This is a genomic window from Shinella sp. G-2 (assembly GCF_050172695.1).
Lineage (GTDB): Bacteria > Pseudomonadota > Alphaproteobacteria > Rhizobiales > Rhizobiaceae > Shinella.
In genome coordinates, this window is sequence record NZ_JBBEYH010000004.1 from 1 (window position 1) to 113,535 (window position 113,535).

General features: G+C 63.5%; 96 protein-coding genes, 3 tRNA genes, 5 pseudogenes and 1 riboswitch (1 of these 105 only partly in view). Of the genes and pseudogenes, 57 read left to right on the forward strand and 47 right to left on the reverse strand.

What is annotated here, in order from left to right:
• From V8U06_RS09085 to V8U06_RS09095, 3 genes are all read right to left on the reverse strand, one after another.
• Positions 1-972: PDC sensor domain-containing protein (locus V8U06_RS09085; protein ID WP_427140372.1), on the reverse strand; the 972-nt coding region annotated here is incomplete at its 3' end.
• A gap of 262 nt (positions 973-1,234) precedes the next feature.
• Positions 1,235-2,137, reverse strand: coding sequence for a ribokinase (locus tag V8U06_RS09090; protein ID WP_427140373.1), 903 nt, complete (start codon positions 2,135-2,137; stop codon positions 1,235-1,237).
• A gap of 43 nt (positions 2,138-2,180) precedes the next feature.
• Positions 2,181-3,374, reverse strand: a complete 1,194-nt coding sequence (locus V8U06_RS09095; RefSeq protein ID WP_427140374.1) for a DNA recombination protein RmuC — start codon at positions 3,372-3,374, stop codon at positions 2,181-2,183.
• Positions 3,375-3,486: 112 nt separating this feature from the next.
• Here V8U06_RS09095 and def point away from each other — a divergent pair, with 112 nt between their 5' ends.
• Genes def through truA form a run of 3 tightly spaced genes read left to right on the forward strand, consistent with a single transcriptional unit; the run spans position 3,487 to position 5,737 of the window.
• Positions 3,487-4,011 carry a peptide deformylase gene (gene def / locus V8U06_RS09100; protein ID WP_427140375.1) on the forward strand — a complete coding sequence of 175 codons (525 nt, stop codon included), beginning with the start codon at positions 3,487-3,489 and terminating at the stop codon, positions 4,009-4,011.
• A 41-nt stretch (positions 4,012-4,052) separates the two neighbouring features.
• A complete protein-coding gene (fmt, locus tag V8U06_RS09105; protein WP_427140376.1) occupies positions 4,053-4,994 on the forward strand; it encodes a methionyl-tRNA formyltransferase in 942 nt (313 codons plus the stop codon).
• The gene (gene truA, locus V8U06_RS09110; RefSeq protein WP_427140377.1) at positions 4,994-5,737 is read left to right on the forward strand and encodes a tRNA pseudouridine(38-40) synthase TruA; all 744 of its coding nucleotides are present in this window, start codon (positions 4,994-4,996) and stop codon (positions 5,735-5,737) included. Before fmt ends, truA begins: the two co-directional genes overlap by 1 nt.
• Positions 5,738-5,937: 200 nt before the next feature.
• Here the strand turns inward: truA and V8U06_RS09115 are convergent, their stop codons facing one another.
• The 4 genes from V8U06_RS09115 to dapD form a co-directional block, all read right to left on the reverse strand.
• Positions 5,938-6,534 (reverse strand): hypothetical protein, encoded by a 597-nt coding sequence (locus tag V8U06_RS09115; RefSeq protein WP_427140378.1) that lies wholly within the window; start codon positions 6,532-6,534, stop codon positions 5,938-5,940.
• Positions 6,521-7,714: a succinyl-diaminopimelate desuccinylase gene (dapE, locus tag V8U06_RS09120; RefSeq protein ID WP_427140607.1), complete on the reverse strand. Its 1,194-nt coding sequence runs from the start codon at positions 7,712-7,714 to the stop codon at positions 6,521-6,523. The genes V8U06_RS09115 and dapE overlap by 14 nt, the downstream gene beginning before the upstream one ends.
• Positions 7,715-7,797: 83 nt before the next feature.
• Complete coding sequence (locus tag V8U06_RS09125; RefSeq protein ID WP_427140379.1) at positions 7,798-8,184, reverse strand: DUF805 domain-containing protein; 387 nt, start codon at positions 8,182-8,184, stop codon at positions 7,798-7,800.
• Positions 8,185-8,187: 3 nt separating this feature from the next.
• The gene (gene dapD / locus V8U06_RS09130; protein ID WP_427140380.1) at positions 8,188-9,045 is read right to left on the reverse strand and encodes a 2,3,4,5-tetrahydropyridine-2,6-dicarboxylate N-succinyltransferase; all 858 of its coding nucleotides are present in this window, start codon (positions 9,043-9,045) and stop codon (positions 8,188-8,190) included.
• A gap of 186 nt (positions 9,046-9,231) precedes the next feature.
• Between dapD and V8U06_RS09135 the strand changes: the two genes are divergently transcribed.
• On the forward strand, positions 9,232-10,125 hold the full coding sequence (locus V8U06_RS09135) for an LOG family protein (protein WP_427140381.1): 894 nt from the start codon (positions 9,232-9,234) through the stop codon (positions 10,123-10,125).
• A 99-nt stretch (positions 10,126-10,224) separates the two neighbouring features.
• Here V8U06_RS09135 and V8U06_RS09140 read toward each other — a convergent pair whose 3' ends face one another.
• Both V8U06_RS09140 and V8U06_RS09145 read right to left on the reverse strand, forming a co-directional pair.
• Complete coding sequence (locus V8U06_RS09140) at positions 10,225-11,187, reverse strand: EF-hand domain-containing protein (protein ID WP_427140382.1); 963 nt, start codon at positions 11,185-11,187, stop codon at positions 10,225-10,227.
• A 129-nt stretch (positions 11,188-11,316) separates the two neighbouring features.
• Positions 11,317-12,012, reverse strand: coding sequence for a pyrimidine 5'-nucleotidase (locus V8U06_RS09145; protein ID WP_427140383.1), 696 nt, complete (start codon positions 12,010-12,012; stop codon positions 11,317-11,319).
• Between the two features lie 103 nt (positions 12,013-12,115).
• On the opposite strand from V8U06_RS09145, the gene V8U06_RS09150 reads away from it, so the two are divergent.
• Together V8U06_RS09150 and V8U06_RS09155 are read left to right on the forward strand one after the other, a co-directional pair.
• Positions 12,116-13,033, forward strand: a complete 918-nt coding sequence (locus tag V8U06_RS09150; protein ID WP_427140384.1) for an EamA family transporter — start codon at positions 12,116-12,118, stop codon at positions 13,031-13,033.
• Between the two features lie 70 nt (positions 13,034-13,103).
• A complete protein-coding gene (locus V8U06_RS09155; protein WP_427140385.1) occupies positions 13,104-13,907 on the forward strand; it encodes a sterol desaturase family protein in 804 nt (267 codons plus the stop codon).
• Between the two features lie 13 nt (positions 13,908-13,920).
• Here V8U06_RS09155 and argB read toward each other — a convergent pair whose 3' ends face one another.
• Positions 13,921-14,808, reverse strand: coding sequence for an acetylglutamate kinase (argB, locus tag V8U06_RS09160; RefSeq protein WP_427140386.1), 888 nt, complete (start codon positions 14,806-14,808; stop codon positions 13,921-13,923).
• Between the two features lie 251 nt (positions 14,809-15,059).
• On the opposite strand from argB, the gene V8U06_RS09165 reads away from it, so the two are divergent.
• Positions 15,060-15,770, forward strand: coding sequence for an anti-sigma factor (locus tag V8U06_RS09165; protein WP_427140387.1), 711 nt, complete (start codon positions 15,060-15,062; stop codon positions 15,768-15,770).
• Here the strand turns inward: V8U06_RS09165 and yihA are convergent, their stop codons facing one another.
• The 5 genes from yihA to rpmH form a co-directional block, all read right to left on the reverse strand.
• Complete coding sequence (yihA, locus tag V8U06_RS09170) at positions 15,771-16,424, reverse strand: ribosome biogenesis GTP-binding protein YihA/YsxC (RefSeq protein WP_427140388.1); 654 nt, start codon at positions 16,422-16,424, stop codon at positions 15,771-15,773.
• Positions 16,425-16,475: 51 nt separating this feature from the next.
• Positions 16,476-17,387, reverse strand: a complete 912-nt coding sequence (locus V8U06_RS09175) for a DMT family transporter (protein ID WP_427140389.1) — start codon at positions 17,385-17,387, stop codon at positions 16,476-16,478.
• Positions 17,388-17,535: 148 nt separating this feature from the next.
• A complete protein-coding gene (gene yidC, locus V8U06_RS09180) occupies positions 17,536-19,341 on the reverse strand; it encodes a membrane protein insertase YidC (RefSeq protein ID WP_427140390.1) in 1,806 nt (601 codons plus the stop codon).
• On the reverse strand, positions 19,341-19,733 hold the full coding sequence (gene rnpA, locus V8U06_RS09185; RefSeq protein ID WP_427140391.1) for a ribonuclease P protein component: 393 nt from the start codon (positions 19,731-19,733) through the stop codon (positions 19,341-19,343). Before rnpA ends, yidC begins: the two co-directional genes overlap by 1 nt.
• A gap of 33 nt (positions 19,734-19,766) precedes the next feature.
• Positions 19,767-19,904, reverse strand: a complete 138-nt coding sequence (gene rpmH / locus V8U06_RS09190) for a 50S ribosomal protein L34 (protein WP_226920679.1) — start codon at positions 19,902-19,904, stop codon at positions 19,767-19,769.
• A 420-nt stretch (positions 19,905-20,324) separates the two neighbouring features.
• On the opposite strand from rpmH, the gene V8U06_RS09195 reads away from it, so the two are divergent.
• The 3 genes from V8U06_RS09195 (at position 20,325) to V8U06_RS09205 (ending at position 24,206) form a co-directional block, all read left to right on the forward strand.
• Positions 20,325-22,325 (forward strand): methyl-accepting chemotaxis protein, encoded by a 2,001-nt coding sequence (locus tag V8U06_RS09195; protein WP_427140392.1) that lies wholly within the window; start codon positions 20,325-20,327, stop codon positions 22,323-22,325.
• Between the two features lie 199 nt (positions 22,326-22,524).
• Positions 22,525-23,994, forward strand: coding sequence for an ATP-binding protein (locus V8U06_RS09200; protein WP_427140393.1), 1,470 nt, complete (start codon positions 22,525-22,527; stop codon positions 23,992-23,994).
• Between the two features lie 135 nt (positions 23,995-24,129).
• Positions 24,130-24,206: transfer RNA gene (locus V8U06_RS09205), tRNA-Arg, on the forward strand.
• 79 nt (positions 24,207-24,285) lie between these two features.
• On the opposite strand, the gene V8U06_RS09210 is transcribed toward V8U06_RS09205, so the two are convergent.
• The 3 genes from V8U06_RS09210 to V8U06_RS09220 all read right to left on the reverse strand — a co-directional run bounded on the left by V8U06_RS09210 (position 24,286) and on the right by V8U06_RS09220 (position 26,948).
• Positions 24,286-24,921 carry an SDR family oxidoreductase gene (locus V8U06_RS09210; protein ID WP_427140394.1) on the reverse strand — a complete coding sequence of 212 codons (636 nt, stop codon included), beginning with the start codon at positions 24,919-24,921 and terminating at the stop codon, positions 24,286-24,288.
• Positions 24,922-24,985: 64 nt separating this feature from the next.
• Positions 24,986-25,948, reverse strand: a complete 963-nt coding sequence (locus V8U06_RS09215) for an alpha/beta hydrolase (protein ID WP_427140395.1) — start codon at positions 25,946-25,948, stop codon at positions 24,986-24,988.
• Positions 25,949-26,003: 55 nt separating this feature from the next.
• Entirely contained in the window at positions 26,004-26,948 is a 945-nt protein-coding gene (locus V8U06_RS09220; RefSeq protein WP_427140396.1) for an alpha/beta hydrolase, read from the reverse strand.
• A gap of 139 nt (positions 26,949-27,087) precedes the next feature.
• Here V8U06_RS09220 and V8U06_RS09225 point away from each other — a divergent pair, with 139 nt between their 5' ends.
• Complete coding sequence (locus V8U06_RS09225) at positions 27,088-27,981, forward strand: LysR family transcriptional regulator (protein WP_427140397.1); 894 nt, start codon at positions 27,088-27,090, stop codon at positions 27,979-27,981.
• Between the two features lie 227 nt (positions 27,982-28,208).
• Here V8U06_RS09225 and V8U06_RS09230 read toward each other — a convergent pair whose 3' ends face one another.
• Positions 28,209-29,123 (reverse strand): hypothetical protein, encoded by a 915-nt coding sequence (locus V8U06_RS09230; RefSeq protein WP_427140398.1) that lies wholly within the window; start codon positions 29,121-29,123, stop codon positions 28,209-28,211.
• 121 nt (positions 29,124-29,244) lie between these two features.
• Here V8U06_RS09230 and V8U06_RS09235 point away from each other — a divergent pair, with 121 nt between their 5' ends.
• Positions 29,245-30,501, forward strand: a complete 1,257-nt coding sequence (locus V8U06_RS09235; RefSeq protein WP_427140399.1) for an alpha/beta hydrolase — start codon at positions 29,245-29,247, stop codon at positions 30,499-30,501.
• 162 nt (positions 30,502-30,663) lie between these two features.
• Here V8U06_RS09235 and V8U06_RS09240 read toward each other — a convergent pair whose 3' ends face one another.
• Both V8U06_RS09240 and V8U06_RS09245 read right to left on the reverse strand, forming a co-directional pair.
• A complete protein-coding gene (locus V8U06_RS09240; RefSeq protein WP_427140400.1) occupies positions 30,664-31,299 on the reverse strand; it encodes a DUF1236 domain-containing protein in 636 nt (211 codons plus the stop codon).
• Positions 31,300-31,420: 121 nt separating this feature from the next.
• Positions 31,421-32,227 (reverse strand): phosphodiesterase, encoded by an 807-nt coding sequence (locus V8U06_RS09245; RefSeq protein WP_427140401.1) that lies wholly within the window; start codon positions 32,225-32,227, stop codon positions 31,421-31,423.
• 156 nt (positions 32,228-32,383) lie between these two features.
• On the opposite strand from V8U06_RS09245, the gene V8U06_RS09250 reads away from it, so the two are divergent.
• Positions 32,384-33,418 carry a proline racemase family protein gene (locus V8U06_RS09250; protein ID WP_226920664.1) on the forward strand — a complete coding sequence of 345 codons (1,035 nt, stop codon included), beginning with the start codon at positions 32,384-32,386 and terminating at the stop codon, positions 33,416-33,418.
• Between the two features lie 21 nt (positions 33,419-33,439).
• Here the strand turns inward: V8U06_RS09250 and V8U06_RS09255 are convergent, their stop codons facing one another.
• The gene (locus V8U06_RS09255; RefSeq protein ID WP_427140402.1) at positions 33,440-34,474 is read right to left on the reverse strand and encodes a tetratricopeptide repeat protein; all 1,035 of its coding nucleotides are present in this window, start codon (positions 34,472-34,474) and stop codon (positions 33,440-33,442) included.
• 187 nt (positions 34,475-34,661) lie between these two features.
• On the opposite strand from V8U06_RS09255, the gene V8U06_RS09260 reads away from it, so the two are divergent.
• Positions 34,662-35,297, forward strand: coding sequence for a FecR family protein (locus tag V8U06_RS09260; RefSeq protein WP_226920660.1), 636 nt, complete (start codon positions 34,662-34,664; stop codon positions 35,295-35,297).
• Positions 35,298-35,406: 109 nt separating this feature from the next.
• Here V8U06_RS09260 and V8U06_RS09265 read toward each other — a convergent pair whose 3' ends face one another.
• From V8U06_RS09265 to V8U06_RS09275, 3 genes are all read right to left on the reverse strand, one after another.
• Positions 35,407-37,251, reverse strand: a complete 1,845-nt coding sequence (locus V8U06_RS09265; RefSeq protein ID WP_427140403.1) for a CHASE2 domain-containing protein — start codon at positions 37,249-37,251, stop codon at positions 35,407-35,409.
• A 12-nt stretch (positions 37,252-37,263) separates the two neighbouring features.
• Positions 37,264-37,968, reverse strand: coding sequence for a Crp/Fnr family transcriptional regulator (locus V8U06_RS09270; RefSeq protein WP_427140404.1), 705 nt, complete (start codon positions 37,966-37,968; stop codon positions 37,264-37,266).
• A gap of 100 nt (positions 37,969-38,068) precedes the next feature.
• On the reverse strand, positions 38,069-38,257 hold the full coding sequence (locus V8U06_RS09275) for a hypothetical protein (RefSeq protein WP_427140405.1): 189 nt from the start codon (positions 38,255-38,257) through the stop codon (positions 38,069-38,071).
• Positions 38,258-38,449: 192 nt separating this feature from the next.
• Between V8U06_RS09275 and V8U06_RS09280 the strand changes: the two genes are divergently transcribed.
• The 4 genes from V8U06_RS09280 (at position 38,450) to V8U06_RS09295 (ending at position 41,847) form a co-directional block, all read left to right on the forward strand.
• Positions 38,450-38,878 (forward strand): DoxX family protein, encoded by a 429-nt coding sequence (locus V8U06_RS09280; RefSeq protein WP_226920651.1) that lies wholly within the window; start codon positions 38,450-38,452, stop codon positions 38,876-38,878.
• Between the two features lie 129 nt (positions 38,879-39,007).
• A complete protein-coding gene (locus V8U06_RS09285; protein WP_427140406.1) occupies positions 39,008-39,706 on the forward strand; it encodes an orotate phosphoribosyltransferase in 699 nt (232 codons plus the stop codon).
• A 63-nt stretch (positions 39,707-39,769) separates the two neighbouring features.
• Positions 39,770-40,699: a carbohydrate kinase family protein gene (locus tag V8U06_RS09290; RefSeq protein ID WP_427140407.1), complete on the forward strand. Its 930-nt coding sequence runs from the start codon at positions 39,770-39,772 to the stop codon at positions 40,697-40,699.
• Positions 40,700-40,761: 62 nt separating this feature from the next.
• Entirely contained in the window at positions 40,762-41,847 is a 1,086-nt protein-coding gene (locus tag V8U06_RS09295) for a glycosyltransferase family 4 protein (protein ID WP_427140408.1), read from the forward strand.
• 18 nt (positions 41,848-41,865) lie between these two features.
• On the opposite strand, the gene pgi is transcribed toward V8U06_RS09295, so the two are convergent.
• A complete protein-coding gene (gene pgi / locus V8U06_RS09300) occupies positions 41,866-43,491 on the reverse strand; it encodes a glucose-6-phosphate isomerase (protein WP_427140409.1) in 1,626 nt (541 codons plus the stop codon).
• 113 nt (positions 43,492-43,604) lie between these two features.
• Entirely contained in the window at positions 43,605-45,305 is a 1,701-nt protein-coding gene (locus V8U06_RS09305; RefSeq protein ID WP_427140410.1) for a long-chain fatty acid--CoA ligase, read from the reverse strand.
• Between the two features lie 376 nt (positions 45,306-45,681).
• On the opposite strand from V8U06_RS09305, the gene V8U06_RS09310 reads away from it, so the two are divergent.
• Positions 45,682-46,803: an AI-2E family transporter gene (locus V8U06_RS09310; RefSeq protein WP_226921811.1), complete on the forward strand. Its 1,122-nt coding sequence runs from the start codon at positions 45,682-45,684 to the stop codon at positions 46,801-46,803.
• 5 nt (positions 46,804-46,808) lie between these two features.
• Here the strand turns inward: V8U06_RS09310 and V8U06_RS09315 are convergent, their stop codons facing one another.
• The gene (locus V8U06_RS09315; RefSeq protein WP_427140411.1) at positions 46,809-47,339 is read right to left on the reverse strand and encodes an NADPH-dependent FMN reductase; all 531 of its coding nucleotides are present in this window, start codon (positions 47,337-47,339) and stop codon (positions 46,809-46,811) included.
• 161 nt (positions 47,340-47,500) lie between these two features.
• Between V8U06_RS09315 and V8U06_RS09320 the strand changes: the two genes are divergently transcribed.
• A complete protein-coding gene (locus tag V8U06_RS09320) occupies positions 47,501-49,282 on the forward strand; it encodes a diguanylate cyclase (protein WP_427140412.1) in 1,782 nt (593 codons plus the stop codon).
• Positions 49,283-49,413: 131 nt separating this feature from the next.
• Entirely contained in the window at positions 49,414-49,653 is a 240-nt protein-coding gene (locus V8U06_RS09325; RefSeq protein ID WP_427140413.1) for a hypothetical protein, read from the forward strand.
• Positions 49,654-49,828: 175 nt separating this feature from the next.
• Here the strand turns inward: V8U06_RS09325 and V8U06_RS09330 are convergent.
• Together V8U06_RS09330 and V8U06_RS09335 are read right to left on the reverse strand one after the other, a co-directional pair.
• Positions 49,829-49,904: transfer RNA gene (locus V8U06_RS09330), tRNA-Thr, on the reverse strand.
• 125 nt (positions 49,905-50,029) lie between these two features.
• Positions 50,030-50,992, reverse strand: coding sequence for an NAD(P)H-dependent flavin oxidoreductase (locus V8U06_RS09335; RefSeq protein ID WP_427140414.1), 963 nt, complete (start codon positions 50,990-50,992; stop codon positions 50,030-50,032).
• 351 nt (positions 50,993-51,343) lie between these two features.
• Here V8U06_RS09335 and V8U06_RS09340 point away from each other — a divergent pair, with 351 nt between their 5' ends.
• Complete coding sequence (locus V8U06_RS09340; RefSeq protein WP_427140415.1) at positions 51,344-52,501, forward strand: biotin transporter BioY; 1,158 nt, start codon at positions 51,344-51,346, stop codon at positions 52,499-52,501.
• A gap of 9 nt (positions 52,502-52,510) precedes the next feature.
• Here V8U06_RS09340 and ppk2 read toward each other — a convergent pair whose 3' ends face one another.
• Positions 52,511-53,392, reverse strand: a complete 882-nt coding sequence (gene ppk2 / locus V8U06_RS09345; protein WP_427140416.1) for a polyphosphate kinase 2 — start codon at positions 53,390-53,392, stop codon at positions 52,511-52,513.
• Positions 53,393-53,524: 132 nt separating this feature from the next.
• On the opposite strand from ppk2, the gene phoR reads away from it, so the two are divergent.
• The 7 genes from phoR to phoB all read left to right on the forward strand — a co-directional run bounded on the left by phoR (position 53,525) and on the right by phoB (position 61,381).
• On the forward strand, positions 53,525-54,820 hold the full coding sequence (gene phoR / locus V8U06_RS09350) for a phosphate regulon sensor histidine kinase PhoR (protein ID WP_427140417.1): 1,296 nt from the start codon (positions 53,525-53,527) through the stop codon (positions 54,818-54,820).
• A 189-nt stretch (positions 54,821-55,009) separates the two neighbouring features.
• On the forward strand, positions 55,010-56,044 hold the full coding sequence (locus V8U06_RS09355) for a substrate-binding domain-containing protein (protein WP_226920625.1): 1,035 nt from the start codon (positions 55,010-55,012) through the stop codon (positions 56,042-56,044).
• Between the two features lie 221 nt (positions 56,045-56,265).
• Positions 56,266-57,750, forward strand: a complete 1,485-nt coding sequence (gene pstC / locus V8U06_RS09360) for a phosphate ABC transporter permease subunit PstC (RefSeq protein ID WP_427140418.1) — start codon at positions 56,266-56,268, stop codon at positions 57,748-57,750.
• Entirely contained in the window at positions 57,747-59,075 is a 1,329-nt protein-coding gene (gene pstA / locus V8U06_RS09365; RefSeq protein ID WP_427140419.1) for a phosphate ABC transporter permease PstA, read from the forward strand. The genes pstC and pstA overlap by 4 nt, the downstream gene beginning before the upstream one ends.
• A 13-nt stretch (positions 59,076-59,088) precedes the next feature.
• Positions 59,089-59,904 (forward strand): phosphate ABC transporter ATP-binding protein PstB, encoded by an 816-nt coding sequence (gene pstB, locus V8U06_RS09370; protein WP_427140420.1) that lies wholly within the window; start codon positions 59,089-59,091, stop codon positions 59,902-59,904.
• A gap of 50 nt (positions 59,905-59,954) precedes the next feature.
• Positions 59,955-60,674 carry a phosphate signaling complex protein PhoU gene (phoU, locus tag V8U06_RS09375; protein WP_226920616.1) on the forward strand — a complete coding sequence of 240 codons (720 nt, stop codon included), beginning with the start codon at positions 59,955-59,957 and terminating at the stop codon, positions 60,672-60,674.
• Positions 60,675-60,697: 23 nt separating this feature from the next.
• A complete protein-coding gene (gene phoB / locus V8U06_RS09380; RefSeq protein ID WP_134647809.1) occupies positions 60,698-61,381 on the forward strand; it encodes a phosphate regulon transcriptional regulator PhoB in 684 nt (227 codons plus the stop codon).
• Between the two features lie 138 nt (positions 61,382-61,519).
• On the opposite strand, the gene V8U06_RS09385 is transcribed toward phoB, so the two are convergent.
• Positions 61,520-62,059 carry a GcrA family cell cycle regulator gene (locus V8U06_RS09385; protein WP_427140421.1) on the reverse strand — a complete coding sequence of 180 codons (540 nt, stop codon included), beginning with the start codon at positions 62,057-62,059 and terminating at the stop codon, positions 61,520-61,522.
• A gap of 423 nt (positions 62,060-62,482) precedes the next feature.
• On the opposite strand from V8U06_RS09385, the gene V8U06_RS09390 reads away from it, so the two are divergent.
• The 3 genes from V8U06_RS09390 (at position 62,483) to V8U06_RS09400 (ending at position 65,799) form a co-directional block, all read left to right on the forward strand.
• Positions 62,483-63,673 carry an aspartate aminotransferase family protein gene (locus V8U06_RS09390; RefSeq protein ID WP_427140422.1) on the forward strand — a complete coding sequence of 397 codons (1,191 nt, stop codon included), beginning with the start codon at positions 62,483-62,485 and terminating at the stop codon, positions 63,671-63,673.
• Positions 63,674-63,701: 28 nt separating this feature from the next.
• The gene (gene argF / locus V8U06_RS09395) at positions 63,702-64,613 is read left to right on the forward strand and encodes an ornithine carbamoyltransferase (protein ID WP_226920607.1); all 912 of its coding nucleotides are present in this window, start codon (positions 63,702-63,704) and stop codon (positions 64,611-64,613) included.
• 193 nt (positions 64,614-64,806) lie between these two features.
• The gene (locus V8U06_RS09400) at positions 64,807-65,799 is read left to right on the forward strand and encodes an Hsp33 family molecular chaperone (protein WP_427140608.1); all 993 of its coding nucleotides are present in this window, start codon (positions 64,807-64,809) and stop codon (positions 65,797-65,799) included.
• A 178-nt stretch (positions 65,800-65,977) separates the two neighbouring features.
• Here the strand turns inward: V8U06_RS09400 and apaG are convergent, their stop codons facing one another.
• On the reverse strand, positions 65,978-66,370 hold the full coding sequence (gene apaG, locus V8U06_RS09405; RefSeq protein ID WP_226920603.1) for a Co2+/Mg2+ efflux protein ApaG: 393 nt from the start codon (positions 66,368-66,370) through the stop codon (positions 65,978-65,980).
• Positions 66,371-66,493: 123 nt separating this feature from the next.
• The gene (locus V8U06_RS09410; protein ID WP_427140423.1) at positions 66,494-67,678 is read right to left on the reverse strand and encodes an O-succinylhomoserine sulfhydrylase; all 1,185 of its coding nucleotides are present in this window, start codon (positions 67,676-67,678) and stop codon (positions 66,494-66,496) included.
• Positions 67,679-67,721: 43 nt separating this feature from the next.
• A riboswitch (SAM riboswitch) is annotated at positions 67,722-67,800 on the reverse strand.
• A 78-nt stretch (positions 67,801-67,878) separates the two neighbouring features.
• Between V8U06_RS09410 and V8U06_RS09415 the strand changes: the two genes are divergently transcribed.
• The 7 genes from V8U06_RS09415 to V8U06_RS09445 all read left to right on the forward strand — a co-directional run bounded on the left by V8U06_RS09415 (position 67,879) and on the right by V8U06_RS09445 (position 76,126).
• Positions 67,879-68,985 (forward strand): 2'-deoxycytidine 5'-triphosphate deaminase, encoded by a 1,107-nt coding sequence (locus V8U06_RS09415; protein ID WP_226920599.1) that lies wholly within the window; start codon positions 67,879-67,881, stop codon positions 68,983-68,985.
• Between the two features lie 150 nt (positions 68,986-69,135).
• Complete coding sequence (locus tag V8U06_RS09420; protein WP_427140424.1) at positions 69,136-70,284, forward strand: ABC transporter ATP-binding protein; 1,149 nt, start codon at positions 69,136-69,138, stop codon at positions 70,282-70,284.
• Between the two features lie 19 nt (positions 70,285-70,303).
• Positions 70,304-71,536, forward strand: coding sequence for an ABC transporter substrate-binding protein (locus V8U06_RS09425; protein WP_226920595.1), 1,233 nt, complete (start codon positions 70,304-70,306; stop codon positions 71,534-71,536).
• Between the two features lie 91 nt (positions 71,537-71,627).
• The gene (locus V8U06_RS09430; protein ID WP_427140425.1) at positions 71,628-72,578 is read left to right on the forward strand and encodes a carbohydrate ABC transporter permease; all 951 of its coding nucleotides are present in this window, start codon (positions 71,628-71,630) and stop codon (positions 72,576-72,578) included.
• Positions 72,571-73,383 carry a carbohydrate ABC transporter permease gene (locus tag V8U06_RS09435; RefSeq protein ID WP_226920591.1) on the forward strand — a complete coding sequence of 271 codons (813 nt, stop codon included), beginning with the start codon at positions 72,571-72,573 and terminating at the stop codon, positions 73,381-73,383. The genes V8U06_RS09430 and V8U06_RS09435 overlap by 8 nt, the downstream gene beginning before the upstream one ends.
• 2 nt (positions 73,384-73,385) lie before the next feature.
• Positions 73,386-75,086 carry an amylo-alpha-1,6-glucosidase gene (locus V8U06_RS09440; protein ID WP_427140426.1) on the forward strand — a complete coding sequence of 567 codons (1,701 nt, stop codon included), beginning with the start codon at positions 73,386-73,388 and terminating at the stop codon, positions 75,084-75,086.
• A 14-nt stretch (positions 75,087-75,100) separates the two neighbouring features.
• Positions 75,101-76,126, forward strand: coding sequence for a LacI family DNA-binding transcriptional regulator (locus V8U06_RS09445; RefSeq protein WP_427140427.1), 1,026 nt, complete (start codon positions 75,101-75,103; stop codon positions 76,124-76,126).
• A 61-nt stretch (positions 76,127-76,187) separates the two neighbouring features.
• On the opposite strand, the pseudogene V8U06_RS09450 reads toward V8U06_RS09445, so the two are convergent.
• Positions 76,188-76,853, reverse strand: a pseudogene (locus tag V8U06_RS09450) (extracellular solute-binding protein); the annotation flags it as partial.
• A gap of 540 nt (positions 76,854-77,393) precedes the next feature.
• Here V8U06_RS09450 and V8U06_RS09455 point away from each other — a divergent pair.
• Entirely contained in the window at positions 77,394-79,310 is a 1,917-nt protein-coding gene (locus tag V8U06_RS09455) for a hypothetical protein (RefSeq protein WP_427140428.1), read from the forward strand.
• Positions 79,311-79,701: 391 nt separating this feature from the next.
• Positions 79,702-80,037 (forward strand): annotated as a pseudogene (locus V8U06_RS09460) (integrase core domain-containing protein); the annotation flags it as partial.
• 58 nt (positions 80,038-80,095) lie between these two features.
• Here the strand turns inward: V8U06_RS09460 and V8U06_RS09465 are convergent.
• Positions 80,096-80,701 (reverse strand): sulfotransferase family 2 domain-containing protein, encoded by a 606-nt coding sequence (locus V8U06_RS09465; RefSeq protein ID WP_427140429.1) that lies wholly within the window; start codon positions 80,699-80,701, stop codon positions 80,096-80,098.
• Positions 80,702-80,811: 110 nt separating this feature from the next.
• On the opposite strand from V8U06_RS09465, the pseudogene cysC reads away from it, so the two are divergent.
• The 3 genes and pseudogenes from cysC to V8U06_RS09480 form a co-directional block, all read left to right on the forward strand.
• Positions 80,812-81,390, forward strand: a pseudogene (gene cysC / locus V8U06_RS09470) (adenylyl-sulfate kinase); the annotation flags it as partial.
• A complete protein-coding gene (locus tag V8U06_RS09475) occupies positions 81,341-82,741 on the forward strand; it encodes a polysaccharide pyruvyl transferase family protein (protein ID WP_427140430.1) in 1,401 nt (466 codons plus the stop codon). The pseudogene cysC and the gene V8U06_RS09475, both read left to right, overlap by 50 nt.
• A gap of 21 nt (positions 82,742-82,762) precedes the next feature.
• Positions 82,763-85,498 (forward strand): glycosyltransferase, encoded by a 2,736-nt coding sequence (locus tag V8U06_RS09480; RefSeq protein WP_427140431.1) that lies wholly within the window; start codon positions 82,763-82,765, stop codon positions 85,496-85,498.
• 317 nt (positions 85,499-85,815) lie between these two features.
• Here V8U06_RS09480 and V8U06_RS09485 read toward each other — a convergent pair.
• The 3 genes and pseudogenes from V8U06_RS09485 to V8U06_RS09495 form a co-directional block, all read right to left on the reverse strand.
• Positions 85,816-86,759, reverse strand: a pseudogene (locus V8U06_RS09485) (IS630 family transposase).
• A 292-nt stretch (positions 86,760-87,051) separates the two neighbouring features.
• Positions 87,052-87,852 (reverse strand): class I SAM-dependent methyltransferase, encoded by an 801-nt coding sequence (locus V8U06_RS09490; protein ID WP_427140432.1) that lies wholly within the window; start codon positions 87,850-87,852, stop codon positions 87,052-87,054.
• Positions 87,853-88,499: 647 nt separating this feature from the next.
• A pseudogene (locus V8U06_RS09495) lies at positions 88,500-88,820 on the reverse strand (integrase core domain-containing protein); the annotation flags it as partial.
• Positions 88,821-89,457: 637 nt separating this feature from the next.
• Here V8U06_RS09495 and V8U06_RS09500 point away from each other — a divergent pair.
• From V8U06_RS09500 to V8U06_RS09530, 7 genes are all read left to right on the forward strand, one after another.
• Positions 89,458-89,531: transfer RNA gene (locus V8U06_RS09500), tRNA-Gly, on the forward strand.
• Between the two features lie 245 nt (positions 89,532-89,776).
• On the forward strand, positions 89,777-90,523 hold the full coding sequence (locus V8U06_RS09505; protein WP_427140433.1) for a transporter substrate-binding domain-containing protein: 747 nt from the start codon (positions 89,777-89,779) through the stop codon (positions 90,521-90,523).
• A 129-nt stretch (positions 90,524-90,652) separates the two neighbouring features.
• Positions 90,653-92,308 (forward strand): ABC transporter permease subunit, encoded by a 1,656-nt coding sequence (locus V8U06_RS09510; RefSeq protein ID WP_427140434.1) that lies wholly within the window; start codon positions 90,653-90,655, stop codon positions 92,306-92,308.
• Entirely contained in the window at positions 92,289-92,960 is a 672-nt protein-coding gene (locus V8U06_RS09515; protein WP_427140435.1) for an SDR family oxidoreductase, read from the forward strand. The genes V8U06_RS09510 and V8U06_RS09515 overlap by 20 nt, the downstream gene beginning before the upstream one ends.
• 11 nt (positions 92,961-92,971) lie before the next feature.
• The gene (locus tag V8U06_RS09520; protein ID WP_427140436.1) at positions 92,972-95,986 is read left to right on the forward strand and encodes an aminotransferase class III-fold pyridoxal phosphate-dependent enzyme; all 3,015 of its coding nucleotides are present in this window, start codon (positions 92,972-92,974) and stop codon (positions 95,984-95,986) included.
• Positions 95,987-96,093: 107 nt separating this feature from the next.
• Positions 96,094-98,109, forward strand: a complete 2,016-nt coding sequence (locus tag V8U06_RS09525; RefSeq protein ID WP_427140437.1) for a beta-galactosidase — start codon at positions 96,094-96,096, stop codon at positions 98,107-98,109.
• A 161-nt stretch (positions 98,110-98,270) separates the two neighbouring features.
• Positions 98,271-99,152, forward strand: coding sequence for a transporter substrate-binding domain-containing protein (locus V8U06_RS09530; RefSeq protein ID WP_427140438.1), 882 nt, complete (start codon positions 98,271-98,273; stop codon positions 99,150-99,152).
• A gap of 17 nt (positions 99,153-99,169) precedes the next feature.
• Here V8U06_RS09530 and V8U06_RS09535 read toward each other — a convergent pair whose 3' ends face one another.
• Together V8U06_RS09535 and V8U06_RS09540 are read right to left on the reverse strand one after the other, a co-directional pair.
• A complete protein-coding gene (locus V8U06_RS09535; RefSeq protein WP_427140439.1) occupies positions 99,170-99,832 on the reverse strand; it encodes a S24 family peptidase in 663 nt (220 codons plus the stop codon).
• Between the two features lie 94 nt (positions 99,833-99,926).
• Positions 99,927-100,817, reverse strand: a complete 891-nt coding sequence (locus tag V8U06_RS09540) for a DMT family transporter (RefSeq protein WP_427140440.1) — start codon at positions 100,815-100,817, stop codon at positions 99,927-99,929.
• A gap of 185 nt (positions 100,818-101,002) precedes the next feature.
• Here V8U06_RS09540 and V8U06_RS09545 point away from each other — a divergent pair, with 185 nt between their 5' ends.
• From V8U06_RS09545 to V8U06_RS09560, 4 genes are all read left to right on the forward strand, one after another.
• Entirely contained in the window at positions 101,003-101,902 is a 900-nt protein-coding gene (locus V8U06_RS09545) for a DMT family transporter (RefSeq protein ID WP_427140441.1), read from the forward strand.
• Positions 101,903-102,030: 128 nt separating this feature from the next.
• The gene (locus tag V8U06_RS09550) at positions 102,031-103,527 is read left to right on the forward strand and encodes a sensor histidine kinase (RefSeq protein ID WP_427140442.1); all 1,497 of its coding nucleotides are present in this window, start codon (positions 102,031-102,033) and stop codon (positions 103,525-103,527) included.
• Positions 103,524-103,970, forward strand: coding sequence for a response regulator (locus V8U06_RS09555; RefSeq protein WP_427140443.1), 447 nt, complete (start codon positions 103,524-103,526; stop codon positions 103,968-103,970). The genes V8U06_RS09550 and V8U06_RS09555 overlap by 4 nt, the downstream gene beginning before the upstream one ends.
• Positions 103,971-105,026, forward strand: coding sequence for a sensor histidine kinase (locus V8U06_RS09560; RefSeq protein ID WP_427140444.1), 1,056 nt, complete (start codon positions 103,971-103,973; stop codon positions 105,024-105,026).
• Positions 105,027-105,210: 184 nt separating this feature from the next.
• Here V8U06_RS09560 and V8U06_RS09565 read toward each other — a convergent pair whose 3' ends face one another.
• Positions 105,211-105,387 (reverse strand): hypothetical protein, encoded by a 177-nt coding sequence (locus V8U06_RS09565; protein WP_427140445.1) that lies wholly within the window; start codon positions 105,385-105,387, stop codon positions 105,211-105,213.
• Positions 105,388-105,543: 156 nt separating this feature from the next.
• On the opposite strand from V8U06_RS09565, the gene V8U06_RS09570 reads away from it, so the two are divergent.
• A complete protein-coding gene (locus V8U06_RS09570; RefSeq protein WP_427140446.1) occupies positions 105,544-105,972 on the forward strand; it encodes a VOC family protein in 429 nt (142 codons plus the stop codon).
• A gap of 90 nt (positions 105,973-106,062) precedes the next feature.
• Here V8U06_RS09570 and V8U06_RS09575 read toward each other — a convergent pair whose 3' ends face one another.
• The 5 genes from V8U06_RS09575 to V8U06_RS09595 form a co-directional block, all read right to left on the reverse strand.
• Positions 106,063-106,497, reverse strand: a complete 435-nt coding sequence (locus V8U06_RS09575; RefSeq protein ID WP_427140447.1) for an SAM-dependent methyltransferase — start codon at positions 106,495-106,497, stop codon at positions 106,063-106,065.
• Positions 106,498-106,513: 16 nt separating this feature from the next.
• Positions 106,514-108,724: an FAD-dependent oxidoreductase gene (locus V8U06_RS09580; protein ID WP_427140448.1), complete on the reverse strand. Its 2,211-nt coding sequence runs from the start codon at positions 108,722-108,724 to the stop codon at positions 106,514-106,516.
• A gap of 12 nt (positions 108,725-108,736) precedes the next feature.
• Positions 108,737-109,138, reverse strand: coding sequence for a YbaY family lipoprotein (locus V8U06_RS09585; RefSeq protein WP_226920565.1), 402 nt, complete (start codon positions 109,136-109,138; stop codon positions 108,737-108,739).
• 2 nt (positions 109,139-109,140) lie between these two features.
• Complete coding sequence (locus V8U06_RS09590; protein ID WP_427140449.1) at positions 109,141-110,349, reverse strand: acetyl-CoA C-acetyltransferase; 1,209 nt, start codon at positions 110,347-110,349, stop codon at positions 109,141-109,143.
• Between the two features lie 101 nt (positions 110,350-110,450).
• Complete coding sequence (locus V8U06_RS09595) at positions 110,451-112,247, reverse strand: acyl-CoA dehydrogenase C-terminal domain-containing protein (RefSeq protein ID WP_427140450.1); 1,797 nt, start codon at positions 112,245-112,247, stop codon at positions 110,451-110,453.
• A 620-nt stretch (positions 112,248-112,867) separates the two neighbouring features.
• Between V8U06_RS09595 and V8U06_RS09600 the strand changes: the two genes are divergently transcribed.
• Positions 112,868-113,535: the start of a peptidoglycan-binding protein gene (locus V8U06_RS09600; RefSeq protein WP_427140451.1), read on the forward strand. Its footprint extends 3,184 nt past the window's final position; the window shows 668 of its 3,852 coding nt (coding positions 1-668); it begins with the start codon at positions 112,868-112,870; the stop codon falls past the right edge of the window.

A 113,535-nucleotide genomic window follows, 5' to 3' on the forward strand; every position in this document is an offset into this window, starting at 1 on the left:
GATGATCATCATCGTGGTCTGGTCCTGCACCGGCGCGTTGATCGCGGTGCGCGGCACGTCGACGATGACCGCCCAGGTCGTGTTGATATCGGGCAGGGCGAAGGGGTAGACGACGCGGTCGAACGACGCGAGTTCGTCGAAGGAGAGATCCTTGATATGGCCGATCTTGCCGCTGGCAAGCGCTTCCTTCACGACATCGGCGCCGGTTGAATCGTAGTCCTTCATCAGGAGGTCGGCGACCGGGGCGACGATCCATTTGCCGGACTGCGAAAGCAGCATGACGCGGCCTTCGCCGAAGGGGCGAAGCTGGCTGAGCTTGTCGGACAGCGTCTTCAGCGAGACGTCGACACCGGTGACGCCGATCATCTTGCCGTCCACCTTCACGGGATAGGCGATGGAGGCCATCGTCAGGCCTTCGCCGGTGGAGGTTTCCTGGTAGGGCGAGCTCATGGCGCCCTTGCCGCTCTGCGCGGCCAGCGCATACCACTCGGCCTTGTAGTCGGATTCGAACGTCGACAGCGTGATCGTGCCGTCCTTGCGCTTCGTCCAGTAGGGGTTGAACGAACCGTCCTTGAAGGTGCCGGTCTCCAGAAGCTCGGGCATGCCGCGCGACTGGCCGTCGAAGGCGTTGGGTTCTTCCGCAAACCAGCTGCCCAGCGCGAAGCTGTTCTTTTCCGTGTTCGCCTTGAGGATGCCGACGACCGCCTTGCGGTCGAGGATGCCGGCCGTATGGCCCTGCTCGATGACGCCGCCCATGGCGCGCGCCGCGCCTGCCAGCCCGCCGATCTCGGCTGCGATGTCGGAGGCGATCGCCTTCGCCTCGGTGTCGGCCTGGGTATAGACGAGATCGGAAACGCGGCCCTGGGTCTGGCCGATGAGAACGGTATTGGAGGCGAGCATCACCAGGGCGATGGTACCGCCGGTGACCGCGATGAGCTTCGTCGCGAGCGACTTGGCCTTGAACTTGAACATGAAATCCTCACCATGAGAGACGTCCGCGGCGACGGCCGCGAAGGGGCACATTCGTTTGCGGGGGGTCTCCATCATGGAGGGCGGGGCGCGCGACCAGCGCCGGAAACGGACCGCACCCGTCAAGGGCGCGGCGTTTCAGGACTTCAGTAACCGATAAAATATTAATAAAGAACCAAGCATTGCCGGGTGCATCGGCGCAACCGGCTGAATTTTCAGGCGCCGCAGCCAATGCGACGCCTCGTGCTCCATTTGCGAAGCGGCCTCAGACTTCCGCGTCGACGGCGGAGGCGAAGGGGATGGAGGGCTGGGCGCCGGGCTTGAGGCAGGCGAGCGAGCCGGCGACCGCCGCGCGGCGCAGCGCATCCTTGAAGGCAAGGCCGGCATCGAGCGAGGCGGCGAGATAGCCGCAGAACGTATCGCCCGCGCCGACCGTGTCGACGGGTTCGATGACGAGGCCATCGGCACGGAAGATCTCGCCTTTGCGGATGGCGATGACGCCGTCGGCGCCGAGCGTCACGATGATCGTCTGGCCACTTTCGCCGTGCAGCGCCCGCATGGTCGCCTCGCGCGTCTCGGCCGAAAGCTCGCCCTTGCCGACGAAGAGGTCGAACTCCGTCTCGTTGGCGACGAGGATGTCGGCCATCGCGCCGAGGCGGCGCGCGTCCGGGCTGAAGGGCGCGATGTTGACGACGGAGGTGACGCCCCGGGCCTTGGCGGCGACGAGCGCGGCTTCGATGGAGGCATTGGGGATTTCGAATTGCAGCATGAGGTAGTCGCCGCGCGTCATGGCGCCGACCGTGCGCTTTGCATCCTCTTCGGTGACGGTGCCGTTGGCGCCGGGCACGACGACGATGACGTTCTCGCCGTCATCCTCGGCAACGAGGATATGGGCGGTGCCCGTCGCTTCCGCCGCCGAGCGCACGCCGTTGAGGTCCACGGCCGCGTCGGCGAGGAGCGCGAGCGCCTGGCTGCCGAGACGGTCGTCGCCGACGGCGCCGGCCATGCGCACGATGGAACCGGCGCGGCGGGCGGCGAGCGCCTGATTGGCGCCCTTGCCGCCGGCGGCGGTGGTGAAGCTGGTGCCCATCACCGTCTCGCCCGGTTTTGGCAGGCGTTTCGGCGTGGCGATGAGGTCCATGTTGATGGAACCGAGGACGGTGATCATGAGAAAGCCCCTTGTCGTTTCCGGCGGACACTGCCCGAGGCGCTTAGTCCTCGTCAACTACCCTCAGCCGCAAGGAGCCCGCCCGACCCTCCGCTGCCTTCTCCGCCGGCTGTGAAAGCGCCGAAACCGTCTCGAATTCCAGCTCGCCGATGCGCGCGCCGCGCCGCGCCAGCTTCTCCGTCGAGGTGAGGATGAGGTCGACATCCTTCTGCGCCGACGTGAAATGACCGTGCAGCTTGCGCACCCGGTCGTCGAGCCGCGTCAGGTCGTCCATCAGCCGCGTCACTTCGCCCTGGATGACATGGGCCTGCTCGCGCATGCGCTGGTCCTTCAGGAGCGCCTGCAGCACCTGCACGGAGAGCATGAGCAGCGAGGGGGAGACGATGACGATGCGCGCCCGGTGCGCCCGCTGCACGACGGCCTCGAAATTCTCATGGATGCTGGCGAAGATCGATTCCGACGGTACGAAGAGGAAGGCGGTATCCTGCGTCTCGCCGACGAGCACATACTTTTCCGCGATATCGCGGATATGCACCTCCATGTCGCGGCGGAACTGCTGGGCGGCGAGCTTGGCGGCTTCTGGCGAACGGCCGTCCGACAGTGCGTTCCAGGCCTCCAGCGGGAATTTCGCATCGACGACAAGCGGCGGCTGGCCGTTCGGCATGCGGATCGTGCAGTCGGGGCGCACGCCGTTGGAAAGCTGCGCCTGGAACTGGTACGCGCCGGCCGGCAGCGCGTCGGCGATGATCGTCTCCATGCGCGACTGGCCGAAGGCGCCGCGCGTCTGCTTGTTGGAGAGAATGGCCTGCAGGCCGACGACGTCCTTCGCCAGCGACTGGATGTTGGTCTGCGCGTTGTCGATGACGGCCAGGCGTTCCTGCAGGCGGCGCAGGTTCTCGTGGGTGGCGCGGGTCTGTTCGGAGATCGACTGGCCGAGCCGCTGGGTGAGGCCGTCGAGCCGTGCATTGATCGCCTGGTTCGTTTCCGACTGCTTCGAGCCGAAGACTTCGGCCATGGCGGCGACGCGGCCCTGCATCTCGGTCTGCGCCTTCAGAAGTTCGGCAAAGCGCAGCTCCGCCATGGCGGCGGCCTCGCGCTGGCGGGCCTGGCTGCGCCGGGCGGAAAGGACGCCGAGCACCGCGAGGAGCGCCGCCGCAAGCAGCACCAGCGCCGGGCCGGGACCACCGAAACGGGCGAGGAAGGAGGAGAGGAGCGTGTCGAGGGCGGGATCGATCATGCCGCGACCTTATCACGGATTGCGGCGAAAACCAGATCATAACGTGAACAAGTCGCGCGCGACCCGGGTGAAGTCGATTGAAAGCACAAACAAACCGCGCTAAGGGAGGCGCATGACCATCAAGCCGCTGATTATCCTTCCCGATCCGATCCTCCGCCAGGTCTCCAAGTCCATCGAGACCATCGATGGCGAGGTCAAGAAGCTCGCCGACGACATGCTGGAGACGATGTACGATGCGCCCGGCATCGGCCTTGCCGCCATCCAGATCGGCGTCGCCCGCCGCATGCTGGTGCTCGACGTGGCCAAGGACGGTGAGGACAAGAAGCCGCTCGTCTTCATCAACCCGGAAATCGTCGCCTCCTCGGCCGAACGGTCGGTCTATGAGGAAGGCTGCCTGTCGATCCCGGATTATTATGCCGAGGTCGAGCGTCCGGCCGCCATTACCGTCAAGCATCTCGACCGCGACGGCAAGGAACAGCTGACGCAGGCCGATGGCCTGCTCGCGACCTGCCTCCAGCACGAGATCGACCATCTCAACGGCGTGCTGTTCATCGACCATATTTCCAAGCTGAAGCGCGAAATGGTGATCCGCAAGTTCACCAAGGCGGCGAAGATGCGCGGCAGCAAGGCGCTCTGAGGCGGCAAGGCCGTCCTGTTCCCTTTCACGGAGGCTGACCGATGGCCCTTCGCATCATCTTCATGGGTACGCCGGATTTCTCCGTTGCGACGCTGGAGGCGCTGGCCGAGGCCGGCCACGAGATCGTCGCGGTCTATTCGCAGCCGCCCCGCCCGGCCGGTCGCCGGGGCCTGGAACTCGTGGCCTCGCCCGTGCATCAGGCCGCCGAAAAGCGCGGCATTCCCGTCTTCACGCCGGTCAATTTCCGCGACGAAGCGGACCGCGCGGCCTTCCGCGCCCACAATGCCGATGTCGCCGTCGTCGTTGCCTATGGCCTGCTGCTGCCCGAAGCGATCCTGACGGGCACCCGGCTCGGCTGCTACAACGGGCATGCCTCGCTCCTGCCGCGCTGGCGGGGGGCTGCGCCCATCCAGCGGGCGATCATGGCCGGGGATGCCGAGACCGGCATGATGGTCATGAAGATGGACAAGGGGCTCGATACCGGCCCGGTCGCGCTGACCCGTCATGTGACGATCGCCGAGACCATGACGGCGGGCGAGCTGCACGATGCGCTGATGCAGGTGGGCGGCGCGCTGATGGTCGAGGCCATGGGCAGGCTCGAGGCCGGCGACCTGCCGCTGACGCCGCAGGCGGAAGACGGCGTGCTCTACGCCGCCAAGATCGACAAGACAGAGACGCGCATCGACTTTTCCAGGTCCGCAAAGGACGTGCACAACCATATCCGCGGTCTCTCGCCCTTTCCCGGCGCCTGGTTCGAACTGCCGGTCGCCGGCAAGCCGGAGCGGGTGAAGGTGCTGGCGAGCGAGCGCATCGATACGGCCGCCGCCAGATCGGCCGGCACGGTGCTCGACGACCGGCTGGCCGTTGCCTGCGGCGCGGGCGCCGTGCGGCTCGTGCGGCTGCAGAAGGCCGGCGGAAAGCCGCTCGATGCGGCCGATTTCCTGCGCGGCACGCCCGTCGCCGCCGGTGAGGTCCTCGCCTGATGCCGCGCTATCGCCTGCGCATCGAATATGACGGCACGCCCTATGTCGGCTGGCAGCGGCAGGAGAATGGCCATTCCGTGCAGGGGGCCATCGAGGCGGCAATTCTGTCGCTGACCGGCGAGACGGTTTCGATCCGCGGTGCGGGCCGCACCGATTCCGGCGTGCACGCCATGGGCCAGGTCGCCCATGCCGATCTTTCGCGTCCGTGGAAGGAGCATACGCTCCGCAACGCGCTCAATGCGCATCTCGGCATGGCGGGCGAGCGTGTCGCGATCCTCGATGCGGCGGAAGTGCCCGACGATTTCGATGCGCGGTTTTCCGCGGTACGGCGGCATTATCTCTACCGCATCGTCTCGCGCCGCGCGCCCCTGGCGCTGGAGGCGAACCGCGCCTGGTTCGTCGCCAAGGACCTGGACCACGAGGCCATGCATGCGGCCGGCCAGGTGCTGGTCGGCAAACACGACTTCACCACCTTCCGCGCGGCCCAGTGCCAGGCCAGGAGCCCGGTGCGCACCATCGACAGGCTGGACGTCACCCGCAGCGGCGATCTCATCGAGATGCGCGTCTCGGCGCAGAGCTTCCTGCACAACCAGATCCGCTCCTTCGCCGGCACGCTCAAGCTGGCGGGCGAGGGCAAGTGGACGGTGGATGACGTGCGCGCCGCGCTGGAGGCGCGCGACCGCAAGGCCTGCGGCCCCGTGGCGCCGCCGGACGGGCTCTACTTCATGGCCGTCGACTACTAGCGTTTGCCAGGAAAAGTGGGAACCGGTTTTCCCGAAAAGACAAACGAACAAAAGAATTTAGAGCATGTCTGGTTCAAGCTGAACCTGTCATGCTCTAAGTGTGAATAGTCCGGTGACGAGCGGTTCACCGGACTTGTCCTGGCCGCGTGTTGTTGTCGCATTGTCCGACGCCGAAGCGATGCAGCTTCGGCCGGAAACGCCTAACCCGGCAGCGTGCCGAGAAGGCGCTGCAATTCCTGCCCGACGATCATCGGCGGAAGCACGAAGATCGCGGTCATGGCGGCAGCGAGCAGCGTCTGCTTGCCGACGCACATCCAGACCAGCCGGAACTGCAGCACGACGCTCGCGCCGAAGACCGCATAGAGCAGCAGGCCCGCAAAGGGCGCGCTTGTGGGCAACACGAGCGTCAGCGCAAAGGGAAGCGCCGCGGCATAGGCGAAGGGCACGGCGATCCAGTTGCTCGCCGTCACCACGGTCGCGAGATATTGCGCATAGCCGAGCGTCCGGGCCAGCGCGGCCAGAAGCACCAGCGGCAGCAGCCAGCCGGCGACATCGATCGCCAGCAGCTTGACGAAGAAGGAGACGCCGGCGGGCGTGTCGGCCGGCATGCTGGCGAGATAGTAGAGCCGCCAGGAGGCCCAGATGACGGCGAAGGCCGGCAGGCACCACAGGAACGCCCAGAAGGAGCGCGCGAAGCCCCGCACTGTCAGGTCCAGCCAGCCGAAGCCTTCCGGCTTCTGCTTCAAAAGCAGGTAGACGCCGGTGAGATAGCGCTGGAGCTCGTCAAGCCCGGGCATCGCCGAACCAGCGTTCGATGAAGGTCTGGTAGATCACGGTCAGCGTCTCGAGATCGGCGACCGCCACCCGTTCGTCCACCATGTGCATGGTCTGGCCGACGAGGCCGAATTCCACGACGGGGCAGTAGTCCTTGATATAGCGGGCGTCCGAGGTGCCGCCGGTCGTCGACAGCTTGGGCGCCCGGCCGGTGACGGCCTCGACGGCGCCCGACAGCGAGGCGATGAGCTGGTTGTTGCGCGTCAGGAAGACGTGGCTCGGCCGCTCGGCCCAGACGAGATCGTAGCGCACCGGTTCGCGGCCCGGCCGCAGCCGCTCGTCGCGTGCGGCGGCATCGAGCCGGCGGACGATCTCGTCCATCACGGTCTCGGCCGTCCAGGCATCGTTGAAGCGGATGTTGAAGCGCGCGAGCGCCTTGCCGGGCACGACATTGGTGGCGGGATTGCCGATGTCGATGGTCGTGACTTCCAGGTTCGACGGCTGGAAGTTCTCCGTGCCGGCGTCGAAGGGCGGGTGCATCAGCGCGTCGGTGAGCGCGAGAACGCCGCGCACGGCATTGTCGGCCAGGTGTGGATAGGCGGCATGGCCTTGCACGCCATGCACGGTGAGCGTGCCGGAGACCGAGCCGCGCCGGCCGATCTTGATCATGTCGCCGAGCTGGTCCGGATTGGTCGGCTCGCCGACCAGGCAGGCGTCCCAGCGCTCGCCGCGTTCGGCCGCCCATTGCAGGAGCTTGATCGTGCCGTTGACGGCCGGACCTTCCTCGTCGCCGGTGATGAGGAAGGAGAGCGAACCCTTCGGCGGGCCGTTCTTTTCGATCTGCCGCGCGACGGCGGCGACGAAGCAGGCGATGCCGCCCTTCATGTCGACCGCGCCGCGGCCGAACATCTCGCCGCCGGCAATCTCCGCGCCGAAGGGCGCATGGGTCCAGGCGGCCTCGTCGCCGACCGGCACCACATCCGTGTGGCCGGCGAACATCAGGTGCGGTTCCTCGCTGCCGATGCGGGCATAGAGGTTCTCGATGTCCGGCATGCCGGGCTCGCGGGCGACCATGCGTTCGACCGTGAAGCCGAGCGGCTCCAGCATGGCGGCGAGCGCCGTCAGCGCACCGCCCTCGGCGGGCGTCACGGAGGGGCAGCGGATGAGTGTGGCGAGGTTTTCGATGGGGTCGGCGGAGGTCATGGGCATGCGGTCACAGCGCGATAGGGGAAGGGAATCGAGGTGTAGCCGATCGGCCGGGGCCTGTCACGCGGCGGCAGGCGCCGTCAGTCCGGGGGGCGGTTGGTGCGCCGGCCAAAATCGTTGGGGCCGGCGGTGCCCGGCCAGACGAGGAAGGCGAGGAGCGCGAAGAAGGAAATGGCCGGGATGAAGAGGCAGATGATGAGCGGCGTCGGCAGGTTCATGTCGTGCAGGCGCTTGATCGTCAGCATGACGGAGGAGACGGTCGCGACGATGCCGACGCCGAAGAACACGAAGGACCAGAGCACGAAGGAGGGATCCTCTTTCGGCACGATGAAGATGCGGGCGAAGGCCGCCGCAATCAGCATGACCCAGAAGCCCCAGGCGAGCGCGAAGGGCGCGCGGCTGAGGCGGCCGGACCAGCCGAAGAAGAGCCAGGTGAGGCTCGGCCTCTGCTCTTCGACGGCTGTCATGGATCAGTCCCGCAGAAGTTCGTTGATGCCAGTCTTCGAGCGGGTCTGGGCGTCGACGCGCTTGACGATGACGGCGCAGTAGAGGCTCGGTGCCGGCAGGCCGTTCGGCATGGTCTTGTCGGAGGGCATGGAGCCGGCGACGACGACCGAATAGGGCGGCACTTCGCCATAGGTCACTTCGCCCGTCGCCCGGTCGACGATCTTGGTCGACTTGCCGATGAAGACGCCCATGCCGAGCACGGAGCCTTCACGCACGATGCAGCCCTCGACGACTTCCGAGCGGGCGCCGATGAAGCAGTTGTCCTCGATGATGGTCGGGCCGGCCTGCATGGGCTCCAGCACGCCGCCGATGCCGACGCCGCCCGAAAGGTGCACGTGCTTGCCGATCTGCGCGCAGGAGCCGACCGTCGCCCAGGTGTCGACCATCGTGCCCTCGCCGACATAGGCGCCGAGATTGACGAAGGAGGGCATCAGGATGGCGTTGGGCGCGATATAGGCCGAGCGGCGCACCACGCAGTTGGGCACGGCGCGGAAGCCGGCCTTCTCGAATTCGTTGACGCTCCAGCCGTCGAACTTGGAGGGCACCTTGTCCCACCAGGCCGATTCTCCCGGGCCGCCCTTGACGATTTCCATCGGGTTGAGGCGGAAGGAGAGCAGGACCGCCTTCTTGAGCCACTGGTTGACCGTCCAGGTGCCGTCCTCGCCGCGCTCGGCGACACGGACCTTGCCGGTGTCGAGCAGGTTCAGCGACGTCTCAACCGCATCGCGGACTTCGCCGCGCGTGGACGTGTTGATGCCGTCCCGTTCCTCGAAGGCGCGGTCGATGGTTGCGGACAATGCGGTGAGGTTGGACGTGTTCATCGGAATTCCTTAAACTTCGACGCTTATTTTCGATGGTCGGGATGCCGGAAGGTCGATTTCATCAATCAGCAAGATGCTCTAGAGCAAGTGCCGGGAAAGATGAAGCCCCTTTCCGGCAGATACTGTCGCACGGGCGAAGTGGTAATCCCGAGCGACGAGACAGCAGACCGGAAGGCAGGAAGTGACATGGCAAGATTGAAGAAGAAGAGCCTGCGCCGCAAGGACGGCGTCTGGGATCCGTTGGCCGACAGCGCGCAGGACAAACACCGCGCCGCCGTGGTGCCGCAGACGCCGCAATCGGCCCATCCCGCCTACCGGCTTGCCTATGTCGACGACGATTTTCTCTGCCGCGAGGAGCTGCGCCCGGTGCGCCTGCAGCTCGAATTGCTCAAGGTGGAGATGATGCTGGCCGAGCGCGGCATCAAGTCGACCGTCGTCATGTTCGGCGGCGCGCGCATCCCCGCCCCCGGCGAGGACGCCTGGGCGGCGCGCAACGAGACGCAGCGCGTGAACCTGGAGGCCGCGTCGGTCTACTACGAGGAAGCGCGCAAATTCGCCCGCATGTGCTCGGAAAAGTCGGCCGAGCTCGGCTTCAAGGAATATGTCGTCGTTACCGGTGGCGGGCCTGGCGTCATGGAGGCGGGCAACCGCGGGGCGGCCGATGTCGGCGCACCCTCCATCGGTCTCAACATCGTGCTGCCGCACGAGCAGGCGCCGAACCCCTATGTGACGCCGGAACTCAGCTTCAATTTCCACTATTTCGCGATCCGCAAGATGCATTTCCTGCTGCGCGCCAAGGCTGTCACGGTCTTCCCCGGCGGCTTCGGCACGCTGGACGAACTGTTCGAGACCGTGACGCTGATGCAGACCGGCCGCATGGCGCTGGTGCCGCTCATCCTGTTCGGCAAGGCCTTCTGGCACAAGATCATCGATTTCGATGCGCTCGCGGCCTTCGGAACGATCGCACCGGGCGATGTGGAACTGATGCAGTTCGTCGAGACGGCGGACGAGGCCTGGGACATCATCGTGAAGTTTTACGAGAAGCTGGAAGCCGAGCACGCGGTGGCGGCGCAGGGGTAGGCGCCGCGATCGCCGCGATCTCCGGGCAGCGGAGACTTTCCTGCATAAAGGACGCCCCGGTTTTCGGCCGGGGCGTTTCAGTCGGGCGTGCTGGGAGGCTTACTTCTTGTGGCGCTTGCCGATCTCGTCGAGCGTGATGAAGCCGTCGCCGTTGCGATCGCGTTGCTTGAACATCGTCGCGGCAGCGGTTTCCAGTTCGGCCCTGGTCAGCGTACCGTTTCCGTCGGCGTCGGCGCGCTCGAACAGGCGGGCGCCCCTGCGGTCCATGCGGGCGTCACGCAGGGCCGCCCGCGCGGCGTCGCGGGCTTCGCCTTCGGTGGCCTTTACCGCGCGGTAGGCCTTGCGGGCGTCCTGGAACGCGTCGCGCTTGGCATCGACTTCCGCCTTCGTCACCTCGCCATTCTTGTCGGCGTCGAAGCGCTCGAAGGTCTGCGTGGCGCGGGCCAGCATTTCGGCCGGCGAGAGTTTGCCGTCCTTGTCGGTGTCGAGGCGTTTCAGCATGCGCTCGGCGCGGTCTTCGCCGCCCTTGCCTTTATGCCCCTTGCCGTGATGTCCTTTGCCGGGCCGGGCATCCGCCGTGTCGAGCACGCCGTCCTTGTTGCTGTCGCGCCGCGCGAAGATGGTCTCCGCGACACTCAGCACCTCGGCCTTGGAAAGTGTGCCGCTCTTGTCGGTATCCGTGCGGTCGAACATTTTTCCCGCCCCCGGCAGGTGGTACGGGCCGGCGGCGCGCAGGGCCTCGCGGGCCTTGTCCTTGTCGGCCTCGGCCGCATCGCGAACGGCCTTGCGGGCGTTCTTCAGGGTCTCGTGGCGTGCCTTGATCTCGTCCTTCGTCACCGCGCCATTGCCGTCGGCGTCGAAGGCCTGGAAGGCGGCGGATATGCGTGTCTTGAATTCGTCGAGCGAGACCTTGCCATTCTTGTCGGCGTCGAGGCGCTCGATCATCGCGGCGTGGTGCTTGTGGTGCTTTCCTTCGCCCTTGGCGGCGAAGGCGGGGGCGGCAGCGCCCGAAAGAAGCAGGCCGGCGGCAACGGCGCCGAGAAGAAGGTTCTTTTTAGCCATGGTCATTCCTTTCATCCATCGTCCCTTGGGAGCGCAGGATAAAGGGAATGCCGGCCCGGGCCAGTTACAAATTGGTAATTCAACCATTTGACGGAAAAGGGCTTTTTCCGTGTCGGGAATGTGTCGGGCCTAAAGCAGCGCGTTGAGGAAGCCCGTGAGGTTGGACGTCGCATAGTCGATATGCTTGTCGTCCTCCGTACGCTTCTCCCAGGCGTCGACGAATTCGTGGTCGACATCCTGGGGCACCAGCAGCACCGTCTTCATGCCTAGCGCCTTGGGCACGAGCAGGTTGCGCGGCAGGTCCTCGAACATCACGGCATGCTGCGTATCAACCCGGTGCAGCGCCATGAACTTGTCATAGGTCGCACCCGCGGGCTTGGGAACATAGTCCGCCGCCACGATATCGAAGACGTCGTCGAAATGGTGGAAGATGCCAAGGGCCTTGGCCGCCATCTCGGCGTGCTTCACGCTGCCATTGGTAAAGATGAACTTGCGGCCGGGCAGTGCCTGAATCGCCTCACCCAGCGACAGGTCCGGCGACAGCACGTCGTAATTGATCGCATGCGCCTTTTCGAGGAAGTCGGCGGGATCGATATGGTGGTGGATCATCAGCCCCTTCAGCGTGGTGCCGTGATCGAAATAATATTGCTTCTGCAGGGCGCGCGCATCCTCGCGCGACAGGCCCAGCAGGGCCGAGACGTAAGCCGTCATGTTCTTGTCGATCTGCGCGAAGAGATCGACATGGTGCGGGTACAGCGTGTTGTCGAGGTCGAAGACCCAGTCACGCACGTGGGAAAAGTCGGCTTTGTTCGGAAGGTCGCTCATGGCCCGTCTTATGGCACGGGTGCCGGGCGAGGGAAACGGAATTTTCCGCGTGGGACAGACGTGACAATGGATTTGGCGCGGCCCGCATGCTAGCGGGCTCGGCATGGAAACCTGGGTTCTCATCACCATCGCCGCGGCCTTTCTGCAGAATGTCCGCTCCGCCATGCAGAAACACCTGAAGGGCCGCATGGGCACGACGGGCGCGACCTTCGTGCGCTTCGGTTTCGGCATGCCTTTCGCGCTTCTCTACATGGCGATTCTCGCCTTCGTGCTCGCCCGGCCGCTACCGGTGCCGAACGGCTCATTCTTCCTGTGGGCGGTCATCGGCGGCATCGCGCAGATCGCGGCGACCTTCCTGCTCGTCCACCTCTTCTCCTTCCGCAACTTCGCGGTCGGCACGGCCTATTCGCGTACAGAGCCGGCGCAGGCCGCACTGTTCGGCCTCGTCTTCCTCGGCGAGCGGGCCTCCGCCGGCACGCTGGTCGCCATCGCGATCTCGGTCGTCGGCGTCATGGTCATCTCGGTCGCGCGCAGCGTCGTTTCCGTGCGCTCGCTCTTCACCTCGGTGCTGACGCAGACGGCCGGTATCGGCCTCCTCTCTGGCACCTTCTTCGGCGTCTCGGCTGTCGCCTACCGCTCCGCCTCGCTGGCGCTCGCGCCCAGCCTGCCGGCGCCGGACTATGCGGTGCAGGCGAGCTACACGCTCGTCTTCGTCATCATCCTGCAGACGGTCTTGATGTTCGGCTGGATCCTGGCGCGCGAACGGGCCGAACTGCCGCGCATCGTCGCGGCCTGGCGGCCGGCGTTGCTGGTCGGTTTCGTCGGCGCCACGGCCTCCTTCGGCTGGTTCATGGCGATGACATTGCAGCAGGCGGCGGTGGTGAAGGCGCTGGCGCAGGTGGAGATGCTGTTCACCTTCGCCTCCACGGTCTTCATCTTCAAGGAGCGCATCAACCGGCTGGAAATGCTCGGCTGCGCGCTCATCGTCGTCGGGGTCCTTGCGCTGCTCTTCTACGGCTGAGCGCCTTTACCATCGCGGCCCGCCACGCTAGTTTGCGGGCCTTCAAGACATTGCACAAGGAAACGGGACCATGGACGGATTCATGCGCGGCGCGGGGGAATTCCTGCTGCTGCTCGGCGCGATCTATGCGGTCACCGTGGCGATCTACTTCATCCTCGGCTTCGGCATCACCTGGCTGAACGACCGCAACCCGGAGCGGCGCATCCAGAAGAACCGGCGCGGCGAAAAGCGCAAGGTGGCCGAGATCCGTCTCAGCATGGCTTCGATCCTCGTCACCTGCCTGTCCGTGGCCATCGGCCTCTTTGCGCAGTACAAAGGCTGGGCCTGGACGCCCTGGGCGTTCTCCTGGTGGACGGCAGTGCCGCTCTTCCTGCTCGCCATGGTGCTGTTCGACGCCTGGTTCTATTTCGCCCACCGCCTGCTGCACACCAAGCTCTTCTATCGCTTCCATCTGGAGCATCACCGCAGCGTCGCGCCCACCGTCTGGAGCAATGATTCCATCGGCCTCGTCGATACGGCGCTGTCGCAGGGCTTTTATGCGGTCATCGTCTTCATCGTGCCGTTCCCGCCGCTGATCCTCATCGCCAACCGCCTGTTCGATCAGGTCAACGGCACCTTCGGCCATGCGGGTTTCGAGTATTTCGCGTCGAAGACCGCGCGCTATCCCTCGCCGATGCTGTGCACGACCTATCACGACCAGCACCACGCGGAGTTCAAGTATAATTTCGCGAACTATTTCTCGTTCTGGGATCGCGTCATGGGCACGATCTCGCCCGTCTATGACACGCGCGTCGAGACCTTCGAGAAGGAAGCGCCGCCGCTGAAGCTGACGCTCGCCAAGGAAGCGGCGTCGCAGGGCCGCGACACCGCCTAGGAGAGGACGGGAATCAGGGAACGATCAGCGTGCCTGCGCCGTGCTCGGTGAAGATCTCGAGCAGTACGGAGTGGGCGGTCTTGCCGTTGAGGATGACGACGCCCTGAACGCCCGCCTTGATGGCGTCGATGCAGGTCTCCACCTTCGGGATCATGCCGCCGGAAATCGTGCCGTCCTTGATGAGGGCGCGGGCCTCTGCGACGGAAAGCTCCTTGATGAGCTGGCCGTTCTTGTCGAGAACGCCCGGAACGTCCGTCAGGAAGAGCAGGCGCGTTGCGCTGAGCGCGCCGGCGATGGCGCCGGCGAAGGTGTCGGCGTTGATGTTGTAGGTGTGGCCGTCACGGCCGGGGGCGACCGGCGCGATGACCGGGATCATCTCGGACTTGGCGAGGAGATCGATCAGCGTGCGGTCGACTTCCACCACTTCGCCGACGAAGCCGAGGTCGAGGATGCGCTCGATATTGCTGTCGGGATCGACGACGGTCTTCTTGGCCTTTTCGGCGAAGACCATGTTGCCGTCCTTGCCGCACAGGCCGATGGCCCATTCGCCCGTCTGGTTGATGAGCGCGACGATCTCCTTGTTGATCGAACCGGCGAGCACCATTTCGACGATCTCGACCGTCTTCTCGTCGGTGACGCGAAGACCGCCCTCGAATTTCGATTCGATGCCCATCTTGGTCAGCATGGCGCCGATCTGCGGCCCGCCGCCATGCACGACGATGGGGTTGACGCCCGATTGCTTGAGAAGCGCGATGTCGCTTGCGAAAGCCTTGCCCAGTTCGGCATTGCCCATCGCATGGCCGCCGTATTTCACCACGATGGTCTTGTTCTCATAGCGCTGCATGAAGGGCAGGGCTTGCGCGAGAAGGCGGGCTTGGGTTTCGCTTTCGGATAGGGACATGGCGGCCTCTTGGAAATCAACGGGGGCCTGTTTAACGCATGTTGTGTGACGATGGAATGATCCGCCGGCCAACGCCCGCGAAAAAGCGGGACGACCGTTGGCAGGAAGGGGCCTTGGGGAATATGATCCTTGTCTTACACGTTGAGCAAACACGGATCGACTTCCTATATAGGGAAGAGGCGGGGCCGTGTCCCGCGATCGTTGATTGAACCGAGAGAGTGCACGAGCCGATGACGGCGTCAGACCGAGAGATGAGAGGGCCCCGCTGCGACGAGGTGATGGCCGGCGAATATGTGCTCGGCGTGTTGTCCGCCGAGGATCGCCGCCGGGTCGAGGCGCGGCTGGCCAGCGACCGGCAATTCGCTGCCATGGTAAGCCGCTGGGAGGAAAATCTCGCCACCCTCGGCGACGAGCACGAGACGCTGCCGCCTCCGCCCCCCACCCGTGCTTCCGCCTCTCAGGCCGCGCCCGGCGCCGTGCCGCGCGATGCCGTGCTCTCGGGAAAGGTCGCCGGCGGCTGTTGGCATTCGCTGGTGCTCTGGCGGGCGCTGGCCGTGGCCTCGCTCGCGGTCGCCGCGGGCCTTGCGATTTCCATGAGCGCGCTTCTGGCCCCGCATGCCGTGCCCGGCGGCCGGCTGATCGCGGATCTGGCCGGTGACGGCGTGCCCGTCGATCTGATGGCGCATTATGACGAGGCGCGCGGGGTCGTGCGCCTTGCGCCCGTTGCAAGCGGGGAAAAGGCAAAGTCGCTGGAACTCTGGCTGACCGAGGAAGGCAAGGCGCCCGTGTCGCTCGGCGTGTTGCCGCAGACGGGCGAGGGCGAGATTGCCGTGCCGGCGGCCCTGCGCGGCCGCCTCGCACAGGGCGCGACGCTGTCCGTCAGCGCCGAACCTTTCGGCGGCTCGCCGACGGGCAACGCCAGCGGACCGTTCATCGCGGCCGGCGCCGTGCAGTTCGAATAGTTATCGCGCGATCGAGGTCAGGATGGCGCTGCGCAGCTCGTCGAGCCCGCGGCCCTTTTCCGACGAGGTCGAAAGCACCTCCGGATAGGCGGCCGGGCGCTTGACGATCTTCTGGCGCGTCTCCTCGATCAGGCGCGGCACGCCGGCATCCTTGATCTTGTCGGTCTTGGTCAGCACGACCTGATAGGAGACCGCCGCTTTGTCGAGCAGGGCGAAGACCTCCTCGTCGTTCTTCTTGATGCCGTGGCGGCTGTCGATCAGCACATAGACGCGCTTCAGCGTGGAGCGACCGCGCAGATAATCGAAGACGAGCTTCGTCCAGGCATCGACCTGTTCCTTCGGCGCCTGCGCATAGCCGTAGCCGGGCATGTCGACCAGCGCCATCGGCGGCAGATCGCCCTCCTCACCGGAAAAGCCGTCGGGAACGAAGTAGTTGAGTTCCTGCGTGCGGCCGGGCGTGTTGGACGTGCGCGCGAGGCCCTTGTGGCCGACCAGGGCGTTGATCAGCGACGACTTGCCGACATTCGAGCGGCCGGCAAAGGCGATCTCCGGCGGTCCCTCGGGCGGCAGGAATTTCATGGCCGGTACGCCGCGGATGAAAATCCACGGCCTGCCGAACAGCGGCTTTTCGCCCTGGGGCGTCGTCTCGGTCATCGCTCTAGCCTTTTTTGTCAGCCCTTCGCTTCCCGGTTTTGGCCGGGAAAGTCAAGCGCGGCGCTGCCGCCAGAGCTCGACGCCGAGATAGGAAAGCAGCGCGACCAGCACGACGATGCCGCCGATCACGGTGGGAATGCCGGGGATTTCGCCGTGGATGACGGCGACCCAGAGCGGGGCGAGCACGGTCTCGGCGGTGCCGAGCAGGGCGGCGAGCGGGGAGGGAACGAGGCGCGCGCCGGTGACGAAAAGGGCAAGGCCGAGGCCGAAATTGAGCGCGCCGAAGACGACGAGGATGCCGAGCTCCTGTGTCGTCACCGCAAAGCTCGAGGCCTGGCTTGCCGCCGTGACCGCCGCGATGACGGTGCCGAGGAAGACAGCGGGCGTCATGCGCACATGGGCAAAGCGCCGCGTAATGATCGTGGCGGTGGCGAAGGCGAAGGCGATGAGGATGGCGAGGGCATCGCCCATCGGCGAGACCCGGCCGCCGAGCGATTCCGAGACCATGATGGCGACGCCCGCGATGACGGCCGCAATCGCGATCCAGGTATGGAGGGCGACCCGCTCGCGGAAGAGGAGCCAGGCCATCAGCGCGGCGATCAGCGGCACGCCGGCCTGGATCAGGACGACATTGGCGACGGTGGTGTAGGCGAGCGCCAGGATGAAGGAGGTGGAGGCGGTGGCGAAGCACACGCCGACCGCAACCCCGGCAAGGCCCATGCCCTTGAAAAGCTGCAGCGTGCCGCGCGGCCCGTCGCGCAGAAGCATGAAACCGAGCAGGAAGAGTGCGGCGAAGACCGAGCGCCAGAAGACGACCGTCCAGCCGTCCTCGATGGCGAGAAACCGGGCCAGCGTGCCGCCGAAGCTCCAGACGACGGCCGAGCCGAGCACGAGGGTGGCGCCAAAGCCCTGCCCCCGGCTATCCGGAAGGGTGGGGGTAACCGGAAGCGTCGAAGCGGACATGATACGCCCAGGAAAGAGAAGTGGAGGCGAGCATGGCAGGAATGCGCCCTCACCGCTTCCATGCCAGCGACGGAGCGATGTCGCAAGCGGGGCAAAAGAAAACCCCGGCGCGAGGGCCGGGGTTTCCGCATGTCTTGCCTGAGGCGCGTCAGGATGGCTTCGGTTTCTTGCCGAACAGGCCCTTCAGATTGTCGAAGAGCTCGATCTTCACGCCATGACGCTTCATGATGATCGCCTGCTGGATGATCGACAGCGTGTTGTTCCAGGCCCAGTAGATCACCAGACCGGCCGGGAAGGTCGCCAGCATGAAGGTGAAGACCAGCGGCATCCAGGTGAAGATCATCGCCTGGGTCGGATCCGGCGGCGTCGGGTTCATGCGCATCTGCAGGAACATGGTGACACCCATGATCAGCGGCCAGACGCCGATCATCAGCACGTGCGGCACGTCGTAGGGCAGCAGGCCGAACAGGTTGAACAGCGACGTCGGATCGGGCGCGGACAGGTCCTGGATCCAGCCGAAGAACGGCGCATGGCGCATTTCGATCGTGACGTAGATGACCTTGTAGAGCGCGAAGAAGACCGGGATCTGCAGGAGGATTGGCCAGCAACCCGCCAGCGGATTGATCTTCTCCTCCTTGTAGAGCTGCATCATCGCCTGCTGCAGCGCCATGCGGTCGTCGCCGTGCTTGGCCTTCAGCTCTTCCATCTTCGGCTGCATCTTCTTCATGTTCGCCATGGAGGCGTACTGCTTGTTGGCAAGCGGGAAGAAGAGGCCCTTGACGACGATCGTGGTGATCAGGATCGCGATGCCGAAATTGCCGAAGTAGCGGAAGAAGAAGTCCATCAGCTGGAACATCGGCTTGGTGAAGAACCAGAACCAGCCCCAGTCGATCATCAGGTCGAAATGCGGAATGGCGTAGGACGTCTTGTAGCCGTCGATGATCGGCACTTCCTTGGCGCCGCCGAAGAACAGGTTCTTGACGTCGGCCTTCTGGCCGGGCGCGATGGTGATGTCGTCCTGGCGGTAGTCCGCCTGGTAGCGCGGACGGCCGTCCTTGAAGTAGGAGAAACGCGTCTCGTAGGGCGTCGCCTGCGGCGGCACCAGCGCGGTCGCCCAGTACTTGTCGGTGATGCCGAGCCAGCCGCCGGTCGCCTTGCCGGGCGTGACGGTCGTATCGTCCTCGGTTTCCTTGTACTTGACTTCGTGCAGGCCGAGATCGCCGAGCACGCCGATGAAGCCTTCATGCAGCACGTAGACGGACGGATCGGTCGGCTTGAAGAAGCGCGTCGCACGGCCATAGGCCGAAAGCGCGATCGCCGCGTCGGTGCGGTTCTCGATGCTGTCGGTGATCGTGAACATGTAGTGTTCGTCGACCGAGATCGTGCGGGTGAAGAGGACGCCCTTGTCGTTGGTGAAGGTGAGCTTGACCGGGGTCGTCTGCGTCAGCTTGCCGGCGCCGTCCTGCGTCCAGACGGTCTGGGGACCGGGAACCGTGCCGGTCGCGTCGCTGCCGACATAGCCGACTTCGGCGAAGTAGCCGTGTTCGGTCTCGGCGGGGCTGAGCAGCGTGATGATCGGGCTCGTCTTGTCGACGGTCTCGTGGAATTCCTTGAGCTTCAGGTCGTCGAAGCGGGCGCCGGTCAGGCTGATGGAACCGGAAAGCGAGGGCGTATCGATCTCGACGCGGGCGGACTTGGCAAGCGCCGCTTCACGCGTTTCCGTGGTCGTCGCCTGGGCAGCGCCGCCCGGAAGCGCGCCGCTCGTGCCCGTTGCCGTCGTGGTGGTGGCAGCGGTGCCGCCCGACGTCGTCGTCTGCTGGCTCTGGGCAGCCTGCTGGGCTTCCAGCGCGGCGCGGTCCTTTTCCAGCTTGGGGTTCACATAGAGGAACTGCCAGGCGACAAGGATCAGCACGGACAGTGCGATCGCCACGAAATAATTGCGGTTCTTTTCCATCACTCTTTCCCGGGAGCAGCAGGGCGCTGCTGCTGCTTCTGTTTCTGCCTTGTCGCGATCCTGTCTTTGAGGCCGGCTTCAAGGGATTTGAAAGGTGCGTTCAGCACGTCCCTTCTCGCGACAACCACATAGTCGTGTCCGGGCTCCATTGCAAACCCGGCCGATAGCCGCACCGCCTCTTTCAGGCGCCGGCGCATGCGATTGCGTTCCACGGCATTGCCGTGCTTCTTGGTGACGGTGAAGCCGACGCGGGGCGCTTCGTCCGGCATCTGCCGGTCGCGCACCTCGAGAAGGAACAGGGGTCCCCGGCGTTTCTCGCCCTCGCGCACAAAAAGAAACTGCGGACGGCTTTTCAGCCGTCCGACAGCAGATTGTCTAACAGTTTTCGTCATATGCCCGTCGCCTCTGTTCGGGCAGGCACGGCCTTAGGCCGAGAGACGTGCGCGGCCGCGGGAGCGACGAGCGGACAGGACCTTGCGGCCGCCCTTCGTTGCCATGCGGGCACGGAAACCGTGACGACGCTTGCGAACAAGCTTGGAGGGTTGGTAGGTACGCTTCGACATTTATTTAATACCGCGGTGTGCGGCCCTTCTTGGGTTTGCATGACGCAAGGAGCGTTAAAGTCCGGCACGGCCAAGCCCTCGCGGGAAGGCAGGTTCCAGACGTGCGCGGCTTATAAGGGCAAAGACGGTCGAAAGTCAATTGCGACCGCGCGGCGCGGCAGGCTGTCACAATCGTTAACGATCTTGCGACCACGGATTGTGCCTGAGTTGCATTTTGTCAAGACTGCATCCCGTTACGTCAATCAAAGCCCCCGGATTTCCGGGCTCTTTCATGTCGTCGCCATATTAGCCCTGCGGAATGTACCTGATTGTGCGACGGTTGCATCAAAATCTAATTAACCTTTAGCGTTTACCGTTCATCCGAGGGTGAGGTGGATCGTGCCGTCTTGCCGATCGTTTATCCGTGCCTTGGAGTGTGACGTGAAGATACGCGGCAAGATCTATCTCATCGTGGGCGTGATGGGGCTCATCTCCGTCCTCATCGGCGGCATCGCCGTTCATGTGGTCTCGGAATACAGCGAAAAGCTTCATCAGTATGAGAATGCCGCCGATCGCGCCTTCCTGGGCGAGCACCTGAACCGCCAGGTCACCGCCGTGGTGATGGAAGCGCGCGGCATCTATGCCGCCAAGGACATGGAAGGCGCCAAGAAATTCGCCGACGGCATCGCCAAGGAACTCGACGGCATTGACGCGACGCTGAACGAATGGCGCCCGCTGGTGCCGGAGGAGCAGAAGGCCGCCTTCGACGCCGTCGTGGCGCGGGCCGCCGAGTTCCGCACCTTCCGTTCGGAAACCGCGCGTCTCGGCACCACCGTCTCCGTCGTTGCCGCCAACGAGCAGGGCAACAACGAAGGTAACCGCGCCAACCGCAAGGCCTTCCAGAAGGAGATCGATGCCGTCGTGCAGACGGACAACGAGAACCTGACGGCCATCAAGGACGAGATCGCGGCCTTCGAGACGCTGATGCTGACGCTGGTGCTCGGCACGGTCGGCGCGGGCCTCGTGCTCGGCGGCGGCATTGCCTTCTATATCGCGACCAATGAGCTCAGCCGTCCGATCCAGAACGTCACCGAGACGATGAAGCGTCTTGCCGGCGGCGATCTCGACACGGAAGTGCCCTATGCAGACCGTAAGGACGAGATCGGCGAAATGGCCGGCGCCGTTGCCGTCTTCCGCCAGAACGCCATCACCGTGCGCGATCTCAATGCCCAGGAACAGGTGCTGCGCGAGAAGAGCGCGGACCTGCAGTCCTCCATCGCCACCGTCGTCCATGCGGCGGCGGCCGGCGACTTCTCCTCGCGCATCAGCAAGGATTACCAGAACGACGACCTCAACCGATTCGCCCGCTCCGTCAACGAACTCGTTGCCGGCGTCGAGGAGGGCATTGCGGAAACCCGCCGCGTCATCGGCGCGCTGGCGGAGGGCGACCTGACGCAGAGCATGGACGGCAGCTTCCGCGGCGCCTTCGCCGAATTGCAGCAGAACGTCAATTCGACGCTTGCCACGCTTCAGCGCACGATGCGCGACGTGCGCGCCTCGACCGACGCCATCAACGCCAATTCCGGCGAACTGCGGAGCGCCTCGGACGACCTTTCCAAGCGCACCGAGCAGCAGGCCGCTGCGCTGGAGGAAACCTCCGCCGCGCTGGAAGAGATCACCGCCGCCGTCAAGAACTCCACCGAGCGCGCCAACGAGGCGAGCCTCATGGTGGGCGAGGCGACGCAGAGCGCCAAGCAGTCCGGCGATATCGTGCGCAACGCCATCGACGCCATGGGGCGCATCGAGCAGGCCTCCAGCGAGATCAGCCAGATCATCTCCGTCATCGACGAGATTGCCTTCCAGACCAACCTGCTGGCGCTGAACGCCGGCGTCGAGGCCGCCCGTGCGGGCGAGGCCGGCAAGGGCTTCGCAGTCGTGGCGCAGGAAGTGCGCGAGCTCGCCCAGCGCGCGGCAAGCGCGGCCAAGGACATCAAGGGCCTGATCACCAAGTCGGGCAGCGAGGTCTCCGTCGGCGTGAAGTATGTGCAGGAGACCGGCTCGGCCCTCTCCGACATCGAGCACCGCGTCGTCACGATCAACGAGCGCATCCATGCCATCGCCACCGCCGCCCGCGAACAGGCGACGGGCCTGCAGGAAATCAGCACCGCCATCAACCAGATGGACCAGGTGACCCAGCACAATGCCGCGATGGTGGAAGAGACCTCCGCCGCCACGCACAAGCTGAAGGGCGAGGCGGACGGCCTTGCCGATCTCGTCGCCCGCTTCCGCACGGGCGATGCCGTGCAGCGCGTCGCGGCCGTGCGGACCGAAACGCGGCCGGTCGAATCGCCCGCCCGCCGCATGATGGGCAATGTCGCCCGCGCCTTCGGCGGCAATCGCGGTTCTGCCGCGGTGGCGCAGGAGAGCTGGGAAGAGTTCTGAGCCCTTCCGCATAAAGGTCAAAGGGCGCGGCGGCCGCAAGGTCGCCGCGCTTTTGTCTTTCTTGGGGCGGCGTTGGGGGCGGCGTTGGAAAAATTGCCGCAATCTCCTATAATTGGCTGTCGGCTGTGGCCGAAGATGCGTCGTCGATCCTCGGTCGCGATGTCGTGCGCCGCGTTGCGGCCTGTCCGGGAGTTGAGACATGGTGGAGAGAGACGGGGCGCCGTCCCTGACCGAGACGCCGGTGCCGGCGGTCGGCTTTCTGTCCGGCCTGTCGGGTAAACTCCTGTTGCTCACCGCCGTCTTCGTCATGATCGCCGAAGTGCTGATCTTCGTGCCTTCGGTCGCCAATATGCGCCTGATGTGGCTGCGCGACCGCCTGAACACGGCCGCCGCCGCCAGTGTGGTCATCGAAGGCCTGCCGGATCAGGAACTGCCGCGCAACGTGCAGGTGGAGACGCTGCTGGCGACGGGCGCCAAGGCGATCGTGCTGAAGAAGCAGGATGCCTCGCGCATGGTGGCCGCCGTCGAGATGCCGCCGAGCGTCGATGGGCAATACGACCTCTCGGACGTTTCCACGCTGACCTCGATCTACGATGCCTTCGATACGCTGCTCTTCGGCGGCGACCGCACCATCCGCGTCTATGGCCCGGTCGGCGAGACGACGACCCGCATCGAGCTTCTTCTCGACGACAACGCCCTGCGCCGCGCCATGCTGCGCTACGCTCGCAATGTCTTCATCCTGTCGATGGTCATCTCGCTGGTGACGGCGAGCCCGATCTTCTTCGCGCTGAACCGCCTGCTCATCCGTCCGATCCGCCGCATGACCGCGAATATCCGCGAATTTGCCGCCGACCCCTCCAATCCCGCGCGCGTGCTGGAGCCCTCCGGCGGGCGCGATGAGATCGCCGCCGCCGGCGTCCACCTTGCCGCCATGCAGCAGACCCTGCAGCGCACGCTGAAGGAACAGAAGAACCTCGCCGATCTCGGTCTGGCCGTGTCGAAGATCAACCACGACATGCGCAACATCCTCGCCTCGGCCCAGCTGATGTCCGACCGCCTCTCGGATGTCGACGATCCCGTGGTCAAGCGCGTCGCACCCAAGCTGTTGCGCAGCATCGACCGGGCGGTGGGTTATACCAAGGAGGTTCTGTCCTACGGCCGCATGCGCGAGCCCGAGCCGCGCCGCCGTTTCGTCGCGCTGCGCCCGCTGGTGCTGGAGGTTTCGGAAGTGCTGGCGATCGATGCGCGCGGCGATATCGATTTCGTCGCCCAGGTCGAGCCGGGTCTCGAAGTGGATGCGGACAGCGAGCAGCTCTTCCGTGTCATCCACAATCTCTGCCGTAACGCCGTCGAGGCCCTGTCGCAGGAGGGCAGTATCGAGCGGCGCACGGTGCTGGTGACGGGCCTGCGCACCGGGTCGGTCGTTTCCATCGCCATTGACGACAACGGTCCCGGCATGCCGGAAAAGGCCCGCGAGAACCTCTTCGCCGCCTTCCGCGGTTCGGTGCGCTCCGGCGGCACGGGCCTCGGTCTTGCCATCGCCCGCGAACTGGTGCTCGCCCATGGCGGCACCATTGCCCTGGTGGAAAAGGCGACGCCCGGCACGCTCTTCCGCATCGAGCTGCCCGACCGTCCCGTTCCCCTCGACGCTTTCCGCCACCGCGCCTGATCGCCAGGGCTTTCGCGCCGCTTCATGACGGCACGATGAAAAAAGTACATTTTTTCTGCGAAAGGCGCTTGCAATAAACCCGCGCACCCTTTAGGAACCGCCTCGCAGCCGGGCAACACGCCCATCACTGCCAGCGCACCCGTAGCTCAGCTGGATAGAGCACCAGACTACGAATCTGGGGGTCAGGAGTTCGAATCTCTTCGGGTGCGCCATTCTTTCCCAAGACTTCCAAGACAATAAAAAGTTCGCTTGCGTTCAAGACGTTCCGCAGGGGAATCCTGACGGATCCGCTTACATGAAGGAAGGCTTGTCGCCGTCGGTTCCCGGCTTGTTGATGCCGACGCTGCTGCGCAGGTGAAGACTTGGAGAGCGGATCATTTTCACGATCAGGTCTGCCACGCTTTTGCGCGAGACGACGGTGCCCTTGAACGGGGCGTTCCGCTCCGTCAGTTCGTAGTCGACCTCGTCTTCATCCGTGAGCCAGGCGGGGCGCAGGATGGTGTAGTCGAGCTTCGAGGCTTCGATGGCATCTGCGGCGCGGCGGAACGGCCTCAACTCTTCACCGATGGTCGCATTGTTCCATGCACCGAACTTGCCCGGCACCTCGTCATAGATGCCGAGCGCCAGCACGAAAATCAGTCGCTTGACGCCCATGGCCTGCATCGACGCGATGATGCCCGTGGCTTGCGCATCGAGATCGTCGCCGGTCAGGTTGGCATAAACGATGTCCTGCCCCTTGACCGCGCTGTCGAGTTTCGCTTTGTCGAGTACATCGCCCTGAACGATCCTGGCGTTGGCGGGCGTTTGCGTCAGTTTTCCCGGGCTGCGAGCGAACAGCGTCATTGACGCTTCGGCGTCGCTGCCCAGCATGCCCACCACGTGGCGGGCGATCTGCCCGCCGGCCCCCAGAACAAGCACCTTCGTCATCTTGCATCCTCCTGAAATTGGAGCGGCGCGGAATGCCGCGCCGCCTGCTCGGGAAAGCCCGCTTCTATTCGGCCGCCTGGGCCCGGTTTGCGGCTGTCACGCCGCCGAGATGTGTCTTGAGGAACGGCACCAGTTTTTCCAGCGCGAGACGGACCGGTTCGGGCTGATCGTAGAGGTCGTAGTGCGACCAGCCCTCGACCACGACCAGTTCCTTGTTCTTCGACGCGGCGCGGCCATAGATTTCCATGCCGTCGCGATAGGCGCCGAAGCCGCCGGGCTTGTCGCCAAACACCACCATCATCGGCTGTGTCAGCAGCGTTTCGGCGAAGGCGAAAGCATCCCACGCCATTGCCGGCGCGGCATGGGAGACCAGCATGCGCGTGCCGGAACCCGCAGCCGGGCACCGGTTGCGATAGTAGTCGGTCGCCTCCAGCACATCGATGTCGGTCAAGCCGGCGGCCTTGCCGGCGTCGACGCTCGCCGGCAGGAAGATGTTGATCTGCGCGTCAGCGCCTGCGTTCTCGGCGGTGCGCTGAGCCGCCATGCCTTCGAGCGCGCCGACAGGATCGAAATTGCTGAAGCCTTCGCGCATCAGTCGTCCGAAGTTCACGCCGGTAATGCTGACGAGCGCCTTGATCCTCTTGTCGATGATCGCGGCCTTGATCGAGTAGCCACCGCCGCCGCAGATGCCGAGGATGCCGATCCTGTCGGGGTCGACGTAGGGCAGGGACTGAACGTAGTCGATGACATCGCGATAGTCCTTCACGCGCTGTTCCGGATCTTCGGTCCAGCGCGGTTCACCGCCGCTGCCGCCCTGGAAGCTTGCATCCGGCACGATGACGACGAAACCGGCTTCTGCCAGGGCCGCGCCATAGACGTTGCCGGATGTCTGTTCCTTGCAGCTCCCGATCGGATGGTTCGAAACCATCGCCGGGTAGCGCTTGGCGGCATCAAAGTCGGGCGGAAAGTGAATGTTGGCGGCGATATCCCAATACATGCCGGGATTGCGAATGCTGACGGTTTCCATGGGTGTCTCCTGTCGCAGGGGGAGCGCTGCGCGCTCCTTGGATCGGTATTTCGGATTATTCGGCGGCCTGTGCCGCAGTGGCGCCGGCCGAGAGCTTCGTCCGGAAGAACGGCGCCAGGACCGAAACGGCCTCGTTGACGAATTTCCGGCCGTCATAGAGGTCCATGTGGTTCGCGCCCTCGACGATGTGGAACTGCTTGTCGGTGCTGGCAGCGCGATCGAACAGGTCGTCGCTCATCCATTTGCTGCCGGCCACGCTGCCGGCGATGATCTGGAGGGGCTGGGTCAGGTAGACGTCCGCCATGTGATAGGCGTCGTAGGTGATGATCTGGTTGAGGCTGCGCAGCGCCGCAAAGCCCGGCGCCGTGGCGCATTCGGCGCGCGGCGTGTGGTAATATTCCCAGGCCTGGCGCAGCTCCTCGTTCGGCGCGTCCTTCTCGGTCAGCGGTGCGAGCGGCATGGTAGCGGTCGTTCCGCTGGCGTCCGAGGTGCGGGCATTCGAGCCGGCCTCGATATAGGGCAGCGCGTCGATCGACCTGACGTTGTTTTCCCATCCATTGCGGAACATCGAGCCGATATTGACGGCACTGACCGTGCCAACCGCCTTGATGCGACGATCCTGGATGGCGGCATTGGCCGTATAGCCCGCGCCGGCGCAGATGCCCATCGCGCCGATCCGGCCCTGGTCGATGTAAGGCAGCGTCGTGAGGTAGTCGATGACGGCGCTGATGTCTTCCGTGCGGATATGGGGATTTTCGAGCTGGCGCGGTTCGCCACCGCTCTCGCCCTGATAGGAGGCGTCGAAGGCGATGGCAACGAAGCCCTCGTCGGCGAGCATCCTTGCATAGGTTCCGGCGGTCTGCTCCTTCACGCCGCCACCCGGATGGGACACGACGATCGCCGGATAGGTCTGCTTCTCGTCGAAACCTTGAGGAAAGTTGATCACGGCCGACATGGTGATCGTCTTGTTGTTCGAGTTGGGGAAGCTGATCTTGCCCATTTCCAGTCTCCATCGTTGGCGTCAGTGGCTCGGTGCGCTCTCCATCGCGGTACGCCCTTGCCGATGGACATAATCTACGCCAGAACGATTACGTGGATTAGGCAGGTAATCCTTATTGGGTCTATCATTGAGGTGATGAATGCGACGGGATGAAATCGCCGATCTCGCGGCCTTCGTGGTCGTCGCCGAGGAACGCAGCTTCACGAAGGCTGCCCAGCGGCTCGGCATGGCGCAATCCGCGCTCAGCCAGATCGTACGTCGGATCGAGGAGCGGCTGGGTGTGCGTCTGCTGTCGCGCACGACACGCAGCGTGGCCCCGACCGAGGCCGGCGAACGATTGATCGCGACGCTCGGCCCCATGCTGCACGATCTCGATGCCGCGGTCGCCTCGCTCGGCGAATTGCGCGATCGACCGTCCGGAACGATCCGGATCACCACGGTGGAGCACGCGGCCAAGACGATCATCGTTCCGGCCCTGAAGCGGATGCTTCCCGACAACCCTGATATCAAGGTGGAGATTACCATCGACTACGGCCTCGCCGATGTCGTGGCCGACCGGTTCGACGCAGGCGTCCGCTTGGGCGGCGCCATCGCCAAGGACATGATCGCCCTGCGGATCGGGCCGGATACGCCGATGGCGATCGTCGGCGCACCCGGCTATTTCCGGCGGCACCCGGTTCCTGTTTCGCCGGCGCATCTTATCGACCATCGTGCCGTCAACCTGCGACTGCCGACCTCCGGCACGCTGAATAGCTGGCGACTGATCCGCGGAGGGCGCGAAACGCGCGTGCGGGTCGATGGGCCGCTTACCCTCAACAGCATCGACCTGATCCTCGATGCTGCGCTCGACGGCCATGGCCTTGCCTATCTCCCGCTCGATCAGGTCCAGCGGTTCCTCGACGACGGCGCGCTGGTCCGGGTGTTGGGCAAGTTCACGCCCGATCTGCCCGGCTACCACCTCTATTATCCGCACCGGCGACACGCTTCGTCGGCCTTTACCCTTCTGGTCGAAACGCTGAGATTTCGTGCGTGACAGCGGTGGTGCGCCGTTTTCCCCATTCCGGAACGACATCAGGCGCCGGACGTTCGCGCGGCGCCTGATGCTGAAGCGTCCCTCAAGGACGGCGAACGCCTCGCCCGGGGTTGTCCGTCTTGAGGCCTGGAGTTTGTCAGGGAAAAGTGGGAGCCGGTTTTCCCGAAAAGACAAACGAAAACAAAAGAATTTAGAGTATGCCTGGTTCAATCTGAACCTGACATGCTCTAGGTGCGTCTGGTCCATGTGCCGCTGACAAACCAGGAGCCGAGCGCGGCGGGGACATGCCCCTCCGTCCATTCGGGCGGCCACCAGTCGCCATTCAGGTGCTCGTAGTCCTCATCGGTGAGCCAGGCCAGCGGACCACCCGGCGTGTCGTCCGGATCGAGCGAGTGCTTCAGACGGTCGTTCCGGCGCATCGCGCGCTCCAGGATTGCCAGTGTATCGACCTCGCGATCGCGCACCACCTTGCCTTTCCGGCAGGTGATGATGCGTTCTCTGGTGAACCACGACGACCATCCGTGGAAGCCCTGCACGAGCATCGGTCCTGTCGGAATGCGAAGGCAGCCGGTGAACCAGTCGGCGGATACCGGAAAGCGATTCGTGGGCACCAGCCTTAGGAACCAGGCGCGCATGGCATCCGAAAGGGGCAGTTCGTCCCATCCGAAGGTGCTCAGACAGGCAAGCCACAGACGGCCATCGGTGATGCTCCAGGTACCGACATATTGTCGATGGCAGGCCGTTGTCGTGCCCTCCGGAGCCTCTACTCTCGTTCTGCGCCTTTTGAGCAGGGGCGCAAGCGGCTCTTCGTACAACCAATGCGGTTTGCCATCGAGAAGGATACGCTCGGGGACTTGCGAGGTCATGGATTTTCCTTTGAAGGGGTAACGGTGCGGCAGGGCGCCGGCACCGTCTGAAACATACCAAAACGGCCTGTTCCGAGCAAATAAGCCTCCATTTAACCTATTGATATAGAACGGATAATGGCGATTGTTCGCGTACTGTTTTTCGGTGGGATGTGACATATTTGCATGCCTGTTCCGAGGAGCCGCCATCGCCGTTGGCACGGCTTGCAGGCCTTGAAATCGGCCCGCTGCCCGGCCTTCGCCGTGGCCGATATGCCACGCGGCCTCGTCTCTCATGCGTCCGGTTTTCCGCCTTCGTCGCCGCTCGTCTTCAAAAGTGGGCCGGGCTCGGATAAGCAGGGGGTGAACGGTGTCCGTACGGCACTGGCGAAAACAGAAAAGCGGAAGGAAGCGGGACATGACGAACCGCGAGAGGCCGCGCGTATTGCGTCGCGTGATCTTCGCCGGAGTGCTGGCGCTGGCGGGCTGTGCCGGCCGGCCGGAAGGCGTGATGGTGCCGAGCGGCGAGATGCCGCCGGGCGTTTCCGCGGTCGACCTGCTCGTTGCCACGACGCGCGCGCCATCCGACCAGCCGGGCGTGCTGTTCTCCGGCGAGCGCGGATCGCAGCTCGAACTGCGCGATATCGTCGTTTCCATTCCGCCGGATGGCAAGCGCAAGGTCGGCCAGGTGCAATGGCCCTCCAAGCTGCCGGCCGATCCGATGAAGGATTTCTCAACCGTCAGCGTCAAGCCGATCGAGACCGCCAAGGCGGGCCGGACCTGGCTCGGCCATAACCTGCCGAAGAGCCGGCGCGTGCTCGTCTTCGTGCACGGTTTCAACAATCGTTATGAGGATGCCGTCTACCGCTTCGCGCAGATCGTGCACGATTCCAAGACGGATGCGGCGCCGATCATCTTCACCTGGCCGTCGCGCGCCAGCATCTTCGACTATTCCTACGACAAGGAGAGCACCAACTATTCCCGCGATGCGCTGGAAGAGCTGCTGCGCGCCGCCGTCGATACGCCGGATGTCGGTGAGATCACCATCATGGCCCATTCCATGGGGACGTGGCTCGCGGTGGAGACGCTGCGGCAGATGGCGATCCGCGACGGGCGCGTGCCGAAGAAGATCCAGCAGGTCATCCTCGCCTCGCCCGATCTCGACGTCGATGTCTTCGGCCAGCAATTGCGGGCCATCGGCACGAACGTCAAGGACCGGCCGCAGTTCACGCTCTTCGTCTCGCGGGATGACCGCGCGCTGACGCTGTCGCGGCGTATCTCCGGCAATGTCGACCGGCTCGGCCAGATCAATCCGGCGGAAGAACCCTATCGCAGCATGCTGGAAAAGCAGGGTATCACCGTGCTCGACCTCACCGCGCTGAAATCCGGCGACCGGCTCAATCACGGCAAATTTGCCGAAAGCCCGGAGGTCGTGCGCCTCATCGGCAATCGCCTGATCGACGGGCAGGCGGTGACGGATTCGCAGGTCGGCTTCGGTGAGCGGCTGGGGGCCGTCGCGCTCGGCACCGCCCAGACGGTCGGCAGCGCGGCCAGCATCGTCGTCTCGACGCCCATTGCCGTCTTCGATCCGGTGACGCGCAAGAACTACGACGATCAGTGGCGCCGCCTCGGCAACTCCGTCGAGGACACGACGGTCACGGCCATCGGTCAATGAAAAGGCGGCCCGCGATGGGGCCGCCTCCGTCAATTGCGTTCCTGTCAATTTCGCTGGGCGCTTAGAGCATGTCAGGTTCAGATTGAACCAGACATGCTCTGAATTCTTTTGTTTTCGTTTGTTTTTTCGGGAAAACCGGTTCCCACTTTTCCCTGACAAACTCTAGCGCACCCAGATGATCTCGCGGCTCGAACGGTCGACAAGAACCGGGCGCTGATCGACATAGATATAGCCGTAGCTCGGGCTCTCCGGCACCTCGACGATCTGCACCTCCTGCGGGATCACCACCCCCGCTTCCACCGGCCCTTCCAAGACGACTGGGTCCAACGGGTGGCCCTCCACATAGGTGATCGTCGTCTCGGGAATATCGGCCGAAATGCTCGCCGTCGTCTCGACTTCCGGCGCATAGATCACCTGGCGGCTATCCGTGCGAACGATGACCGGGCGGTTGTCGACATAGACATAGGCAAGGTCGGGGTGTTCGGGGATCGGCGTCAGCGTCACGGTGTTGTCGAAGCGCGTATCGGCGGTCACCTGCCCCTGCAGGATGACGGGCGGCGTCGGGTTTTCCATCACGTAGACGCGGGCATCCTCGGGGACGGCAGCTTCCGCGCCGATGGCAAAGCCGGCGACGCCGCCGACGATGGCGCCGATCGGGCCACCGACCACCGCGCCCGCAGCCGCACCGGCCGCGCCGCCTGCTGCGCCGCCAATGGCTTCCTTGTCGCTATCATCCGCATGGGCGGCGGTGGCGCCGAGGAAGGCAAGGGCCGCACCGGCGATCAGAATCTTACGCATGTCTTTCTCCTTTAGAGTAGGTTTCCCACCCCTTCGGCGGAGACAACGTCGCATGCGCGATCCGGTTCCCGCGGATCGGTCGCCGGCCATCACGATGTATGACCGGCGTTAACCGCCGGCCTCAGGCGACTTCCGAATCGCGCCGGGCGATTTCGTAGTCCTCGTTGTGCACCTGCAGGCCTTCCTCCGTCACGACGACGATGCCGTAGGCGGCCGGTTCGTCGACCGAGAGCGAGGCGTTGGGCGCATCGAAGGGCATCGGCTGCTGGTGCACCGGGCTCTTGAAGATCGAGAAGGGAATGCCGCGATGCGAGCCGCCGATCGTGCGGTGCACGTGACCGGCGAAGATATGGCGGACATTGCCGTGCCTGAGCACCAGATCGTAGAAGGTATCCTCGTTGCTGAGGCGGATCGTGTCCATGCCGGTAAAGCCGGTCTTGTGCGGCGGGTGGTGCATGAAGAGGAGCACCGGACGGCCATCTGCCGTCGCCAGCGTCCGGTCGAGCCAGGCAAGGCGCTTTTCGCACAGATAGCCGGCATGGCTCAGAGGATAGTCGTAGGGCGGGGCGAAGAGCGTGTCGAGCAGCACGACGCGGCAGTCGGGAAAGTCGATGGCCTGCTGCACGAAGCCGTTCTCGTCCGGCGTCACCTCGGTAAAGGTTTCGAGGAAACGGTCGCGATAGTCGTGGTTGCCGATGGTGATGGCGACGGGCGGCTCGATGAGGGAGAGAAGATCGCGCAGGCGCTCGTAGGAAATCGTGTCGGCGCGATGCGTCAGGTCGCCGGTGAAGATCACCCGGTCGGCATCCGCATGGTAGCGATTGACATGGGCGATGCCGGCGAGCAGCCGCTGATACGGATCGAGGCCGATGATGGTCATGCCCTCGGGCACCATGTGCAGATCGGTAAAGACAATGAGTTTGGTCATGGAAGGGTCTCGTGGCGGGAAGGGGCGGACGCATGCGTCCGCGCTCCCAGTCGTAGCGCGCGAACCTGCCGCATGAAAAGCTGTTGGAACGGACGGCAATCTGATATATCAGAAGACGAGAGTGGCCACGGGCCGGCGAGAACGGAGCATACCGACATGAGATGGAAGCGCACGATCCAGCTGCTGGACGTTCATTGCGAGGGTGAGATCGGCAAGGTGGCCATCGGCGGCGTGCCGAAGATCCCCGGCAACACGATCGCCGAGCAATTGAACCATATCAACACGGTGGATGACAGCCTGCGCCGCTTCCTGTGCCTGGAGCCGCGCGCGGCCGCGACCGGCTCGGTCAACCTGCTGGTGCCGGCCAAGCGCCCGGAGGCCGATGCGGGCTTCATCATCCTTCAGGCCGACCAGGCGCATGCCTCGTCCGGCTCCAACTCGATCTGCGTCACCACGGCGCTGCTCGAATCGGGCATCGTCGAGATGAAGGAGCCGGAGACCGTGGTGGTGCTCGATACCGCCGCCGGCCTCGTCAAGGCGACGGCCACCTGCCGCGACGGTCGCTGCGAGAAGGTCAAGCTCACCATGGTGCCGTCCTTCGTGCAGGAACTGGACGTGGAGATCGACACGCCGCACTGGGGCCGCGTGCGCTTCGACATTTCCTATGGCGGCATCTTCTATGCGCTGGTGGACGTCGACCAGATCGGCACGAAAATCGAGAAGGGCAATGCGCGCGCGCTGGTCGATGCCGGCATGGCGCTTAAGGATCTCATCAACAAGTCGATGACGATCGTGCATCCCGAAATTCCCGAGATCAACGGTGTCGCCTATGTCATGTTCCGTGACCGCGATCCCGACGGTCTCGTGCGCACCGCCACCACCATGTGGCCGGGCCGCGTCGACCGCTCGCCCTGCGGCACCGGCAATTCGGCCAATCTTGCGACGCTGCATGCCCGCGGCCTTGCCAAGGTGGGTGACACGTTCCGCTCGCGCTCGATTATCGGATCCGAGTTCGAGGTGGGCCTCGCAGCCGAGACGGTCGTTGCCGGCCGCAAGGCGATCATTCCCACCATCACCGGTCGCGGCTGGACCTTCGGCCTGCACCAGATCGCGCTCGACCCGACCGATCCGCTGGCGAACGGTTTCGCCATGACGGACACCTGGGGTCCGCAGGCGGGCGAGATCGTCTGATCCCGCCCCTCAAGCGCCCGGTCATTGCTGGGCGTAGTGCTTCTCGATGGCGCCGAGGGTGATCGGATCGATCTCCGCATTCTCGGCGCCGTCGATCAGGTCTCGCGCGGCGAGCACCTGCTTGATCGCGAGGCGCGCATCGGCCGAAAGCTGTTCCGGCTGGTCGCGCAGGATGACCTCGAGGTCCACGTCGCGCATCTCGAAGGCGGCGACGAGGCTGCTCACCGCCTGCTCCACATTCTTCACGATGCCCGTGCCGCTCTGCTGCATCAGGCCGAACTTCAGCTTGCCGTAGCTGTCGCCCTGAGCGGCCGCCAGCTGGAAATAACCGGCGGCGGCGGCAAGGTCCTGCGCGACGCCTTCGCCCGATTCCAGCATGAGGCCGAGATTGATCATGGCGTCGACATTGCCGCCCTCGGCCGCCAGCTTGTAGAAAGCCGCCGCCCGCCCATTGTCCTCGGGCACGAGGCTGCCGTCGTCGAAGAGCACGCCGAGATTGAAGGCGGCCGTCTCGTCGCCGGCGGCGGCGGCCTTGTCGAACCAGCGGGCGGCTTCCGCGCCGTTCACGTCGGTGCCGATGCCGTCACGGTAGGCGACCGCGAGATTGTACGCGCCGAGCAGATCGCCAAGTTCGGCGGCCTTCTTGTAATGGCTGAATTCGCCGGCAGGATCGCCGCGCTTGCCCAGCATGCCGCCATAGTTGACCATCGCCACGGTGTGGCCGAGCGCGGCCGCTTCCGCATAGAGCTTCATGGCGTCGAGAGACTGGCCGGCGCGCTCCAGGGCACGGGCAAGCTGGAAGGCCATGCGTGCGCCGCCGCCGGCCTTGTAGGCCTCGCGGCAGGCGGAGAGCGCCGGACCGATCTCTATGTCGTCAAGCGCCACCGGCGCGAAGGCCGTGTTGCGCGTTGTGTCGTAGCGGCTGCCGGCCGCGGCGTCGCAGCGGGCCTCGATGGACAGCGTGTCGGCCTGGGCGCTTGCGGCGCCGCCAAACAGCAGGGCCGCGAAGAAAAGGGCGCGGCCAGCCGTCTTCATTCCTGTGGATCGCGTGATCATGCTCGTCTCCCTGCATTGGATGACCGCAGCTTAAACGACGCAGCCGGCGCGTCTGTTTCCACGGGAACAGAGAAGAAATCGCGAGCGGTGCATATAGGACACAGGCAAGGCGGCCCGGGCGATTGACGCGCCCGCCGCCATCGGTTCAATTCCTCCCCGCGGGGCAGCCCCGCGCAAAAGGTGTTTCATGACCACGTTCGATGTTTTCCGCCCCACCCTCAGCCGCAGGCTCTTTCTTGCGGGCGGCGCGCTGGCGCTGACGGGTATCGGTATTCGCGCGACGAAGGCCAACGCGGTCATCGGCAAGGCGGTCGAGATCACCGGCGAGGTGACGCGCCGTCAGGAGAACCTTCTGGAAGGTCTGAAGGCCGGCGCGAGCCTGATGGATCATGACTTCGTGACGACCGGCAGGGAGAGTTTTGCGGAACTGGCGCTCGGCGACGATACCAGCCTCCTGCTCGGCAGTGAGACGGAGCTTCTCATCGATACCTTCATCGCCGGGCAGGGCGGCACCATCGAGCTCGGCACGGGCCAGATGGTCTTCGACCGGCCGGAGGGTCTTGCCAAGATCGACCTTACCATGCGCACCGCCTTCGGCATGATCGGCGTGCGCGGCACCAAGTTCTTCGCCGGCCCCAACCGCGGCGTCTTCGCCGTCTTCGTCGAGCACGGCCGCGTCGAGGTCACCGGCGGCGGCGTCATGGCGTCCGTCGGGCGCGGCGAGGGTGTCGAGATCAAGCGGCCGGGCGAAGCCCCCGGCAAGGTCACGCAATGGGGCGAGGCGCGCATCCGCGAGGCCTATGCCAGCGTCGGCATCCGCTAGAGTTGTCAGGGAAAAGTGGGAACCGGTTCCCGAAAAGACAAACGAAAACAAAAGAATGTAGAGCATGTCTGGTTCGATCTGAACCTGACATGCTCAAGGTCGACCGGCCCTAATCCAGGGTGAAGAGATCCATCGTGCCGAAGCCGCGGATCTCGTGGTTGCCGATGGCGCGGAGCGTCCGGCTGGTCTCGCCCGCTGCACGCGGGCCGATGCAGATTTGCGTTCCCAGGAACTTGTTGGCGTCCTGCAGCCGCGCGGCAAGGTTCACGGCATCGCCATGGGCGGTGTAGTCCAGCTTGCCGCCGGCCCCCACTTCTCCCAGCACCGCCATGCCCGTCTCGACGCCGATGCGCGTGCGGCCGAAATCCTTGTCGAGGAAGGCAGGACGACGGCGCATTTCCTCGGTCAGCGCGCGAATTTCGTCGGCGCAGGCGAGCGCCTTGTCGACATGGCGGTCGAGATCGTCAGGCGCATTGAAGAGCGCATGCACCGCATCGCCCACCACCTTGTCCACCATGCCGCCATGGCGGGCGACGAGGGCGTTCACCTCGGAGAAATAGATGTCGAGCAGCTTGACGAGATCGTGCGGCCCGATCTTCTGGGCGAGGGCGGAAAAGCCCTCGATATCGGTGAAGAGCGCCGTCACCTGCCGTTCCTCGCCGGCGACCCGGCCGAGGTCCGGATTGTCGATGTAGCGCGAGACGACGGACTGGGGCAGGTATTGTGCAAAGCGTTGCCGCGCCGTCGCTTCGGCTCGTCGCACATGGCCATATTGCAGAAGGCCGGTGACGAGCGCCGCGGTCGCCACGATGAGCGAGACGCCCACGGCATCGGAAAGCAGCGCCGTGCGCGCATAGAGCAGTGCCGAACCGGCGAAGACGAAGCCGACGAGGCCGACGCCCGCCAGGGCCGCGCCGAGCGGGCGCAGGCGCGCGGCCGCAAAGGCCGCCGCCGCGCCGAAGACGAAGGCAAAGCCCGCTTCGACCGGCAGGAGGCCGAGATCGCGCGTCGGGATGTGATCGGTGATGATGGCATTCGCCACATCCGCATGGATCTGCACGGAGGGTTCGAGCGGCAGCGAGGCGCTGGTGCGCAGGCCACCGAGATTGGGCAGACTGCTGCCGATCAGCACGACCTTGCCGGCGATGTCGTCTGCCGGAACCCGGCCCCCCACCACGTCCCCGGCGGAAAAGGTGCGGGCAGCGATGGTCGCGGCGCTGCCGGCGACGAAGCGCAGGCTCCCGTCCTCGTCGAGCCGGAGGATGCGCCCGTCATGGCGCAGCCACGGCGGATTGCCGCCGAGCACCGGTGTCCTGGCGCCTGCCGCCAGACGCGCCGCTTCCACGCCGAGCGCCGGATAGGCCGCGTTGCCGACAATGGCATAGGCCTGCACCCGGCGCACCACGGCATCCTCGTCGCCGACGAGGAAGGCGGCCGCCGCGGCGCTCGCCTTGTCCTGCAGGAAGGCGCAGGAGCTTTCCGTGCCGTCGATGAACCAGAGATCCGGCACGGTGACGGGCCGCTGCAGGGCAAGCTTCGGCACGGGATGTGGCGCGCCGTCGGGCGTCTCGCCGATCAGGAAGCCGAGCACGGTCGGCACCTTGCCGATGGCCGCGGCGAGCGCCGCATTGGCGGGCTCTTCCGGCGCGCAATCCGTGCTGAAGATGAAGTCGAAGGCGATGGCGGCCGGCTTTGCCGCGGCGAGCCGGTCGACGAGCTCGGCCGTCTGCGCCCGTGTCCAGTCCTTGTTTGCCGCGCCCTGGAAGGCCTTCCGGTCGATGTCGACGACGACGATGCGGTCGCTCTGGGCGGCCGGCACCGTCTGCGTCAACGCGTCGAAATAATATTCGCGCTGCTGCTCCAGCGCCGTCTCGCCGAGGCTGAAGAGCGCGAGCGCGCCGGCAAGGCTGGCGATGAGGCCGGCGGCGAGGGGTCTGTATTTATTGGCGAGCATCTAGGCGGCGGCCTAGTCGTCATCCGGCTCGGCAATCGTCAGCAGCCGGCCGATATGGCAATGGATGATGCCGTCGTTGCGGCGGATGGCGCCGGCCTCTTCCAGCACGAGGATCGAGCGATTGATCTTTGGCCGGCTGGCCCCGAGGATGCCGGCGATCTCGGTCTGGCTGAGGGAGAGCTGGAGATTGGCGCTGTCCGGCAGGTCCTCGCCGTGGATCGAGCGTAGCGTCGCCAGGAAGAAGCGGGCGACGCGCGCGTCGAGATCGTAGAGCGCGATGGTTTCCAGTTGCTCCGTCGTCTCGCGCAGCTTGGTGCACAGATAATGGATGATCGCCTGCGCGGCGGTGGGGTTGCGGGAGATGAGATCGAGGAAGTCGCGCTTGGCGATGACATAGCCTTCCGTCGCCACGGCCGCGGTGGCGTCCGCCGAGCGCGGCTGGCCGTCGAGGATCGCCATTTCGCCGAGCACCGCGCCGGGTTCAAGCTGGCGCAGCGACAGTTCCTTGCCCTGCGGCGTGATGAGGGAGAGCTTGATGCGGCCGGAAACGAGCACGATGAGATAGGTGCCTTCGTCGCCGCGCTGGAAGATCACCGCACCGGCCGGCCACTTGCGATAGGTCGCAATGCCGGCGATCTCGCCGATCGTTTCCTTGCTGAACCCCTCGAAAATCGGAAAAGAACGCCAGAACGCGGCACTCTTGTTGATCTCGTTCATATCCGGTTTCCCCCGGCCGCCGATACAGGGCGCCGCTCGGGCGAAATCTTCGCCCAGCCGCCGGGCGCTTGCAACAGAAAAGAACGGAGCGTTTCGGGGCTTACTGGCAGATGCGGACGCGCTTGGTGACCGAGCGGCCATAGGCGTCGGCGGTGCGGACGCGCTTGGTGATGCAGTTCTGCTGGTAATGGCCGTAATAGCCTTCGCCATAGCTGTTGCCCGCATGGCCGGAAGAGGTGAAGGCGAGGGAGGCGGCGGCAAGGGCAAGGGCGAGAAGGGTGTGGCGCATGACGTCTCCGGCGGGAAGGCGGGGTGGGATGAGCCCTTGTCGCATGGCGGGGTCGTTCATTCTGTTCCATCGGGAACAGGTGTTGTTCACTAATAGCGAACGATCTGTCTTCTGATCGGCCGTCTAGTTTGACGGCGGGAAGCTGATATCTCTTTGCCACCACAAACGCTTGAAGCCTCAGGAGCTTTTTTCATGCAACAGAACGCCGTCGTCCTCGTCGGACGCATCCTCCTCGCCCTCATGTTCATCACCGCCGGCTATCCGAAGCTGATCGATCCGTCGGGCACCGCCGGCATGATCGCCGGTGCAGGCCTTCCGGCCGCCACCGCGCTCGCTTATCTCGCAGGCATCTTCGAACTCGTCGCCGGCCTCTTCGTGCTCGTCGGTTTCCAGACCCGCATCGCCGCCTATCTTCTCGCTGCCTTCAGCGTCTTCACCGCCTTCGTCTTCCACAGCGGCCCGATCGCCATCCCGGATTTCCCGGAAGGCGCCAATGGCCTGCTTACCGTCTTCAACGGCCTGATGATGTGGAAGAACATCACCATTGCCGGCGGCTTCCTCGTGCTCGCCGCCTTCGGCCCGGGCTCCATCTCGCTCGACGCCCGCCGCGGCGCCGCCTGAGCCGGACCGACCTCCGATCCTTCAGAAACCCTCTCCGGTCCGCCGGGGAGGGTTTTTCGTTGCCGGAACGCTGGAAAGCCGCCGCTCTTGCTGCTATGCGCAGGCAAGACAGTCATGCGGGAGATGCCGATGTTTTCCAATTCATTTCCGGACCGAAACGTGATGGCGGAGCTGATGGCCCGCATGCTCTGGGAGATCAAGGCGGTGCATTTCCGCCCGGAAGAGCCCTACAAGCTGGCCTCCGGCATGGCCTCCCCGGTCTACATGGATTGCCGCAAGCTGCTGTCCTATCCGCGCATCCGCTCGGCGATCATGGATTTCGCCGCCGCGACCATCACGCGCAATGCCGGCTTCGAGCGCTTCGACGTCATCGCCGGCGGCGAGACGGCGGGCATTCCCTTTGCCGCACTGCTCGCCGACCGCCTCGGCCTGCCGATGATCTATGTGCGCAAGAAGCCGAAGGGCCATGGCCGCAACGCGCAGATCGAGGGCGTGATGCCGGAAGGCGCGCGCGTGCTGGTCATCGAGGATCTCGTCACCGTCGGCGGCTCGATGTTCACCTTCATCGAGGCGATCCGTGCGGCCGGTGGCGTCGTCGACCATGGCATGTCGCTCTTCTACTACGGCATCTTCAAGGAAGCCGAGGCACGCTATGCCAACGGCGGCGTCAAGCTGCACCACATCGCCACCTGGCGTGACGTGCTGGCCGTCGCCCGTCAGGAAAAGCTGTTCGACGATGCGACGCTCGCCTCCGTCGAAGCCTTCTTCGATGCGCCGCTCGTCTGGTCGGCCGCCCATGGCGGCGTGGCGGAACTGCCGACCGCGTAAAAACCGCTGGCGCTTTGGGTGACATTCGTTTAAATCGATTGAAATCTGGCTGGAGGAACGTTGATGATCCTGTGTTGTGGTGAAGCGCTGATCGACATGCTGCCGCGGACAACGACGCTCGGCGAGGACGCCTATGCGCCCTATGCCGGCGGGGCGATCTTCAACACGGCGATCGCGCTTGGCCGCCTCGGCGTGCCCACGGGTTTCTTCACCGGCCTCTCCGACGACATGATGGGCGACATCCTGCGTAAGACGCTGGGTGAAAGCGGCGTCGACTACAGCTATTGCGCAACGCTCTCGCGCCCCACCACCGTCGCCTTCGTCAAGCTGGTGAACGGCCATGCGACCTATGCCTTCTACGACGAGGGCACCGCCGGTCGCATGATCACCGAGGCCGAGCTTCCGGTGCTCGGCGCGGATTGCGAGGCGCTGCATTTCGGCGCCATCAGCCTCATCCCGGAACCCTGCGGCTCGACCTACGAGGCGCTGTTGATGCGCGAGCACGACAAGCGCGTGATCTCGCTCGACCCGAACATCCGTCCCGGCTTCATCAAGGACAAGGACGCGCATATGGCCCGCATCCGCCGCATGGCGGCCAAGGCCGATATCGTGAAGTTCTCCGACGAGGACCTTGCCTGGTTCGGCCTCGAGGGGGATGAGGATGCGCTGGCCCGCTACTGGCTGCACCACGGCGCCAAACTCGTCGTCGTCACGCGTGGCGCGGAGGGCGCGGTCGGCTATACCGCCGGCCACAAGGTCACGGTGCCGAGCGAGCGTGTGACGGTGGTCGATACGGTCGGCGCCGGCGACACGTTCGATGCCGGCGTGCTCGCTTCGTTGAAGATGCAGAACCTGCTCACCAAGGAGCAGGTCGGCAGGCTGAGCGAGGAGCAGATCGCCAGGGTTCTGGCGCTTGGCGCCAAGGCCGCCGCCGTCACGGTCTCCCGCGCCGGCGCCAATCCGCCCTGGGCAAAGGAAATCGGCCTCGGCTGAGGCTCTGCCCGAACGGGCGACCGCCTTCATTCGCCTGTCATCGCCGCATGGTCAAAGGGGCCATGCTCGATCACGCCACCTCAGATTCGTTCGTCCCCGACCGGCCGGATGGCCGGGCGCCCACCATTCTCGTCGTCACGGATGCCTGGCGGCCGCAATTGAACGGCGTCGTCCACACGCTGGAGGAACTGGCCCGCTCCATGGCGGAAGAGGGCGTCGACGTCGTCTTCCTGACGCCGGAGAAGTTCGCGACCATCCCGCTGCCGTCCTATCCGGAAATCCGCCTCGCCATCGCATCGAGCCGCAAGGTGCTGGCCGAGATCGAGGCCGTCGCGCCTGACTACATCCACATCTCCACGGAGGGGCCGCTCGGCATGGCGGCGCGGCGCGCCTGTCTCAAGCGCCGGCTGCCCTTCACCACGGCCTATCACACGCGTTTTCCCGAATTCATCAGCGCGCGTCTGCCCATACCGGAAAGCCTGAGTTACTGGTGGCTGCGGCGCTTTCACAATTCCGGCGAAGGCATGATGGTGGCCACCAAGTCGCTCGGCGCGGAAATGGCGGCGCGCGGCTTCGTGCGCATCAAGCGCTGGTCGCGCGGGGTGGATACGAAACTGTTCGATCCGGCGAAGCGCCGCGATCTCGGCCTGCCGCGGCCGATCTTCCTCAATGTCGGGCGCGTCGCGGTGGAAAAGAACCTGCCGGCCTTCCTCGCGCTCGACCTGCCGGGCAGCAAGGTCGTCGTCGGCGACGGGCCGGACCTTGCCATGCTGCGCCAGCGTTATCCCGACGTGCATTTCCTCGGCCGCAAGGTGGGCGAGGACCTGGCGTCGATCTATGCCTCCGCCGACGCCTTCGTCTTTCCGAGCCGCACGGACACCTTCGGCAATGTGATGCTGGAAGCCCTGGCAAGCGGCGTTCCCGTCGCCGCCTTCCCGGTCACCGCCCCGCGCGACGTGCTGGGCGAGGGCGGCGTGCTCTCGGAAGATCTGCGGGCGGCGGCGCTTGCCGCGCTCGATATCCCGAAGGACGTCGCCCGTGGCCGCGCCATGGCCTATAGCTGGCGCGCCTGCGCCCGCGAGTTCTTCGGAAACCTGACCCGCGTGCCGCGCGATGCGTTCGCGGCACGCCGTCTCAGCCTGCGCTGAGCGCTTTCGCCAGGTCTATTACCTGGCCGCCTTCAGCAGTGCCGCGACGAGACCCGCCGTCGAGGAATCGTGCCCGGCCGCGCTCTCCTTGCCCTCGACGACCGGAAGCAGGCCGGTCGCCAGTTCCTTGCCAAGCTCCACGCCCCACTGGTCGAAGGAGTTGATGTTGAAGAGCGCGCCCTCCACGAAGACGCGGTGCTCGTAGAGCGCGATCAGCCGGCCGAGCGCGAAGGGCGTCAGGCTGTCATAGGTCATGGTGATCGACGGCCGGTTGCCGGAGAAGACGCGGTGCGGCGCGATCCTGTCGGCCTTCGCTTCGTCCATGCCCTTGGAGGTGAGCTGTGCCTTGGCCTCTTCCAGCGTGCGACCCTTCATCAGCGCTTCCGACTGCGCAAGGCAATTGGCGATGAGCAGCTGGTGCTGGTGGCGTAGCGCCTTCTCGTGGCCGTTCGCCGCGATCATGAATTCGGTCGGAATGACCGAGGTGCCCTGGTGAATGAGCTGGTAGAAGGCGTGCTGGCCATTGGTGCCGGGCTCGCCCCAGACGACCGGGCCGGTCTTGCCCTCGACCGGCTTGCTGTCGATGGTCACGGACTTGCCGTTCGATTCCATGTCGAGCTGCTGGAGGTAGGCCGGGAAGCGCGACAGGCGCTGGTCATAGGGCAGGATGGCGCGCGAAGGGTAGTTCAGCACGTTGCGGTGATAGTAGCCGATGAGACCGAGCAGCATCGGGATGTTCTGCCGGATCGGCGCCTCGCGGAAATGTCTGTCGATGGCATGGCCGCCGGAAAGGAATTCGGCGAAGTCCGCCTTGCCGATGGCAATCATAAGCGGCAGGCCGATGGCCGACCAGATCGAATAGCGTCCGCCGACCCAGTCCCAGAAGCCGAAGACGCGGGCCGCGTCGATGCCGAAGGCCGCGACCTTGTCGAGCGCCGTCGAGACCGCGCAGAAATGGTGGCCGACGGCCGCCTCGCCCAGCGCATCGGCGATGAATTTGCGCGCCGTCGCGGCATTGGTCATCGTCTCGATGGTGGTGAAGGTCTTGGAGGCGACGATGAACAGCGTCGTCTCTGCATCCACCAGCTTCAGCGTGTCGGCGATATGGGCGCCGTCGATATTGGAGACGAAGTGCAGCCGCGGGCCGTCATGGAAGGGGGCGAGCGCCAGCGTCGCCATGACCGGGCCGAGATCCGAACCGCCGATGCCGATATTGACGACGTCGGTGATCGCCTTGCCCGTCGCGCCCTTCAGCGCGCCGGAGCGGATGTTTTCGGCGAAGTCGCCCATCGCCGAGAGAACGGCGTTGACGTCGGGCATCACATCCTTGCCGTCGACCAGGACGGGCGTGTTGGCGCGATTGCGCAGCGCCGTGTGCAGCACCGCGCGCTCTTCCGTGATGTTGATGATCTCGCCGGCGAACATGGCGTCGCGCTTCTTCTCGACGCCGGCGTCCCTGGCCAGCGCTTCCAGTGCGTCGAGCACGGCGTCGTTCACCGCGCATTTGGAATAGTCGAAGAGGAAATCGTCGAATGTGGTGCTGTAGCGGGAGAACCGCGCGGGATCGGCCGCGAAGGCGCCCCGTATGTCTGTGGCGTTGGTATCGCGGACGATGGATTTCAGCTTATCGACAAGCGCGTTCATCGGCGTCTTCCCTGGCTTTGGACGATGCCCTAGCTAGTCGCTTTGGCACGCCCAAATCAAGACCGCAAACGCCATATGGCGAAAAAATTAAATCGGTTTAACCGGGGCTGCGTTCAGCCCCGCAGGTCCTTGCGCAGGATCTTGCCGACGTTGGATTTCGGCAGCTCCGTGCGGAATTCGACGAATTTCGGCCGCTTGTAGTTGGTGAGGTTGGCGGCGCAATGCGCCTTCACGTCGGCCTCCGTCAGGGCCGGGTCCTTCTTCACCACGAAGAGTTTCACCGCCTCGCCGGAATGCTGGTCCGGCACGCCGATCGCCGCGCATTCCAGGATGCCGGGATGGGACATCGCCACCTCTTCCACCTCGTTGGGGAAGACGTTGAAGCCGGAGACGAGGATCATGTCCTTCTTGCGGTCGACGATCTTGGTGTAGCCCTCGGCCGTCATGAAGCCGATGTCGCCGGAGCGGAAGAAGCCGTCGGGCGTCATCACCTTGGCCGTCTCGTCCGGGCGCTGCCAGTAGCCGGCCATGACCTGCGGGCCGCGGATGCAGATCTCGCCGACCTCGCCGAGCGCCAGCGTACGGCCCTCGTCGTCGCGGATCTCGATATCGGTGGAGGGCAGCGGCAGGCCGATCGTGCCGGTGAATTCCGGCTTGTCGAAACGGTTGGCGGTGGCGACCGGCGAGGTCTCCGAGAGGCCGTAGCCTTCGGTGATGGCGCAGCCCGTCATCTTCTGCCAGCGTTCGGCGACCGGGCGCTGCACCGCCATGCCGCCGCCGAGCGTCAGCACGAGCTCGGAGAAATCGAGCTTGGCGAAGTCGGGATTGTTCATCAGCGCGTTGAACAGCGTGTTGAGGCCCGGGAAGATGTGGGTGCGGATCTTCGCCAGTTCCTTGACGAAGGCCGGGATGTCGCGCGGATTGGCGATCAGCACGTTGTGGCCGCCGAGCGCGATGCCGGCGAGCCCGTTCACCGTCAGGGCGAAGATATGGTAGAGCGGCAGCGCGCAGACGAAGGTGAGCTGGTCCGGCCGCTTCTTGATGCGGAAGGTCGGCTCGATCCACAGCTTGATCTGCTCCATGTTGGAAAGCAGGTTCGAATGGGTCAGCGTCGCGCCCTTGGAAACGCCCGTCGTGCCGCCGGTATATTGCAGGAAGGCGGTGTCGGAGGGAACGATGGCGGTCGGCTTGACGGTGCCGCGCGCGCCCTCGGCCATCACCTGCTTGAAGGCGATGTGTCCGGGCAGCGACCAGGCCGGCACGAGCTTCTTGACCTTGCGCACGACGAAATTGACGATCAGGCCCTTGAGACCCAGCATGTCGCCCATCGTGGTGACGACGACGTGCTTGACGGCGGTGCGCGCGACGACCTGCGCCACCGTGCCGGCAAAATTCTCCAGAACGAACAGCGCCTTGGCGCCGGCGTCCTTCAGCTGGTGTTCGAGTTCGCGCGGCGTATAGAGCGGGTTGACGTTCACCACGACGAGCCCGGCGCGCAGGATGCCGAAGATGATCACCGGGTTCTGCAGGATGTTCGGCATCATGACCGCGACGCGGTCGCCCTTTTCCAGCCCCCGTGCCTGGAGCCAGGCGGCGATGGCGCGCGAGGCGGCCTCGAAATCGCGGAAGGTCAGCGTCTTGCCCATGCTGGTGAAGGCGGGACGGTCGGCGAACTGGGCGCAGCTGCCTTCCACCAGCGCGCCGATGGACGGATGGCCGAGCGGTGCGATCTCGCTGGCCATGCCCTCGGGATAGGAGGCGGTCCAGAAACGGCCGGACGGCTGCGTGGAAGGGTGCGTCTCAGTGACCGACATAGGGGCTCCTCCTCGTTGGGCGCGGGCATCGTCCGTCCCGCCGGCATCGGCAGGTCCTCCAACCGTCCGATGCGGACAAGATGATGCTTTTGACGGGCGCCATCAAGAGCCATCGCTATATTACATTGACGTAAACGTCAACAATCTGCCGCGTTCCCCGGCATGGGTTTCGGCGCGTCGCGGATTTCTGACCGCCTGCGACGTCTCAGCGCGCCTTTGCCCAAAAAACCGCGTATATGTTTAACATTCCTCGCGTACATCATAAGTAGGGGTCCGACCGGGGGCGCCGGTTTCAGGAGTTGGTGAGTTGCTGCATTCGGAACATCGCAGAAGTGAACCGCGCTTTCTCGGCGCAGCCCGCCAGACGGGCGCCGCGATTCTGTCGCCGATCTCGGTGGCGCGCTGGCTTCTTGTCCTTGTGGTCCTTGCGGGCATCTACTTCTTCCACGGTTTCCTTGTTCCGGTCCTTGCCGCTCTCGTCATCGCCTTTGCGAGTTGGCCGCTCTATTCCCGCCTTCTGACGCGGGTGAACGGCCGGCGAACGCTTGCCGCCTCCATCGCCATCCTCTTCATCCTCGGCTTCATCGTCGGCCCGGTCGTCTTTGCCGCCACCTATGCCAGCCACGAGATTCGCGACTGGATCGGCTGGGCCGTGGAAACGAACCGCACCGGCGCCGCGACGCCGGACTGGATCCGCGTGCTGCCGGTCATCGGCGGCTGGCTGGACATGCAGTGGACGCGCTTCCTCGATCATCCCGGCGCCATCGGCGAACTGACGCAGGTCGTCAGCGGCGCCAATATCGGCAATATCTACCGTGTCGCGCTGGCGGCCGGCGGCAAGGCCTTCAATCTGCTGCTCGCCGCGCTCTTCATGCTGATCGCGCTCTTCTTCATCTATCGCGACGGCATTTCCTTCGCAGCGCAGGTCGACCGCCTCGGCGAGCGCATCCTGCCGACGCGCTGGGAGCGGTTCTCCCGCATCGTGCCGGCGACGATCAGCTCCACGGTAACGGGCATGACGCTGATCGCCATCGGCGAAGGCATCGTTCTAGGCGTCGCCTACTGGGTCGCCGGCGTGCCCTCCGCCGTCACGCTCGGCGTGCTCACCGGCGTCATGGCGCTCTTCCCCGGCGGTGCGCCGCTCTCCTTCACGCTGGTCTCGATCTATCTCGTCTCCAGCGGCTCCCTTTTCGCGGGTATCGCCCTGCTTACCTGGGGTTCGGTGGAACTCTTCATCGTCGACAAGACGCTGCGCCCGCGCCTCGTCGGAGGCCCGATCAAGCTGCCCTTCCTGCCAACCTTCTTCGGCCTCATCGGCGGCGTGAAGACGATGGGTTTCCTCGGCCTCTTCATCGGCCCCGTCCTCATGGCCCTTCTCGTCGCCATCTGGCGCGAATGGATCCGCGATCTCGAAACCACCGACTCGGCCCCGACGATCATTCTCGATCCGCATGCCGAGCCGTCGGCGCGGGCCGAACCGGAGCGCAACGTCGGCTGAGGGCGTCAGCCCTCGGCGCAGTCGCGAGCGAAACGGTCCAGGAAGATGCGGATTTCCGCAAGAGCCGCCGGCGCGGACAGCCGGTCCGCGATCTCCTCTGGAGACAGCGCCATCAGGCGGAAACGCAGGAACAGATCCGCATTGAAGCGCGCGCTGACCGTGCCGAGCACGATGCGCATCTGCTCCAGCATGTCGTCGCCGCGATGCGAGGCATGGGCAAGCACGATCGGCTTGCTCACCAGCTCCTCGCGCGACACCAGCCAGTCGATCGCATTCTTCATGCCGCCGGGGATCGACCGGACATATTCGGGACTGGAGATGATGAGCCCGTCCGCCCGCGCCACCGCATCGGCAAGGGCGGCCACGACGCCCGGTAGCGCCTCGCCTTCGAGGTCGGGCGAAAAGACCGGCAGGTCCCCGATCCGGTCAAAGAGCGTGATCGTATGGTCAGGCCCCGCCGCATTCTGCAGCGCCCGCAGCATGGCCGTGTTGGTGGACGCCTGACGGGCGCTTCCGGAGATTGCCAGGAATTTCATGGCGCAGGAATGCGCGTGGCCGGTTGGCAGGTCAAGAGGACGGCGGGCAATGGAGGCCCGGCCATCCATCGCATTAAGGACGTATTGACCCAAGTTTCGCTTTTCGTCGGACCGTCAGCTTCCGTAACTGCCTTTCAAGTTTTGCCTCCTACCGTCAGGCAATGATCCGGAAGTTCGTTCGACACCTGCTTTTGCCCTCCGCCCTCTGCTTCGCGATTCTCGTGCTGCAGGGCATGGCACAGCTGTGTGCGGCGCAAAGTCTGGAAACCCGCAGCCTGTGCTGGAAATCCGGCGCCATATCGGACGACCTTGCCGCGGCCGCCCTCGCATCCGGGGGCTGGCACTGCGAAGACCGGATCTATTCGCTCGAAGGCGAACGCGTGCTGCTGCGTTTCGAGATAAGTCCGGAGACGGCTCTCCCCCAGTATCTCTACTCCAGGCGAAGCGCGCTTTCGGCCGTGCACGTGCTGTCCGTCGACGGCGACGGCGGGGTTCACCAGAGCTCGATATCCGCAGGCGACATTTCCAGCGCGCAAAGCGGCGGATACTTCAAGGTTCCGCTTCCCGGCATGACAGACAAGACGAAACGGGTCGTTGCCGCATTCGATCTGCCCAGTCACAAGATGACGCTGGAGAAAGCCTATCTGGGGCCGTCAGACCTGCCTTTGGGGCAGGGCAACGTGCGTTCGCTGATCCTCCTTGCGGCACTCGCCGGAATGCTGTCCATGCCGCTTCTTTTCAATGCGGCGTTCTACAGGATCCTGCGTGAGCCCTTTGTGCTCTGGCACTCCATGCTGACCATCTCCCTGCTCGCGACAATCCTCGTGTCCTCGGGGCTCGCGGTTGCTCTCTTCGATCCGGCAGCGATGACGCTGAGCTGGATGACCACGGTCATCTTCGGCCTGACCGTCGCCTTCGGGGCCATGTTCACGCACAGCTTCATCGAAGCGGACTGCCTGCACCCGATCTTGCGCCGGGCGTTGCTCTGGTGCGCCGCCTGGGCGGTTTTCCTGGGCGTCTTTCACGCTGCCTTCCCCTTCGTGGGCCGTGCCGTCCAGTCCACCCTCTACACGGCGGCCTTCGCCCCGATCATCGCGGTTTTCGTCCTATCCCTCATCAGCGCGCTTCGCCGGGGCAGCCGGGCGGCGAAGTTCCAGGTGATCGGTTATCTGCCGATGACGATGGCCGGTCTGGTGCGCCTGGCCACGGGCGTCGTGCCCGGATTGCACAGCAACGATGCCATGCTTCTGTTCTATGTTGGCTGCGCATGCGAAGTCCTGTTCACCACGCTGGGCGTCGCAGACCGCTTCATGGCGATCCGGCGCCAGAGGGATCATGCCCGCTTCGAGGCGGACATGCTCGAGCGCCTGTCGGAAAGAGACGCCTTGACGGGACTGCTGAACCGGCGGGCAATGGAACGCGATTTCGAGACGCTCCGCGCTGAGGGCTACGGCACCATTGCCGTGCTCGACCTCGATCACTTCAAGTCGATCAACGATACGCAGGGACATCTGGTCGGCGACCGTGTCTTGAAGGCGGTGGCCGAAGCGCTCCGATCCGATGAAAACGTTCAGGCGTTCCGTCTTGGCGGCGAAGAATTTGTCCTGCTTGTCCGCGGTAAGGACCATGAGGCCGGGGAGCGGGCAGAGCGCCGGCGCCAGGCGATCTCCGCCATCGTCGGCAACGCCGTTCCCGGGCTTGGCAAACCGGTGACCGCCAGCATGGGCATGATTCACGCGAGGGCGGATGTCGGCCTGGGCTTTGCCGAACTCTACGAGAGGGCCGACAAGCTGCTCTACGATGCCAAGCAGGCCGGACGGAATCGCACCGTAACCGCATCGATGCGAAACGCCCGGAGCGATGCGCTTGCACGCAGTGACGCAACCGGCGCGCCTATGCCCGCTGTTGGCAGCCCGATGGCGCCGACGCAGATGGCGAGCTGAATTTCAGGCTGTGTCGCCGGGCGCATCAGCGCTGCCCTCCACCGAGGGCAGGAAAGCATCGTCGCAGGCGCGCAGTCGCGGATGGAACTGGCGCTGACATCCACGCATTCTCCCTCAAAGGGAGATCGGATATGGCAAAACCCGACAACACGATCACGTCTTCGCCAGGTGTCGAAGACCCTCACCCCGGCAGCATCTCTGACGGAACGCATCCCGCGGCACGAAAGCACAAGCTGCCAAAACCCACTCAAACCACCGATGCGGTCGAACGCGTTTCTGGGACGGGTGACAGGCCCGACCTCAAGGAAGGGCGGACGCGGGTCAACAGAGAAGCGCCGAGGCATCCAAACAAAGCGGCCTACGGATCGTGAGAGGCGCACTAAGCTTCGCGCCCGGCTGCTCTAACCTGTCTCGGAGCCTCTGGACGTGCCCTTGCCACGATCCGGATCACGTCTGCTGCGCGAGCATCAGACCTGAGCGGCAATTCCCGGGAAGCGCAAAACGGGACGCTCGCCCAAGGCGCTGATTTTTCTGGTTCTGGAGAAGTGGTGCCGCTTAGGTGACTCGAACACCTGACCCCATCATTACGAATGATGTGCTCTACCGACTGAGCTAAAGCGGCCTCTGAACGGTCCCGAAGCATGTCGGGACCGGAATGGGTGCGCTGATAACCGCAATGGACGGAGATTTCAAGCGCGGAGTTTCAACTTCCGCATTTTTCCTGTGCGGTGCAGCGAGGAAGACGGGTCAACCGGCGGTGATGCGGGCCTTGGCGGCAGCATATTCGCGCTCCATCCGGGCGACGAGGTCCGCGACGGGGGCGATTTCCTTGATGGCGCCGATGCCCTGGCCGCAGCCCCAGATGTCCTTCCAGGCTTTCGCGCCGGTCGTTGCCTTTTCGAAGTCCATCTTCGACGGATCCGCTTCGGGCAGATGATCCGGATCCATGCCGGCGGCGGCGATGGAGGGCTTCAGATAATTGCCGTGGATGCCGGTAAAATAGTTGGAATAGACGATGTCGGCGGCGGCGCTGTCGACGATCATCTGCTTGTAGGCTTCGCTAGCCCGGGCCTCCGTCGTCGCGATGAAGGGGGAGCCGATATAGGCCATGTCTGCACCCATCGCCTGGGCGGCGAGGACCGCGCCGCCCGTCGCGATGGCGCCGGAGAGCAGCAGCGGGCCGTCGAACCACTCGCGGATTTCCTGAATCAGCGCGAAGGGCGAAAGCGTGCCGGCATGGCCGCCCGCACCGGCGGCAACGGCGATCAGGCCGTCGGCACCCTTGCGGATCGCCGAATTGGCGTGGCGGTTGTTGATGACGTCATGCAGCACGATGCCGCCATAGGAGTGGATCGCGGCGTTCACTTCCGGCACGGCGCCGAGCGAGGAGATGACGACGGGCACCTTGTATTTCACGCACATCATCAGGTCGTGTTCCAGCCGCGTGTTGGAGCGGTGGACGATCTGGTTGACGGCGAAGGGGGCGGCGGGGCGATCCGGGTTCTTCGCATCGTGCGCGGCAAGGCCCTCGGTGATTTCCGCCAGCCACTCGTCGAGCTGGGATTCCGGCCGCGCATTCAGCGCCGGAAAGGCGCCGATGACGCCGGCCTTGCATTGTGCGAGGGTCAGCGCGGGGTGCGAGACGATGAAGAGCGGCGCGCCGACGACGGGCAGGCGCAGCTTGTCCTTGAGGATCGCGGGCAGGGCCATGGCGGAAATCCAGTCTTTTGACGTTTACGAAAACGTCAAAACAATAGCAGCGGGATTTCCGTCTGAAAAGGGGCGCGACGGCGGTGATTCGAGGGAATGCTCGCACGAGTCGGTATGATCTTGCGGTCGCCTCGCGCGCGCCGGCATGCAGAGCGCCTTGGGGGAGGCGGAAAAGCCTGGCGGCAGCCGCGCTCCGCTTATCCCCGGTGAAGCACGGCAGTTTCGGCGGCAAGGCTTGCGCAATTTCCCGGCAAACGTTACGCAAAAACTAACAAAAGCCGGAAAGTAGGGCTCTTTCCACAGAAGTATCGTCGCCGCCGGGGTTCGGCGGCTCCCGCAGAAGGGTCGGATGTGAGCGGACTGGAAACGGCAATCAGGAACGCGCTGGCGCGCTCGGAGCGCGCCAATGCCGAAGTTCGGGCGCGCATCTACCAGTCGGCGCGCAATGCGCTGGAGGCGGGCCTGCGCAAGCAGGAGGTCAACGATCCCGAGACGATCACCGCGCAGCGCCACCGTCTGGAAGCGACCATTCATCAGATCGAGTCCGAGGAACGCGCGCAGATCGCTGCGACCGCACGCGACGTCCGCGTGGAGCCGGTGGTCGAGGTGCGGCCGGAACCGGTGCTGCGCGCCGAGCGCGACGTGCGCCCGGAAAGGGATGCCCGCCCCGAGCCGACGATCGACGCCGAGCCGCGGATGGACGCGGAGCGGACGCCCGCTGCGGCAAGCCATATCGGCGCCATCAGGCCCGACCGCGAGGATGGCTTTGCCGCCGGCGCCGCCCCCGTATCCGAAAAGAACGCCACGGCCAGCCAGGCATCGGATTTCCGCCCGGAGCGGGTCGCCAAGGCGCGCAAGCGCCGGGGCCGCCTGTTCTCCTTCCTGCTGGTCGTTGCGACGCTGATCGCGGCCTTCGGCGCGCTGGCCTGGTGGGTGCAGACGAGCGGGCTGCTCGACGATTTGCAGAACGCGGACGATTCCACGCCGCCGGCCCGCGTTTCCGGCGAGGATTTCTCCGGCGAAGACCCGATCAAGAAGGCGCTCGATACCCAGAGCCGCTTCTCCTCCGACTGGCGCGCGGTGTTCTCGCCGGGCGATACGGCCAAGCTTTCGGCAAGCGCCGCCGGCCGGTTCGAATCCATCAGCACCAGCGAAGGCCCCGCCGTGCGCGTCACCTCCACCGATGCGGATCGCGACGGCGCGGTGCGCATCGAGGTTTCGCCCGACGTGCTTGGGGAAATGGGCGGCAAGACCTCGACGGTGGCGCTGACCGTGCAGGCGGCCGGCGACAAGCCGGTGCAGGTGGCCGTCGATTGCGACTTCTCCACCATGGGCGGTTGCGGGCGCCACCGGTTCACGGTGTCGGAGCGCACGGACATCCTGTTCCAGGTGGAATTCGACCGCTCGCTCTCGCCGAGCGAACCGGGTCATCTTCTGCTCAACAGCGACATCACCGGCGGAAGCGGCAGCATCAATCTCTACGCTGTCCGCATCCTGCCGGGCGAATGAGCCGGCGTCCTATTTGAGAAAGCCCGGTCCCGAGCCGACGATCTTGTCGTCGATCTCGCCGATCGCCTTCTTGTCCTTGCCCTCGTAGTCGAGCGTCTTCAGGATGTGACGGATGAGATTGATGCGCGCGCGGCGCTTGTCGTTGGCGTGGATCACCGTCCAGGGCGCGTGGTCCGAATGGGTCTCTTTCAGCATGCGGTCGCGCTTGTCGGAATAGTCGCCCCACTTGTTCAGCGCCGCGATATCCATCGGGGAAAGCTTCCAGATCTTTAGCGGGTCGTGCCGGCGGTCGTGGAACCGTTTCAGCTGCATCTCGCGGCCGGTGTCGAGCCAGAACTTGAAGAGATGGATATCCTCCGAGGTGATCATCTTCTCGAAGCGCGGCGTTTCCTTGAGGAACTTCTCGTATTGCTCCGGCGTGCAGAAGCCCATGACCGGCTCGACGCCGGCGCGGTTGTACCAGGAGCGGTCGAACAGCACGAATTCGCCGGCGGTCGGGAAGGTCGCGACATAGCGCTGGAAATACCATTGGCCGCGCTCGGTCTCGGTCGGCTTGGTCAAGGCCACGATGCGGGCGGAACGCGGGTTCATGTAGGACATGGTGGCGTGGATCGCGCCGCCCTTGCCGGCGGCGTCGCGCCCCTCGAAGACGGCCATGATGCGCTTTCCGGTCTTCTGCTGCCAGAACTGCACCTTCACCAGCTCGATCTGGAGCAGCTTGAGGGTCTTCTCGTAGTCCTTGTTGTCCAGCTTCTTGTCGTAGGGGTAGTCGCCGGAGCCGAAGGCCTTCTCCTCGATCCAGTCGGGAAGCACCGGATCGTCGATGTCGAACACCCGCTTCTTGCCGTGGATATCCAGTTCCACAGCCCGGCTTTCAGCCTTTTCCGCCATCGCTTGTTCCTCTTCAGGCCATCTGACTTTCCGCAGAGGTGGCCACAACCGGATTGCGAATTCAAGCGCGCCGTGAAAAACATGTCATGAAGCCGCGCTATCCATCGGGAATCGGTGGAGGCGTGGAGGACGATGATGCTTGCAAGGGAATGGGTGGCGGTGGCGGATCAGCGGACAGGCCTCGGCTGGCTGGCGACGCAACTGTGGGGCGAACGGGTTCTCATCGCTTCGGCCGTTTTCGTCGGCTTCATGATGTGGCTTGCCGGCCTTCATCTCGGCTGGGTGTCCTTTGCGGTTCTCCTGCTCGTCATCGCCGGCCTGATGCGCCTGGAGCGGCGCGCGGCCGGAGCAGCTACGGCAAGAACCATGGCCGTGCCGGCGGCGCCCGTCGTCGAACCTGCGCCTGCAGCCGATGACCTGACCGCGATTTCGGCCGTGCTCGGCGCGCTCGATGCGCCGGCGCTGCTTGTATCGGCCCGTGAGACGGTCAAGCTTCAGAACCGCGCGGCGGAAGGCATTTTCGGCGCCATCCCGCAGGGCAGCGACCTTGCCGGCCGCATCCGTGCACCCGGCATCCTCGACATGGTGCGCGATGCTATCGGCTCCGGCCAGCCGCGCGAGACGGAACATGCCGAGCGGCTTCCCTCCGAGACGGTCTATGTGGTGCGCATCGCCCCGCTTGCCGGCCCCACCACCGAGCCGCTCTGGCTGCTGACCTTCCGCGACGTCTCGCAGGCCCGCCGCATCGACCGCATGCGCTCCGACTTCATCGCCAATGCCAGCCATGAGCTGCGCACGCCGCTCGCCTCGCTGCGCGGCTTCATCGAGACCCTGCAGGGACCGGCGAAGAACGACGTCAAGGCGCATGAACGCTTCCTCGGCATCATGCACGAGCAGGCGACCCGCATGAGCCGCCTCGTCGACGACCTCCTGTCGCTCTCGCGCCTTGAACTGCGCTCCAACCTTGTGCCCGACCAGACGGTGGATCTCGTGCCCCTGCTCGGCCATGTGCGCGACAGCCTGCAGCCGCTCGCCGGCGATCTCGGCGTCGAGATCGCGCTCGACCTGCCCTCGCACCCCGTCAGCGTTCCCGGCGACCGGGACGAACTGGTCGAAGTCTTCGAGAACCTGATCGAGAATGCCTGCAAATATGGCCAGGAAGGCAAGCGCGTCGACGTGACGCTGACCGGCGGGACCGAGGGCGTGCCGGCGGAGTTCAGCGTCACCGATTACGGCCCCGGCATTCCACCCGAGCACGTGCCGCGCATCACCGAACGTTTCTACCGGGTTAACGTCGAAGCGAGCCGGTCCAAGAAGGGCACAGGGCTCGGCCTTGCCATCGTCAAGCACATCCTCACCCGCCACAAGGCACGCCTCGTGGTGAAGTCCGAGGTGGGCAAAGGCACCGTCTTTACCGTCAAATTCTGACACAAAGGGCGGAGCTTCCGTCGTTTGGTTCGAAATAGTCGAGCAAATTCATGGGCTTGGTGTGTCACAAATGTTTCGTCAAAGTGACATAAAAGGGATGGCGATCGGGGTTTAGAGAAGGGCCGCCGGTCAACGGCAGAGAGCGCGAAAGGCGCGCTTTACACACACGTCCTCTTCGGGAGAACCCAGATGAAATCTCTTAAGCTCACTCTCGCGGCGCTCGTTGCTTCTGCCGCCTTCGCAGGCGTTGCCGTTGCGCGCGACCAGGTCCAGATCGCCGGCTCCTCCACCGTTCTTCCCTACGCCAAGATCGTCGCCGAGACGTTCGGCGAGACCTTCCCCGACTTCAAGACCCCGATCGTCGAATCCGGCGGCACGGGCGGCGGCCTGAAGGAATTCTGCAAGGGCGTCGGCCCGGAAACCCTCGACATCGCCAACGCATCGCGCGCCATGAAGGACAGCGAGATCGAAGCCTGCAAGGCTGCCGGCGTCACAGAGATCCAGGAAGTCAAGATCGGCTATGACGGCATCGTCTTCGCCACGGACGCCGGCAATGCCGACCTGAAGCTCGAGCCGAAGGATCTTTACCTGGCCCTCGCCGCTGAAGTCGTCGTCGACGGCAAGCTCGTCGCCAACCCCTACAAGAAGTGGTCGGAAGTCAACAAGGACCTGCCGGACGTCGAAATCGCCGCCTACATCCCGGGCGAAAAGCACGGCACCCGCGAAGTCTTCGACGAGAAGATGCTCGCTGCAGGCTGCAAGGCAACCGGCGCCGCTGACGTGATCAAGGCCGCTGTCGCCGACGAAAAGGAACAGCATGCCAAGTGCATCGCCGTTCGCAAGGACGGTCTGGCCGTCGACATCGACGGCGACTACACCGAAACGCTCGCCCGCATCGCCGCCAACAAGTCCGGCGTCGGCGTGTTCGGCCTTTCCTTCTACGAAAACAACGCCGACAAGCTGAAGGTCGCCACCGTCAGCGGCATCGTTCCGTCGACCGAAACGATCGCTTCCGGCGAATACCCGGTTTCCCGCCCGCTGTTCTTCTACGTCAAGAAGGCACATCTCGGCGTCATCCCGGGCCTCAAGGAATATGTCGAGTTCTTCACGAGCGACGACATGATCGGCCCCGACTCCCCGCTCGCTGAATACGGCCTCGTTCCGGCTCCGGACGCAGAGCGCGAAGAAGTCCGCAAGGCCTTCGTTGACGGCAAGATCATGTAATTTGCTTCGGCCGGCGCGGTTTTCGCGCCGGCCACTCCCTTTCGGGCGGTTGCGCCCACGTCCTGTTCCTCGACCGGGAACGGGGCGCCTGTCGAACGGTCGCGGCGAGCCACTGGGGCGCGCTCGAAGCACTGCCGGCAAAAGTCAGCACGCGGTTTTGCGTCCGGCATTGTGACAAACAAAATGACACCGCGGATGATCTCGCCGGGAGAATTTCCTCAATGAGTATTTCCCTTCTTCTGCTCATCGTCGCCGCCATCGGCGTCGTGGGCTATCTTATCGGCAGCTGGCGCGCCAACGCGCTTGCCGGCGGCAAGCTTTCAAACCTGCATTCTCGGCCGGGTTATTACGGCTCCTTCGTCGCCATCTGGGCCATGCTTCCGGCGGTCGTCGTCCTGTTCGTCTGGGTTATCGCAAGCCCGATGTATATCAGCTCGACCGTTCGCGCCGGCTTCCCCGAAGAGGTGAAGGCCGAGCCGCAGGCGACGCAGAACCTCAATTACAACATGATCAGCGCCATCGCCCGCGGCTTCAAGGTGCTGACGGGGGAAGAGCGCGAGGCCCTCTTCAAGGAGGGCGCGGCCGCCCGTGACATCCTGGCCGCCAAGGGCGTGCCGCTCGCCGCCGAGCCGGCGCCCTACATGCTGAAGTCCGCCGGCGACCTCAACCGCATGACGACGAACAGCAACACCTGGCTGTCGGTCGTTGCGGTTCTCACGGCCGCCGCCGGCGCCTTGCTCGCCTATCGCTCGATCACGCCGAGGTTCCGCGCCCGCAACCGCGTCGAAGGCGTGATGCTGGTCGGCCTGATCGCCGCCTCGTCGATCGCCATCCTGACGACGGTCGGCATCGTCACCTCGATGTTCACGGAAGCCGTGCACTTCTTCAACATGGTGCCGGCCTGGGAATTCTTCTTCGGCACGGTCTGGGATCCGCGCTTCGCCGCGGCGGGGGCGACGGCTTCGGCCGGCCAGTTCGGCCTGATCCCGTTGCTGGCCGGCACGCTCTATATCGGCCTCGTCGCCATGCTGGTCGCCGTGCCGGTCGGTCTCTTCGCCGCCATCTACATGTCGGAATATGCCTCGCGTCACGTTCGCTCGGTGGCCAAGCCGCTGCTCGAAGTGCTGGCCGGCATCCCGACCATCGTCTACGGCTTCTTCGCCCTTGTGACGGTCGGCCCGTTCCTGCGCGATATCTCCGCCCAGCTGAACGGTCTCGTCACCGGCAACTATTCCAACTTCATCCAGGCGCAGAGCGTTCTGACGGCCGGCTTCGTCATGGGCATCATGCTGATCCCCTACGTCTCCTCGCTGTCGGACGACATCATCACCGCCGTGCCGCGCGCCCTGCGTGACGGTTCGCTCGGCCTCGGCGCCACCCGTTCGGAAACGATCAAGCGCGTCATCCTGCCGGCCGCCCTGCCGGGCATCGTCGGCGCTCTGCTGATGACCGCCTCGCGCGCCGTCGGCGAAACCATGATCGTGGTGCTGGCCGCCGGCGTTGCCGCCCGCATGCAGCTCAATCCCTTCGAGCCGATGACGACGGTGACGGTCAAGATCGTCAACCAGCTGACGGGCGACCTCGAATTCACCTCGCCTCAGACGCTGGTGGCTTTCGCGCTCGGCATCACGCTGTTCTTCATCACGCTTTGCCTCAACATCTACGCCCTCTACATCGTGCGCAAATACCGGGAGCAGTACGAATGAGCCAGGTTTCCACCAGCCCTTCGATGGCCGCCCTTGGCGTTTCCGCCAAGCCGGAGCGCCGCGATATCGGCCTTGGCCGCCGCTACGCCGCCGAACGCCGTTTCCGCTTCTTCGGCATGGCCGCCATCGGCTTCGGTCTTCTCTTCCTGTTCCTGCTGCTGTTCTCGGTGGTCTCCAAGGGCTACACCGCCTTCCAGCAGTCGATGATCAGCATTCCGGTCGAGTTCTCGGAACAGATCATCGACAAGAACAACGAGCGCGCCACGAACCCGCAGAAACTGGTTTCGGCCAATTACCCGGTCGTCGCCCGCAATGCGCTCGCCAAGGTGCTCGGCGTCGACGAGAAGGATCGCGCCGGTCTCAAGGCCGTCAACGGCATGATTTCCGACAGCGTCCGCGTGCAGTTCCGCGACATGGTCGTTGCCGATCCGTCGATCATCGGCACCACGCAGACGGTGACGTTCCTCGCCCATGGCGATCTCGACTCGGCCTATAAGGGCCAGATCGACCTCTCCGTCGCGGAAGGCAACCGCAAGATCTCCGACAAGCAGGTCGGCTGGATGAACCAGCTTGCCGAAAGCGGCGCGCTTGCCAAGCATTTCAACACCGGCCTCTTCGTCAACGGCGCGTCGAGCCGTCCGGAAGCGGCAGGCGTCGGCGTCGCCGTGGTCGGCTCGCTCTACATGATGCTGATCGTGCTCGTGCTCTCGCTGCCCATCGGCGTCGCCGCCTCGATCTACCTGGAAGAGTTCGCTCCGAAGAACCGCTTCACGGACCTGATCGAGGTGAACATCAACAACCTCGCCGCGGTACCGTCCATCGTCTACGGTCTCCTGGGTCTTGCCGTCTTCGTCAACTTCGCGGGCTTCCCGCGCTCGGCGGCCCTCGTCGGCGGCCTGGTGCTGACGCTCATGACGCTGCCGACGATCATCATCGCGACCCGCGCCGCCCTGAAAGCCGTGCCGCCGTCGATCCGGTCGGCAGCCCTCGGCCTTGGCGCCTCCAAGATGCAGACCGTGTTCCATCACGTCCTGCCGCTCGCCATGCCCGGCATCCTCACCGGCACGATCATCGGCCTCGCCCATGCGCTTGGCGAAACCGCGCCACTGCTCCTCATCGGCATGGTCGCCTTCGTCGCCGACGTTCCGGCAACGCCGCTCGATCCCGCGACGGCCCTTCCGGTGCAGATCTACATGTGGGCGAACGAGGCCGAGCGCGCCTTCGTGGAGCGCACGTCGGGCGCGATCATCGTGCTCCTCATCTTCCTTATCCTCATGAATGTTGGCGCCATCCTGTTGCGCCGCCGTTTCGAACGGCGCTGGTAGAAGGACCGATCCTATGAACATGATGTCAGAAGCAGCAGTCGAGAAAGCGCTGGACAAGAAAATGAACGACATTTCCTACAAGATGATCGGCAAGGACGTTTCGGTCTATTACGGCGAGAAGCGCGCCCTCTACGACGTCAACCTGAATGTCCGTGAAAACACCGTGACGGCCCTCATCGGCCCGTCGGGCTGCGGCAAGTCGACCTTCCTGCGCACGTTGAACCGCATGAACGACACGATCGACGGCTGCCGCGTCACCGGCCGCATCACGCTCGACAGCGACGATATCTACGATCCGTCGATCGACGTCGTCGAACTGCGCGCCCGCGTCGGCATGGTCTTCCAGAAGCCGAATCCGTTCCCGAAGTCGATCTACGAAAACGTCGCCTACGGTCCGCGCATCCATGGCCTTGCCAGGACGAAGGCCGACATGGACGGCATCGTCGAGTCGAGCCTGCAGAAGGCCGGCCTGTGGAACGAGGTGAAGGATCGCCTGCAGGAAGGCGGCACCGGCCTTTCCGGTGGCCAGCAGCAGCGCCTGTGCATCGCCCGCGCCGTCGCCGTCAGCCCGGAAGTCATCCTGATGGACGAGCCCTGCTCGGCGCTCGATCCCATCGCGACCGCCAAGGTTGAGGAACTGATCCACGAGCTGCGCGCCAACTTCACCATCGTCATCGTGACGCACTCCATGCAGCAGGCAGCCCGCGTCTCGCAGCGCACCGCCATGTTCCATCTCGGCAACCTCGTCGAGGAGAACGACACCGACAAGATGTTCACCAACCCGGATGACCAGCGCACCCAGGACTACATCATGGGCCGCTTCGGCTGACGCTTCCGTCGCCAGGCATCCCTGAAACCGAGTGCATTAAGGACAGAACCATGTCATCGACCCATATTGTCTCGATCTACGACGAAGAACTGAAGTACCTCTCCCGCCGCATCTCCGAAATGGGCGGCACCGCCGAGCAGATGGTGGCCGATTCCGTGCGCGCCCTCGTCACGACGGACGCGGCCCTTGCCCAGAAGGTCATTTCCGAGGACGTCATCCTCGACACTGCCGAGCGCCAGATCAACGACAAGGCGGTCGTCACCATCGCCAAGCGCCAGCCGATGGCGGCGGACCTGCGCGAGATCATGGGCGCGATCCGCATCGCCGCCGAACTGGAGCGTGTCGGCGACCTCGGCAAGAACACGGCCAAGCGCGTCATCGCCGTGCAGAGCTCGGGCATGCCCCGCAAGCTCGCCCGCGGCCTGGAGCACCTGGCCGAACTGGCGCTGATGCAGTTGAAGGAAGTGCTCGATGTCTACGCCACCCGCTCGGTGGACAAGGCCAAGGCCATCCGCGAGCGCGACGACGAGATCGACGCCATCTACACCTCGCTGTTCCGCGAACTCCTGACCTACATGATGGAAGACCCGCGCAACATCACGCCCTGCACCCATCTCCTGTTCTGCGCCAAGAACATCGAGCGCATCGGTGACCACGCGACCAACATCGCCGAGACCATCTACTACATGGCGACCGGCTCCCAGCCGGAAGGCGAGCGCCCGAAGGACGACACGTCGACCTCCGTGGTCGCCGCCGACGTCACCGAGTAAAAGAGAAGCAGGGTTCAAACTCCATGGTGCCCAGAATAGCCGTCGTGGAAGACGAGGAGGCGCTCAGCGTCCTCCTGCGCTACAATCTCGAGGCGGAAGGCTTCGAGGTCGATACGATCCTCTCCGGTGACGAAGCCGAGATGCGCCTGCAGGAGCGCATGCCCGATCTGCTCATCCTCGACTGGATGCTGCCCGGCGTCTCCGGTATCGAACTGTGCCGGCGCCTGCGCCAGCGCCCGGAAACCGAGCGCCTGCCGATCATCATGCTGACGGCGCGCGGCGAGGAGAGCGAGCGCGTGCGCGGTCTTGCCACCGGCGCGGACGACTATGTCGTCAAGCCCTTCTCGACGCCGGAACTGGTCGCCCGCGTGCGCGCCATGCTGCGCCGCGCCAAGCCCGAGGTCGTCTCGACGGTGCTGCGCTGCGGCGATATCGAACTCGACCGCGAGACGCACCGCGTCCACCGCCGCACCCGCGAAGTACGCCTCGGCCCGACGGAATTCCGCCTGCTGGAGTTCCTGATGACCTCGCCGGGCCGCGTTTTCTCGCGCTCGCAGCTTCTGGACGGCGTCTGGGGCCATGACATCTATGTCGACGAACGCACGGTCGACGTCCATGTCGGGCGCCTGCGCAAGGCGCTCAATTTCGCCAACATGCAGGATGTCATCCGCACGGTTCGCGGTGCGGGCTACTCGCTGGAAACCTGAGCGGACGAAATTCCTCCCAAGGACGGAAATGGGCCCTGCGGGGCCTGTTTGCGTCTTGGGGGTTCCGTTCCCCGGCCTTGTCCCCAAACGAAAACGGGCCCTTTCGGGCCCGTATTGCATCTTGCTATCGATGACTGATCAGCGCATCCGGCGCCGCTCGGCGGACGGCTGGTAGGCGAGGCGCTGGTGATAGGTGCAGTAGGGCGAATTGTCCGGGGACTCGTTGCCGCAGAAATGGAAGTCGTCGTTCAGCGGGTCGCCGATCGGCCACTTGCAGGTGCGCTCGGTCAGCTGCGTCAGTTCCAGCTTGCGCGACATCGGCACGACGGTGCCGTTGCCATTGGCCGGAACCGGAAGCCGTTCGCTCTGCACGTCGAAATCGGCGTCCATGTCTTCCTTCGGCAGCGCGTTGCCGGTGGGGCGGGCGACGGCGCGCGGGGCAGCCGGGCGGGCCGTGAAGTTCGACGGGCGCGGCGCGGCGGCCGCCGCCGGGCGCTTCGGGCGGGCGGCGGTCTGCGTGCCGCCGGCCTTGGCGCGGCCCGGCAGGTTCAGCCGGTGCACCTTGCCGATGACGGCATTGCGGCTGACGCCGCCAAGCTGTGCCGCGATCTGGCTTGCGCTGAGGCCCTCGCTCCAGAGCTTCTTGAGTTTCTCGACGCGCTCGTCTGTCCAGTTCATGCTTTCGTCTCCGCTCGGCGTTCGATGCGGGAATCCCTCGTCGCGTCCCGGATGAATCCGGAACCTGAACGCCTCAACTCTTTTGGTGACTAGTTCCGCCGCATGCAGTCTAGTAATTGGTCTTTAACCTAGAGACCGGTGGACTCTGTGACAAGAGTCGGGGGAATCGGCGCGAATCGATTTCTAAGTTTTCCCCAACTTGCTGGTCTGGTGTGACTCGATAGAGACACCTTCCGCGTGTCTCGCGAATCCTCACCTTGCGGGAGGTTCAGCGCCGTTTCGGGCCGCGATTTTGTTGACAGGCCGGCGTGAAATGCCGATAGTGCCGCATGCCGCCGAAAGGCGGCTTTTGATTTTTCGGGCGACCGGGAAAGTCAAGATCGAGACCTGTTTTTCCGCATCTCTTTTCGGAGGATCCGCGCCATGGCCGATGCCGCGCCGCTCTATGAAACCTATATGCGTGCACCTCTTCGGTTCACGCACGGGGAGGGCGTCTGGCTCGTCGCCGAAGATGGCGAGCGATATCTCGATTTTGCCGCCGGTGTCGCCGTCACCTCGCTGGGCCATGCCCATCCCCATCTCGTCGCCGCGCTGAAGGATCAGGCCGACAAGGTCTGGCACCTGTCCAACCTCTATGAGGTCCCCGGCCAGGAAAGCCTCGGGCGCCGCCTGACGGACGCGACCTTCGCCGACAAGGTGTTCTTCGCCAATTCGGGCGCCGAGGCGCTGGAATGCGCGATCAAGACCGCGCGCCGCTACCATTTCGCCAAGGGCCATCCCGGCAAGTACCATATCCTCACCTTCGATGGCGCCTTCCACGGCCGCACCATCGCGACCATCGCGGCCGGCGGTCAGGAGAAATACATCGAGGGCTTCGGCCCCAAGGCGCCCGGCTTCCTCAAGCTGCCCTTCGGCGACATCGCGGCCGTCAAGGATGCCATCACCGAGGAAACGGCGGCGATCCTGATCGAGCCGGTGCAGGGCGAGGGCGGCATCCGCCCGGTACCGAAGGAATTCCTGCAGGAGCTGCGCCAGCTCTGCGACGAATACGGCCTGCTGCTCATCCTCGACGAGGTGCAGTCCGGCGTCGGCCGCACGGGCCGCCTCTTCGCCCATGAATGGGCCGGCGTCACGCCCGATATCATGGCGGTCGCCAAGGGCATCGGCGGCGGCTTCCCGCTCGGCGCCTGCCTTGCCACGAACGAGGCCGCCGCCGGCATGGTCGCCGGCACGCACGGCTCCACCTATGGCGGCAACCCGCTCGCCATGGCGGTCGGCAATGCCGTGCTCGACGTGGTGCTGGAAGAGAACTTCCTGCAGCATGTGCGCGACGTGGCGCTCGTCTTCCGCCAGGGCCTCGCCGCCTTGAAGGACCGTTTCCCCGATGTGATCGAGGATGTGCGCGGCGAAGGCCTGATGCTCGGCATCAAGGCCAAGGGGCCGGTTGCCGATCTCCTGAAGGCCGTGCGGGCGGAAAAGCTGCTCGGCGTGCCGGCGGGCGACAACGTGCTGCGCCTCCTGCCGCCGCTGACCGTCACGGCGGAAGAGGCGCGCGAGGGGCTGGCCCGCATCGAGCGGGCAGCGGAGAAGCTCACGGCCGCCAAGGCCGCCTGAGCAGGGACTGGGACAGACAGGACACATCATGGCCAAGCATTTTCTCGATCTTTCCGCCGTTTCGGAAAGCGATCTCCGCACCATCATGGACGATGCGCACACGCGAAAGGCCGCCAGCAAGGCCGGCACCGAAGCAAAGCCGCTCGCCGGCAAGATGCTCGCGATGATCTTCGAGAAACCCTCTACCCGAACGCGCGTCTCCTTCGACGTCGGCATGCGCCAGCTCGGCGGCGAGACGCTGTTCCTGTCGGGCACGGAAATGCAGCTTGGCCGCGCCGAGACCATCGGCGACACGGCGAAGGTCCTGTCGCGTTATGTCGACGCCATCATGATCCGCACGACGGACCATGCGCGCCTGCTGGAGCTGGCCGAGCATGCCACCGTGCCCGTCATCAACGCCCTGACGGATCTCACCCATCCCTGTCAGATCATGGCCGACGTCATGACCTTCGAGGAGCATCGCGGCTCGGCAAAGGGCAAGACTTTCTCCTGGATGGGGGACGGCAACAACGTGCTGCACTCCTTCGTCGAGGGCTCGGCCCGCTTCGGCTACAAGATGAAGATGGCCGTGCCGATGGGCTCCGAACCCGACGACAAGATTCTCAACTGGGCGCGCGACAATGGCGGCGACATCCTGCTCGGCCATGACCCGGAGGCGCTCGCCGACGGCGCCGACCTCATCGTCACCGACTGCTGGGTGTCGATGAACCAGGAACACCGCGCCCGCGGCCACAACATCTTCCAGCCCTATCAGGTCAACAAGCAGCTGATGGCGCGCGCCGACAAGGATGCGCTCTTCATGCACTGCCTGCCGGCCCATCGCGGCGAGGAGGTGACGGACGAGGTGATCGACGGTCCGCAGTCCGTCGTCTTCGACGAGGCGGAGAACCGCCTGCACGCCCAGAAGTCGATCCTCGCCTGGTGCTTCGGCGTCGTCTGACGCGGCCTTGAAAAACGCGGGACCCCGCACGATCTAGGGACCGACACGCGGCGCCTTATGGCGTCGTCTCTGGCGCTTGTCCGCCCGGTATGGAATGATCGGGCGGCAGGGAGCGCGAAATCACGATAGACGCTGTCGGACGCGGCGGGGCGCTTGGCCCGCTGCGTGGCGGCGTGCAAGGAGCGAAACGATGATGGCAGAAAATGCCCTGAAACTCGGCGAACCCGGTTTTTCCGGTGACGACCATGTCCTGCCGTTCCAGGTGGAAGGCCTCGATGTGCGCGGCCGTGCCGTGCAGCTCGGCCCGATGCTCGACGGCATTCTCGGCCGGCACGATTACCCCGCGCCCGTCGCCCGGCTTCTCGCCGAGGCGATCACGCTGACGGTGCTGCTCGGCACCTCGCTGAAGTTCGAGGGCAAGCTGATCGTCCAGACCAAGGGCGACGGCCCCGTCGACCTGCTCGTCGCCGATTTCGCCGCGCCGCAGGATGTGCGCGCCTATGCCCGCTTCGACCAGGCGGCGCTCGATGCCGCCGTCGCCGAGGGCAAGACGGAGCCGCATGAGCTGCTCGGCAAGGGCATCCTCGCCTTCACCATCGACCAGGGGCCGCACACCCAGCGCTACCAGGGCATCGTGCCGCTCGACGGGCATACGCTGGAAGAGATCGCCGGCGTCTATTTCCGCCAGTCGGAACAGATCCCGACCAAGGTGCGCCTTGGCGTCGCCGAACTCTACGACCGCGACGAGGCCGGCAAGGCGCGTCACCGCTGGCGCGCCGGCGGCATGGTCGCGCAGTTCCTGCCGCAGGCGCCCGAGCGCATGCGCCAGGCCGACCTTCCGGGCGGTGACGGCGACGATGTCGGCCACAAGATCGACGATGACGACAACTGGGCTGAAGCGAAGGCCATGGTCGAGACGATCGATGCCGACGAGCTGACCGATCCCAATGTCGGCACCGAACGGCTGCTGTTCCGCCTCTTCCACGAGCGGGGCGTGCGCGTCTACCAGCCGCAACAGGTCTTCGACCGCTGTTCCTGCTCGCGCGAGAAGCTGAAGACCGTTCTCTCCGGCCTCAGCGCCGAGGAGATCGCCCATACGGCGGACGACAAGGGCGAGATCGCGGTGACCTGCGAATTCTGCTCGACCACCTACCGCTTCGAGGCGGCCGAAGTGCTGCCGCAGTAAAAGGGAGTGAGGGGCTTTGCCCCTCATTCTGCATCTTCTCCCTGCGTTGGGGGGGAAGGATGCTTTGTTTCATCCTTTGCCGATGCTGATGATGTCGGGAAACCGGTCCTGCCTGTTTTCATCGCCTCCGGGCAACAGGGGGGCGGGCAGGCGGATAAAGGGCTCTCGGTCCTGAAGTCTAGTTCAGAATCCGGACCTGCCCCGGCGTATCCAGCGAGAAGGCCGGAATGGCGACGTCGAAGGCCTCGCCGTTCTCCGCTTCCATGCGGTAGCGGCCGAACATGATGCCGGACGGTGTTTCCAGCGGGCAGCCGGAGGAATATTCGTAGGTATCGCCCGGCCTGAGCGTCGGCTGTTCGCCGATCACGCCTGGCCCGTTCACCTCGTCCACCTGCCCGTTCTGATCGGTGATGTGCCAATAGCGCGTCACGAGCCGCACGGCGAGGTCGGAATGGTTGGAGATGACGACCCGGTATCCCCAGACATAGCGGCTGTCGTCGGGATCGGACTGATCGGCCAGATAATATGGCTCTACGGTCACTTCGATGTCGCGGGTCAGCGCACGATACATGGGCAAGCCTTGAACTGATTATATTCAGCTATTCTACAGGAATGTGGCTTCGTCAAGAATATGCAAAGAAGGCGCCAGCCTCTTCGGCTGGCGCCTTCTATTGTTTACCTTAATGGCGTGGGCTCACGCGCCGACCTTGGAGAGCGCACGCGCGAAGTCCTCGAGCAGGTCGTCGCTGTCCTCGATGCCGGCGGAGAAGCGCACGGTGCCGGCCGAAATGCCGAGTTCGGCGCGTGCCTCGTCCGTCAGGTTCTTGTGCGTCGTCGTTGCCGGATGGGTGATCAGGCTCTTGGCGTCGCCGAGATTGTTGGAGATCTTCACGACATCAAGTGCGTCCTGCAAGGCGAACGCTGCATCCTTGCCGCCCTTCAACTCGAAGCAGACGAGCGTCGAGCCGCCCGACATCTGCTTGGCAATGATGTCGGCCTGCGGATGATCCTTGCGGCCCGGATAGATCACGCGCGCAACCTGCGTCTGGTCGGCGAGGAAGTCGGCGATGCGGCTGGCATTCTCCGTCTGCTGCCTGACGCGCAGCGGCAGCGTTTCGATGCCCTTCAGCAGCGTCCAGGCGTTGAACGGCGACATGGCGGGGCCGGTGTGGCGGAAGTAGTCGTGCAGGTTCTCGTCGATCCACTGCTTGTCCGAGAGCACCACGCCGCCAAGGCAGCGGCCCTGGCCGTCGATATGCTTGGTGGCCGAGTAGACGACGACATGCGCGCCGAGTTCCAGCGGCTTCTGGAAGAGGGGCGTCGCGAAGACGTTGTCGACGACGACCTTGGCGCCGATCTGGTTGGCGAGCTTCGCCACGCCGGCGATGTCGATGACCTCGAGCGTCGGGTTGGTCGGGCTTTCGAGGAAGAACACCTTGGTGTTCTTCTGGATGGCCTTTTCCCAGTTGGAAAGGTCGCGCCCGTCGATCAGCGTGCATTCGATGCCGTATTTCGGCGCCAGCGTCTCGACAACCCAGCGGCAGGAGCCGAAGAGCGCGCGGGCCGCGACGATGTGGTCGCCGGCCTTCAGCTGGCAGAGAATGGCGGCGGAGACGGCGGCCATGCCCGATGCGGTGGCGCGGGCATCCTCGGCGCCTTCCAGCATGCACATGCGCTTTTCGAACATGTCGTTGGTCGGGCTGCCGTAGCGCGCGTAGATGAAACCGTCCGTCTCGCCCTTGAAGCGGGCTTCGGCCGCGGCCGAGGTGTCATAGACGAAACCCTGCGTCAGGAAGATCGCTTCGGCGGTTTCGCCATGCTGGGAGCGGGTGGTTCCGCCGTGGACGAGTTGGGTGGCCGGGCGCCAGGACTTGCTCATGTGATTGTCGCCTTCAAACAAAAAAACCGGCCGCGTAAGCAGGCCGGTTTGTCACCCGGCCTTTTTAGCTACTTGTTTTACGTGGCTGCAAGCCGGCCGGCCAAATCACCACGGGATAATCTGCTAATACTGCGCGCCCACGCTTGCGTCAATTGCCGGCATTTGGTTTTGTGCGAGCCCTCTGACAGGACGGTAGGATCATGGCTTCTGCGACGCGCAGCACGGGCATTCTGGCGGACAACGCCATTCGCGGCTTGTTCGATGGCGGGCGGCTGAAAAGCGAGGCGGCGCTGGACGAAGACCAGATCCAGCCGGCCAGCCTCGACCTTCGCCTCGGCGCGAAGGCCTTCCGCGTGCGCGCCAGCTTCCTGCCCGGCCCGGCCCATCTCGTCGCCGACAAGCTCGACCGGCTGCAGCTTCATGTCATCGACCTGACGGAAGGCGCGGTGCTGGAAACGGGCTGCGTCTATATCGTGCCGCTGATGGAAAGCCTCGACCTGCCGGCCGAACTTGCCGCCTCGGCCAATCCGAAAAGCTCCACCGGCCGCCTCGATATCTTCACCCGCGTCATCACCGACCGCGCGCAGGAATTCGACAAGATCCCGGCCGGCTATTCCGGTCCGCTCTATCTCGAAATCTCGCCGCGCACCTTCCCGATCGTCGTGCGCCGCGGCTCGCGCCTGTCGCAGATCCGTTTCCGCAGGGGCAATGCCCTGCTCGGCGAAAGCGAACTCGTCGCTTTGCATGCATCCGACACGCTGGTCGCCAGCGAGACGCCGAACGTCTCGGGCGGCGGCATCGCGCTTTCCATCGACCTCAAGGGTACCGGTCCGGACGGCCTCATCGGCTACCGCGGCAAGCATCACACATCGGTCGTCGATGTCGACCGCAAGAACCAGCACGACATCTTCGATTTCTGGGAGCCGCTGTTCAGCCGCGGCCGCAACGAGCTGATCCTCGATCCGGATGAATTCTACATCCTCGTCTCGCGCGAGGCGGTGCATGTGCCGCCGCTCTATGCGGCCGAGATGACGCCCTTCGATCCGCTCGTCGGCGAGTTCCGCGTGCACTATGCCGGCTTCTTCGATCCGGGCTTCGGCCATGCGCCGGCCGGCGGCTCCGGCAGCCGCGCGGTGCTGGAAGTGCGCAGCCATGAAGTGCCCTTCATCCTCGAACACGGCCAGATCGTCGGCCGTCTCGTCTATGAGCATATGCTGGATGCGCCGGAAGGCCTCTATGGCTCGGGCCTCGGCTCGAACTACCAGGCGCAGGGCCTGAAACTTTCCAAGCACTTCCGCGCCGGCTGACGGGTTTTCCGCCCGTCGTCCGGTCCTTCCGGCGTGTTTCATTTTTCCCTTTACAAATTAAGTTAAACGTTTTTATTATGATATAAACGTTTAACACGTGGCGGCGTGAGCTGAGGAGCAAGCGCCTTTCGCCGACAGGGGAGGACACCGTTGGCATCGATCCGTATCGAAAATCTCCGCAAGGGTTTCGGCGCTCTGGAGGTGCTGAAGGGCATCGACCTCGACATTGCCGATGGCGAGTTCGTCTGCTTCCTCGGCCCTTCCGGTTGCGGCAAGAGCACGCTCCTGCGCTCCATTGCCGGCCTTGAGGAACTGGATGGCGGGGCCATTCGCCTTGGCGAGCGGGATATCACCCACGTGCCTTCCGCCAGGCGCGATATCGCCATGGTTTTCCAGAACTATGCGCTCTATCCGCACATGAACGTGCGCAAGAACCTTTCCTTCGGTCTCGCGCTCAACGGCATGAAGCGGGACGAGATCGACCGGCGCGTCGACAACGCTGCCGAAATCCTGCGCATCAAGGAGCTTCTGGCCCGCAAGCCGCGCCAGCTCTCCGGTGGCCAGCGCCAGCGCGTCGCCATCGGCCGCGCCATCGTGCGCGAGCCCAAGCTGTTCCTGCTCGATGAGCCGTTGTCGAACCTCGACGCGGGCCTGCGCGTCACCATGCGCGTCGAGCTTGCCGCGCTCCATGCGCGCCTCGGCGCCACCATGATCTATGTGACCCATGATCAGGTGGAGGCGATGACGCTGTCCGACCGCGTGGTCGTGCTCGACAAGGGCAAGGTCAGCCAGTTCGGCACGCCGCTGGAGCTGTTCTACCAGCCCGCCAATCTCTTCGTCGCCGGGTTCATCGGCTCGCCGCGCATGAACTTCGTGGAGGCGACGGTCGCCGCTCAGGACGGCGCGCATGTCACGCTTTCGGGCGGCGGCCTCAAGCAGCCTGTCGTCTTCGAGGCGGAAGGTGCGGCAACGCTCGCCCGGGACGGCAAGGTCACGCTCGGCATCCGCCCGGACAAGGTGGAGATCGTTCCGGCCGGCGAGGGCGCCCTGGCCGGCACGGTGCGCCTCGTCGAACGGCTCGGCACCGAAAGCCACGTCCATCTGAGCCTCGAGGACGGCCGCGACTTCACCGCCGTGGTGCGCGGCACCCATCCGGTCGCGAACGGCGAAACGGTTCACCTGCGCCTGCCCGCGCAGCATTGCTACCTGTTCGATGCGGAAGGTCAGGCGGTGCGCCGCCGGCTCGATGCGGAGACCGAGGCGCTCATCGTCAATGAAAAGGGGAAGCGGGTCGCGTGACCCGTCAAGGAGGAAGAGAATGAGGAAGAACACGACACTGATCGCCGGCTCGCTGATCGCCTTCGTTTTGGCAGGCAGCGCCACCGCCCGGGCGGACGAGACCATCCGCTTCGCCACCTGGGATTCCGACGAGAGCCTGGCCATCCAGCAGGCCATCGCCAAGAAGTTCGAGGAGAAGCATCCGGGCGTGAAGGTTCAGGTCGAACCCTATGCCGACGGCTACGACCAGAAGCTTGTCGCCGCCTTCGGCGCCGGTAGCCCGCCGGACGTCATGTATATGTGGAACTTCCCGCAATACTATACGTCGCTGATGCCGCTGGACGACCTGATCGCCAAGGACGCCGCCGAGATCAAGCCGGACGACATTCCGCAGGGGCTGATGAACACCACCCGCGTCGAAGGCAAGACCTACGGCATGCCGGCGGGCTTCACCACCCAGGTCGTGTTCTACAACAAGGACATGTTCAAGGCGGCCGGCGTCGAAGAGCCGAAGGACGGCTGGACCTGGGACGATCTGCGCGCCAAGGCGGCCAAGTTCCGCAACAAGGAAGGCAAGGTCTACGGTTTCGCGGTCGACGCCAAGCCGGACCCGTACGATTTCGAGCAGTTCCTCTGGTCGAACGGCACCAAGTACATTTCCGACGACGGCAAGACCATCGACGGCTACATGAACAGCGATGCGGCGGCTGCGGTCCTCGACATGTTCGGCGACATGGCCAAGAAGGAAGAGGCCGTCACGCTCAACCTCGGCGACGACACCTCGGGCAGCACGCTCTTCAAGGGCGGCAAGATTGCCATGTTCCAGAGCGCCATGTGGTCCAAGGCCGGCATCGATGCCGCGGGCTTTGCCTATGGCGTCGCGCCGCTGCCGAAGTTCGGCGACAAGCCGGCGCATTCGGCGCTCGGCGTTTCGGCCATGTCCATCGCCAAGGATGCCGCCCATCCGGACCTCGCCTGGGAATTCGTGAAGTTCTTCTCCTCGCCGGAAGCGGTCGCCATGCGCACCAACGACCTTCCGGTCCGCACCAGCGTCGCCGAAGAGAAGGGCATGACGAAGGACCCGATCTACAAGCCGTTCTTCGACATCCTCGCGACCTCCAACACGGAGACCCACGCGTTTCTGAAGAACCAGAACTGGGGCAAGGTGCAGGACAATCTCGCCCGCGCCATCGAGGCGACGATGATCGACCAGGGCAATGCGAAGACCCATCTGGACGATGCCGTCAAGCGCTCCCAGCGCTTCATGAAGTAAGCGGCCTCACCGCTGTTTCCCTTCTCCCCGCCGGGGAGAAGGGGGCTGAGGCGCCCTTTTCGTTCTCGTGCGAAATCCTGGGGGAGTGAACGTGACCCTTGCTACCACCGCGCCCGAAGCCGTGCAGAAGCGGCAATCCGCCTTCTCGCGCCACCTGACGGCCTATCTCTTCATCTCCCCGTGGATCCTGGGCTTCGTGTTCTTCACGCTCGGCCCGCTCCTCTTCTCGCTCACCATGAGCTTCCACGACTGGCCGGTCGTCGGCGAGCGCACCTTCGTCGGTTTCGACAACTACCGCACGATGCTGTTCGACGACCCGCAGTTCCTGGAAAGCCTCTGGATCACGGTGAAGTTCGCCGCGATCTACGTACCCTTCAACATCGTCATGTCCTTCCTCATCGCGCTGATGCTGCATCACGCGACCTTTGCCAGCGGCTTCTTCCGCACGGCCTTCTACCTGCCGAGCGTCATTTCCGGCGTCGCGCTGGTGACGATCTGGAGCTGGATCTACAGCCGCGAATACGGCCTTCTCAATTTCATGCTGTCGCTCGTCGGCATCGACGGGCCGAACTGGCTGGGCGATCCGGGCCTTGCCATCGTCGCCATCATCATCGCCAGCCTCTGGGGCTTCGGCGGCACCATGCTGATCCTGCTGACGGGCCTGAAGGCCATTCCGAAGGAACTCTACGAGGCGGCGACCGTCTCGGGCGTGCCGGGCTGGGCGCAGATGCTCTTCATCACCCTGCCGATGCTCGGGCCGATGCTGCTCTTCACCTTCATCACCTCGATCATCGCCGCCTTCCAGCAGCTGACGATCGCGTTGCTGATGACCAAGGGCGGCCCGCTCGGCTCCACCTATTTCTTCGCCATGTACATCTACGACAACGCCTTCAAGTATTTCGACATGGGATACGCCGCCGCCGGCTCCTGGGTGATGTTCATCATCGTCCTGGCGCTCAGCCTGCTGGTCATGCGCTGGTCGTCGGCCTGGGTCTACTACGAGGGCGAGGTTCGTGAAAAGGGAGGCGACCGCAATGCGTAAGACGCTGCTTTATTCCGCGCTGATCCTGCTTTCGGCGCTCTTCATCGCGCCCTTCTACTGGACCTTCATGACGGCCGTCAAAAGCCAGGCCGACCTCTACCAGTTCCCGCCGGTCTTCTGGCCGTCGGAGTGGCACTTCGAGAACTTCGCCATCGCCTGGAACAAGCAGCCCTTCGGCACCTATCTGACGAACTCGCTGATCGTCGTCGTCTTCTCCACCATCGGCCAGCTCCTGTCGTCCTCGCTGGTCGCTTACGGTTTCGCGCGCTTCCGGTTCCCCGGCCGCGATCCGCTCTTCATCCTGCTGCTCGCCACCATGATGATCCCGTGGGACGTGAAGATGATCCCGCTCTACATGGAGTTCAACCTGCTTGGCTGGATCAACACGCTGAAGCCGCTCATCGTGCCCGCCTATTTCGCCGATGCCTTCTTCGTCTTCCTGCTGCGCCAGTATATCATGACGGTGCCGGTCGAAATCGACGAGGCCGCGCGCATGGACGGGGCCAATGCCTTCGACATCTACTGGCGCATCCACCTGCCCTTGATGATGCCGGCGCTGGTGCTGGTCGGCACGTTCCACTTCATGAATGCCTGGAACGACTATCTCGGCCCGCTGATCTTCCTCAACGACCAGTCCATGTACACGCTCACCCTCGGCCTCTCCATGTTCAAGGGTCTGCATGAGGTGGACGTGACGTCGATCGCCGCCATCACCGTCGTGCTCTGCCTGCCGCCGCTCGCCCTGTTCTTCCTGGCGCAGCGCTACATCATGGACGGGGCCGTCGGCTCCTCGGTCAAGGGATGAGCATGCTGTTCGATATCGAGCATATTCCCTTCAGCCGGCAGGGTCGCTTCCTCACCCTGTCGACGATGACGGTGCCGGGCGGGGAGGGCGCGCGCGCCCTCTATCTGCGCTCCGTCGCCGGCGGCGACGAGCGGCCCTCGCTCGGTCGTCTCTGCCGCGTGGAATTCTTTGATGCAGCCGGCGAACCGGCATCGCCCGTCTTCGATCTGACGCCCGAACAGCTTATCGTCCGCATCGGCAAGGGCGAGGTCGCCTTCGTCATCGGCGAGGGGGAGCGCCTGCATGTGCGCGGCGCGCGGGCCGGCGTGCGCTTCCACCTCGAAGGCTCGCGCTACGACTACGTCTATCGCACGCCGCAGGGCGAGCCGTGCCTCGTCGCCGCCGTCGAGAACGTCAAGTTCATTCCCCGCGCCGTCGCCGGCGGGCTCGACGTCACCGGCGCCTGGCAGCGCGATCATTCGGAAAAGGTCAGCTTCGCCTTTTCCGGCGACGCCTTCGAGGCCAGCATCGATTTCTTCCGCACGGTGCCGTCCCGGGAACAGCCTGGACGCTTCGCCGATGCACTGGCGGGCGCATCCACCGCTTTCTCCACCTGGCACGCCGGCATGGGGACCGCCATTGCCGGACAGGAGGAAGCCCATCGCCTCGCCAGCTACCTGCTCTGGGCGAACGGCGTGCCGGTCGGCGGCGCGCTGACACGGCCGGCGATCTACATGTCCAAGAACCACATGATCAACATCTGGAGCTGGGACAACGCCTTTTCCGCCCTCGGCGTTGCCGGTGTCGATGCGGGTCTCGCCTTCGACCAGTTCGCCGTCATCTTCGACCACCAGGACGCCTCCGGCCTGCTGCCGGACTACATCAACGACCGCGACGTGCTCTTCGCCTTCACCAAGCCGCCGGTGCACGGCTGGGCCGTCTCGCTGATCGAGGCCATGCAGCCCGGCTTCCTGACGCCGGAGCGCAAGGCCTATCTCAAGGACAGGATCGGCAGGCAGGTCGACTACTGGCTCACCCACGCCCGCGCCGGCGAGGATAGCCTGCCGAGTTATTTCCACGGCAATGACAGTGGCTGGGACAATGCCACCTTCTTCGCCGAGGGCGGCCCCGTCGTCTCCCCCGACCTGCCGACCTTCCTGATCCTCGCCTGCGACGCGCTGGCGAACCTTCTGGAGGACGATGCTGCGGGCGCCGCCGCATGGCGCGCCAAGGCTGAAGCGCTCCAGGCGATGCTGATCGACAGGCTCTGGACGGGCGAGACCTTCCGCGCCCATCTAGCGGCCGATCCGGAGCGCGTGCTGCCCGATCGGAACCTCATCCAGTTCATGCCGCTTCTCCTCGGCGGCAGCCTGCCGCGCGCCATGATCGACACGCTCCTGGCGCGTCTTGCCGACGGCGGCTTCGTCACCGACTGGGGGCCGGCGACGGAAAGCCCTCAAAGCCCGTTCTACGAGGACGACGGCTACTGGCGCGGTCCCATCTGGGCGCCCACCACTGTGCTGCTCTGGGATGGCCTTCGCCGGCAGGGCGAGATGGAACTTGCGCGGTCGATCGCGGAAAAGTTCTGTTCTCTCGCCGCCAAAAACGGTATGGCCGAGAACTTCGATGCCAAGTCGGGGAGGGGCTTGCGGGACAGGGCTTTCGCCTGGACGTCCGCCGCCTATATTCTCCTCTCCGCCTCCCTCCGCCAGAACCAGCCGTAGCGAGCCGAGACGCGATGCAGAGACCGACGATCAAGACCATCGCGCAGGAAACGGGCCTCTCGATCGCCACCGTGTCGAAGGCGCTGAACGATAGCCCGCAGGTGCGGCCGGAAACGCGGGCCATCGTCGTCGCCGCTGCCGAGCGCGTCGGCTACCAGCTCAACATGCATGGCGTGCAGCTTCGCACGGGAAAGACCTACCAGGTCGCCGCCATCATGACCGCGCCCGGCCCCAAGCAGAACGAATGGGAAGGCGTCGAATATGCCCAGCTTCTCAGCGGCATTTCCTGGGCGCTGGAGGAAAGCCCCTACCGCGTCTCGCTCTATGCCGTGCGCAATTTCGAGGAAAGCCTTGCGACGATCCAGCAGATCGTCTCGCTGAAGAAGGCCGACGGCATCATCGTCTCCGGCACGCGCGCCGACGATCCGCGCGTGCGCATCATGCAGGAGGCAGATTTCCCCTTCGTCACCTACGGCACGACGATCCGCAATGCGCCGCATGCCTTCGTCGATGCCGACAACGAGCAGATGATCCGCCATTCTGTGGCGCGCCTTGCCGAACGCGGCCACCGCCGCATCGCGCTGATCAACCCGCTGGCCGAGCTCAGCTATTCCATCACCCGCCTCGATGCCTATCGCCGCGCGCTCGAGGTCGCCGGCCTTGCCTTCGATCCGACCCTCGTCGCGCATGGCCATCTCACCCCCGCCTTCGGCCGCGAGAACGTGCTTGCCATGTCCGTGCTCGCCAATCCGCCGACGGCCTATATCTGCGCCAACGAAGCCTCGGCGCTCGGCGCCTTCTCCGGTTTCCACGCCCGCGGCCTCGTGCATGGCCGGGATGCCGTCATCAACGCGACCGACGATCTCAACGTCAGCCAGTATTTCGCCCCGCCCATCACCACCTATTTCCTGCCGATCCACGAGCCGAGCGAGCTGCTTGGCCAGTACATCCTGCGCCGCATGGAAGGCGAACCGCCGGAGGCCTTGCAGGCGCTCATCATGCCCAAGCTGATCGAGCGCTCGGACGACCGGCTGGCATGAAACACAACGCCCCGGCTCACGCGGGAACCGGGGCGCTTTGCATGTGTCAGAGGGCGGGGGCTTACTTGTTGAGGCCCGTCCAGATCTTCGTATAGAGCTCCTGGGCCGCCAGCGGGCAGAGGCGCTGCATTTCGGCCTTTGCCTTGCTTTCGGCCGGAATGACGATTTCCGGCGCGTCCTTCATGTCGTCGGGCAGGAACTTTTCCGCACCCGCAATGCCGGTGGCATAGCGATGGAAGGCCGAGTTCAGGGCGGCGTTTTCCGGGTCCATCATGAAGTTCTGGAACAGCTTGGCGTTCTCGACATTCTGGGCGTCCTTCAGGACGACCACGTTGTCGCTGGAAATGGCGAAGCCTTCCCTGGGATAGTTGAAACGCACCGCCGGGTTGGCAAGGCGCGCCCGCAGGCCGGCGCCGTTCCACGTCGTCGTCGCGGCGAACTCGCCGACGGACATCTTGTTGATCGTGTTGTATTCCATGGCGACCCAGGACGGCTTGGCGGCGACCAGGAGGTCGCGGACCTTCTTGAGAACCGCCTTGTCGTCGGTGCACTGCTCGCCGCCGACATATTTGATTGCCGCGAAGATCACATCGTTCATCTCGGGAACGATGTTGATTTTGCCCTTCAGCTCCTCCGGCGGGTTGAAGACGGTGCCCCAGCTGTCGGCCGGCTGCTTGTAAAGATCGGTGTTGACGACGACGCCCGTCGTGACCCAGGCCCACGGAACGTTGTCATCGTTCTGGACGTTGAGAACAGCGAGCGGGCGCTCGCCTAGTCGCCGTCATGGCAAAAAGCAAATCTTATATTAAGTCAATCTACGCAGCTGGCGGCGAGAATGTAAATTTGAGGACGACGCTCGGTGACCTTCGCGGTAAAGCTATTGGAAAGGTTGTACACACATTCTGCCGCTGGTGGCGCAACCGAGTATTTGGACGCTGTTGTAGCGGCGGAAAGGCCAATATCGGGAAGATATGCGGTAGCCTGAAAGTGGTGATTAAAGCAGTTAACCCGTTTTTATAGATCATGGGCGAGAGAAAGGTCTTCGTCTGTCAGGTGCAAAGATCTTTGCTCAAGCGTCCGATTGAAGCGCCATTAGTAAGTAACCAAAAAACGACGTCGTCGCGATACGGCGCAGCAATAAGGCAGTTCCTAGGGAGTACCTCTTTCATCGAGGAGGCTTATGTTAAGCTCAGCGAAAAAATCTGCGGTTGGTAGCTCCCTTACCTAGGTCTTTTTGCTTAGGCTCCCCAAAGCAATTGGAGCCTTCATGACTGATCACCTTCAAAGACGGACCTTCCTTCAAACGTTCGGTGCGGCTGCGGTCATCCGTGCGGAAGCTATCCCTATGGCCAGTGAGTTTAGAGATAGCGAGCACTTTGCCTCGTTCAACGGGCGGGGTGCTTTGCGCACCGGCAATTCCTATGGGGGGCGCTGGTCTGAGATCACTCTTGCCGCCCTGCGGTCGGTTGGGTTCCTTGACAACATGGTCGACGGCTTGGTGCCGCCTATCGACAACACGCTGCTTTGGCTCGATAAGACGTTCGATCCGGCTGTGCTGAAGCAATGGGATCCCGCTGGCAGGGCTTGGGTCCAGGTCACGTCGGAGACACTTTTTGTCCGAGTCGGTGTGACGGCCGGAATGGTAGCGGCGGGGGATGACAGTCGGTTCGGCATCACCACGTTTGCCGAAGCATCGTCAGCTAACATTCCCTCCACTGTCAGTCGTGTGTTTGTCGAAGACCGTCGTGCATATTTCATCCGTGTCGAATCCGAACCCGCTCACACGATAAAGTTCAATAATGGGGGGTGGTTCTCTGTCGATGACATCGGGATCACGCCATTGGCGGCTGGCGCAGTGGGTAACGGTCAACTAGGAGCATCGGCAGCAGATGACACCGCTGCGCTCCAAGCTGTTCTGTCGTTTTTCCGCAATACGCGACCGGCGACCCGCCATCGAGACAATCAGCGCGTCCTTGATCTGCTTGGTCGGCAATACCGGGTCAGCAGGTCTTTGTCGCTTGAGGGCTGTGATGGAGTCGAAATCCGCAACGGGACACTTATTGTCGATCCGTCTACATCTTTTGCCGCAAACCGGGCGGTGTTGGAACATAACGTCTCGGCCAACGAGTTGTGGGGTCTTACCCTCAACTGCGTTACGATCCAATGCAACCAAACCGCCAATGGTATTCTGATTAATCGCCCACAGGAAACGTTTTTTATCAACCCCACAGTGCTTGGTTGGGGGCAACGAGAATACGGTGTCCGCCTTGGGCCTGTCTCTTACAGTGCTGATGTTAAGCTGCAGAACCCCCGAATCTCAGGGTTTGCTGTAAGCTATGCGGATAATCCGTGGGTAACGCGGACGGGGATTGGTATCGATTTGCAGACGGCAGACACGGAGATCCTTGGCGGTAGTGTCGACACCGGGCTTGTCCCAATCCGCATACATTCCTCGGGGTCTGTACTTGGAAGTCACGTTTGGAACGGTCAGCCGGGGGAAGAGAGTTCCGTTGGGTCGAATGCAATTGCCATAGAATATGTTGATGGGCATAATATGCCATCACTTATCAGTGGGAATATATTTGATAATTCATGTATTGTTATAAATGGAGAGTCTCTATACAAGCAGATTGTTGGTAACAAGTTCTATGGAAGTCGGGAAAATCTTGAGGCTGGCATTATCATAAAATCTAGCGGTGCGAATCAAGTTATTGCCGATCTTCAGATACAGGCAAATCAATTCCATAGTTACTACAAGCGACCGGTTCTCATCGATGAGACGGCGGCTCCGTATGCTGCGATAAGCCGTGTTCTCGTGACAGACAATCCCCTTCGTTCTTTCGTTAACGGGAATGCTTCATTTGCAGAGAGTCTTGCGGCCACTAAGGGAACTATTCAGGTCGCCGTTACTACTGAAAATTTCAGCGCTAGCAACATCGTTCAGTTCGAACTCGGAAAGCGGGGCTTGTTGCTGCCCACCTACGACGATGTGCTACAGGTCAGCGTAGGGCACATGCGGAATACGCTGGCTGAGTTGGAAGCGTCTAATGCTGTTTTCCAGGGGTGGTGGTATGATAAAACCACCGGCATTTTGCACATGAAGTACTCGGAACCTTTCAATGGGAGGCTAAAGATTGATTTCGACCAGAGCTATATGTCACGCTTTTGGCCTCCGGAGACTTAATCAACTGCCCTGAATTTCTCTTTTGGCTCGGTCGTAACGATCAAGCCAGAATTCTCCCATCTTTGAGCCGTGTTTCGAAATTATCGCTTCAGCAAGATGCGGGCGCTTCTTAAGAGTGGCGAGGGCAAGGCCAGTCGCACGTCGGGGTGCTAATCTGCGAGCTCTCTTGATAGTTCGCTCGACGCTCATGGAGCAGTTCTGTTCAAGTGCTTTAACCAGGTCGGCGGGAGTCTGCGCCGATGCGACAGCCAAAGGTGTGTCGTGTCCAACGTGATGGCATCTTATTCCAGCCACCTTGGCTCTAGCGGGCGCCATTTGCCGGACGAGAAATTCAGGATATCCTTTGGTTCTTGCGGGTCATACAGAATATATGTCCTGGCGGTAAATCTGCATCTGCCGGAAGGCTGGCTATCCCAAAACGGTCAGGGTGGACAATGGTAGCGAATTTATCTCCCGTGATCTGGACCTTTGGGCCTATGCCAACAACGTCACCCCGGACTTCTCGCGCCCCGGAAAGCCGACCGACAACGGCTTCATCGAGGCGTTCAGCAGTAAACTGCGGTCCGAATGCCTGAACGCCCGCTGGTTTCTGAGCCTTGCGGATTCGCGCGAAAAGTTGGAGACTTGGCGTCGATACTACAACGAAGAACGTCCTCACTCGGCGATCGGGTATAACGTCCCGATTGCCCTGCACAATCCCGGTGGCGCAACCAGCCCGTCAGCGTGATCAGAGCCGGAAAACTCCAGCTCCCGGCGGTCCAAGCTTTGGGTTCAGAGCACACATGCTACAAATCATAGCCGAAAATCTCGAAATCCTTTCGATAAAACTCTTGAACCTTCAGGCGATCTGACAAATCCCATTCAACCGGGTACAGGTCTTTTTTTACGGGAAGCTCGTGAGGAATTTCCCCAGGCACCTCCACTCCGATCTTTTCTGCAACTTTCGAAATCCCGTACAATAAACCATCCTCGAACTTAAAAACTTCGACGCCAGACCCTATGAACTCCCACTGCGGGCGCAGGTGATTATCGAGGAAAAATGAGTCGTGCTTCGCTCGCGTTAACATGTCTTCTAGCCAATTCGAGAAGGTTGGGTACTGCCCCCAAAAACCTTGCTTCCCAAGATGCGCACGCATCCGATATTCACTTTCTATCCGCGAATATGGATCGCGGCTGAAGGTAAACGTATAATCGAAAAAACCTTCGCCGAGCATAAAGCGGATGTCATGCATCCGAAAATGCTGAGGTGTTGTTTTCGCCACAGCGGGGAAACCGGCAGCTTTCAATCGTAAGGTTGCCAGCGACGACATCCAGCCCTCAATCGAGGTTCCCCCTGTTTTCGGGATGTGGATAAACAGCACTCGACCGAATGGCACTTCGATGAACGGCATCGCACTCTCTCGCTCTTGCAGTTTCCCTCTCGCGTTGAGATGACATACTAGGCTATCTACCTCCCACACAATTGAAATTTTTTGCCTAAATCTGGAGTGACGCCTTGGAAGTATTTTGGCAGGCTATGGCGGTTGACCGCAGCGCAAGGGCAGCGCTTAAGAATCAGAGACCATGCGTCCTTTGGTTCACAGGGCTATCGGCGTCTGGCAAATCAACGATCGCTAATCACTTGGAAAAACTGCTGCATCTCGCCGGGAGGCATACCTATTTGCTTGATGGCGACAACGTACGGAACGGACTGAATCGCGATCTCAGCTTTTCCATCGATGACCGCAACGAGAACATTCGGCGAATTGCCGAAGTAGCCAACCTAATGGCTGATGCCGGACTCGTCGTTCTAGTTTCTGCTATCTCTCCGCTACGAGCGCAACGAGAAGTCGCTCGTGATCTTATTAAGAGCGCTGAATTCGTGGAGATATTCGTGGACACTCCATTAGAGGAGTGCATTAAGCGCGATCCTAAAGGGCTTTACAAACTCGCCCTTGCTGGGAAAATTCGCGACTTTACAGGCTTGGACTCCCCATATGAGGAGCCGAACTGGCCGCAAATAAGACTCGTGACAACGGAAACCACACCAGATGCTATCGCCGAGCATTTGTTCAATTCGCTCGAAACTCGATGGAGATGATCAAGCTATCAAGCAGGATGGACATAGTACTAAGCCACGACTAGAGAAAACCGGAAAACTATGGGAGGTTGCCCTGAGCTCTGAAACGTATTTCCTGCGCAGCACGCAGTCTGTAGACCCCAACGCGAGCTTAGAAGACCGCTTCGCCTCCGCAGTCGCAAACACGGGCAATTACTTCTTTGAAGAAGCTCTTGCCGACCACCTCGAGGAGGCTCGAACCGTCTACAGCTTCGAGGACCTGCCGGAAGCTTATGGCACGCTGGTTCTATCCATGTCGAACTTTTTAAGCCCTGCGACTGATCTTGGCTGGTTTGCCGAACAGATCGAAGCCAAATCCGTAGAGAAAATCGTAATGGTTGGTGCTGGGGCACAGGCCTATGAGTATACCGACCATGTCCCCCTCACGGACGGCACACTCCGCTTCATTCACCTTCTGGCCGAAAAAGGCACAACTATCGGTGTGCGTGGATATTTCACAGCCGAGGTCTTGGCCGGATACGGCATCAAGAACGTCGATGTGATCGGCTGCCCAACGGCATACTGGTCTGGGCGCAAGCCCATCCGCCCGGCACCTGCTAAACTTGAAAGATTGGCGGTTCACTGTACGCCTGAAGGCTTCTTCCGAGACAAAGTGGGAGCGCTTTTCAAGCACGCGATCACGCATGACGCCAGCTATGTCATTCAATCTGAAAAATGGATGATACCGCTCATCAACGAAGCTTTCGCCAGCGGTAAAGCCGAGCAAAACTCCGAGGGTAGGGTCAGCTATTACTCGTATGGCTTCGCTTCCCCAGAAGACGTTGTGAGGTGGCTTCAACGCAAGGCATTGGTATTCTTCGGAATGACTGAGTGGATATCAGCGATGGAGGGCTTCGATTTCGTCTATGGCGCGCGTTTCCATGGAAACATGGCAGCTATTCAGGCGGGTACGCCAGCGTTAAATATGCCATTTGACACGAGAACTCGAGAACTCTGCGAGTATCTTAATTTACCCCATCTACCTTTCGAACGTTTCAACGGTTTACTTACGCCAGAACAACTTTTCGACATGACTGATTTTTCAGCCTTCGAGAAAACGTATTCCAGTAGGATGACCACCTACAAAAATTTCCTCGAATCCAATGGACTTAAGACGAAGAACCTTGCTAGTAGCCCAACAAACGGGTCTCAACAGAGGCAAAAATCTATCAGTTCTTTTGTCGCGCTGCTCACGCGAGACTTCATTTCCGGTGATATATCGAAGTCAGACTTCATGCGAGAAATTGAACTAAGGGTACGGGGTGACCGAACCCACGAAGAACGCAAAGCGGTGGAAAATGGGGCTATCTTGCCCGTAGAGCCCACCTCCTGACCTCATAAGGACTTGGATAAAATGAAGGTATGCCTGGTCACAAATGAGCTTCCCGGCTTAGGTCCGTCGGGCGGCATAGGAACGGCTTTCCAGGAGCTGTCATACACGCTTTCGAGAAACGGCTTTAGCGTCGATATACTGTATGCGGCCGCTAGACCAATGCATGCTGACAAGATTGTATCACAATACAGAGAAAAAGGGATCAAAGTCCAATTTGTCGACTCCAGCGAATTTGTATGGGACTTTGGGTCGCCTCTCGGGCGCTCCTACGCGATCTACAAGACGCTTCTGAACTGCACGATTGTCTATGACTTCATACATTTTGCGGAGTACGGTGGAATAGGTTTCTATGCCATCCAAGCGAAACGTCTCCTTAATTACTTCAACGAGACATCTATCGTCGTTCAAACTCACGGATCGACGAGATGGGCGCTAACATCAAACTCCTCTCCGCTAGCACATCAAAATCACCTGCTCGTAGATTTTATGGAATGCCGTTGCATTGAGGGTGCAGACCATGTCGTGAGCCCAAGTCAATATCTGCTTGATTGGTTTGTCGAGCACGGTTTGGCTGCGGCAAGAAAGGGTAAAGTCATCCCTAATCTAGCGTCAACTCTCAAGCGACGTGAAGACGCCGACCGCGGCGAGCAGATCAGCGAAATAATAATGTTCGGACGGCACGAGTTTCGAAAGGGCCTTACAACATTTTGTGACGCGTTGGACATTTTGCGCGACAACCTTGCGGCGCGGAACATTCGGGTGACGTTCCTGGGACAACCGTCCACACTTAATGAGGTGCCTTCAGAGATCTATCTTACTGATCGCGCGAAGAAGTGGGATTTTGAAATCCGCATCCTCTCCAACTTCTCGCGCGACAGAGCCACGGACTATATGTCGGAGGCAGACGCCCCACTCGTCGTCATACCATCATCACAGGAAAACTCGCCGTATACGGTGCTGGAGAGCTTGGCTCTCGGCGTCCCGTTGATCACATCGAGGCACGGTGGTGCGAAGGAGTTGGTGCCATGCGACCGGCACGATCAGATGCTTTTTGATGGAAGTGCTGTTGACCTTGCAACGAAAATCTCTGCCGCAATCGAAAACCGCCTTCACCCGACATATCCGGCAACAAACAATCTTGAGGTTGAGCGTAAGTGGTTGAACTTACATCGCCAAAGCAACGTTGCTCCGGCGATTTCGCCCCCACTAAAGGCCGAGCCTCCTCGTGTCGTGCTCGGCATCACACATTTCGAGCGCCCTGAAAAGCTTGTCCAGGCAGTGTTCAGTGCACTTGACCAAACCTATCCATACACGCAAGTCGTTGTTCTGGATGACGGCTCCAAGAGCCCGGAGGCTATCGCCGCACTGAAACGAGTGGAGAGGTTAATAGCGCCGTCTGGTGGCAAGGTTATCATCCAGCAAAACGGTTATTTAGGTGCAGCACGCAACACAATTGCGCGCGAGACTAAATCCGAATACTTAGTATTCTTGGATGACGATGATCTCGCACTACCGCACATGATTGAAACCTTGGTTGTCGCGGCCGGCAACAAGCCGGAGGCAATTATCGCGCCGCTAAACTTGGCAATGGAGGAACGGAGACGCGGCGAAGCGCTGATTTGCCTGGAGAAATTCCAACAAAGGGTGAGCTACTTCGTCAGCGGTGGGCCGATATCATTGATGCCATTCGGCAATTATCTTAGCACGGCGACCGCGTTAATTCCTCGCTCCGTGTTCGATAGTCTTAAAGGATATTCGGAACTGAAGGGGGTAGGCTTCGAAGATTTCGAGCTTTACACCCGTGCTGTACAGGAAGGATATCGCGTAGAGGCGCTACCTGAACCCCTTTACCTATATGAGGTTGATCGCCCAAGCATGGTGTCATCGACACCTGCAATGGCAAATCTCACCCGAGTTTTAAGCGTGGTTGATATCACTAAAGACCCTCAGGCTTGGCACGATATGATCAGTTGCGTTGCCGCTCAAGAAACTAACAGTGGGGTCCAGGGACGCACGGAGTGGCTTGAGAAGCAATCGCCGCTAAGTGACCATTTCGAAGCAATACGAGCGCACAGGTCAAACTCATTGGGGCGTTTCCAAGCTTTGGAAAACTACGCGAAAGCTGTAAAAGCTCCTCGTGCGGCGGCGGCATGGCATTGCGCGAATCTTCCCATCGCGAGGCCCCGAAAAATTGACCTCGACGCCGTCTTCGACTTGAGTACAGCCCTAGGCCGCATCCCGTCGCTCTCCGCTGACAGCAAAGGCTTTCCAGCCGGAAAATACCAGGCGACGCCTTACACTACTAATTTCTTTTCTCTCTCTTTGGGCTTTGAAGAATTGGAAGAAACGGCCATTGAGTGGGAGGTTATGGAGGATTCCACGGCCACTCTAGACATCAAGAATACAGGCGGCAGCAGGTGGATTAGCCTTGAAATTGGCCTCAATCGTTTCGACCTTGAACGTCAAGGAGGTGTCCAAGTTGAGCTTGACCTGTCTAGTAGGGAACCACTTTCCGGAAGCGCGATCATCAGAAAACAAGATGACATTTCAATGCGCGATAGCGACGAACAGCCGTACGAATCGATAGGCAGCCAAACATTGAAGTTCGAATTCAGAGTACCGGAAAACTGGGAGGAGATACCTCAAGCAGAGCCTCGGTTCATTATGCACCTTCCTCTGATTGAAGCAAAAATCCACATTTTGGGAGTTAGATGCTCAGCGAGACCACGGGACTTCTCCATTCAATCTCAAAGGTAGCTGTCAGACCGGGGGCCGGGTAGCTTGCCGTTCACGCGGCAAGCACCCGGCTCTTTTAACTAAACGCGATAGTCACTGAGCTACACCTTAGAGGAGCCGCTACTGTACTGTCAGGTTGTTCGTAGAGGTGAGGTTGTGGTTTTTACCTGTCACTTGACAGGTATTCGGATCACTCTTCTTGGGCGCACGCACAACACCGTGTCGCTCTATGATCTTTGCTATAGAGGAAAACGCTCTCTGCTACGCCACGCCGGCATCGCGGAGATGGAAATTTGCCTTGGAAGCTATAGTAATTGTCGCACTAGAGCCCGTCCGGTTTAATCCGGTTCATATCCTGCTGCCCTGAAGTAGTTGGCGCATTCTGCGGGGGTGAAGAGTTCGATGATGGAGCTGGCTGCGTTCCAGAGAGTGGAGATGGTTCGTTCGGCCCTTGCCCGCATCAACGCTTTGAGCTTTGCGAATGCGTTTTCGATGGGGTTAAAGTCGAGACTGCAAGGTGGCAGGTAGAGCAGGCCCGCGCCCGCCGCTTCGATGGCGTCGCGTACGCCGGCGGCTTTATGGGCGGGCAGATTATCCATGATGACGACATCGCCGTGCGCAAGGCACGGAACCAGCACCTGCTCGACATAGGCGCGGAACACGTTGCCGTTCATGGCACCGTCCTATACGAACGGAGCGGTCATGCCCGTCAGGCGCAATGCGCCGGTGAAAGTGGTGGTTTTCCAATGGCCGTGCGGCACACCGGCCCGACGGCGCTCACCGCAGGGCGCACGGCCGCGGAAGCGCGCCATCTTGGTCGACAGGCCGGTCTCATCGATGAAGACCAGCTTGGCCGGATCGAGATCGGGTTCGCTGTCGAACCAGGCGCGACGGCTCTTCAGGATATCGGGGCGGTCTTGCTCCAGTGCATGTGCGGACTTTTTTTGAACGTCCACCCGTGTCCGCCAAGCCAGTCGCTCAAGGCGCTTCGGCCAATGCGCATAGAGCGTTCCGTATCGAGGCGCTCGACCATTTCGTTTAACGTGATGTCCTTGCGCTCTTCAATCATCCCGATGATGAAGTCTGCATATCCGTCAAGGCGCGAGCCGCGCCGTCGCCCTTGGGGTCGCGGTGTCAGTTCGCCGATCTTCGCCCGTGCGATCCAGCGGATCGCGCTCGATATTCCAACACCAAATCGGGATGCCGCCTGCCGGGCCGATGCCCCTTCACCCGCAGCTTTCAAGACACGCAGCCGCAAATCTTCGCTGAGCGCTCTGGCCATAAACAACCTCCGTCAAAGCGGATGTTGAAGCAAAAATCAGCCCGCGCGTCACATCACAATCGATTCATCGATACCCGGACGGGCTCTAGGTGTTTGATCCCGGCCGGCCCCTCCTACGCCAGTTCACCGTAAAGAGATAGTAACGCGGCAAGAAGCCTTCAATCGCGCACAAAAGCCGCTGCCCTCTTAGAAAGTCGCATGGATACCACTTTAGATGGCGACGGAAAGAGACACGAACCATACATCAAGCCGCCTCAATGGACGACTTTCAACAAATAGAACATTTAAAGCTTCAGAGACTGAACAAGCAGCCGAGTAAAGTCGCCCGCGCTTGGCGTTGGTAGTCATGGGCATCAATCGGCAAGCCCTGATTTTTGACGATGTTCACACCGATATGATCACCATGTAGCGTGGTAGCCACCGCGGCAAAGCCGCTCAGAAGTTCGGTGACATTTATCCGGCGCTCTTTGTTCCAGACGATAAACGACCCCTCTACTTCGTCGAAATTCCACTGATGAAATCCGGAGTAATCTTCAAATTCTGCTTCGTTTCGTCGATGACCTAGATACACTAATCCGCCAATCTTCAAGCATATAAGCATTTCGACAATCCCCCACACGGGTTCAATAGCGTGGTCAAGCGCGTTCGTGCAGAGAATAAGATCGAAATGGTCGTTCGGAAACCGAGCACTCAGGTCCTCAGCAAAGGAGAATGTCGTTCTTAGCGGCGGAGCCACGTCGAACTTTTCCATTATCGCATCGTAGTGGCGCGCCAACGGATCGGTCGCCGTAATGTCTACGGATCTCCCCGGAATGATCTGACCAGTCTTTGTGATTGGGCCTGAGCCGACATCAAGAATCCTAAAGAAGCTTTGATTAGTTGGAAGTAGATTCTGGATCCAGTCAGGCATTTCCTGTGGCTGAAGCCGGTTAATGTAATCTTCTGGCCATTCCAAACCCCTCGTGCTGAACCAGCTCTCCCAGAAATTAGTCTCATAGTCGATGCCGGCACGCCACGACTTCAGTGATTTAGTGAGAATGGCCCCGCCATTTTTCATGATCTCTTGCAGGTAGCTTTGAAAGGTATTCTGCAACTGAGTTTTCTCCCAAGCCACTATTCGACTGATAATTGAAACGAGTTCCGAGCTGCTTTCTACAGGAAGACTTGCCAACTGGGAAGTTCCACCACGTTCCGATGCTCACCGTCCGCGGCGGTATTTTTATCACTTCAACCAGCCAGCGACCTGCCTGGGCTACTATACGCAGAAATTTGCGCCATCCATGACGGGCTCAAACGATGAAGAACCATCAGGAGACGGCGTTTGAGGCTTACAAGTCGGCGATTCGGAAAATTAGCGACAGGTCTTGCAGCATACGACAAACAGCGACGGTATCTTAGAATAATTCTCAAATATGTAATTCAGGTATAAGTATTAATTCGACAAAACACATAAAAACAGATAATTAATTGAATACTATGACGCTGATCAAAGATGTTTACTAAGATTGAAAAACAGAAGTTCTCCGTAATTATAATACTAATGTTTTTCCGGAGGAAGTACGAACTACCAAATAAATTACAGTGAAGATATAGATCAACTTCGTCTCCCCTAGTGGCAAGCCGCATCATGACAAAGCACCTTCTGCTCCATTAAAATGGAGCAGAACTTGACGAATATATTTTACAAATGCTCTGAGCCCAAAGCTTGGACCGCCGTGAGTTGGAGTTTTCCGGCTCTGATCACGCTGACGGGCTGGTTGCGCCACCGGGATTGTGCAGGGCAATCGGGACGTTATACCCGATCGCGGAGCGAGGACGTTCTTCGTTGTAGTATCGACGCCAAGTCTCCAACTTTTTGCGCGAATCCGCAAGGCTCAGAAACCAGTGGGCGTGCAGGCATTCGGACCGCAGCTTACTGTTGAGCGCCTCGATGAAGCCGTTGTCGGTCGGCTTTCCGGGTCGCGAGAAGTCCAGGGTGACGTTGTTGGCATAGGCCCAAAGGTCCAGATCACGGGAGATAAATTCGCTACCATTGTCCACCCTGACCGTTTTGGGATAGCCAGCCTTCCGGCAGATGCCTGGCTGATATCCGCCTTCCGGCAGATCTCTGCCACTGGCACGCCATCGTTGCCTTGCTTAAAAATAAGCGCCTTCTGGGCGTCCGAAAACTTCGATGCTTTCATGCTCCGCGCCTGTTCCCAGCTGGGAAATTACCGCGGAAAACTCCAGTTATGAACGGTCCAGTTTTTGGGGATCAGGCAGCTAGCGTCGCAGGAAATCGACTAAATTCTTCTCTAGTGTGGATGGAGCGAAGGTCGACGCTCAGTCACTAGGTAATTATACTACCATCAAGAAACGAGACATTTGATAGCTGCTTCAGCGATGGGCCGGCAGAAATGAGTGCTAAGGCGCGCTAAAAAGCATCGTTGGGACGGAGTTCGTGATTGGCGAAGGCGGGCTTGGAGTACTCACTGTTTTGAGTGGGGCAATTCTCGCTGACATTTTTGGGAAGCACCGAAGTCTTTCATCGGTGATTCAAGGCTGGAAGGGCAAAAGTGAGGTATTGTGATTGCAAACAATATGGCGATCTTTTACCGGAAAATTCGATTGTATTCTGTCTTCGGCACCTTGCCTCATCTTCCCTTCGCCTTGACACGCCCCTCGAACTGTTGAATGGATGCGCCCTCGGCGCTGCCCTGCGGGTATGATGTAATGGTAGCCTGTCAGCTTCCCAAGCTGAACGCGCGGGTTCGATTCCCGCTACCCGCTCCAGCCGCCCGGTCCTGTTTTCCTTTCGTCGTTTCCCCCGCATTCTACTTCCAGTTTTGTCTAGGGTGGATCGTCCTGCGCTGCATAATGATTTCAAAATAAAAACGTTTATATTTCTTCTTGAAAACGTTTATATTCCTTGTTACCGTTCCTTCGAAAAGTGGGGAGGGGTGCCGTTTTCGGGGCGCCTGAAGGAATTTGTCGAGCGTCTGTCGTCTGTGGCGGCGCCGATGGTTGAGGAGGAAGAGATGAGGAAATTCGTTGCAACGCTCGCATTGGCCGCCTTCATGGCGGGCGGTGCCCATGCGGCCGATCTCGGCGGCAAGCTCCTGAAGGTCGGGTCCGACACGACCTCGCCGCCGATGGAAAGCATCGATCCAGCGAGCGGCCAGATCGTCGGCTTCGATATCGATGTCGTGAACGCCATCTGCGCCAAGATCAATTGCCAGGCCGAATTCGTGACGACCGGTTGGGACGGCATCTTCGCCGCGCTCGACCAGGGCAATTTCGATCTCGTCGCGTCCGGCGTCTCGATCACCGAAGAGCGCAAGAAGGCGATGGACTTCTCCGATCCCTATATCGTCAACAGCCAGGCTGTGCTGACGCGCGCCGAGGACCAGGGCATCACGCTCGACAAATTCAAGGCCGAAGGCAAGAAGCTCTCCGCCCAGGCCAACACGACGGACGCGCAGGTCGCCGAAGGCGTCGTCGGCAAGGAAAACGTCGTCGCCTATGACAGCTTCAGCGCCGCGATCATCGCGCTCAAGAACAAGGACGTCGACGGCGTCGTGATCAACGGCGCGAATGCCGCCGCCTATGAGCGCGAATTCGCCGGCGAACTCGTCGCCTCCATCAAGGATCTCGAATCCGATCCGCTCGGCCTCGTCTTCCGCAAGGGCGACGAGAATGTCGCTGCCTTCAACGAAGGCCTGAAGGCGATCAAGGACGATGGCACGCTCGACAAGCTGATCGCCAAATATTGGGGCCTCAAGTAAGAGGTCTTCCGGGAGCGTCCCGCGGGCGCCCCATTCATTCCTGAAACAGTTCCGGCACGCGTTCGGAGCGCATGAAACTGGAAATAGGCCCCTTCCGCTTTGCGGAAGCGGCCTATGGCGGAGGCCGGAATGTCGTTCGTCAGAAGCGTGAGGCCCAGCAATCTGGTCATCCTCGCCGCGCTGCCCTTCATCGTCTATCTTTTCGCCTCCTCGGGCGACTACCAGCGGGCGCTGCGCGCTATTCTCGGCATCGAGCCGGGCTCGGGCGCTTTCGTCCCGGGCTTCCTGCTGCTCGCCGCGGCCTTCTCCGCCGGTTTCGCCGTGCTGGTCCTGTCGCGGGCCAAGGTGGCGCGGCCGCGCCTGACGCTTGCCGTCGGCCTTGCCGGCCTGCTGGCGACGGCGGCCATCGTTGCCGGCGACCTCGTCCATCCCTTCATGGCCTCCGTGGTGGCGAACGGGGTCGATTCCTTCAAGTCCGATCTCGTCGTCAAGGGCGTCACGCCGCGCCAGCTGACAGAGGCCGCCGATCTCATGGTGCGCGGCGTCGAGGCCTGGCTCTGGCCGGCCTATGCGGCGCTGCTCGTCGCCGGTCTCGGCCTCACCTTCGCCGGCAGCCGCGCGCCCGTTCCGGCCGAAAGCCCGCTGCGCCGGGCCGGCGCCTGGCTGCTCGGCCTCGTCAACGGCGCGGGCCTCGTCTTCGTTCTCCTCTTTGCCCATCTCGCCTTCGCCTCCGGCCTTGCCACGACCATCCGCGCCGCCATCGCCGCCTATATTCTCGCGGCCATTCTCGGCCTCGTCTGGGTCGGCCTCCTCAAGTTGCGCTATACGCGTGGCAGCCTCCTCGTCTTCGCCGCGATGACGGTCGTCTTCGCCCTGCTCTCCGCCTGGTTCCTGCTGCAGCCGCGCGACGGCTACGTGCTTACGGGCACGCTGGAGGGCAAGGTCGGCATCGTCACCAACACGCCGTCCGGTCTCATCAGCGCCGTGCGCTTCGGTCAGTATGAGGGCGGCCCGACGACCGAAACGCCGGTGCGCACCTTCGTCACGCCCGAACAGGCCATCGAGGCCATCGGCAAGAAGGAGGATGTCAGCGGCGCGCTGCTGCCCGCCGCCGCCGTTCCCGCCGACTGGCCGCGCCTCTGGCAGGTCGAGGCGCTGAACGACCGCGACCGCGCGGTCGGCATCACGCTCGCCGTCGTTGCCATCGCCATCGGCCTGCTCACCTTCGGCGGCTTCCTGCATGGCCGCCATCCGCTGTCGGTCGGCTCGGAATTCGTGGTGGATACGATCCGCGGCATCCCCATGCTGGTCATCGTGCTCTATGTCGGCCTGCCGCTGTCGGGCGCGCTGAAGGATGCGACGGCGGGCGTCTTCGATCCGCCGAACCTCGTGCGCGGCATCGTCGCCATGGCCATCGCCTACTCCGCCTATCTCGCCGAAATCTTCCGCTCGGGCATCAATGCCATTCCCGCGGGGCAGATCGAGGCGGCCGGCAGCCTCGGGCTTAACCGCTGGCAGACGGCGCGGCTCGTCATCCTGCCGCAGGCCTTCCGCATCGTCATCCCGCCGCTCGGCAACGAGCTGATCGCCATCCTCAAGGACACGTCGCTGCTGTCGATCCTGTCGATCCGTGACATCACCCAGCGCATGCGCGAGTTCCAGTCGGCAAGCTTCCTGCCTTTCGCGCCCTACAATTCCGCGGCGATCCTTTACATCCTGCTGACGCTCGCGGCGGCAAGCCTCATCAGCCTGATCGAGAAGAAATATGACGTCAAACACCGCTGAGAAGGGCACGGTCCTCGTCACCGGCGCCTCGCGCGGCCTCGGCCGGGCGCTGGCCGGACTCTACGCCGCGGCGGGCTGCCGCGTCATCGCCTGCATGCGGCAGGGCGGCGATGTGCCGCTCGACGTCGCCGACCCGGCTTCCATCGCGGCGCTCGGCGAAAGGCTGGAGGGTGAGCCGATCGACATCGTCATCAACAATGCCGCGGTCCGCGGCGATACCGGCGGCCTCGAGTCGCTCGAGACGGACGATTTCCTCGAGGTCATGCGCATCAACGCGCTCGCCCCGCTGCTTCTGGCCCGTGCGCTGCGGCCGAACCTTCGCGCCGGTGGCCGCAAGGTGCTGGTCAATATCAGCAGCCGCGCCGGCTCGCTTGCCGAAGGCACGCTCGATGACGAAGACGGCGATTATGCCTATCGCTGCTCCAAGGCGGCGCTGAACATGGCGACGGTGAAGCTGGCGCAGGATTTCCGCCGCGACGGCATCGCCGTCATCTCGCTGCATCCAGGCTGGGTGCGCACGGATATGGGCGGTGAAGAGGCGGCCGTCGACGTTGCGGAAAGCGCCGCCGGCCTCAAGGCGCTGATCGACGCCACGACACTGGCCGAAAGCGGCAGTTTCCGGGCCTATGACGGCCGAACGGTAGCATGGTAATGGAGACAGGCATGACCGACGCACGGCAGGACGAGACGGCGGCAATCGAAGCCTTGCTGCGGGAAAGCTATGGCATCGCCGGGGCCATCACGCCGCTGCCGGGCGAACACGATCTCAACTACCGCGTCGAGGCGGCGGATGGCACGCGTTATCTCTTGAAGCTGCACGCGCCGGGCGATGCGGACGATCTCGCCATGCAGATCGCCGTGCTCGATCATCTCGCGGACACGGCGCCCGGTCTTCCGGTCTCGCGCGCCCTCGCCGACCGGATGGGCCGGCAGTCCTTTGCCACCGATATCCGCGGCCCGCGCACCGCGCGTCTGCTCACCTGGCTGTCGGGCGACGTCTGGTCGCGCGCCGCCACGCGCCATGAAGAAAGCGTTTCGACGCTGGGCGGCCTACTCGGTGCGCTCGACCGCAGCCTCCAGGGCTTCTCGCACGCCGGCGCAAAGCGCCTCTATGCCTGGGATATCGGCCGGGCGGACATGCATCTGGAAAACCTCCGCTTCATCGACGACGCGGAAAAGCAGGCGGCCGTCGCGGCCATTCTGGAGCGCTTCGCCGCCGCGGTGCTGCCGCGCCTTCAGGCCTGCCCGCGCCAGGTCATCCACAACGATGCCAACGACTACAATGTCCTGCTCGATGCCGGCGGGCGCGTCAGCGGCCTGCTCGATTTCGGCGATATGGTCGAGACGTTCCGCGTGGTCGAGATCGCCGTCGCCAGCGCCTATGTGCTGATTGGCGCGGCCGATCCTGTCGAGACCATTGCCCGTCTTGCCGCCGCCTATCATTCCGTCAACGCTATCAGCGCAACGGAGGCGGAGCTTGTCTTCGATCTCGTCTGCACCCGTTATGCCGTCAGCATGTGCATGGCCGCGAGACAAATCCGTGACAACCCGGACAATACCTATCTTCTGGTCAGCCAGGAGGATGTCTGGCGCGAGCTTCGCCGCCTGCAGCAGGAGAACCGCGCGCTCGCCATCGCCCGCATCCGCGATGCCTGCGGCTTCGCGCCGGTTCCACATGCGCCCCGCCTCGAGCGCTGGCTGGAGCGCAATGCCCACGATTTCGCCGCCGTCATCCGCCCGGGCACCGCAAAGCCCAGGGTGCTTGCTCTCGATCTCACGGCGGCGGGGCCGGACTGGTCCGCGCTGGATGCGGACGGCGCCGAGCGGCTGATCGAGGCGCGTGTCGCCGAGGCCGGCGCGGATTTCGCCATCGGCCTCTACGGCGAGGACCGCGCCGTCTACAAGGGCGATGCCTACGAGACCGGCTCGGCCGGTGCGCGCCGAACGGTGCATCTCGGCATCGACCTCTTCGCACCGGCCGGCGAGCCGGTGCATGCGCCCTTTGCCGGCAAGGTCGCCTTCATCCACGACGACGCCGTCGCCTTCGGCTTCGGCCCGACGGTTCTACTCGAACATCGCACCGATGAGGGCGATGTCTTCTGGACGCTCTATGGGCATCTCTCCCGCCAGGGCGTCCAGAAGCTCTCTTTGGGGCAGGCCATCGCCAGGGGCGAGGCCTTCGCCGCCTTCGGTGCGGCCACGGAAAACGGCAACTGGTCGCCCCACCTGCATTTCCAGGTCGTCACCGATCACCTCGGCCTCGAAGGCCGCATGCATGGCGTCGGCGTCGGCGATCACTGGCAGGTCTGGCGGGCGGTGAGCCCGGATCCGAGCGTGGTCTTCGGTTTTGCCACGCCCGCTTCCGTGATCGTGGCGCGCGACAAGGATTTCCTGGTACGCGAGCGCCATCGCCGCATCGGCCGTTCGCTCTCCATCGCCTATTCCGCCGCGCCGCTGAAGATCGTCGGCGGGGAGGGTGCGCACCTCATCGACGCGGATGGCAACCGCTGGCTCGACATGGTCAACAATGTCTGCCACATCGGCCATTGCCATCCGCGCGTCGTCCGGGCGGCGCAGATGCAGATGGCAAGGCTCAACACCAATTCGCGCTACCTGCACGATTCGCTGGTGGAATATTCCCGCCGCCTCGCCGCGCTCTTTCCCGACCCGCTGAACGTCTGCTTCTTCGTCAATTCGGGCAGCGAGGCGAACGACCTCGCCATCCGCCTGGCTCGCGCCTATACCGGCAACCGCGATGTGATAACGGTCGACCATGCCTATCACGGCCATCTGTCGAGCCTCATCGACGTCAGCCCTTACAAGTTCGCCGGCAAGGGCGGCGAGGGCTGCCCGCCGCATGTGCGCGTCGCCGAAATGCCTGATCTTTATCGCGGCCGCTTCCGCTACGGGGACGGAGATGCCGGGAGAAAATACGCCGAGGACGTGCGCCGGCAGGTCGAGGCGCTGGCGGCGGAAGGCCGCCGCCCGGCGCTGTTCTTCAGCGAAGGCATCCTGGGCACCGGCGGCCAGCTCACCCTGCCGGAAAATTACCTGAAGGAAGCCTATGCCCATATCCGGGCGGCCGGCGGCCTCTGCCTTGCAGACGAGGTGCAGGTCGGCTTCGGCCGCGTCGGCAGCCACATGTGGGCGCATGAGACGCAGGGCGTCGTCCCCGACATCGTCACCATGGGCAAGCCGATCGGCAACGGCCATCCCATGGCCGCCGTCGTCACCACGGAGGCCATCGCCGCCGCCTTCGCCAACGGCATGGAATATTTCAACACCTTCGGCGGCAATCCCGTCTCCGCCGAGATCGGCCTTGCCGTGCTCGACGTCATCAGGGACGAGCGCCTGATGCACCATTGCAGGACGGTCGGCGACCGGTTGATGGATGGCGCCAGGGCACTGGCCGAACGTCATGCGATCATCGGCGACGTACGCGGCTACGGCCTCTTCAACGGCATCGAACTCGTTCGCGACCGTGAGACGCTGGAGCCGGCGGCGGCGGAACTCGATGTCGTCATCGCCGAGATGAAGGGCAAGCACCGCATCCTGCTCTCCAGTGAAGGCCCGCATCACAATGTCCTGAAGGTGAAGCCGCCGGCGCCCTTCAGCGCGGCGGATTGCGACCGCTTCCTCGCTGCCCTAGACGAAACCCTCGGCGCGCTCGCGCGCTGAGGACATAGCGCCTCGAAAGAGGTTTGACGCGCGATATAAACGTTTATATTGCAATCGTGACGAAAGCGGCGCTCGCCAAGGTGCCGTGAATGACAAGGACAAGACCCGTGCACAAGCCGCTTACCCGACAGAACCGCTTCGACGCCGCCCATCAGGATGCCGGCATGCTGGAGCTTGGCGTCTGCTACTATCCGGAACAGTGGCCGCGCGAGAAATGGGACGAAGACGCTCGCCGCATGGTCGAGCTCGGCCTTGCCTGGGTGCGCATCGGCGAATTCGCCTGGTCGCATATCGAGCCGCAATCCGGCGTCTTCCACTGGGAATGGCTGGACGAGGCCGTCGAGGTGCTCGGCTGCGCCGGCCTCAAGGTCATCCTCGGCACGCCCACTGCCGCCCCGCCGAAGTGGCTGGTCGACCGCTACCCGGATATCCTGCCGGTCGATGTCGGGGGCGTCGTGCGCAAGTTCGGCGCGCGCCGGCACTATTGCTTCTCGAGCCGCCGCTACCGCCTCGAGGCCGCCCGCATCACCGAGGCCATGGTGCGCCGCTATGGCGACAATCCCTTCGTGCACGCCTGGCAGACCGACAACGAATATGGCGACCACGATACCATTCACAGCTATTCCGACGAGGCGGGGCGCGCCTTCCGCGAATGGCTTGCCGCGCGCTACGGCACCATTGAGGAGATGAACCGCGCCTGGGGCACGCAGTTCTGGAGCATGCACTATAACGGCTTCGGCGAGGTGGACCTGCCGAACAACCTCGTGGAAGAGCCGACGCCGACCCATCTCGTCGATTACTTCCGCTTCTCCTCCGATCAGGTGAAGAGCTTCAACAAGGCGCAGGTCGATCTCATCCGGCAGCATTCGCCGGGCCGCCCGGTGACGCACAATTTCATGTCGCAGAACACCGACTTCGACCATCACAAGCTCGGCGAGGATATCGATATCGCCTCCTGGGATGTCTATCCCATGGGCGGGCTCATCAATGGCCGCCTCAGCCCCGAGGACAAGGCGCGCTACCTGCGCGTCGGCGATCCGGACCAGCCGGCCTTCAACCACGACCTCTACCGCGCCGTCGGCCGTGGCCGGGTCTGGGTCATGGAGCAGCAGCCGGGACCGGTGAACTGGGCCGCCCACAACCAGTCGCCCGCCGATGGCATGGTGCGCCTGTGGACGTGGCTCGCCTATGCGCACGGCGTCGACATGGTCTCCTATTTCCGCTGGCGCCAGGCCCCCTTCGCACAGGAACAGTTCCATGCCGGCCTGCTCTTGTCGAACAGCGAGGTGGACCAGGGTTATCTGGAGGTGGCGCAGGTCGCCGAGGAAATGGCCCGCCTGCCGAAGGGCGAGGTGCGCGAAAAGGCCGCCGTCGCCATCATGCTGGATTACGAATCGCGCTTTGCCACCCGCGCCCTGCCGCAGGGGCGCGGCTATGCGGCCTCGGCCATCGCGCTCGACTGGTATTCGGCCGTCGCCCGTCTCGGCGTCGATGTCGATTTCATCGGCCAGCATTCCGATCTCTCCGGCTACAGGCTGGTGCTGGCGCCCGACCTCGTCATTCCGGATGCCGATTTCATCGCCCGCCTCAAGGCCTCCGGCGCGAAGGCCCTGTTCGGCCCGCGCAGCGGCAGCAAGACGCGCGACATGCATATTCCTGCCGACCTGCCGCCCGGCCCGCTCGCCGACCTGCTCGATTTCCGCGTGACGCGCGTCGAGTCCCTGCCGGACTTCCACAGCGAGCCGGTGCTCTATGGCAATACGAGTCATCCGATCACCGGCTGGCGGGAACTGATCCGCACCAATGAGGCGGTCCTTGCGACGTTCGAGGGACCGCACCGCACCGGTTCCCCGGCGGTGATCGGCAATGAGGCGACGCGTTATGTCGGCACGCTGCCGCGCGGCGAGTTCCTGTCGAAGCTGATGGGCGACACGCTCGGCTGGGCCGGCGTCGCGAGCCTCACCGACCTTGGCGATCTCCGCCTTGCCCGCCGCGGTCGCCTTCATTTCGCCTTTAACTATGGCAGCAGCCCCGCATCCGTGCCGGCGGCTGCCAATGCAAGCTTCCTCGTCGGGGTGCGCGAACTTGCGCCCGTCGATGTGGCCATCTGGACGGAAGACTGAAGTCGCCGCCCGGTACCGGACGGGTCGCCCCGTCCGCGCCGTCCGGGGCGCTGCGTCAGGACACGCCGATTGCGGTGGCGAAAGCGTTGTCCTCGGGTTATTCTTGAGGTCGCGGGCGCCGTCACGGTCCTGGCGCGACCTGAAAACCCAAGTTGGTCCTGATGCGGCACACCCGAATTTCATCCCTTAAAACCAGCGGGCTTGTTGCGCTGGCCTTGCTGCTGGCGGCGGTAAATCCGGCTTGCCTTGCCGCCCAGGAACGGGGTCCCGTCGACCTGCCGATCCTCTTCGACACGCGTGAGCGCATCGCCAGGCCGGATGTATCCGGCATCGTCCGGCTGCGCTTCCTGACGACGGTGGATTTCCCGCCGTTCAATTTCATCGATCAGACGGGCAAGCTTGCGGGCTTCCATGTCGATCTGGTGCGGGAAATCTGCCGGGAGCTTGCCCTGACGGAAAAATGCCAGATCCAGGCTGTGACCTTCCCGGAACTGGAAAAGGCGCTGACCGATGGCAATGGCGAAGCGGTGGCCGCAGGCGTTGCGGTGACGACGGACCTGCGCAAGCGCTTTGCCTTCTCGCGCCCGTTCATGCGCCTGCCGGCCCGCTTCGCCGTGGCCAAGAAGGCGGCGCCGTCCGGGGAGACGGCGGCCGCGCTCGATGGCAAACGGGTGGGCGTGGTGGCGGCGAGCGCACATGAGGCCATGCTGAAAGCCTTCTTCCCGCGGGTGCAGGCGGAGGCGTTCGCGGACCGGGCGGCGCTGCTGGCAGCGTTGAAGGACGGCAAGGTGGAGGCTGTCTTCGGCGACGGCATGCAGCTCGCCTTCTGGACGAGCGGCTCGGAATCGGCCGGCTGCTGCCGCCTGTTCGACGGTCCCTTCCTGTCGGAAACGTTCCTGGGCGAGGGGCTGACCCTCATGTTCCGCAAGGAGGATGCGGCCCTTGCCGGTGCGGTGGACCACGCGCTCCTCGCGCTCTCGCGCAGCGGCCGCCTGCAGGAAATCTACCTGCGCTACTTCCCGATCAACCTCTATGGCGGTTGATGTAAGTAAGGGATTGCTTACTGACTTGCCCAGATGATGCGGGCGATCCAGTCGATTTCGTCCATGTCGAACGTGCGGTTGGCGTGCTCGGGATTGATCGAGACGAGTTCGATGGTGCGCGGGCTCTGGCGGTGCAGCACCTTCGCCATGACCTCGCCCTCCCGCGTCTTGACGACCACCCGGTCGCCGCGGCGCACCTGCGCGCCCGGCTCGACGATCAGCACATCGCCGTCACGATAGAGCGGCAGCATGCTGTCGCCCTGGATCTCCAGCGCATAGACGCCGGCCTTGCCATTCGGCGAAACGGGAAATTCCACCACATCCCAGCCCTGGCCGGCCGGAAAGCCACCGTCGTCGAAGAAGCCGCCTGCACCGGCCTGGGCGAAGCCGAGCAGGGGAATGGTGCTGGTCTGCGGGGAAAGGCCGCCCTGCGCCAGCGCGACGTCGCGCGCGGGATCGTATCCCATGAAGAACGCGTCGACGGAGGCGCCCGTCGCCTCCAGCACCTTCGCAATGGATTCCGTCGAGGGCCAGCGCTGACGGCCGTCGGCGCCCTGCCGCTTGGATTTGTTGAAGGATGTCGGGTCGAGCCCGGCGCGGCGAGCAAGGCCGGATGGCGAGAGGTGATGGCGCTCGGCAAGGGCGTCGATCGCGGCCCAGATCCGGTGGTGGGAGAGCATGTCGTAAAACCTTGCCAGGGCGCGGGCCGGCCGATGCCGGACCGATAGGACTGGGAGCATAGCGAAGGTCGGTTTGCGAGTAAAGAAAGAAGGATTATATTCCTGTTCCGGTCCGCGCCCGCCGGCGTGCCACGACGCTTTCGCGCCATATGGTGAAGATGCCGGCCCCCACGACGATCATCGAGCCGACGACCATGTTGAGGCTCAGCGTTTCGCCAAAGACGGTGATCCCGATGATCGCCGCCAGCACGACCTGAAGGTAGGTGAGCGGCTGCACGGCCGCGGCATCGAGCAGGTCATAGGCGCGGATCAGGAAATAGTGGCTCGACATGCCGGTGATGCAGAGCAGGCCCATCCAGAGCCAGTCGGTGGGTGAAAGGTTGGTCCAGAAGAACGGACCGATCAGCGAGATCGCGGCCGCGCCGGCGACGCCCACATAGAAGAAGCTCGTCGAGGCCGGGTCGTCGCGGCTGGCGAGACGCGTGGCGATGGCATAGAGCGCGAACATCAGCGCGCCGGCAAGCGGCAACAGGACGCCCATGTCGAAGCTGCTGCCGGTCGGGTTGATCACGATCAGCACGCCGCAGAGGCCGACGCCGATCGCCGTCCAGCGCCGCCAGCCCACCCGCTCGCCGAGCAGCGGCATGGAAAGCAGCGCCACGAAGATCGGCCCCGAGGCAAGCACCGCCTGAGAGTGGGCAAGACCGACGGTGCTGAAGGCCGTGATGCCGATGACGATCTGGACGGCGAGCAGCACGCCGCGCAGGATCTGCAGGACCGGCCGTTTCGTTACCGCTGCCGCCCGCAACCCGCCGGGGCTGCGCGCGCCCAAAGCCATGGCGAAGGCGCCGAAGGCCCAGAAGCGCAGCATGGCGATGAAGACAGGCGGATAGGCGCTGCCGAGATGTTTCGAGATGGCGTCCTGCAGGCTGAAGATGACGATCGCAAGCAGGGTGAAGACGTAGCCGAGTCGTTTGGAATCCATGGTCTCCGCGCATATACCCACCCCGCCCGCCTTGCACGTCGAAACTTGCCCCGCACCGGACATTTTGCGGCGGGGTGCGCGGCAGAGCCGCCGTGGCAGGAAAGTTTTCCTTTCGGCCGTGATTTTCAGCCACTTTCGCGGGAACGAAAGGCGCGCTATCAAGAGGGGCGTGCGGCCTCTGCCGCATGCTCGAGGTCCCTTCCGTGCAAAAGACCGTCTCTTCCGGCATCCTGCTGACGTCCTTCGCCTATTTCCTGTTTTCGTTGCAGGATGCGTCGGTGAAGTGGCTCGTCGTCGCCCTGCCGGTGTGGCAGATCCTGTTCGTGCGCAGCGTGACGATCTTTTCGCTCTGCTTCGTCTTCGGCGGCCGCCCGCTGATGCGCGCCGCGCGCCATTCGCCGGTGCTGAAGCCACTGTTCCTGCGCAATCTGCTGCTGCTCGCAGCCTGGCTCTGCTATTACACCGCCGCGCGGGACCTCGGCCTTGCCGAGCTGACGACGCTCTACTACGCCTCGCCCGTCGTCATGACGATCCTGTCCGTGCCGATCCTCGGCGAGAAGGTGCCGGGATATCGCTGGCTTGCCGTTGTCGTCGGTTTCGTCGGCGTGGTCGTCGCCTGCGGCATCGCGGCAAAGGGGCTCACGCTCTCCTGGCCTGTCTATCTCGCGCTGCAGGCCGCCATCTTCTGGGCCGTCGCTTCCGTGCTGCTGCGCAAGACCGCGCTGCATGAGCGCACGCAGGTGCAGATGGTCATTTCCAGCGGCTTCTTCCTGTTGTTCACCGCCATCGCCGTACCTTTCGTCTGGCAACCGGTCTCGCTGATGGACCTTGCGCTGATGGCCGGAACGGGGCTGCTGGCCGGCATCGGCCAGTTCGCGCTGTTCGAGGGCATGCGCCGTGCGCCGGTTTCGGTGCTCGCCCCCTTCGAATATACCTCGCTCGTCTGGGCCTTCGCGCTCGGTTATCTCATCTGGAGCGACGTGCCGGGATCGAATGTCGTGGTCGGCGCGGCGCTGATCTTTTCCGCCGGTACGATCATCATCGCCAGCGAGCGGATCAACAATCGCCAGCGCCTGCGGGCCTGAGCCAATCGGTTCTAAGTTGCGAAACAACCAAAAGAATTCCCGTTTCCGTCGCTCTGGTTGGTTGCAAGTGCGAAGCAGAACGATATTGTCGCGATCCGACAAGCGGCTCTACGCGGGGGATAGATAGAATGCCGATATCGAACGCCGCATTCGTGCGCTCGACGATCGTCCTTTTGGTTGCAGGCATGCTTTCGCTGCTCGGCATTGTCGGCACGTCGCTGTGGCTCGTCAACAAGGTCCAGACCTACTTCACCGGCTTCATCGAGGTGCGCGAGGCCCGCAGCACCGCCGCCGACCTGCTCTCCACCCTCAAGGACGCCGAGACGGGCCAGCGCGGCTTCATCATCACGGGTGAGAATGCCTTCCGCACGCCCTATGACAATGCGCTGCGCGCCGTAGCCGACCGGGAAAAGGCCTTTCTCGAAAAGACCCGCGGCTTTCCCCAATATGCCGAGCGGACTGCGAAGATCGAGGCCCTTGTCGAACAGAAGCTGAAGGAACTGGCCGAGACGGTCGACGCCGTGGAGGCCGGCCGTCAGGCCGATGCCATCAACCAGGTCAAGACAGACCGCGGCCGTGTCCTGATGGACGAGTTGCGCATCGAACTCGGCGCGATCATGGACGATGCCGACCGCGAACTGCGCGAGAGCGTCGTCGATACGCTGTGGTCGGCCGGCGCGCTGCAATGGACGACGGTGATCGGCGCCGTCGCCATCATCGGCGTGCTCGGCGGCGCGGCGGCCGTCATCGCGCAATATACCCGCGACATCATCCTCGCCCGCCGCGAGGTCGAGACGCTGAACGCCACGCTGGAAAAGCGTGTGGACGAGCGTACCGAGGAGCTGATCCGCGCCAACCAGGAAGTCCAGCGCTTCGCCTATATCGTGACGCACGACCTGCGTGCACCGCTCGTCAACATCATGGGTTTCACCAGCGAGCTGCAGGCCTCGCTCGCCTCCATCCAGGCCTATGTGCTGGCCGACGGCAAGACGCCGAGCGAAGGCGATATCCTGGAGGCGCGCCGCGCGGCATCCGAGGACCTGCCGGAGGCGATCGGCTTCATCCGCTCCTCCACCAAGAAGATGGACGGCCTCATCAACGCCATCCTGAAGATCTCACGCGACGGGCGGCGGGAATTGAAGATCGAGCGGGTGGACCTCAAGGCGCTCGCCGAAAACGGCGCGGCGGCCGTCGGTCATCAGGTCGGCGAATCCGACGGCGAGGTCACCATCGCCGACAACCTGCCGACCGTGATCTCCGACCGGCTGTCGCTGGAGCAGGTGTTCGGCAACCTCTTCGACAATGCCATCAAATACCAGACGCCCGGCCGTCCGCTGCGCGTTTCCGTCACCGCCCGCAGCCTCGGCCGCGCCGGCTTCGTCGTCGAGTTCACCGACAACGGCCGCGGCATCGCGCCTGAAGATCATGAACGCGTCTTCGAGCTCTTCCGCCGCTCGGGCACGCAGGACAAACCCGGCGAAGGCATCGGCCTGGCCCATGTGCGTTCACTGATGCGCAATCTTGGCGGTGATATCGTCGTTCGATCCGAACTCGGGCAGGGGACGACCTTCGTGCTTCGCCTTCCGCCCGACCTCAGCAAAGTTGTCAGGAGTATGCAGGCATGAACGGACTGGGCAAGGAAGTCACCATCGTCATGATCGAGGACGACGAGGGCCATGCGCGCCTCATCGAGAAGAATATCCGCCGCGCCGGCGTGCACAATGAAGTGGTGCCCTTCACCAACGGGACGGACGCGCTCGACTTCGTGCTCGGCAAGGACCGCTCGGGGCTCGCCAGCGCCGGCAAGTTCCTGCTGATCCTGCTCGATCTCAACCTGCCCGACATGTCCGGCATCGACATCCTGCAGAAGATCAAGACCAATATCCACACCAAGCGCCTGCCGGTCGTCATCCTCACCACGACGGACGACGAGCGCGAAATCCAGCGCTGCTACGATCTTGGCGCCAATGTCTACATCACCAAGCCGGTGGAATACGAAAGCTTCGCCCATGCGATCCGCCAGCTCGGCCTGTTCTTCTCCGTGATCCAGATTCCCGAGACGCAGTAAATGAAGGAAGGCCCCGTCCGCATCCTCTATATCGACGACGACCCGATCCTCGCGCGGCTTGCCCAGCGCGCGCTCGGCCGTTCCGGTTACGAGGTGCTGCACGCCGAGGACATCGAGCATGGTCGCGCGCTGTTCGCCGAGGCGGGCTTCGACGCCGTGGTGCTCGATCACTTCCTGCAATCGGGCACGGGACTTTCACTGCTCCGGGAACTCGTCGATGCGCCTGGCGCGGTGCCGGTCGTCTATGTCACGGGATCGAACGACGCGCAGGTCGCCGTCGAGGCGCTGAAGGCAGGGGCGGCGGACTATGTCATCAAGTCGGTCGGCGACGATTTCATGCCGTTGCTCGCCAACGCCCTGGGGCAGGCGCTGGAAAATGCCGAACTGAAGCGGGCCAAGCTCAAGGCCGAGCTGGAAATCCGGCTTGCCAAGGAGCGTGCGGAAATCCTGCTGGCGGAGGTGAACCACCGCGTCGGCAATTCGCTGGCGCTTGCCGCCGCACTCATCCGTCTGCAGATGTCGAGCGCTTCGAATGATGCGGTGAAGGAGGCCCTGGCCGAGACGCAGGCGCGCATCACCGCCATCGCCGGCATCCACCGCCGTCTCTACACCTCCGAGGACGTGCGCCATGTCGATATGGGCGCCTATCTCGCGACGTTGCTCTCCGAGCTCGACACCTCGATGAAGGGGCAGGGCCGCAACGTGCGTCTCAGCCGCACGCTGGAACCGCTGAACGTGCCGACAGACCGGGCCGTCTCGCTCGGCGTCATTGTCACGGAGCTCGTCACCAACGCCTTCAAATATGCCTATGGCGAGGCGGGCGGCGAGGTGCGCGTCGGCTTTACCCGGCTCGACCCGGAGAGCGCCATGCTCTTCGTGGAGGACGATGGTATCGGCTGGCGTGGCGAAGGCCCCGTGCGCGGCACCGGCCTCGGCTCCAAGATCATCGGCGCCATGGCGACCAGCCTCGGCACGAAACTCGATTATGTCAGCCGCGCCTTCGGCACGCGCGCCGAACTGACGGTGCGCATGGCGGACGTCGCAAGGCCCGCTTAGGGCCACCCGAACGGGACCATTGCCGCAAAGTCGGTGCGGGCGGTTTCGCGTTTTTTCCCCACATCCGCGCACCATTCGATCCTTCGCCGCCGTCCCCGGGAGCCACGGGCACGCGCATGGCAAAACCCCGGATGCAGGGGATATCCGGGGCTTCGGGGAGGTCAGTCGGGTCAGGAACCGGCGGTTAGCGGCAGACGCGGATCTTCTTGACGATGACGTTGCCGTAGTAGTCGTAGGACTTCACCTTCTTGACGAAGCAATAGGGCTGGTAGTCGTAGCTGTAGTAGCCGGCCTGCGAGGGGGCGGCGAAGGAAACGGCGGCGACGAGGGCGATGGTGGCGGAAACGATGATCTTGCGCATGGGGTCTCTCCTGATCGGTTAAGGATGAGCCTCTCTCATCCGGTGACTGGAATGTCCCATATCGAAGGGCGGCGTGTTGTTCCGAAAGGAACAGGTGTTGACGGCAAGGGCAGGCGACCTAGCTAGCACGCTTTCACCCTGACCGGAGGTTTGGACATGGAAACGCAGGAACTCCATCGCGGCCGCCTTATCGACCATATCCAGCTCGTCGTGCGTGACCTTCCGGCAAGCCGCCGCTTCTACGAGGCGATCTTCGATGCGCTGAAGGTTCCCATCGGCGGGACCGCGGACGATTATTTCTGGGTCGACGAACTCTTCGTGTCGAGCGTGGACAGCGTGGCGGCCGCCGGCAAGCCCACCGGTCGCCACCATATCGCGTTCCAGGCCGCGGATCACGCCATGGTCGAGGCCTTCCACGAAGCGGGGCTTGCGGCAGGCGGCAGGGACAATGGCACACCGGGAGAGCGATCCTATCATCCGGGCTACTACGCCGCCTTCCTGCTCGATCCCGATGGCAACAATATCGAGGCCGTGCATCACGGCACGGCCGAGCGCAGCGCGCCGTCGGTAAGGATCACATTCTAGAGCCAGGAAAACGGACATCGGCTTTCCCGCTGGAAATTCGCAGGACAAAGCGTTCGGACGGTTCCACGCTTCAGACAGAAGAGAAGCGTTCTAGGACGCGTCGAGGGGAACGATTGTGAGCGGGTCGCCGCCGTCGATGAAGAGTGGACCGCCGGAAACGAGTGCTTTTGCAAGGCGGGCGAGGGCAAGGCGGCCGGGCTCGGGGTGGCGGCCGTCGAAGGCGCCGACGCGGATGGCGACGGCCATGTCGAAAGGATATTCGCCGGCCTCGAGGGTGAAGTCCTCGGCGGCGATGCAGCGATAGGCGAGCATGCCGGCGGCGATTTCGGCCTTTGAGCCGGCAATGGCCTGCCGGATCGCGGTCTCGGAGCGGTCGATCGCCAGCACATGGCCATGGCCGATGCGCCCCACGATCGCGCGGGCCAGGGCGCCCGGGCCGCAGCCGATTTCGAGGATGCGCTGCCCCGGCTTGAGGGGCAGCGCGTCGACGATTTCAAGCAGCCGGGGCGAGAGATCCCGCGTCATGGCCGGTAAAGGCGGCTCAGGCCGCCTTCTTGGCCTCGGGAGCGAAGCGGCTGTAGAAGGTCTCGCCCTTGGCGGCCATGTCCTTCAGCAGCGGCGTCGGCTGGAAGTGGCTGCCATAGCTGGCGGCAAGCTTCTCGCACAGTTCCACGAAGGTCTTCACGCCCATGCCGTCGATGTAGGACAACGTGCCGCCGGTATAGGGGGCGAAGCCGAAGCCGAGGATGGAGCCGACATCGGCCTCGCGCGGGTCGGTGACGATGCCCTCTTCCATGGTGCGGGCCGCTTCCAGCGCGATGGTGACGAGCAGGCGCTCCTTGATCACCTTGATGTCGACATCCTCGGGCTTCTGCTGCGGGTAGAGGTCCTTGAGGCCCGGCCACAGCTTCTTCTTCGCCGGCTTCGGCGGGTAGTCGTAGAAGCCCTTGCCGGCCTTGCGGCCGAGGCGGCCTTCGCCTTCCACCAGCTTCGTGACCAGCTCCATGTGGCGCGGATCGACGGAATCGGCGCCGAGATCGGCGATCGAGGCCTTGAAGATCTTGTAGGAGAGGTCGACGGCCACTTCGTCGTTGAGCGAGAGCGGGCCGACCGGCATGCCGGCCATCTTGGCGGCATTCTCGATCATTGCCGCCGGCACGCCTTCGATCAGCATGTCATAGGCTTCGGCCATGTAGCGGAAGACGCAGCGGTTGACGTAGAAGCCGCGCGTGTCGTTGACGACGATCGGCGTCTTCTTGATAGCGGCGACATAGTCGAGCGCGGTGGCGAGCGCCTTGTCGCCCGTCTCCTTGCCGAGGATGACTTCCACCAGCATCATCTTGTCGACCGGCGAGAAGAAGTGGATGCCGATGAACTGGTTGGGACGCCTGGAGTTCTTGGCAAGGCCCGTGATCGGCAGGGTCGAGGTGTTGGAGGCGAAGATGGCGTCCGTCTTCAGCACGGCCTCGATCTTCTCGGTGACCTCCTTCTTGACGGTGCGGTCTTCGAAGACGGCCTCGATGACGAGGTCGGCATCGGCGAGCGCCGCATAATCCGGCGTCGGGGTGATGAGCGCCAGCAGCGCCTCGCCGTCTTCCTTCGACATGCGGCCCTTGCCGACCGCGCCGGTGACGAGGCTCTGGGAATGCGCCTTGCCCTTGTCGGCGGCCTCCTGGTCGCGGTCGATGAGTACGACCGGAATGCCGGCGGCGGCGGTGACATAGGCGATGGAGGCGCCCATGAAGCCGGCGCCGACGACGGCGACCTTCTTCAGCTCCGCCTTCGGCACGCCGGCCGGGCGGCGTGCGCCCTTGCCGAGTTCCTGCATGGAGATGAAGAGCGACCGGATCATCGAGAAGGCTTCGGTCGTCTGGAGGACGTGCGTGAAGTAGCGCTGCTCGATCTTCAGGCCCGTTTCGAAGGGAACCTGCAGGCCTTCATAGACGCATTTCAGGATGGCGAGCGCACCCGGATAGTTGCCCGACGTCTCGCGGCGCAGGATCGCCGGGGCGGCCGGCCAGAGCTGGGCGGAGGCGGGCGTCCAGATGCCGCCGCCGGGGGCCTTGAAGCCCTTTTCGTCCCAGGGCTGAACCGGCTTGAGACCGTCCTTGATCATCTGCTTGGCGGCGGGAATGAGCTGGTCCGGCTCGACGACCTGATGCACGAGGTTCATCGCCTTGGCGCGCGCGCCGGTGAGCGAGGAGCCGGTGGTCATCATCTGCAGGGCGTCCTGCGCATTGGCGAGGCGCGGCACGCGCTGGGTGCCGCCGGCGCCCGGGAAGATGCCGACCTTGACTTCCGGGAGCGCGATCTTGACCGACTTGGCGTTGGAGGCGACGCGGCCGTGGCAGGCGAGCGACATCTCGAACGCGCCGCCCATGCAGGTGCCGTTGATGGCGGAAACCCACGGCTTGCCGGAGGTTTCGAGCTTGCGGAACAGCCAGGTCATGCGGCCGGTGGCGTCGAACAGCTTCTGCACGGCGGTCGCCGGATCGGTCGCCTCGGCATCCTTCAGGAGGTCGAAGCTCGCCTTGATCATGGAAAGATCGGCACCGCCCGAGAAGGAGGACTTGCCGGAGGTGATGACCGCGCCCTTGATGGCGGCGTCGGCGACGACCTGGTCGATGATCCTGTCGAGCTCGTCCATCACTTCGACGGTGAAGACGTTCATCGACTTGTCGGGCATGTCCCAGGTGACCAGCGCAATGCCGTCGGCGTCGGTCTCGATGGTGAAGTTCTTGTATGCGCTCATGGTTTCTCCCCCTCAGTAGAGAATGGGTTCGATCTGCAGCGAGACTGGGCCTCGGCCGCTGTATCCCTGTTTCGTCGTGTTGATGGCGATGAGGCGGCCATGCCGTTCCAGGCGGATGGTGAAGCCCGGATCGACGGCCCTGCGGAGCGCGGAGCGCTTCACCCGCATGGAAAAGCGGATGGAATGCCGGTTGCCCCTGCTGATGACCGTGGTCTGGGCGATACCCCTGGCCGGGGCGTCCATGACACCCTGCTCCTCCAGCCGGATCGTCAGCCGGCCGGGCGGGATGGCGCCTTTCGCCACATAGGTGACGGTGCCCGACAGCACGAAGCCGTCGCTCGCCTCGGCGGAGGACGCGATGAGACCGGCTCCGAGAAGGGCGAGGAAGCTGCGGCGTGTCGTCGGGTTCGTCATGGTCAGACCCGTTCGATCACGGTGGCCGTGCCCATGCCCGCGCCGATGCAGAGCGTGACGAGGGCGGTGTTGAGATCGCGGCGTTCCAGTTCGTCGAGCACGGTGCCGAGGATCATCGCGCCGGTCGCGCCGAGCGGGTGGCCCATGGCGATGGCGCCGCCATTGACGTTCATCTTGTCGTGCGGGATGTCGAAAGCCTGCATGTAGCGCAGGACCACGGCGGCGAAGGCTTCGTTGAGTTCGAAGAGGTCGATGTCGGCGAGCGTCATGCCGGTGCGGGCAAGCAGCTTTTCCGTGACGTCGACGGGGCCGGTGAGCATGAGCGCCGGGTCGGAACCGATATTCGCGAAGGCCTTGATGCGGCCGCGCGGCTTCTTGCCGAGAATGTTGCCGCCTTCCTTCGAGCCGAGGAGGACAGCGGCGGCGCCGTCGACGATACCGGAGGAATTGCCGGCATGGTGCACGTAGTTGATGCCTTCGATTTCCGGATGCGCCTGGATGGCGACGGCCTCGAAGCCGCCCATCTCGCCGGGCATCTGGAAGGAGGGCTGCAACTGGGCGAGCGCCTGCATGTCGGTGCCCGGACGCATGTGCTCGTCATGGGCGAGGATCGTCAGGCCGTTGATGTCCTTCACCGGCACGACGGAATTCTTGAAGTAGCCCTTTTCCCAGGCATGGGCCGCGCGCTTCTGGCTCTCGACGGCATAGGCGTCGACGTCGTCGCGGGTGAAGCCGTATTTCGTGGCGATCAGGTCGGCCGAAACGCCCTGCGGCATGAAATAGGCCGGGAAGTTGACCGAGGGATCCATGAACCAGGCGCCGCCCGACATGCCGAGACCGACGCGCGACATCGACTCGACGCCGCCGGCGATCACCAGGTCGTCCGCGCCCTGGGCGATCTTGCCCGCGCCGAAGTTCACGGCGTCGAGGCCGGAGGCGCAGAAGCGCGAGATCTGCATGCCCGGCGCGCGGGTCGAATAGCCGGCCTCGAAGGCGGCGGCCTTCGGGATCACGGCGCCGGCATCCATGACGGGATCGACGCAGCCCATGACGATATCGTCGACCTTGGTCGTGTCGAGCCCGTTGCGGTCACGCACCGCCTCCAGCACCTTGGCGGCAAGGCGTACGGACGGCACTTCGTGCAGCGAGCCGTCCTTCTTGCCGCGCCCGCGCGGGGTGCGCACGTGATCATAAATGAAGACGTCGGTCATTGTCTCTTCTCCCTGGCGGCGCGATTGCGCCCTAGAATTCATGGCTCGCGGCTAGGCGACTGTAACCCCTCGCCCCGTGATGGGGGAGAGGGGGAAAAGCGTCAGAACGCCTCGGCGGCAAGTTCCATCGTCGTGTCCGCGCCGGCCTCGATGCGCGTCTTGCGCAGGCCGGTTTCCGGCATCAGGCGTTCCATGAAGAACTTCGCCGTGATCAGCTTGTTCTTCAGGAAATCTTCGCGTGCGCCTGCGCCGTTCGCAAGGCCTTCCTCGGCCGCCTTGGCGATCTTCGCCCACATGTAGCCGATGACGACGAGGCCGAAGAGATGCATGTAGTCGGTCGAGCCGGCGCCGGCATTGTCGGGCCTTGCCATGGCGTTCTGCATGAACCACATGGTTCCGGCCTGCAGGTCGTTCAAGCCCTTCTTGAGCGCCTTGGTGAAGGACGCGAGTTTCTCGTCGTTGCGGTTCTCCTCGCAGAAATCGCCGATTTCCTTGAAGAGGGCCATGACGGCGCGACCGCCATTCATGCCGAGCTTGCGGCCAACGAGGTCGAGCGCCTGGATGCCGTTGGCGCCCTCGTAGATCATGGCGATGCGCGCGTCGCGCACATACTGGCTCATGCCGTGCTCTTCGATATAGCCGTGACCGCCGAAGACCTGCTGGGCCATGACGGCGTGGTCGAAGCCCTTGTCGGTGAGCACGCCCTTGAGGATCGGCGTCATCAGGCCGAGAATGTCGTCGGCGGCCTGGCGTTCCTTCTCGTCGGCGGCGCGGTGGGCGATGTCCGACTTCAGCGCCGTCCAGAGCGTGAAGGCGCGGCCGCCTTCGGTCCAGGCTCTGATGGTCATCAGCGCGCGGCGGATGTCCGGATGGACGATCAGCGGGTCGGCCTTGCCGTTGGGGTTCTTCACGCCGGAGAGCGAGCGGCCCTGCAGGCGCTCGCGGGCATAGTTGGCGGCGTTCTGGTAGGCGACTTCGGCAATGGACAGGCCCTGCAGGCCGACGCCGAGACGGGCTTCGTTCATCATGACGAACATGGCGTTGAGGCCCTTGTTCTCCGTGCCGATGAGGAAGCTCTTGGCGTCGTCATAGTTCATGACGCAGGTCGAGTTGCCGTGGATGCCCATCTTGTGCTCGATGGCACCGCAGGCGACCGTGTTGCGCTCGCCCGGCGTGCCGTCGTCCTTGAGGATGTATTTCGGCACGATGAAGAGCGAGATGCCCTTGACGCCCTCGGGCGCGCCCTCGATGCGGGCAAGCACGAGGTGCACGATGTTCTCCGACATGTCGTGCTCGCCGGCGGAGATGAAGATCTTCTGGCCGGAAATCTTGTAGGAGCCATCGGCCTGCGGCACGGCCTTGGTGCGCAGGAGGCCGAGGTCGGTGCCGCAATGGGGCTCCGTCAGGTTCATCGTGCCGGTCCAGGTGCCCTCGACCATCTTCGGCAGATAGGCGGCCTTCTGTTCGTCGGAGCCGTGCACGAGGATCGCGGCGATCGCGCCCTGCGTGAGGCCCGGATACATGGTCAGCGCCATGTTGGCCGAGGACATGTATTCGCCGACGGCGGTGTGCAGCACGTAGGGAAGGCCCTGGCCGCCAAATTCTTCCGGCACGGCAAGGCCCATCCAGCCGCCCTGACGGTAGAGGTCATAGGCTTCCTTGAAACCTTTCGGCGTCACGACCGTCGCATCGTCGTTGCGCTTGCAGCCTTCCTGGTCGCCCGAGAGGTTGACCGGGAACAGCACTTCCTCGGCGACCTTGGCGGCTTCGCCGGCGATCGCTTCCAGCATGTCGCCCGTCGCGTCGGCAAAGCCCGGCAGGTTGTTGTATCGCTCGAGCGACAGGACGTCGTTCAGGATGAAAAGCGTGTCATTCACGGGGGCCTTGTAGATCGGCATTTCTCGCGTTCCTCACCTATGCCACGGACGGGCGTCCGGTCCTTGGGCAGGGAGTGTATAAAACTTTGACGTTTGCGTAAACGTCAAAACGCGAAAGGCGGCGAATTTTTCGTCGGGCGGGCCGGGTGTCGCTGCACTCCGGCGGTGTCTCCCGGGGCCCTCACGAGGGCCGTCGAGGCGGGCAGGCCTGCCACATCCTCTTTCTCCCCGAAGGCGGGGCGAGGGGCAGGGGGCGACTTCCTTCCGGGGCCTCCAGTCGAAGCCCTCGACCGAAACCGTGTGTCCGACGAACGCTGCCCGAACCGTCCCGCAACCGTGCATCTTTCCCGCTCCGGCCCAGTCTATGAGCAAATCGTTAAAAAATTTCCGGGCGGATTAACCCCTTGTTTACCACGTTTCATGAATTGTGGCGCTTGAGGGCGTGGGATCGGGAATCATCTCGTTTTCCTCTGTGACCTCCGGGCGGACGGCCCGGGATGGACAGGGACGATACGGATTCCCCCGCATGCGGTGATGACGGCGAAGACAGACTTTCGCCGGAACGGAATGAAGGGCGCAGCCGGGCGGGCAGCGCCAGGTATCTCCCGGCAGGCCGGACGGCCGCCAAAGCGAGGCGAAAGATGAACGGATCGCGAAACCCGCAACGTCCTAGCGAACGGTCTTCGCTCGACGCGCTGAATCGCACCATCGAGGGGCTGGAAGCCCGCATCGAAGGCCTGATGGCGAACGGCCGCGATGCCCGCGGGCGCGGTGACGACGGCCGCGGCCGCAGCGAGGAGCGCTTCGCGCCGCGCGGCGAGCAGGCCCGCTACGAGCATCCCCAGCGCGCCATTCCATTGCGCGACGACCCGGTCTCCGAGATCATGCAGCGCCAGCGCGCCATCGAGGGCGGCCGTGAACGCGTCGCCCAGCGCGTCGAGCGCCGCACGCCCTCCACCGACCACTACGCCGCCGCCCAGCAGGCCCACACCGCCTACGGCACCACGCCCGCCCGCGCGGAAGGCCCCGTCGAGGATATCGCCAAGGCGCTCGTTTCGCTGCGCCAGGATCTCAAGAAGGACATCGCCGACGGCCTCGAGCGCGAGATGCAGTCGCTGCGCTCGGAAATCCGCGGCATCCGCCAGATGGCCGAAGGCCGCGGCGGCAGTGACGACGTGCGCGCGGAACTCGCCCGCCTCTCCACCGGCATCACCCAGCTCGGCCGCCAGTCCGGCCAGACGGACGGCCTGCGCGTCGAATTCGACGAACTGCGCTCCGTGCTCGACGGCCTTGCCCGCGAAGATTCCGT

What these genes read in the sequence shown, in the direction of transcription:
- pstB (WP_427140420.1), top strand. Translation starts at nt 59,089, where the DNA reads ATGAACATGATGTCAGAAGCAGCAGTCGAGAAAGCGCTGGACAAGAAA.
- V8U06_RS09580 (WP_427140448.1), bottom strand. Translation starts at nt 108,724, where the DNA reads ATGAGCGCATACAAGAACTTCACCATCGAGACCGACGCCGACGGCATT.
- V8U06_RS09520 (WP_427140436.1), top strand. Translation starts at nt 92,972, where the DNA reads ATGACCGACGCACGGCAGGACGAGACGGCGGCAATCGAAGCCTTGCTG.
- V8U06_RS09090 (WP_427140373.1), bottom strand. Translation starts at nt 2,137, where the DNA reads ATGATCACCGTCCTCGGTTCCATCAACATGGACCTCATCGCCACGCCG.
- V8U06_RS09140 (WP_427140382.1), bottom strand. Translation starts at nt 11,187, where the DNA reads ATGGCTAAAAAGAACCTTCTTCTCGGCGCCGTTGCCGCCGGCCTGCTT.
- V8U06_RS09295 (WP_427140408.1), top strand. Translation starts at nt 40,762, where the DNA reads ATGCTCGATCACGCCACCTCAGATTCGTTCGTCCCCGACCGGCCGGAT.
- yihA (WP_427140388.1), bottom strand. Translation starts at nt 16,424, where the DNA reads ATGACCGAGACGACGCCCCAGGGCGAAAAGCCGCTGTTCGGCAGGCCG.
- V8U06_RS09290 (WP_427140407.1), top strand. Translation starts at nt 39,770, where the DNA reads ATGATCCTGTGTTGTGGTGAAGCGCTGATCGACATGCTGCCGCGGACA.
- V8U06_RS09215 (WP_427140395.1), bottom strand. Translation starts at nt 25,948, where the DNA reads ATGGAAACCGTCAGCATTCGCAATCCCGGCATGTATTGGGATATCGCC.
- rnpA (WP_427140391.1), bottom strand. Translation starts at nt 19,733, where the DNA reads ATGACGAAAACTGTTAGACAATCTGCTGTCGGACGGCTGAAAAGCCGT.
- V8U06_RS09410 (WP_427140423.1), bottom strand. Translation starts at nt 67,678, where the DNA reads ATGAGCAAGTCCTGGCGCCCGGCCACCCAACTCGTCCACGGCGGAACC.
- V8U06_RS09245 (WP_427140401.1), bottom strand. Translation starts at nt 32,227, where the DNA reads ATGACCAAACTCATTGTCTTTACCGATCTGCACATGGTGCCCGAGGGC.
- V8U06_RS09510 (WP_427140434.1), top strand. Translation starts at nt 90,653, where the DNA reads ATGTCGTTCGTCAGAAGCGTGAGGCCCAGCAATCTGGTCATCCTCGCC.
- V8U06_RS09530 (WP_427140438.1), top strand. Translation starts at nt 98,271, where the DNA reads ATGCGGCACACCCGAATTTCATCCCTTAAAACCAGCGGGCTTGTTGCG.
- V8U06_RS09535 (WP_427140439.1), bottom strand. Translation starts at nt 99,832, where the DNA reads ATGCTCTCCCACCACCGGATCTGGGCCGCGATCGACGCCCTTGCCGAG.
- V8U06_RS09270 (WP_427140404.1), bottom strand. Translation starts at nt 37,968, where the DNA reads ATGAACGAGATCAACAAGAGTGCCGCGTTCTGGCGTTCTTTTCCGATT.
- V8U06_RS09455 (WP_427140428.1), top strand. Translation starts at nt 77,394, where the DNA reads ATGACTGATCACCTTCAAAGACGGACCTTCCTTCAAACGTTCGGTGCG.
- V8U06_RS09135 (WP_427140381.1), top strand. Translation starts at nt 9,232, where the DNA reads ATGGCAAGATTGAAGAAGAAGAGCCTGCGCCGCAAGGACGGCGTCTGG.
- V8U06_RS09590 (WP_427140449.1), bottom strand. Translation starts at nt 110,349, where the DNA reads ATGACCGACGTCTTCATTTATGATCACGTGCGCACCCCGCGCGGGCGC.
- argB (WP_427140386.1), bottom strand. Translation starts at nt 14,808, where the DNA reads ATGTCCCTATCCGAAAGCGAAACCCAAGCCCGCCTTCTCGCGCAAGCC.
- V8U06_RS09585 (WP_226920565.1), bottom strand. Translation starts at nt 109,138, where the DNA reads ATGACGAACCCGACGACACGCCGCAGCTTCCTCGCCCTTCTCGGAGCC.
- V8U06_RS09150 (WP_427140384.1), top strand. Translation starts at nt 12,116, where the DNA reads ATGGAAACCTGGGTTCTCATCACCATCGCCGCGGCCTTTCTGCAGAAT.
- V8U06_RS09385 (WP_427140421.1), bottom strand. Translation starts at nt 62,059, where the DNA reads ATGAACTGGACAGACGAGCGCGTCGAGAAACTCAAGAAGCTCTGGAGC.
- V8U06_RS09575 (WP_427140447.1), bottom strand. Translation starts at nt 106,497, where the DNA reads ATGACGCGGGATCTCTCGCCCCGGCTGCTTGAAATCGTCGACGCGCTG.
- V8U06_RS09265 (WP_427140403.1), bottom strand. Translation starts at nt 37,251, where the DNA reads ATGCTCGCCAATAAATACAGACCCCTCGCCGCCGGCCTCATCGCCAGC.
- V8U06_RS09225 (WP_427140397.1), top strand. Translation starts at nt 27,088, where the DNA reads ATGCGACGGGATGAAATCGCCGATCTCGCGGCCTTCGTGGTCGTCGCC.
- V8U06_RS09125 (WP_427140379.1), bottom strand. Translation starts at nt 8,184, where the DNA reads ATGACAGCCGTCGAAGAGCAGAGGCCGAGCCTCACCTGGCTCTTCTTC.
- pstC (WP_427140418.1), top strand. Translation starts at nt 56,266, where the DNA reads ATGAGTATTTCCCTTCTTCTGCTCATCGTCGCCGCCATCGGCGTCGTG.
- V8U06_RS09355 (WP_226920625.1), top strand. Translation starts at nt 55,010, where the DNA reads ATGAAATCTCTTAAGCTCACTCTCGCGGCGCTCGTTGCTTCTGCCGCC.
- V8U06_RS09545 (WP_427140441.1), top strand. Translation starts at nt 101,003, where the DNA reads ATGCTCGAGGTCCCTTCCGTGCAAAAGACCGTCTCTTCCGGCATCCTG.
- V8U06_RS09425 (WP_226920595.1), top strand. Translation starts at nt 70,304, where the DNA reads ATGAGGAAGAACACGACACTGATCGCCGGCTCGCTGATCGCCTTCGTT.
- V8U06_RS09235 (WP_427140399.1), top strand. Translation starts at nt 29,245, where the DNA reads ATGACGAACCGCGAGAGGCCGCGCGTATTGCGTCGCGTGATCTTCGCC.
- V8U06_RS09260 (WP_226920660.1), top strand. Translation starts at nt 34,662, where the DNA reads ATGACCACGTTCGATGTTTTCCGCCCCACCCTCAGCCGCAGGCTCTTT.
- V8U06_RS09540 (WP_427140440.1), bottom strand. Translation starts at nt 100,817, where the DNA reads ATGGATTCCAAACGACTCGGCTACGTCTTCACCCTGCTTGCGATCGTC.
- apaG (WP_226920603.1), bottom strand. Translation starts at nt 66,370, where the DNA reads ATGTATCGTGCGCTGACCCGCGACATCGAAGTGACCGTAGAGCCATAT.
- V8U06_RS09550 (WP_427140442.1), top strand. Translation starts at nt 102,031, where the DNA reads ATGCCGATATCGAACGCCGCATTCGTGCGCTCGACGATCGTCCTTTTG.
- phoU (WP_226920616.1), top strand. Translation starts at nt 59,955, where the DNA reads ATGTCATCGACCCATATTGTCTCGATCTACGACGAAGAACTGAAGTAC.
- V8U06_RS09400 (WP_427140608.1), top strand. Translation starts at nt 64,807, where the DNA reads ATGGCAGAAAATGCCCTGAAACTCGGCGAACCCGGTTTTTCCGGTGAC.
- V8U06_RS09285 (WP_427140406.1), top strand. Translation starts at nt 39,008, where the DNA reads ATGTTTTCCAATTCATTTCCGGACCGAAACGTGATGGCGGAGCTGATG.
- V8U06_RS09275 (WP_427140405.1), bottom strand. Translation starts at nt 38,257, where the DNA reads ATGCGCCACACCCTTCTCGCCCTTGCCCTTGCCGCCGCCTCCCTCGCC.
- V8U06_RS09555 (WP_427140443.1), top strand. Translation starts at nt 103,524, where the DNA reads ATGAACGGACTGGGCAAGGAAGTCACCATCGTCATGATCGAGGACGAC.
- argF (WP_226920607.1), top strand. Translation starts at nt 63,702, where the DNA reads ATGGCCAAGCATTTTCTCGATCTTTCCGCCGTTTCGGAAAGCGATCTC.
- V8U06_RS09480 (WP_427140431.1), top strand. Translation starts at nt 82,763, where the DNA reads ATGAAGGTATGCCTGGTCACAAATGAGCTTCCCGGCTTAGGTCCGTCG.
- V8U06_RS09335 (WP_427140414.1), bottom strand. Translation starts at nt 50,992, where the DNA reads ATGGCCCTGCCCGCGATCCTCAAGGACAAGCTGCGCCTGCCCGTCGTC.
- V8U06_RS09115 (WP_427140378.1), bottom strand. Translation starts at nt 6,534, where the DNA reads ATGCCCGGGCTTGACGAGCTCCAGCGCTATCTCACCGGCGTCTACCTG.
- phoR (WP_427140417.1), top strand. Translation starts at nt 53,525, where the DNA reads ATGATGCTTGCAAGGGAATGGGTGGCGGTGGCGGATCAGCGGACAGGC.
- yidC (WP_427140390.1), bottom strand. Translation starts at nt 19,341, where the DNA reads ATGGAAAAGAACCGCAATTATTTCGTGGCGATCGCACTGTCCGTGCTG.
- V8U06_RS09255 (WP_427140402.1), bottom strand. Translation starts at nt 34,474, where the DNA reads ATGATCACGCGATCCACAGGAATGAAGACGGCTGGCCGCGCCCTTTTC.
- V8U06_RS09095 (WP_427140374.1), bottom strand. Translation starts at nt 3,374, where the DNA reads ATGATCGATCCCGCCCTCGACACGCTCCTCTCCTCCTTCCTCGCCCGT.
- V8U06_RS09320 (WP_427140412.1), top strand. Translation starts at nt 47,501, where the DNA reads ATGATCCGGAAGTTCGTTCGACACCTGCTTTTGCCCTCCGCCCTCTGC.
- V8U06_RS09390 (WP_427140422.1), top strand. Translation starts at nt 62,483, where the DNA reads ATGGCCGATGCCGCGCCGCTCTATGAAACCTATATGCGTGCACCTCTT.
- pgi (WP_427140409.1), bottom strand. Translation starts at nt 43,491, where the DNA reads ATGAACGCGCTTGTCGATAAGCTGAAATCCATCGTCCGCGATACCAAC.
- V8U06_RS09145 (WP_427140383.1), bottom strand. Translation starts at nt 12,012, where the DNA reads ATGAGCGACCTTCCGAACAAAGCCGACTTTTCCCACGTGCGTGACTGG.
- V8U06_RS09515 (WP_427140435.1), top strand. Translation starts at nt 92,289, where the DNA reads ATGACGTCAAACACCGCTGAGAAGGGCACGGTCCTCGTCACCGGCGCC.
- V8U06_RS09565 (WP_427140445.1), bottom strand. Translation starts at nt 105,387, where the DNA reads ATGCGCAAGATCATCGTTTCCGCCACCATCGCCCTCGTCGCCGCCGTT.
- V8U06_RS09200 (WP_427140393.1), top strand. Translation starts at nt 22,525, where the DNA reads ATGGTGGAGAGAGACGGGGCGCCGTCCCTGACCGAGACGCCGGTGCCG.
- V8U06_RS09315 (WP_427140411.1), bottom strand. Translation starts at nt 47,339, where the DNA reads ATGAAATTCCTGGCAATCTCCGGAAGCGCCCGTCAGGCGTCCACCAAC.
- V8U06_RS09415 (WP_226920599.1), top strand. Translation starts at nt 67,879, where the DNA reads ATGGCTTCTGCGACGCGCAGCACGGGCATTCTGGCGGACAACGCCATT.
- V8U06_RS09230 (WP_427140398.1), bottom strand. Translation starts at nt 29,123, where the DNA reads ATGAGAGACGAGGCCGCGTGGCATATCGGCCACGGCGAAGGCCGGGCA.
- V8U06_RS09440 (WP_427140426.1), top strand. Translation starts at nt 73,386, where the DNA reads ATGCTGTTCGATATCGAGCATATTCCCTTCAGCCGGCAGGGTCGCTTC.
- V8U06_RS09165 (WP_427140387.1), top strand. Translation starts at nt 15,060, where the DNA reads ATGAGAGGGCCCCGCTGCGACGAGGTGATGGCCGGCGAATATGTGCTC.
- rpmH (WP_226920679.1), bottom strand. Translation starts at nt 19,904, where the DNA reads ATGTCGAAGCGTACCTACCAACCCTCCAAGCTTGTTCGCAAGCGTCGT.
- V8U06_RS09475 (WP_427140430.1), top strand. Translation starts at nt 81,341, where the DNA reads ATGCTATCGCCGAGCATTTGTTCAATTCGCTCGAAACTCGATGGAGAT.
- V8U06_RS09280 (WP_226920651.1), top strand. Translation starts at nt 38,450, where the DNA reads ATGCAACAGAACGCCGTCGTCCTCGTCGGACGCATCCTCCTCGCCCTC.
- V8U06_RS09570 (WP_427140446.1), top strand. Translation starts at nt 105,544, where the DNA reads ATGGAAACGCAGGAACTCCATCGCGGCCGCCTTATCGACCATATCCAG.
- ppk2 (WP_427140416.1), bottom strand. Translation starts at nt 53,392, where the DNA reads ATGGCGGAAAAGGCTGAAAGCCGGGCTGTGGAACTGGATATCCACGGC.
- V8U06_RS09445 (WP_427140427.1), top strand. Translation starts at nt 75,101, where the DNA reads ATGCAGAGACCGACGATCAAGACCATCGCGCAGGAAACGGGCCTCTCG.
- fmt (WP_427140376.1), top strand. Translation starts at nt 4,053, where the DNA reads ATGGCCCTTCGCATCATCTTCATGGGTACGCCGGATTTCTCCGTTGCG.
- V8U06_RS09250 (WP_226920664.1), top strand. Translation starts at nt 32,384, where the DNA reads ATGAGATGGAAGCGCACGATCCAGCTGCTGGACGTTCATTGCGAGGGT.
- V8U06_RS09175 (WP_427140389.1), bottom strand. Translation starts at nt 17,387, where the DNA reads ATGTCCGCTTCGACGCTTCCGGTTACCCCCACCCTTCCGGATAGCCGG.
- V8U06_RS09435 (WP_226920591.1), top strand. Translation starts at nt 72,571, where the DNA reads ATGCGTAAGACGCTGCTTTATTCCGCGCTGATCCTGCTTTCGGCGCTC.
- phoB (WP_134647809.1), top strand. Translation starts at nt 60,698, where the DNA reads ATGGTGCCCAGAATAGCCGTCGTGGAAGACGAGGAGGCGCTCAGCGTC.
- V8U06_RS09155 (WP_427140385.1), top strand. Translation starts at nt 13,104, where the DNA reads ATGGACGGATTCATGCGCGGCGCGGGGGAATTCCTGCTGCTGCTCGGC.
- V8U06_RS09220 (WP_427140396.1), bottom strand. Translation starts at nt 26,948, where the DNA reads ATGGGCAAGATCAGCTTCCCCAACTCGAACAACAAGACGATCACCATG.
- truA (WP_427140377.1), top strand. Translation starts at nt 4,994, where the DNA reads ATGCCGCGCTATCGCCTGCGCATCGAATATGACGGCACGCCCTATGTC.
- V8U06_RS09210 (WP_427140394.1), bottom strand. Translation starts at nt 24,921, where the DNA reads ATGACGAAGGTGCTTGTTCTGGGGGCCGGCGGGCAGATCGCCCGCCAC.
- V8U06_RS09305 (WP_427140410.1), bottom strand. Translation starts at nt 45,305, where the DNA reads ATGTCGGTCACTGAGACGCACCCTTCCACGCAGCCGTCCGGCCGTTTC.
- dapD (WP_427140380.1), bottom strand. Translation starts at nt 9,045, where the DNA reads ATGAACACGTCCAACCTCACCGCATTGTCCGCAACCATCGACCGCGCC.
- def (WP_427140375.1), top strand. Translation starts at nt 3,487, where the DNA reads ATGACCATCAAGCCGCTGATTATCCTTCCCGATCCGATCCTCCGCCAG.
- pstA (WP_427140419.1), top strand. Translation starts at nt 57,747, where the DNA reads ATGAGCCAGGTTTCCACCAGCCCTTCGATGGCCGCCCTTGGCGTTTCC.
- V8U06_RS09560 (WP_427140444.1), top strand. Translation starts at nt 103,971, where the DNA reads ATGAAGGAAGGCCCCGTCCGCATCCTCTATATCGACGACGACCCGATC.
- dapE (WP_427140607.1), bottom strand. Translation starts at nt 7,714, where the DNA reads ATGACCTCCGCCGACCCCATCGAAAACCTCGCCACACTCATCCGCTGC.
- V8U06_RS09240 (WP_427140400.1), bottom strand. Translation starts at nt 31,299, where the DNA reads ATGCGTAAGATTCTGATCGCCGGTGCGGCCCTTGCCTTCCTCGGCGCC.
- V8U06_RS09595 (WP_427140450.1), bottom strand. Translation starts at nt 112,247, where the DNA reads ATGCCGATCTACAAGGCCCCCGTGAATGACACGCTTTTCATCCTGAAC.
- V8U06_RS09465 (WP_427140429.1), bottom strand. Translation starts at nt 80,701, where the DNA reads ATGCCGTTCATCGAAGTGCCATTCGGTCGAGTGCTGTTTATCCACATC.
- V8U06_RS09325 (WP_427140413.1), top strand. Translation starts at nt 49,414, where the DNA reads ATGGCAAAACCCGACAACACGATCACGTCTTCGCCAGGTGTCGAAGAC.
- V8U06_RS09505 (WP_427140433.1), top strand. Translation starts at nt 89,777, where the DNA reads ATGAGGAAATTCGTTGCAACGCTCGCATTGGCCGCCTTCATGGCGGGC.